Source organism: Streptomyces sp. NPDC053542, assembly GCF_044544685.1.
In the GTDB taxonomy this organism is placed as follows: domain Bacteria; phylum Actinomycetota; class Actinomycetes; order Streptomycetales; family Streptomycetaceae; genus Streptomyces.
This window is the reverse complement of the sequence record NZ_JBITXL010000003.1, coordinates 602,260-715,504: the sequence shown is the minus strand read 5'-3', so window position 1 is coordinate 715,504 and position 113,245 is coordinate 602,260. Positions and strand designations below refer to the sequence as shown.

The window sequence follows — 113,245 nt, the reverse complement described above, 5'->3', positions numbered from 1 at the left end:
TTGCGGACGACCGTCATCATCACGACGGACGACAGGACGCCCGCGACGGGCAGCAGCGACATCGCGACGTTGCCCGACTTGCCCTCGGGGAGGTTGGGCGGGGCCTCGATGACGCGTGCCTCGGGCGCGGCCTGGGGCCGCGCGGTCCTGGCCGGGCGGTGGATCAGTCGGGTACTCATCGGCGTCCGTCACTCACGGTCGGGCTTGGCATGGGGATCAGTGGCGCCATGGGGATCAGTGGCGCTGCTGGGAGAGCCGGAACGCGTCCGCGGCGAGGCGGGTGGCGGCTTCCCTGGTGGAGTGCGCGAGGAGTTCGGTACGGATCGTGCCGCCGGCCGCGAGATGCCGGTCGTACGGCAGGGTCCGGACGGTCGCTCCGGTGGACTCCAGCTGCTTGACCGCCTCGTCGAGGTCGAGGCCGGAGTGCGGGACGAGCTCGCTGAGGACGACGACCGTGCCGGCGATGACGTGCGGCGGCAGCCCCTGCATCCACTGGAGCACGGAGTACGTACTGGTGATGCCCTCCAGCGTGGCGGGCGCGGTCAGGACGCGGGCCTGGGCGGCGGAGAGCGCCACGCGGGCGACCTCGGCGGGCAGCGTCTCGCAGTCCACGACCGTCACGCCGAAGTACCGGCGCAGCGAGACCATGACCCGCTCGTACGCCCGGGTCTCCAGCATCGCGCCGATCTGCCCCTGGCTGCCGGGCAGCAGCCAGGCGTTGTTGGGCAGCTGGACGAGGTACCCGGTGACGTCCAGCAGCGACATCTGCGGCTCGACGATGCCCGCCAGGTCGCCGGTGGTCCAGCGCAGCGCCTCGGCGCCGAGCCGCAGCGGCAGCGAGCCGAGCGACGGGTCGGCCTCGACGAGCAGCACCGGGTCCTGCCGGTAGTGCGCGTACGTGGTGCCGAGCAGCGCGGCGACGGTCGACTTGCCGGAGCCGCCCCGGATGGAGGTCACGGCGATCTGCCGGCCGGTGGTCACCGGCTGCTGGAGGACCTCGGCGGTGGCGGTGGCCCCGGCGACCTCGCGCGCGGCGGAGGAGGAGACGGTGCGCCGCAGATTGCGGGTGGCGCGGGCGGCGAACGACTCGCCGTGCCGCGGCTTGCGCCCGGCGCGGGCGAGGCCCTTGTCCACGACGGGGCGGGAGTCGGGGGTGCGGTGCGGGCTCGCGCCCGGGGCGTAGGCGGTTTGCGGGGGGAGCTGCTGCTGGTACTGCTGCGGCTGGTCGTACTGGGGCGTCTGCTGCGGGTACGGCTGTGCTTGGTCGTGCCGGGGCGTCTGCTGGTACTGAGGCGTCTGCTGGTACTGGGGCGCCTGCTGGTACGGGGCTGCTTGCGGGTACTGCTGCTGGGCGCCCGGCTGGGGCGCTGCGGGCTGGGGCGCGCCCTGCTGCGCCGCGGGCTGGGACGCGGCCTGCTGCGTTGGGGGCTGGGGCGCGCCCCCGTCCTGAGACGAGGTCGCCCCGCCGCGCAGGTCGCGCAGCACATCGCCCTGCCAGTTGTCTCCGTTCGGCATGTCAGCCCTTCAGAACTTGTTGAGCAGCTGTCCGTACACGCCGAACGCGCCGACCGCGAGCGGGAAGAGCCCGATCACGCCGATGGATTCGACCAGGTCGGCCACGCGCCGCAGCCGGACCTGCACGTGCTCGGGCGGCTGCACCGCCAGTACGAGCAGCGGCAGCACCGCCGCCGCGCACAGCACGACGAACGGCCCGGCGCCCCCGGCGTGGTCCAGCCACACCACGACCAGCCGCACGACGAGGACCGCCGCGGCGGCGAACAGCGCCACGACCTCGGCCACCAGCGGGAAGGCGCGCGCCCTGGAGAGCAGCACCAGGGCCACCAGCGCGGGCAGCGCCACGGTCCACACGGTCGGCGTCGCGGCCGTGGTGAGCAGCCAGCCGCCGGCCACCGCGGAGGCCGCGGTGACGATCGTCGCGAGGGCGAGGCCGCGGTGGGTGGCCGCGAGCGCGTTGCCCACCTGGTGGCGGCTGACGGACGTGCCGCCGGAGCGGCGGTCGTCGAGCGCGGTGAGCCCGGAGGCCATCAGGGCGAGCCGCGGCAGCAGGCCGAGCAGGATCACGGAGCACACCGCCAGCACGGCACCGAGCCGCACCGGGTCGTCCTGGAGGGCGGCGACCGCCTCCCACAGCACGGCGATCCCGGCGGAGGCAGCGGCGCCGATGAGCCCGCCGCGGCCGAGCGGCGAGAAGTACCCGAGGAGCGCCAGCGTCACGACGAGCGCGCCGCCGACGGCGGCCAGCCGCGTGGTCCCCGACCAGTCGTAGGCGTCGGCGGCGGTCCAGGCGGTGAGGACGCCGAGGCCGCCGGAGGCGAGCAGCAGCGCCGTGGCGAGCCCGCGGTTGCCCTGCCCGATCTTCGCGACGAGCGCGCCGGCCGCGAGGAGTACGAGCGTGATCGCGACCAGTACGCCCACGAGCGCGTCGAGCGCGAACTCGCGGCGCGCGAGCAGCGCGGCGACCAGCGTGAAGGCGACCGTCGCCACGCCCGCGCTGACCCGGCGCGCGGCGGGCCGCCAGCGCCAGGTCTGCAGGTCCAGGTCGTCGGCGACCAGGTCGGTGACGTCGTGCACGACGGGGGCCGGCGGCGCGGAGTGGGCCCGGACGAGCCGGAGCACGGCGCCGTCCGCGATCTCCGCGGACGACAGCGTGCTGTCGTGCGGCAGCGCGGACCCGTCCGCCGTGATCAGCTGCCGGGTCATCGGCCGCGACGCGGCCCGGTCGTCGAGCAGCTGCAGGATGTCCGGCAGCAGCTGCCCTATCGGGGTGTCGGAGGGCAGGACGATGTCGGCCCGGCGTCGCTCGCCGACCAAGGTCACCCGGCTGAGTTGCGCCCGGGATGTCGTTGCTGTGCTCACCACTTACGGGAACCTATCGTCGCGACGTTGAGGACACGGGCCTGTTCGGCGTTCCCATGTTACTGGCGCCCCGCCCATTCCCTTTTGTGCGGAATTCCACCACCGGTACGCCGAATTCCCCCTTTATCCCCCCGAGTTATCGGCACGAAATTACCGAAACTCTCCCACTCTTCCCGGATTCCCCGGGTCTCTTCTACTGCTTCGCCGGCTGTTCATACTGCTGTTCCTGCCGCTGCTGTTTCTCCTGCTCGGCCTTCTGCTGCGCGAGCGTGTGCTGGAGGAAGGACCATCCGACGCAGCCCGCGCACAGCACGGCGGCGATGGCGATGCCGGCGAACATCTTGCCGATCCGCTCGTCCGCCGTCCGCCGCGCCCGCTGCGCACCGAACAGCAGCGCGTCCCGCATCCTGCGCCGGCGCACCGCCACCGACTCCAGAAGCTGGCTGTCGTAATCCCGTGCCATACGTCTCGTCGTCCGTTGTGTCGGTCGTGTTGGTCCCTGGAACATATGGCATGGCCGAGTAAGCAGTACACCCAGCGGGCCCCCGGCACGGGAATCAGCGCGATATACGCGAGCGGCCGCCGGCGCACCGGCCGGGCTGCCGGGCTTACGGGGTCTGCGTTGTGCTGTTTGCCTCGTACCAGGTGCGGAGCGACTGGACGGCGGCGTCCAGGAGGCCACTCTTCAATGCCTGGTCGATCTTCCCGTCGCTGATCCGCTCCCCGAGAACCACCGCCATGGCCGCGCGGACGGCATCGGCCGCTGACAGGCGTCCGTCCGGCGACAGCTGGGGCAGGGGGTTGGCCGACCACCGGTACTCGGTCGTGAGGGCACCGACGCCTCGCAGCGTGCTGACGGCGTACAACAGCGCCTTGCTGTAACGGGGATAGGGCATCTGGATCACGCCGTCGGCGTCCTTCTGACCCCCGCCCCACTCGACCTTCCGGTCCTCGTCCGTCAGCGCCTCGAAGGCGTCGACGAACTCGCGCCAGGCCGCCGCGTTGTCCCGGTCGAGCGCGGCGGTCAGGCGCTGGTCGTCGGCCGGGGTGACCGTACGGGCGAGCTCCTCGATCGCGGCCACATCGGGGGCGGCGGTGACGGGGCCGGCACCGGGCTCGCGGCTGAGGAGGCCGAGGACGTCCCGGGGCGCGACGCCGCGTTCCCGCGCCGCACGCACCTTGGCGTCGTACCACTCCAGCCCTGCCTTGTAGGCGTCCATACTGCTCGCCTTGCGGTCCACCCAGCCGACCTCGGCGGCGTCGGCCCAGGCGTACCCCATGACCTGCCCGTCGGGTGTGGCGGCGCTGATGTAGTGCACGGGATCGGACATGTTCCTCATACCCAGGGGCTCAGCTCTCGCCGGCCAGTTCCTTGAGGGCGGCGAGTGACGGGGCCTCGGTGAGGGAACCGCGGACAGCATGGCTCAGCTTGTTGTCGTTCGCGCCCTGGGCCAGCTCCGCGAGGAGCGCCGTGGGCGCGAGCCCCCGGGCCTTGCCGCCGCGCAGCGCCCGAAGCCATGATGCGCCCGCGTTCACCTGGCCGGCCGTGAGCCCAGCGGGTACGACCCAGCCGGCCGCGTCGTCACCGTCGTTGCCCCAGACGTACCCGATCACCGAACCCGCCGCGTCGGCGACGTTCAGGTACGCGACCGGTCCGCTGGTCTCCCGGTTGTACGTGGCGGGGCCGGACACCTGGTTGAACCGCAGGTCCTCGGCAAAGCGCGGGTTGATCGGTCGATCGCTGCTCATGACGTCCACATTCCTTAATTTCCAGCTGGTCGGCGACGAGGCTGCGGCCCTACGGCCTCGGCAGAACCTCACCGTAGACGTGCCACTTGCCGTCCGCTTCGTCCATGAAGACGCGCGTCACCTTGTACTCGCTGCCGCGGGCGAGGAGCAGTTCCCGTTCGCCCTTGACCTGCGTGATGTGCTCCAGCCAGAGGGCCGGCGTGCCCTGCGGCACCCGCAGATGCATGTACACGGGCTTCTGGTCGAAGGGGGGCGGCGGCTTCTTGCCGAGCGCCGTGGAGGTGTACGCCTTGTCGTCGAAGACGCGGCCCTCCATGTCCAGCGGTGAGTCCAGGTTGAGGTGGTCGATGCCGGTGCCGCGGACGACCATGATGTTCTCGGGCACGGGGCGGGCGCCCATGACCTTGTCCATCTCATCGATGGTGTGTGTGATCGAGTCGGGCACGTCGTCCCCGAAGCGCAGGTGCCCGTTGATCTGGTGGTAGGCGCTCCCGGTGTAGGTCACCAACGACTCCTTGGACGAGGTGGGGACCTGGTCCATGAAGTCGTCCCAGTACGCGTTGCCGTAACGGAGCCCCGCTTCGTCGGTGACGCTGGGCGCGGGATTTGTGCCGTGGGCCAGCTCGGCCTGGGCCACCGCGTGCTTCTCGGCGTCCGTGAGCTGGTCGAATTCGTCCGCGGACACGTGCGGCTTGTACTCGAACGGCTCCCCGGCGCTGCTGCCCGGTACGTCCGTACCTCCGTGGCCCGAGGCGGCTGGTGCGTCGGTGCCGTGGTGCGCGGCGGCGTCCGCCGCGTCATGCCCGAGGCCCGGATGGTCGCCGAGGTCCGCGTGGTCGCCGGGGTCCGGATGGTCGCCGGGGTGCGCCGTGTCGTCGCCGTGGCCGCTTGCGTCGTCGCCGTGGGTGGTCGCGTCGTCGGCGTGGCCGCCCGGTGAGCCGTCGTGCCCGTGCGTGCCGGGGCCGTCGTGACCGGGGGTGTGCGGGGTGTCGGGGGTGTGCGGGTTGCCGAGGGGCGGTGCGTCGTGGGCGGGGGTGTGTGGGCCGGTGGGTGGCAGGTCGTGGCCGGGGGCGTGCGGGGCGGGGTGGGCCGGGATGTGGGTGTCCGGGGCCGCGTGGGCGGCCGACATCGCCGGTTGGTCGATGGTCCAGGACTTCGGGAGGGTCGTCGTGCCGGGGAGTGGTTCGTGGGGGATCGGGGTGGTCTCGATGGTGCCGTTCGTGGCGATGAGGTTGCCGTTGGGGTCCAGGAGGCGGCCGTCGGGGAGCTGGACCGAGCCGTCGGGGAGCTTGGGGATGTCGACATTGCCGATCCCCTTCAGGCCCTTCGTGATGTCGCCGATCTTGGAGAGGCCGGCGCCCGCGCCCTTGGCGACATAGGTCATCGGGTCGATGACCTTGCCCGCCTTGCCGGCCACCGAGAGGGCCTTGGCGACCGCGCCCGCCTTGCCCGCACCGGCCGCCGCGCCGCCCGCACCCCCGGTGAAGATGGTCGTGACGACGTTGAAGGTGACCGCACCCGCCGCCCGCCCCGGGTTCTTGCCCCACTCGTCCCAGGCCACCAGGGCCTTGCCGGTCTCCTTCATCGCGGTGCGCGAATCCCGCAGCCAGGAGGGGAGCTTGTCCTCCGGCAGCGCCCAGAAGGCGGTGCCGACGCCGGGGATGGAGGTGATGGCCAGGCCGGTGGCCAGCTGGGCCAGGCCCTTCCATGCCTGTCCCATCGCGTCCCAGCCGCCGAAGCCCACCAGGGTGCCCAGGCCCTTGATGGTGCCCCAGATGCCGTCGACGATCAGGCCGTCCCACACGAAGGACTTCACCCAGTGGCCGACCTCGTACCAGTGGTGCTTCTCCTCCACCGGGTCGCCCCAGGGGAGTTTGGCGTTCTTCATGTCCTCGGCGTTGAAGCCGTACTGGTTCTTCTTGTCCGAGCCGTCCCCGGCCACCATCTGCGTCCCGCCCCACAAGGCGGTGATCTTGTTGTGGCAGGTCCGCTCCGCCGCCCAGAAGGCGGCCACGGTGGCGGTGATGTCATCCCGGATCTGATTGTGCTCGGCGATCAGATCCTCGTCGTAGTCCCCGTCCTCGTCGTCCTTGTGGTCGCGGATGAAGTTCTGCGCCTTGGTCTTCAGCTCCGCGAGTTTCGGGACCAGCGGGCGGATTTCGTCGGCGTAGGAGGAGAGGGCGGAGGCGACCGTCTCCAGGCTGTCGGCGAAGCCGTCGGCCCGGTCCTGTACCGGCTTGGTGGTCGCGAAGAGCTGCTCCGCCTCCGGCGCCTTGTAGTACGCCGACAGGCCCTGGAAATGGGAGTGGACATCCGAGCCGGTGGTGCGGATATGCCCGGCATCCGTCTTCAGCGCGGCATGGTCCTTCTCCAGCTGCGCCAGATCACCGGTGTACTGCGGAATCTGGTCCGGCTTCAGCTCGATCTTCATGCGGACTGCACCCCTGGCTTCTTCGGGTCCAGGTCCGGTACGCCGAGGGCCTTGCGCTGGGCGTCCGCGGCCATGTCCAGGTCGCCGTTGAGATAGGCGGTGGTGGCCTCCACCGCGCCCGTGAGGGACTTGCCCGCCCGGGCGGCGATGAATTTCAGGTCGTTGGTGGTGTGTTCGGCGAATTGCGAGAGCGCCAGCGCCACCAGGCCGCCGGCGGCCTTTTCCCCGCCCTTGCCGCCCTGACCGCCGCCGTGTGCTCCGCCCTCGGCGGTGATCGTGCCCGCGCTGGTCGCCGCGGACTGCAGATGGTCCCCGTACGCCTTCGCGTGTTCCTCGATTTTTCCGGCGAATTCACCGGTCGTTTTCAGCACACCCGAAATGCCCTGCGGATGCAGGTCCCAGCCCGCCATGCCTACCCAGCTCCCCGTTGCCTGCCCGCGCCACAGAAAAGGCGTCAGCCGATGTTGTCGACCGCGGCCTTGGCCCGGGACAGCGTGTGCTGCGCGGTGCCGTCGTTCTTCTCCAGCGTCGTCTTCAGCAGCTGGATGATGTTCTTGACCTCCTGCGAGGCACGGTTCCAGCGCAGCTCCTTGCCGTGGTACTCATCCGCCACACCATCGGCCGTGAAGTCCGCCATCGCCGCCTTCACCTGACCGTCGCGCGCCGTGATCACCTGCTCCAGCCGCGCGATCACCGTCTGGATATTGCCCTGCGCATCCGCGGAAGCGCCCGTGTCGTACGAACGGCGATCCTGGCCTGCACCCATGAACACTCACTCCCCGTTACAGAAGTCGGCCCACTCCCGCGGGCCGAGGAAACAGCTCAGCGGCCGCCGAAGCGCGCCGCGTCGAAATTGGCCGCCGACATCTGCTGCCGTGCGTTGTCCCCGTGCTCCTGGTCACCGGAGCTGAACGCCGAATCCATCCCCGACTGACCGCCCAGGATTGCCGACAGGGAACTCTGCAGGGCGGCGGCGATCTCGTCCGAGCGTGCCTTGAACTGGTCGAAGGCGGCCTTGCCCGAACCGTTGAACTTGCCCTCCAGTGGCGCCGCGGCATCCACCAGCTGCCGGATCAGCGTCCCCAGATCCTCACTCGACCCACGCGACTTCGACTGCAGCGTCGACAGCGTCTGCGCTCCCATGTCGAACTTCATCAGGCTCCCCCCGCCGGGCTGGACGACTGTCGTCTTAAGTGGAGTCATATCTATCAAGTCGGGATGAGCACTGCAATCGAGGGTACTGAGCCTGTGGATAACCGTGCGGCGGCGCATGAGTGCGCCGCCCGACTGCGACCCAATGATCCCGTTAGAGCCTAGATTCGGTTTATGAAGATCCTCAGTGTGAATGCCGGGGCGGCGAAGGCGGTCGACTACACCGACGCGCCGTCCGGAAAGACCGGTATCGACAAGCAGCCGGTGGCCGGGCCGGTGCGGGTGACGGCCCCCGGGCCGGCCGGGGTCGGGGCGAGCGGCGTGGCCGGGGACACGGTCTGCGACCTGCGGTACCACGGCGGCGACGACCGGGCCGTCTACGCGTTCGCCCGGGAGGACCTGGACTCGTGGGAGGACGAGCTGGGGCGGCCGCTGGCCAACGGCGCCTTCGGGGAGAACCTCACCACCGTGGCGATGGACCTGCGTGAGGCGCTGGTCGGCGAGCGGTGGCGGGTCGGGGACGGGGTCGTGCTGGAGGTGACGGGCGGCCGCATCCCGTGCCGTACGTTCGCGGGCCGGCTCGCCGAGAAGGGCTGGCTGCGGCGGTTCACGCTCGCGGGCTCCCCGGGGGCGATGCTGCGCGTCATCGAGCCGGGGGAGTGCAGCCCCGGCGATCCGGTCGAGGTGGTGGACCGCCCGGACCACGAGGTCACGGTCGGGCGGCTGTTCCGCGCCGTGACGACCGAGCGGAAGTCGCTGCCGGACATGCTGGCCGCCGCGGAGTGGATGGAACGCGAGCAGCTGGAGATCGCCCGGAAGTACGCCGCCAAGTACGGGAGCGGCTGACGAGGCTGCGCCCGCTACCGCCCGCGGCGCGCCGTCGACGGGCGGAGGCGGTTCATGACGCTCATGTACGAGGCGGGGAAGAGGCGGGCCAGCACGTCGGGGACGACGGCGGAGGCGGCGATCAGGACCCGCGGCCTGCGGGTGCGGATGCCCGCCAGGATCTGCTCGGCGGCCTTGTCGGCCGGGTAGGTCAGCAGCTTGGCGAAGCTCTCCTTGCCCGCGCGGGACTCGGCCGGGTCGGCCGCGGCGGCCACGCGGGCGTTCTCGGCGATACGGGTGCGGATGCCGCCGGGGTGGACGGTGGTGACCCCGGTGGCGCGGCCGGCGAGCTCGTGGCGGAGCGACTCGCTGAAGCCGCGCAGCGCGAACTTGCTGGCGGCGTACGCCGACTGGCCGGGCGGCGCGATCAGCCCGAAGAGGCTGGAGACGTTGACGATGTGGCTGCCGGGGGAGCGCAGGAGATGCGGGAGGAAGAGGCGGGTGAGGGCCACCGGGGCGCGGAAGTTGACGGCCAGCACCCAGTCGAACTCTTCGGCCGTCAGCTGCTCGAAGCGGCCGCCGAGTGCCACCCCGGCGTTGTTGATCAGCAGCGTGATGCGGGGGTGGGCCTCGGTGATCCGCGTGACGAGGGCGTCCAGGCCGTCGGTGTCCGCGAGGTCGGCGACATGGGTGTCGACGGTCAGGTGCGGGTGGTCGGCGCGTACCTTGCCGGCGACCGCCGCCAGCCGGTCGGCGTCCCGGTCGATGAGGACGAGACCGCTGCCGCGCGCCGCGAGACCGTAGGCCAGCTGCTCGCCCATGCCGCCGGCCGCGCCGGTCAGGACCGCGGTACCGCCGGCGAAACGGTACGGGGAGAGGGCGGCGGCAGACATGGGACTCCTCCGGGAGGGACTGCGGGGCTTCGGTGATCTTTCCGGCCGCACCAGTCTGCCCGTGAAGCGCTGCCCGTGGCTTGACTCTGCGCGACAGAGGCTTACCTCTGCGCGACAGGTGCTGGGCCTCTGCGCGCGACCCGAGGTCAGCCCGTACGCCCCTCCGGGAGCTCCGGAAGCTCCGGGAGCTCCGGAGACTCCGGAAGCCCGTCCCCGCGCCGTACCCCCGTCGGCGACAGCCCCCACCACCGCCGGCAGCAGCGGGTCAGGGCCGACTGTTCGGAGAGGCCGAGGAGGGCGGCGATCTGGGTCATCGGGATGGCGGTGCCCGTGAGGTAGTGGCGCGCCGCCTGGCGGCGCACGTCGTCGAGGATCGCGGCGTACGTCGTGCCCTCGGCGCGCAGCCGCCGCTGCAGCGTGCGCGGGTGGACGCTGAGCAGCCGCGCCACGGCACCGATGTCGGGCGGGGTGGTGCCCAGGGACTGCTGCACCGCGCCGCGCACCCGGAGGACGATATCGGCCCGTTCGTCCGGTGCCTGTTCGGCGAGGAACGCCAGGGCGAGCCGGCGGAGGTGTTCGTCGCCGCCCGCGAGCGGCCGGTCGCCGAGGCTCTTCGGTACGCGGAGCAGGGCGGCCGGACGGGCGACGCGTACGGGGGCGCCGAAGAACTCCTCGTACGTGGCGAGCGGAGCGGCGGGGCGGTACGGGAGCTCGACGGTGCGCAGTCCGTAGGGGCCGTCGACGAGGAACTGGATCGCGCGGTGCAGGAAGCCGAGGCCCAGGTCGGTGCCCTGCACAGGGGCGGCGAGGCCGGGGTGCGGGCCGTAGCGGAGCGCCGCGATGCCCGGCGCGTCGTACGGGTCGGGTTCGAGGGTGAGGCTGAGGGCCTGCGCGTGCACGAAGAGGTAGCGCGAGGTGCACTCGAGCGCGTCGGCGACGGTGGGGGAGTGCTGGATGGCCAGGGCCAGCGCGCCGAGCATGCCGAAGTCCTGCCGGGCCGCGACGCGCAGCCCGAGGTCGGGGCGGTCCAGCCCGGCGGCGGCGAGCTCCAGCACCCTCGTCACGGCCTGGTCGTCGACCAGGAGGTCGTCGGCGTCGAGCGCGGCGACGGGCAGCCCGGCGGCCGTGGCGTACTCCTCGGCGTCGCCGCCCAGCTCGGCCACCGTCGCACGGAAGCCCCGCAGCCCCGCCGATCTGATCACCGACATGCGGGGAGCCTGTGCGCGGAGAGCCCGTGACTGGACCCGATCACCGACATGTGAGCACCGACATGTCGTTCAGGGTCAAATACGTGTCGCGCGAAGTCAAGAACCCCGCCGGCCCCATTACGCACACTGGGGCCATGCAGACTTCCGCCGGCCAGGAGCCGGACACCGAGCACATCGATGTCGTGATCGTCGGCGCCGGACTGTCCGGCGTGGGCGCGGCCTACCGGCTGCAGACGGAGTGCCCGGGACGCTCGTACACGATCCTGGAGGCGCGCGCGTCCCTGGGCGGCACCTGGGATCTCTTCCGTTACCCCGGCATCCGCTCGGACTCCGACATGTTCACGCTCGGCTACCCGTTCAAACCGTGGCGGGACGCCAAGTCGATCGCGGACGGCCCGACGATCCTGCGGTATATAAGGGAGACCGCGGCGGAATTCGGGATCGACCGGCACATCCGGTACCGCACGAAGGTGCTCTCCGCCGACTGGTCGACGCGGGAGGCGCGCTGGACGCTGACCCTCGAACGCACCGACGAAGCGACGGGCGAGACCGAACGCTCCACCCTCACCTGCGACTTCCTGTACTCCTGCGCCGGGTACTACAACTACGACCAGGGGCACGCGCCCGACTTCCCCGGCCTCGACGCCTTTACCGGGACCGTCGTCCACCCGCAGTTCTGGCCCGAGGATCTCGACTACGAGGGCAAGCGCGTGGTCGTCATCGGCAGCGGCGCCACCGCCGTGACGCTGGTACCGGCGATGGCCGGCCGCGCCGAGCGGGTCACCATGCTGCAGCGCACGCCGACCTGGATCAGCGCCGTGCCGGGCCGCGACAGGATCGCCGACAAGATACGGAGCGCACTGCCCGCGGGCGTGGCCCACCGCGCCGTGCGGACGAAGAACATCCTCTTCGGCATCGGCTTCTACCAGTTCTGCCGGCGCCGCCCGCAGGCCGCGCGCAAGCTGCTCACCCGCCTGAACACCCGCATGCTGAAGGACGAGCAGGCGGTACGGGAGCACTTCACGCCCTCGTACAACCCCTGGGACCAGCGGCTGTGCGCGGTGCCGGACGCCGACCTCTTCAAGGCGCTGAAGAAGGGCCGGGCCGAGGTCGTCACCGATCACATCGACACCTTCGTGCCCGAGGGCATCCGGCTGAAGTCGGGCAAGGTGCTGGAGGCGGACGTGGTCGTCACCGCCACCGGCCTGCAGCTGCTCGCCTTCGGCGGGATCACTCCGGAGATCGACGGGCGGCCGGTCGAGCTGTCGCGGCAGTTCGTGTGGCGCGGCGCGATGATGACCGGCGTGCCCAACTTCGCCGTCTGCATCGGCTACACCAACGCCTCCTGGACGCTCCGCGCCGACCTCACCTCGCGGCTGGTGTGCAAGGTGCTGAACTTCATGGACCGGAACGACTACGCGGCGGTGGTGCCGGAGCCCGGGCGCCCGCTCGCCGAGCGGCCGCTGCTCGACCTCGCCGCCGGGTACGTCAAGCGCTCCATCGACGCGTTCCCGCGGCAGGGCGACCGCGGGCCGTGGAAGGTACGGCAGAACTACGTGCTGGACGCCGCCACGACGATGCGGACGAACCTCCGGCGCACGCTGAAGCCCACGCCCCGCGCGGCCGTGCGCGGCGGGCAGCGTGTGCCGGGCCGCGCGCCGGAGCACGCGCCGGCCGGTGTGCCGGGGCAGGGCCCGGCGCACACGCGGGCGGAGGCCGCCAAGTGACCGCCGCCGACACGACGTACGTGGACGTCGACGGGCACCCCGTACGCGTACGCGTCAGCGGGGACGCGAACGGCGACGGCCCGCCGGTCGTGCTGCTGCACGGCATCGCGCGCAGCCTGGAGGACTGGCAGCTCACCCACGACCTGCTCGCGGCGCGCGGCCACCGGGTCATCAGCACCGACCTGCCCGGCTTCGGCCTGACCCGCCGCATGAAGGGCCGCGCGGGGCTCGCCTCCTTCGCGCGCGCCGTGGTCGGCGTGCTGGACGCGCTGGGGGAGCGGCGCCCCGTCCATCTGATGGGGAACTCGCTCGGCGGCGCGGTCGCCATGACCGTCGCGGCGGAGTACCCGGACCGGGTGGCGGCCCTCGTCCTCGCCAACAGCGCCGGCTTCGGCCGCGAGGCCAACCTCTCGCTGCGCCCCATGGGTTACGCCGTGCTGGCGGCGCTCCCGGGCATCGGGAAGCGGTTCCGGGGGCGGGCCCGGGAGGCCGGTGTCCAGGTCAACCGCGACCTGTTCCACGACCCGCGGCACGCGACGGAGGAGCTGATCCGGCACGCCGGGCTGGTCGGCCGGCAGCCCGACTTCCGCGCCACCTTCGTGGCCACGATGCTCAGCCTGGGCGTGCCGGTCCTCGGCTCGTACCCCGGCTGGCGCCGCGCCCTCCTCGCGCGGACCGCTGCGGCCCGCGTACCCACGCTCGTCGTCTGGGGCGACGCGGACGGGGTACTGCCGGTCACGCACTTCCACGCCGCGGTGGCCGCGCTGCCGCACGCCCGCAGCCACCTCTTCCCGGCCACCGGGCATATGCCCCAGATCGAACGGGCGGCGGAATTCACCGCGCTGGCGGCCGGGTTCCTGGACAGCGTGACGGGCCCCGCGAAGGATGTGCCGGAACCCCCGAAGGAACCCCCGAAGGAACCCCCGAAGGAACTCCCGAAGGAACTCTCGAAGGACACCGCGAAGGGAGACGGCGCCGGGAGCGCGGCGGCGGAGGGCGCGGCGAAGGGATGACGTGAGCGATGGCGGGGACGTGCGCGCAGGCAGCGCAGGCCGCACCGGTACCGGCCCCGCTGCGCGCCCGCTACGAGGTGACGCGCTCGACGGTGGCGGGGCGGCCGGTCCTGCGGCTCGCCCCGCGCCGCGGCGCCACCGGCCGCCACCTGCTCTACACGCACGGCGGCGCGTACGCCTTCCCGCTGCAGACCGCCCACTGGTGGCTCCTCCAGCACGCCGCCAAGGGCACCGGCGTCACCCTCACCGTGCCGCTCTACCGGCTCGCCCCCGAGGGTGACGCGCCCGCGGCGTACGCCCTGCTGCGTACGGTCTACGACGCGCTGTGCGCCGAGGCGGGGCCCGGGAACGTCACGCTCGGCGGCGACTCGGCCGGCGGCGGGCTCGCGCTCGGCCAGGCGGTCGCGTACCGGGACGCCGGAGCGCCCCCGCCGCGCCAGGTGCTGCTGTTCTCGCCCTGGCTGGACCTCACGATGTCGCACCCCGCGCTGTCGTCCCTCGAACCGCTCGATCCGCTGCTGCGCACCGATGACCTGATCGAGGCCGGGCGGCTGTGGGCGAACGGCGCCGATCCGCGCGACCCGCTGCTCAGCCCGCGGTTCGCGGACGTGGCCGGGCTGCCGCCGGTCCATGTCTTCCAGGGCGGCCGCGACCTCTTCGCCGCCGACGCGCGGCTGCTGGCAGACCGGCTGGCGGCGGCCGGCAACGGCGGCACGTACACCTTCGAGCCGCAGGCGGGCCACGTATACGTGAGCGCGGTATGGACCCCCGAGGCGCGGCGGTCCCTGGTCCGGGTCCGCCGCCTGCTGAGCAAGTAGGCGGATGCTACGAAGAGTTGAGCTCGCGGTCAGTGTGATTGACAGAGTGTCAGTTGGCTGGAAGTCGCCTCTCGGGGCGAAGTGTTACCCGCGGTACAACAGCGGAATGACTTTTCCGAAACCGACGCGAAGAGCCGTGCTGGCCGGGCTGGGGAGCGTGCCGCTGGCCGCCGGGATCGCCGGTGCCGCGCCACGGCAGGAGGCGCCGCCCGCACCCGGCGACGGCGCCCGCGCCACCCTGCTCCGCGGCGCGGACCTGGTCCTCACCATGGACCCCGAGATCGGCGACGGCGAACTGGGCACCCTGGAGCACGCGGACGTCCTGATGCGCGGCGGACGGCTGGCCGCGGTGGGCCACGGGCTGACGGCACCCGCGGGCGCCCGGACGATCGACGCGCGCGGCAAGCTCGTCCTCCCCGGCTTCGTCGACCTGCACAACCACCTCTGGCAGTCCAGCATCCGCGGCGGCTGCGCGGACCAGGACCTGAACGGCTGGCTGGCCGCCTGCAACCGCGCCACCCTCCCGAAGATCGACGCCGCGGACATGTACCGCTTCGTGCGCCTCGCCGCGCTGGACGCCCTCCAGGCCGGCGTCACCACCGTCGTCGACTGGGTGCACGCCATCCCGTACGACACCAGCGAGCGGTACATCCGGGCGCTGGACGACGCGGGGCTGCGCTTCGTGTACGCGATGACGCAGAGCGCCGGCGCGATCGATCTCATCCCGCGCGTCAAGAAGGAGCTGCTGGACCCGCTGCCGCTGGCCTCCGCCCAGGTGTCCGTGCACGCGGGCATGAAGGCGATACCGGAGCTGCGCCGCTTCCGGGAGGTCGCGCACGACCTGGGCACGATGCTCAACTCGCACGTACTGGAGCACCGCGACGACCGCAAGGACGATCCGGTCCGCTCCCTCCGCGAGGCCGGCGCCTTCGGCCCGCACCTGCTCATGAACCACGCGATCCACCTCACCGACGACGAGCTCGCGCTGACCGCGGACCACGACGTACGGGTGGCGCACTGCCCGCTCAGCAACATGCGGCTGGCCTCCGGGATCATGCCGCTGCCCGCCATGCACCGGCGCGGCATCAAGGCCGGGCTCGGCCACGACGGCGGCACCAACGACACCTCGGACATGTTCAACGTCATGAAGGCCGCGGTCGGGCTCCAGCGCGCGCTGCACGAGGACGCGGAGATCCACCCCACCCTCCCGGCCGTGCTGCGGATGGCGACGCTGGGCGGCGCCGAGTGCATCGGGATGGCCGACCGGATCGGCTCCCTGACGCCCGGCAAGCGTGCCGACGTCCTCGTACTGGACCCCGGCACGCTCAACTTCGCGCCCCGCTTCGACTGGACCAGCCAGATCGTCCTCAACGGCCAGCCGCCGAACGTCTCCCACGTCTTCGTCGACGGCCGGCCGCGCAAGGCCCACGGGGAGCTGGTCGGCGTCGACACGGAGGAGGTCGTACGGGAGGCGGAGCGGGCGGCCGCGCACGTCCGGGCCGCGGCGTAGCCCGGCTGACCACCGTGGCGGCGGGGCGGCGTTCAGCGCGGGAACACCTCGAAGGTGACCGCCGGGAGGCCGCGGTGGCGTTCGCCCGCCATCTGGAGCATCTGCTCGATGAAGCCGCGGGCGTAGGCCAGCGGGTCCTGGGCGCCGCCGTTCAGCCCCTCGATGTACGAGCGGTGCTCGGCGAGCGAGGCGATGGCGCGCTCGATGCCGGGGCCGACCTCGACGGCGTGCGTGGGGTGCGGCGATCCGGCGACCGCCACCCGGCGCACGCCGTTCCAGGGCGCGAGCCCGTACTCCTTGAGCAGCTCGGGGAAGATCCAGCGGTTGCCCGCGTCGCCCGCCGCGTCCAGGACGGCCCGCCCGACCACCCGGTGGTCGGGCGAGTTCCAGTGCACGCCGCCCCAGGTGTCGTGGTGGTTGAGCGTGATCAGCAGCTCCGGGCGGTGCCGCCGGACCGCGGCCGCCAGGTCGCGGCGGAGCGGCAGCCCGGCCTCGATGACGCCGTCCGGATGGCCCAGGAACTCCACGTTCTGCACGCCGACCGCCGCGGCGCTCGCCCGCTGCTCGGCCTCGCGGACCACCGCGCACTCCTCGGGGACGACCCCGTCGATGCCCGCCTCTCCATGGGTGACCAGGAGATACGTGACCTCCCGGCCGGCGTCGGTCCACTCGGCGACCGCGGCGGCGGCGCCGTATTCGAGGTCGTCGGGGTGGGCGACGATCGCCAGCGCGCGCTGCCAGTCGTCGGGCAGCGGGGTGAGGCCGGCGGGGCCGGGGGCCGTGGGGTCGGGTGCGGGCACGAGGGGCTCCTTCCCGGGGCGGCGCAACGCCTGCGCGTCCCTGCGCGGCGCACCCGCCGGACGGCGTACGCCTGCTTCGAGCATGCCACGGTGCGGTGACCGTGGATGGCCGGAAACGGGCCGGTCGGAAACGGCTGATCCTCGCCGGTCGCGGGGGCGTGCGGGCGGTTCCGGGGGCCCCCGAATGGCACCGGCGCGGAGCCGTGGCGCGCGCCGGGCGCGCGTGTACGCCCGTTGCTGTGCCTGCTGAGCTGCATGTCATCACATCGGGTGAATAAGTGGCCCAGGCTTGCGGGTGACAACGGTGGGTTGCCACGCTGTTGCTGACTGTCAAGCCCTTGGGAGGGCATGTGCCTTTCGGTGAGCAGCCCGCGTACCTCCGTGTCGCCGGTGACCTGCGTCAGAAGATCGTCGACGGCGTGCTGCCGCCGCACACCCGCCTCCCCTCGCAAGCCCGCATCCGCGAGGAGTACGGAGTTTCGGACACGGTCGCGCTGGAGGCGCGCAAGGTCCTGATGGCCGAAGGGCTGGTGGAGGGCCGCTCGGGATCGGGGACGTATGTCCGTGAGCGCCCCGCCCAGCGCCGTATCGCCCGCGCCGGATTCCGTACCGGCGCCGGCGCGACGCCGTTCCGCCAGGAGCAGTCGGACGAGAAGGTCAAGGGGACCTGGGAGTCCAGCAGCGAGCAGGACGAGGCGAGCGAGGCGATCGCGGACCGGCTGCGCATCCGGCCCGGCGAGCGGGTCATGCGCACGCACTATCTCTTCCGCACCGACGGCGAGCCGGTGATGCTCTCCACCTCCTGGGAGCCGCTGGAGGTGACGGGCCGGACGCCCGTGATGCTGCCCGAGGAGGGGCCGCTGGCCGGGCGCGGCGTGGTCGAGCGGATGGCGGCCATCGATGTGATCGTTGACAACGTCGTCGAGGAGGTCGGGGCCCGCCCGGGGCTGGCCGAGGAGGCGATGGTGCTGGGCGGGGTGCCCGGCCATTCCGTACTGGTCATCTCGCGGACGTACTACGCGGGCGGCCGCCCCGTGGAGACCGCCGATGTGGTCATGCTCGCCGACCGGCACCGGATCGCGTACCACCTCCCGGTGAAGTGAGACCGGTGCGGTGAGACCGTTCCCAGTAGCGAAGTGCCTTGTGCCGACTGCGTACTGACGTCGGCACACCACCGTCCGTACTGGTGCGTAACCACCACGTCGACACCCCATAACGCCCGACAATGTCCGCATTTGTCGCCCACTTTGCGATGTTGAAAAACTCACACCGCCCAAGTGAACAGGGGCATTTGACCGAACCTTGGATTCCGATCTTCCGTTTCGCTCTTACGATGGCGAAGTTTGTGCACGGCCGTGGGGGAAGATCAGGAGACCAAGCACGTTGAGCACGCCGAAGACCTCGAGCGCGGAGCAGGGCTCCCACTCGAACTACCGCCGGTCCCTCGGGACCATCGCCCTGACGGCCACAGGACTCGGGTCGATCATCGGCTCGGGCTGGCTGTTCGGAGCCGAGCGCGCCGCCGCCATCGCCGGTCCTGCCGCCATCCTGGCCTGGGTCATCGGCGCCGTCGTCGCCCTCACCATCGCGCTCACCTACAGCGAACTGGGCGCGATGTTCCCCAAGGCCGGCGGCATGGTCCGGTACGGCCAGTACTCGCACGGCTCGCTGGCCGGCTACCTCGCCGCCTGGGCCAACTGGATCGCGATCGTCTCCGTGATCCCCGGTGAGGCCACCGCGTCCGTCCAGTACATGAGCTCGTGGGACTTCGGCTGGGCGCAGGGCCTGTACGACGGCAAGGAGCTCACCGGCTCCGGCGTCGCGTGCGCCAGCGTGCTGCTGATCTTCTACTTCTTCCTGAACTGGTTCGCGATCACGCTGTTCGCGAAGACCAACACCGCGATCACGGTCTTCAAGGTCGTCGTACCGATCATGACCGCGGGCGCGCTGATGCTGGCGCACTTCGACACCAGCAACGTCAAGCAGTTCGGCGGCTTCGCCCCGAACGGCTGGAGCGCGGTCTTCACCGCCGTCGCCCTCTCCGGCATCGTCTGGGCCTACAACGGCTTCCAGTCCCCGCTGAACATGGCGGCCGAGGCGCGCAACCCGGGCAAGTCGCTGCCCAAGGCCGTCATCCTCTCGATCGTGATCGCGCTGGTCATCTACCTCGCGCTGCAGGTCGCCTTCCTCATGGGCGTCCCGCACGGTGACCTCACCAAGGCCGGCAGCTGGGCCGGGCTCGGCTTCAACTCCCCGCTGGCCGACCTCTCGCTCGCCTGGGGCCTGAACTGGCTGGCGATGCTGCTGTACGCGGACGCCTTCATCTCCCCGTCCGGCACCGGCATGATCTACGCCGCCACCACCTCGCGCATGATCCACGGCGTGCAGGAGAACGGCCACCTGCCCGGCATCTTCGGCCGCGTCGACAAGAAGACCGGCGTGCCGCGCCCGGCCCTGGTCCTCAACCTGATCATCGCCTTCCTCTTCCTCGCGGTCTTCCGCGGCTGGGGCTCGCTCGCCGAGATCGTCTCCATCGCGACGGTCATCTCCTACATCACCGGCCCGGTCGCCGTGATGTCGCTGCGCCGCCTCTCGCCGGACCTCAAGCGCCCGGTGCAGCTGCGTGCGATGCCCGTCATCGCCCCCATCGCCATGGTCTTCGGCTCGCTGGTCCTGTACTGGGGCCGCTGGCCGCTCACCGGCAAGGTCATCCTGATCATGGCCGTCGGCCTGCCCGTCTGGGCCTGGTACGAGCTGCGCAAGCCCTGGGCCGAGCTGAAGCCGCACCTGAAGGCCGGCGCCTGGATGGTCGCGTACCTGCTGGTCATGGCCGCGGTGTCGTACTGCGGCGGTACGGAGTTCGGCGGCCGCGGCTTCATCCCGCAGGGCGTGGACCTCGCCGTCGTCGTCGTGCTCGCGCTGGCCTTCTACTACTGGGGCGTGCGCAGCTCGTGGCGCAACCCCTCGCTCGTCGTGGCGGAGGCCGAGGCACGCGCCGCCGCCGAGCGGGACGAGGTCACCGACGGTGGTGACGAGGGCCGGGACCCGGCCGAGAAGGTCGAAGCCCGCGTCTGACCCGCCCCCGCACACGTCCGGCCGCCCGGCACCGTCTCGGTGCCGGGCGGCCGTCGTTCCGGGGCCCGGCTGCCGGCCCGTCAGCGGTACGAGTGACGGGGAGATACGGACGTGGACGGTGACATGGCCGGTTCGGTGCCTCTTTGTGCAAAGACGTATCCGTTGCGTGAAGGTCGGGCGTAGGCTCGGGCATATGCGGAATGGGTTTTCGGTGTTAGTGCAGGACGGGCGCGCCCCGGCGCGCCGGACGGCGGACGGAGGAGCGCGATGACCGACAGTGGCGCTGTACTGCCGTGGCTGGTCATCCGCGAGGACGACAACGGCAACCGCTACCGCGTCGGCCGGTACGCCACCCGTCAGGAGGCGGAGCAGGTCGCCGACCGGCTCGACGACCGCCAGCACCATCGGCCGTACGTGGTCGAGCGCGTCGACCGCGCCACGGCCTGACGGTCGCGGGCGGCGGGACCGGCGGGCCCGGCGCGTGAAGGGGCGAGGCGCGCGGGGCCGAGGCGGGGCACGAGCGGCGGCCGCATAGGCTGCCGCGCATGAGTACGGTGCGCGTGGTGGTGGGCGGAGCGGTGCTGGACCGGGGACGGTTGCTGGCCGCGCGGCGCAGCGCGCCGCCGGAGCTGGCCGGGCGCTGGGAGCTGCCCGGCGGCAAGGTCGAGGACGGCGAGACGCCCGAGCAGGCGCTCGTACGGGAGCTGCGCGAGGAACTGGGGGTCGAGGCCGAGCCGGTGGCGCGCATCCCCGGGGAGTGGCCGCTGAAACCCGGACTGGTGCTCCAGGTGTGGACCGTACGGCTGGTCTCCGGGACGCCGCGGCCGCTGCAGGACCACGATGTGCTGCGCTGGCTGCCGCCGGGCGAAGAGGGCGCGGTGGACTGGCTGGACCAGGACCGGCCCGCCGTCGCCGCGGCGATGACCCGGCTGGTGAGGCAGGGGGCGCTCGACTGACGGGCTACGCCGTTCGCGCCACGATGCACCCGGTTGACCCTCTTGGGGCGATAACCGAACCCTGATATCGGGTATGTGCTGATTAACCCCCCTCAAAATGTACAAAACCGCCGGGGGAGCACCGGGCTGGGGAAGTGATCGGCGTGAGCGACAGCGCAGCGGCAGGGCCTCCGGGGTCTCCTGCGTCGCAGGCCCGCCGGCTGGGCATGGCCGCGATCCCGCCGATCGCCGAGTGGAGCTTCCCCGCCGAGCCGGGCGTGGTCCGTACGGCCCGCGCCATGGTCCGCGAGACGCTGCGCGACTGGGACATGGAGCCGGCGGTGGACGTGGCCGTCCTCCTGGTCAGCGAGCTGGTGACCAACTCCCTGCGGTACGCCAGCGGGCCGATCGGCGTACGGATCGTCCGGCTGCGCGGCGGCGACCTCCTCGTGGAGGTGTCCGATCCGCTCCCCGATCCGCCCCGCGAGCGCACGGCCGCGCCCGATGATGAAGGCGGCCGCGGACTGCAGCTGGTGGCATGCAGTGCCCGTCGCTGGGGCACCCGACGGGGCAGGAGCGGCAAGACGGTGTGGTTCGAGCTGGCCGAAACCGGCTGACACCCGTCGGGCGGGCGCGCCCCTTGTGGCCGTCGCGCAGAAATCACTGCTTCGTGCCTGGTGGGGAGGTTGGAGCGGACCGCGGCTGGTTATGAGTCTGGGTGACGTCGCGATCGTTGCAAATTCATCGAGACCTCGTCGATGACCTGCGATCGAGACTGTGCTGTGATCGTGAAGACCGTGTTCCGGATAGCCGTGTTGCTGGATACTCGGCCTGTCCGGTCCGGGCACGATGAGCTGGAGGGGACGGGGCTCGTGAGCGAGATGTCAGCGGGTGAGGAACACCCTGCGATGAGGGATGGGTCGGGCCGGATGGACGTACCGGACGGCCCGCCCGTCTGGCAGAGCAGCGCGCCCGGATCGATCTACGACTACATCCGCGTCGCTTCCTTCGCCCTCGGCCCCGACGGCCGCATCGAGCAGTGGAGCCGCCGCGCCGCCGACATGCTCGGCATCCCCGCCAAGGACGCCATCGGCCAGGACCCGGTGGAGGCGTTCGTCCCGCGCGAGCTGCGCGAGGCCGGGCACCGCACGGTCAGCGAGATCCTCGACGGCCGCGAGTGGACCGGCCTGGTGCCCTACCGCACGGGCCCGGAGGCCCCCGTCGACGGCCTCGCCGAGATCTATGTCATGCCGTCCGAGACCGGCACGGGCGAGCGGGCCGCGGTCTGTCTCGTCGTGGACGTACGGGCGCTGCGCGGCATCGAGACCGATCTCGCCGCCGCGCAGGCGGTTTTCGGACAGTCCCCGATCGGTTTCATGCTTTTCGGTACGGACCTGCGGCTGCGCCGGGTCAACGAGCGCTTCGCCACCGTCTTCGGCGGCCCGCCGAGCAGGTTCAGCGGCGCGGCACCCGACGAGTACCTCCCCCGGCCCGAGGCCGAGCGGCTCAACGCCGCGCTGCGCCGGGTCCTGGAGACCGGCGACCCGGTCGCCGAGATGCAGATCGTGGGCACCCCGCACGGCACGACCGAGCGCCGCCGCTGGTCGGTGTCGCTGTACCGGCTGCACAGTGCCAGCGGCCGTCCCATCGGCGTCGCGGCGCTCGCCCAGGACGTCACGGGCCGCCGCCGCGCCGAGCGGGAGGCCGCCAACGCCCGCCGCAATCTGGCCCTGCTGAACGAAGCGGGGGCGCGCATAGGCAATTCGCTGGACCTGGAGACCACCGCGCGCACGCTCCTCGACGTCGCCGTGCCGCAGTTCTGCGACCTGGCCTCGGTGGACCTGTACCAAGGGCTGCTGGCCGGGGACGAGGCGCCGCCCGGCATGACCGACGGCAGCGCCGAGCTGCGCCGGGTCGCCTTCGCCAGCGCCGTGTCCGACGGGCCGCTCCCGGAGGGCGGCAGCGGCGGCGGCGCCCCGGGCGGCGGTGCGGCCGAGGACGACGGCATGCCGGTCGCGGTCGGCGCCGTGCACCGCTTCCCCTTCAACTCCCCTTGCGCGGGCGCGCTCCGCACGGCCGAGGCGCAGATCATCCCGGGGCGGCAGACGGACGACGAGCGGCCCGAGCTCGGCGGCGCCGTGATCCACTCCACGCTCGCCGTCCCCATGGTCGCCCGCGACACCGTCGTCGGCCTGGTGCAGTTCTCCCGTACGAAGGGCAGCGAGTCCTTCGGTGAGCGGGACACCGCGCTCGCCGTGGAGCTCGCGGCGCGCGCCGCCGTCTGCATCGACAACGCCCGGCTGTACCGCCGCGAGCACGAGCGCGCGCTGATCCTCCAGCGCAGCCTGCTGCCGCCCGGCGACCCCGAGGCGGCGGGCCTGGACATCGCCTGCCGCTATCTGCCCGGCACGACCGCGACGGAGGTCGGCGGCGACTGGTTCGACGTCATCGAGCTGCCCGGCCACCGCACGGCGCTGGTCGTCGGCGACGTGATGGGCCGCGGCCTGCGCGCCGCCGTCGCCATGGGCGAACTGCGCACGGCGGTACGGACGTTGGCGCTGCTGGACCTGGAGCCGGCCGAGGTGCTCTCGGCGCTCGACGAGATCGCGCGCGGGCTGGGTGCCACGGGTAGCGAGAGGCGTTCGGGCCTGCGGGGGCGCGGAGCGGCGGGGGGCGCCGGTGCGCAACCGGACGCCGGCACGGAGGCGGGCGCGTACGGAAGTACGGCAGCGGGCACGGGCGCGGACACCGACGCGGAGGCGGGAGTGCACGCGGGCTCGCGGCGCACCGACCGCGCCGCCGACCTCTCCGAGGTCTACCTCGCCACCTGCGTGTACGCCGTCTACGACCCGGTCACCCGGCGATGTACGTTCGCCAACGCCGGCCATCTGCCGCCGGTCCTGGTCGAGGAGGGCGAGGACGCCCTGCTCCTCGACGTCCCGCCCGGCATGCCGCTGGGCGTCGGCGGCGAGCCCTTCGAGGAGATCGAGGTCGAGCTGCCGGACGGCGCGCTGCTCGCGCTGTACACCGACGGCCTGGTCGAGTCCCGCGACCACCCGCTCGACGAGGGCCTGCAGGCGTTCCGCGCGGCCCTGTCGGAGGCGGGCCGCCCGCTGGAGGACGCCTGCGACCACGTGCTGTCCGCGCTGGACACCCGGCACGGCGAGGACGACATCGCCCTGCTGATGGCCCGGGTGCACGGCCTCCCGAAGGACGCGGTCGGCGACTGGAACCTCGCCCCCGAGGCCCGCTCGGTCGCCCGCGCCCGCGAACTGGCCCGCGACCAGCTCACCGACTGGGGTCTGGAAGCCCTCGTCGACACCACGGAGCTGCTGGTCAGTGAGCTGGTCACCAACGCCCTGCGGCACGGCCACGGTGACATCAGGCTCCGCCTGCTGCTGGACCGCACGCTGGTCTGCGAGGTCTGGGACGCGGACCTCGCGCAGCCGCGGCGGCGGCGCGCGCGGGACACCGACGAGGGCGGCCGCGGCCTCCAGCTCGTCGGCCTCCTCAGCAGGGGCTGGGGCAGCCGCCGTACGCCGCGGGGCAAGACCGTCTGGTTCGAACTGGACCTGCCCGACGGCGACACGGAGCCGGTGGACCCGGCGGACGCGCTGCTGGACCTGTTCTAGGGCGCGTTCCGCCGCCGGCGGATCGTCTTCCCCAGCCAGATCAGTGGGTCGTACTTGCGGTCCGCCGCCCGTTCCTTCAGCGGGATCAGGGCGTTGTCCGTGATGCGGATGTGTTCGGGGCAGACCTCGGTGCAGCACTTGGTGATGTTGCAGTAGCCCAGGCCGTGGTCGTCCTGGGCGGTGCTCTTGCGGTCCAGGCCCACCTCGGACGCGGCGTCCAGCGGGTGCATGTCCAGCTCGGCGACGCGCATCAGGAAGCGGGGGCCCGCGAACGCCTCCTTGTTCTCCTCGTGGTCGCGGACGACATGGCAGGTGTCCTGGCAGAGGAAGCACTCGATGCACTTCCGGAACTCCTGCGAGCGCCCCACGTCCTCCTGCTGCATCCGGTACTCGCCGGGCTTGAGGTCGGCGGGCGGGACGAAGGACGGCACCTCGCGGGCCTTCGCGTAGTTGAAGGACACGTCCGTGACCAGGTCGCGGACGACCGGGAAGGCCCGCATCGGGGTGACGGTGACGGTCTCCGCGCGGTCGAAGACGGACATCCGCGTCATGCACATCAGCCGGGGCCGGCCGTTGATCTCCGCGCTGCACGAGCCGCACTTGCCCGCCTTGCAGTTCCAGCGCACGGCCAGGTCCGGCGCCTGGGTGGCCTGCAGCCGGTGGATGATGTCCAGCACCACCTCGCCCTCGTTCACCTCGACGGTGAAGTCGCCGAGGCTGCCGCCCGCGGCGTCCCCCCGCCACACCCTGAAGTGCGCGTCGTACGAACTCACGAGCTCAGCTCCTCGTCCGTCAGGTACTTCGCCAGTTCGTCCCGCTCGAACAGCTCCAGCAGGTCGGCGCGGATCGCCGGCATCTCCCGCCGCTCCAGCCGGATGTGGGCGAGCGCCGGGTCCTCGGGGAGCCCGGGGCGGCCGTCGTTCGTGGCCAGCCGGCACAGCAGGTTGACGCGGCGCCAGCGGCGGTCCATCTCCGGGTGGTCGTCGCGGGTGTGGCCGCCGCGGCTCTCCTGCCGCTCCAGCGCGGCCCGCGCCACGCACTCGCTGACCAGCAGCATGTTCCGCAGATCGATGGAGAGGTGCCAGCCGGGGTTGTACTGCCGGTGGCCCTCCACCCCGGCCCGCCGCGCCCGCACCCGCAGGTCCGCCAGCCTGTCCAGCGCCTGCTCCATCTCCGGCTGCCGCCGGATGATGCCCACCAGGTCGTTCATCGCCTGCTGGAGCTCCTGGTGGAGGGTGTACGGGTTCTCCGCCGGGCCCCCGGTGTGCAGCGGGTCCGCGCCCTCCGCGCTGAACGGCCGCAGCGCCTCCGCCTCCGCCGCCTCGATCTCCCGCGGGTCCACGGCGGGCCGCTCGCCGCTCACCAGCGCGGCGGCGTACTCCGCCGCGTACAGCCCGGCCCGCCGCCCGAAGACCAGCAGGTCGGAGAGGGAGTTGCCGCCGAGCCGGTTGGAGCCGTGCATACCGCCGGCCACCTCGCCCGCGGCGAACAGCCCGGGCACGCCGGCCGCGGCCGCGGTGTCCGGGTCGACGTCCACGCCGCCCATGACGTAGTGGCAGGTCGGCCCGACCTCCATCGCCTCGGCCGTGATGTCCACGTCCGCCAGCTCCTTGAACTGGTGGTGCATGGAGGGCAGCCGGCGGCGGATCACCTCGGCGGGCATCCGCGTGGAGACGTCCAGGAAGACGCCGCCGTGCGGGGAGCCGCGGCCCGCCTTGACCTCGGCGTTGATGGCCCGCGCGACCTCGTCGCGGGGCAGCAGTTCGGGCGGCCGGCGGTTGTTGTCCGGGTCCTCGTACCAGCGGTCGCCCTCGTCCTCGGACTGCGCGTACTTCTCCTTGAAGACGTCCGGGACGTAGTCGAACATGAAGCGCTTGCCGTCGCTGTTGCGCAGCACCCCGCCGTCGCCGCGCACCGACTCGGTGACGAGGATGCCCTTCACCGACGGCGGCCAGACCATGCCGGTCGGGTGGAACTGCACGAACTCCATGTTTACGAGCGGGGCTCCGGCGAGCAGGGCGAGCGCGTGGCCGTCGCCGGTGTACTCCCAGGAATTCGACGTCACCTTGAAGGACTTGCCGATGCCGCCGGTGGCCAGCACCACGGCGGGCGCCTCCAGGACGAAGAAGCGGCCGGACTCGCGCTCGTAACAGAACGCTCCCGCGACCCGGCCGTCCTCCTTCAGTACGCGGGTGACGGTGCACTCCTGGAACACCTTCAGCCGCGCCTCGTAGGAGCCGAACTCCCGCTCGTCCTCCTGCTGCAGCGAGACGATCTTCTGCTGGAGGGTGCGGATCAGCTCCAGGCCCGTACGGTCGCCGACGTGCGCGAGGCGGGGGTACTCGTGCCCGCCGAAGTTGCGCTGCGAGATCCGCCCGTCCGGTGTCCGGTCGAAGAGCGCGCCCCAGGTCTCCAGCTCCCAGACCCGGTCCGGGGCCTCGCGCGCGTGCAGCTCCGCCATCCGCCAGTGGTTGAGGAACTTGCCGCCGCGCATGGTGTCGCGGAAGTGGACCTTCCAGTTGTCGCCCTCGTTGACGTTGCCCATGCTGGCGGCGATGCCGCCCTCGGCCATGACCGTATGGGCCTTGCCGAAGAGCGACTTGCAGATCACCGCCGTCCGCATGCCCTGCTCGCGGGCCTCGATGGCGGCCCGCAGCCCGGCGCCGCCCGCGCCCACCACGACCACGTCCCAGCCCTGCCGTTCGACTTGCGTCATGAAAATGCGCACCCTTCCTGGAAAGGTCTAGAAGAACCGCGGGTCGACGATGGCCCCGACGGACAGCAGGTAGACGTAGAAGTCGGCGGCGGCCACGCTGATCAGCGAGGCCCAGGCGAGCACCGCGTGCCGGGCGTTGAGCTTGCCGACCCAGCCCCACAGCCGGTACCGCACCGGATGCTTGGAGAAGTGCTTCAGGCGGCCGCCGACGATGTGCCGGCAGGAGTGGCAGGAGAGGGTGTACGCCCAGATCAGCACGATGTTGACGAGGAAGACCAGGCTGCCCAGGCCCATATGGCCCCAGGCGTAGCTCTCGTCGCGGAAGGCGAGGACGGTGTCGTACGTCAGCACGCCCGCGACCAGCAGCGCGGCGTAGAAGAAGTACCGGTGGACGTTCTGCAGGATCAGAGGGAAGCGGGTCTCGCCGCTGTAGCTCTTGTGCGGCTCGGCGACCGCGCAGGCCGGGGGCGAGGCCCAGAAGCCGCGGTAGTACGCCTTGCGGTAGTAGTAGCAGGTCAGCCGGAAGCCCAGCGGGAAGATCAGGATCAGCAGCGCGGGGGAGAGGCCCCACCAGCTGCCGAAGATCTCCCAGTTGGGGCCCGCGCGCATGGTCTCGCAGTTCTCCGCGAGGCAGGGGGAGTAGAACGGCGAGACGTACGGCGCGTGGTAGTAGTCCGCGTTCGCGAACGCCCGCCACGTCGAGTACACGACGAACGCGAGCAGTCCGGCCGCGGTGCTCGCCGGGTACAGCCACCAGCGCTCGGTGCGCAGGTGACGGGCGGGGATGGCGGCGCGAGCGGGGCCGTGCACCCCGCTCGCGCCGGTTTTCGATGTGGGTTCGGTGCCTGTGGCCAACGTTTTCTCCGTGAGCGGGGGGACTGGGACGAGGGGGACGTCCGGGCAGGAGACCCCGCTACGGCGCGCGGCGGTCGCGGGCGCCCAGCCCCTCGTCCTCGGCGTCGGTCCACAGGGAGGAGTCGTAGGGGGCGTCGGGGATGGTGACCATGTCGGACACCGCGCGCCCCGCGGTCGGCACCGGCCGGTCGCCGGCGTCGGGCGCGGCCTGTGCGCGCAGCAGCTCGAGGCTCTCGCGCAGATGCTCGGTGTCGCTGCGGACCCGGCGTATCTCCAGCCCGCCGCCGACCTGCTGTTCCAGGCGTCCCACCGAGCGGACCAGGTCGTCGAGGCTGCGCTGCACAGCCGTCAGATCATCGTGCAAGGACATGACGAGCCCTCACTTCCGAGGGTGCGGTCGGCAATCTCATGCGCCTGCGAGTGTCGCGCGTCACAGTCGCGGTTGGGAAGGGATTCGCCGGTATTCCGGGTCACGATGGCGCATAGGGGGGCGTGACCGGTCGTACCGGAACGCGTTGGGCCGGGCGGGTGGCCTTGGGGAGTACCGCCGCCGTGTCGCCGCGGCGCGCGCCGCGGCGTCCTTTTGAGTGGACGGGCCATAGGTGTGATGAGCCGCAAAGTCGGCCGAATGTGATCAGCGGCGGCGCCGCCGCACGGGCGAGCCCGGAGGTAACAGTCATGACCGACGACGTCGGACCGCAGGGCGCGCACGGCGGCCGGGCGGCGGGCCGTGGGCGGCGCCGGGTCGCGCTCCTCACCGCGGGCGCGCTGCTCCCGCTGCCCGTACTGGCCGGCTGCAGCGGCGACGAGCCGCGGCCGGCCGGCGCCGGCAGCCAGGACATCGCTCCGGCAGCCCCGGCGACGCTGCGCGACGGCGGCACGGTGCGCTGGGCCGTGGACGAACTCCCGCGCACCTTCAACGCCTTCCAGACGGACGCCGGGGAGAGCACGGACACGGTGGCGGGCGCGGTGCTGCCCGCGCTGTTCACCCTGGACGCCGACGGCGTACCGCAGCGCAACCCCGACTACCTCAAGGCCGCCGAGGTCACCCAGCGCGAGCCGAAGCAGGTGGTGCGGTACTCCCTGAACCCGGCGGCGCGCTGGAGCGACGGCCGGAAGATCTCGGCGGCCGACTTCGCCGCCCAGTGGAAGGCGCTGCGCGGCAGGAACGCCGCGTACTGGACGGCGCGCAACGCCGGCTACGACCGCATCGAGAAGGTCGAGCCGGGCCCCGGTCCCGGCGAGGTCCAAGTGACCTTCGACCGCCCGTACGCCGACTGGCAGTCGCTCTTCACGCCGCTGTACCCGAAGAGCGTCATGGGCAGCCCGGCGGCGTTCAACGACGGCGCGCGCAAGAAGCTCGCGAGCAGCGCCGGGCCGTTCCGGGTGCGGGAGCGGGACGCTCGCGCCGGCACGGTCACCCTGGTACGGAACGCGCGGTGGTGGGGCGGCCGGGCCCGGCTGGAGAAGATCGTGCTGACCGAGCTGCCCGCCACGAAGCGGCCCGCCGCGCTGGCCAAGGGGAAGATCGACGTCGCGGAGATCGACCGCGGCACGGCCAAGGAGCTCGGCGCGGCGGGTGGCGGGAACCAGCAGGCGGCGGTCGGGGACGACGCGCCGCGCGGAGCCGTCTCCGCCGACGCGCTGCGCCACCAGGCACTGGCCCGCGGCACCGACGCCGAGCGCAAGGCGGAGCTCAGGCATCGCCAGGAGGCCGCGGCCGCCGCCGAGCGCCGCGCGCACCTGCGCGGCTACACCGTCCACCGCGCCCTCTCCCCGTCCTTCACGCAGCTCGCCCTGAACGGCAGCACGGGACCGCTCACCGATGAGCGGGTCCGCCGCGCGGTGGCCCGCGCCATCGACCGCGCCACGCTGGCCAAGGAGGTACTGGGCCCGCTCCGGCTGCCCGCCGCGCCGGTCGGCAGCCATCTGCTGCTCGCCGGGCAGCCCGGCTACCGGGACAACAGCGGCGCGCTGGGCGGCCAGGACACCGGGGCGGCGCAGGCCCTGCTGGCCGACGCGGGCTGGCGGCTGCCGCAGGGCGGCACCGAGGAGGAGACGGACGCACAGCCCGGCGAGCGGGAGGCCGGCCGGGGCCGGACCGACGCGGACGCCGGCCGGGCCGACGACGAGAACGGGCAGGGCGACGGGAAAAGCGGACAGCGGGACGCGGGGCGGCCGCACGGCGGTCCCGCCCGCTCCGGCGCGGGGACCGCGACCGGCCCGGCGTCCCTCTCCGGGCTGACCGGCGCCGGTTCCGCGGGCCTGCAGCGGGCGGCCCTGCTGCGGCAGAGCGCGGCGCTGTACGACGCGGCGGCGCGCACGGAGCGGCGGCGCGCGCTGGGCGACACCGGGTCGGCCGCGTACGCCGCCTACGAGCGGGCCGGCGGCCGGGCCGCGGACGCCTGGGACGAGGCCGACGTACTGGCGGACGCCGCCCGGCGGCAGACCACCGCCCTCGCGGCGGGCCCCGGAGCGCGGGGCTGGGACGACACCAAGCCCGGTGCGGGCCAGGAGGCCGCGGGCACCGGCCCGGCCGGTCCGCTCAGCGCCGTCCAGGCCCGCGAGGCCGAGGCCGCCGCCGAGCGCAACCGGCTCGCCGCGGTGGCGGAGCGCGCGGAACGGGAGGCGGGGCAGCAGCGGCCGGCCGGGCAGCCGGGGCGCGAGCGGCCCGAGCCCGTCGCGGCCGGGGCCGCCGAAGAAGCGGGGGACGCACACGGCGGTCCGGACGCCAAGGGCGCCAAGGGCGGGCACGCGCACGGCAAGGACGACGCCGCGGCCCGCAAGAGCGCCGTCTTCGTGAAGAAGAACGGCCGGCCGCTCATGCTGCGCTTCGTCCTGCCCGACGGCCCCGGCACCGCCCAGCTCCGTACGGTCGCCGACCGGATCTCCGAAATGCTGCGGAAGATCGGCGTACGGACGAGCGTCCAGAAGGTGGCCGACAAGAGCTACTTCGAGGACCACATCGCGTCCGGGGACTACGACCTGGCGCTCTACTCCTGGCCCGGCAGCGCCTACCCGGCCACCGACGCCCGGCCCATCTACGCCAAGCCCCGGCCCGCCGCCGACGGCTCGCTGACCGTCGAGCAGAACTACACCCGGGTCGGCACCGACCGGATCGACCAGCTCTTCGACCAGGCGTCCGCCGAGCTCGACCCGGACGCGGCGCGGGACCTCGTCGCCCAGGCCGACCAGCGGATCTGGGCGGCTGCAGGATCGATCCCGCTGTACCGGCAGCCGCAGCTCGTCGCGACCAGGTCCCAGCTCGCCAATGTGGGCGCTTTTGGCTTCGCGACGCCCGTGTATCAGGACATCGGTTACAAGAAATAGCAGGTCAGGACGGGTGCGAGCGGGCTGGGGCGGCCGATGCCGCGCCAGCCCCGTACCATGGGACGAGGCCGTGGCGTCTGCATGCCCGGCGGGCGCGCGTGCCGGACCGTACGCGCCGTCAACCACAATTCCGGGAGAAGCGCCGCAAGTGCCCACGCGCCACGACATTCGTAACGTCGCCATCGTCGCCCACGTCGACCACGGCAAGACCACCCTTGTCGACGCCATGCTCAAGCAGGCGGGAGCCTTCGCCGCACACGCCGCCGAGAACCTCGACGAGCGCATGATGGACTCCAACGACCTGGAGCGTGAGAAGGGCATCACGATCCTCGCCAAGAACACGGCGGTGAAGTATCACCCCAAGGACGGCGGGGACCCGATCACGATCAACATCATCGACACCCCCGGCCACGCCGACTTCGGCGGTGAGGTCGAGCGCGGTCTGTCGATGGTCGACGCGGTCGTCCTGCTGGTCGACGCCTCCGAGGGCCCGCTGCCGCAGACCCGCTTCGTGCTGCGCAAGGCGCTGGCCGCGAAGATGCCGGTCATCCTGTGCATCAACAAGACCGACCGCCCCGACTCCCGGATCGCCGAGGTCGTCGACGAGACGTACGACCTGTTCCTGGACCTGGACGCGGACGAGGACCAGATCGAGTTCCCGATCGTCTACGCCTGCGCCCGTGACGGCGTCGCGTCGCTGACCAAGCCGGAGGACGGCACCGTCCCGGCCGACAGCACGAACCTGGAGCCGTTCTTCACCACGCTGCTGGAGACCGTCCCGGCCCCCGAGTACGACGAGACCGCGCCGCTGCAGGCCCACGTCACCAACCTCGACGCGGACAACTTCCTCGGCCGTATCGCGCTGCTCCGCGTCGAGCAGGGCGAGCTGAAGAAGGGCCAGACCGTCGCGTGGATCAAGCGTGACGGCACCGTCTCCAACGTCCGCATCACCGAGCTGATGATGACCGAGGCGCTGACCCGCAAGCCGGCCGAGGTCGCGGGCCCCGGCGACATCTGCGCCGTCGCCGGTATCCCCGACATCATGATCGGCGAGACGCTGGCCGACCCGGAGAACCCGGTCGCGCTGCCGCTGATCACGGTCGACGAGCCCGCGATCTCGATGACCATCGGTACGAACACCTCGCCGCTGGTCGGCCGCGGCGGCACGGGCAAGGGCGCGGACGCCAAGGCCGCGGTCAAGGACCGCAAGGTCACCGCCCGCCAGGTGAAGGACCGCCTGGAGCGCGAGCTGATCGGTAACGTCTCGCTGCGCGTGCTGGACACCGAGCGCCCCGACGCCTGGGAGGTGCAGGGCCGCGGTGAGCTGGCGCTGGCCATCCTGGTCGAGCAGATGCGCCGCGAGGGCTTCGAGATGACCATCGGCAAGCCGCAGGTGGTCACCAAGGAGGTCGACGGCAAGGTCTACGAGCCGACCGAGCGCATGACCATCGACGTGCCCGAGGAGCACATGGGCGCGGTCACGCAGCTCATGGGTGTCCGCAAGGGCCGGATGGACAACATGTCCAACCACGGCTCCGGCTGGGTCCGCATGGAGTTCATCGTGCCGTCCCGCGGTCTGATCGGCTTCCGTACGGAGTTCCTGACCAACACCCGCGGCACCGGCATCGCGCACTCGATCCACGAGGGCCACGAGCCCTGGTTCGGCACCCTGCAGACCCGTAACAACGGCTCCCTGGTCGCCGACCGCGCCGGTGCGGTCACCGCCTTCGCGATGACCAACCTCCAGGAGCGCGGCGTGCTCTTCGTGGAGCCGGGCACCGAGGTGTACGAGGGCATGATCGTCGGCGAGAACAGCCGCGCCGACGACATGGACGTCAACATCACCAAGGAGAAGAAGCTCACGAACATGCGGTCCTCCACGGCCGATGTCACGGAGTCGATCGTGCCGCCGCGCAAGCTCTCCCTGGAGCAGTCCCTGGAGTTCTGCCGCGACGACGAGTGCGTCGAGGTCACCCCGGAGGCCATCCGCATCCGCAAGGTGAACCTGGACGCCCGCGAGCGCGCCCGCGCCGCCTCGCGCGCCAAGCACGGCTGACCGTCTTAAGGCCCCGCAGGCCGACTTCCCAGCGCCCCGCCGGACTTCTGTCCGGCGGGGCGCTGTCGTATGTACGCTCCGTCACCGGCCGGCCGGTGCGCGCTAGCGCACCGGTGATCGCGTCGTCAAGACGCCGAGGGTCGTCCGCGACCCCCGCCGGGCGGCCGGATAGTGGACGGGCGGCGCCCTCCGGTCAGTTGGAGGTCCGATTCATTCCCCTCTGGATGGATTGGTTTGTCCGGTTTCCGGACGTCGATCTCCGGGATGTGATCAAACCGAGACCAGGGACTCGTGGCTTATGGGGCGAACGTGACTAAGGATGGGGGCATTGAGCTCGGGTCAATGGGTCACGCGCTGTGAAGGCGCCGACTCACGAGCGTCGGGGGCTGGTCGCGCGCTGTCAGGGGTGTCAGCGGACGGCCGGCTCCTTTCCATGTCACGAATGGACTCATGAGGAGGCAGTCCCATGCGCGGTGCCAGAAGCGCCACTTGGGTCGCGGGAGCCATAGCCATCGCCCTCGGTGTGACGGCGTGCGGCGGAAGCGGTGACAGCGCGAGTTCCGAGGCCGGAGTAGTCCGGTCCGCCTGGGGCGACCCGCAGAACCCGCTGGAGCCCGCCAACACCACTGAGGTGCAGGGCGGCAAGGTCCTGGACATGATCTTCCAGAACCTCAAGAAGTACGACCCGAAGACCGGCGCGGCCGAGAACGACGCCGCCGAGTCCATCGAGAGCAAGGACCAGCAGACCTTCACCATCAAGGTGAAGAAGGGCCTGACCTTCTCCAACGGCGAGCCGCTGACCGCCAACTCCTTCGTCGACGCCTGGAATTACGGCGCGCTGGCCACCAACCAGCAGAAGAACAGCTACTTCTTCGCCGACATCGAGGGCTACGACAAGGTCGCCCCGGCCAAGGGCAAGCCCACCGCGAAGACCCTGTCGGGCCTGAAGGTCGTCGACGACCACACCTTCACGGTCAAGCTGACCCAGAAGATGTCGACCTGGCCGGTGCGCCTGGGCTACAAGGCGTTCGCGCCGCTGCCGAAGAAGTTCTTCTCGGACCACGAGGGCTACCTCGACAAGCCCATCGGCAACGGCCCCTACGCGGTCGACTCGTACCAGAAGGGCACGCAGATGAAGCTCGTGCCCAACAAGAAGTACAAGGGCGACGACAAGCCGCAGAACAAGGGCGTGCTGCTGAAGGTCTACACGGACTCCAACACCGCCTACTCCGACCTGCAGGCCGGCAACATCGACGTGCTCGACAGCCTGCCCGCCGAGCAGATCAAGAACGCCAAGACCGACCTGCAGGGCAACTACGTCTCGCAGCCGGCCGGCATCAACCAGACCATCACCTTCCCGCTCGACAAGGGCGCGTGGAGCAAGCCGGGCATGGAGAAGGTCCGCAAGGGCATCTCCATGGCGATCGACCGCAAGCAGATCACCGAGAAGATCTACAACGGCACGCGGACGCCGGCCACCGACCTCACCTCCCCGGTGCTCGGTGCCGCCAACGGCTACTCCAAGGACGCCTGCGGCGACGCCTGCACGTACAACCCCACCGAGGCCAAGAAGCTCATCAAGGAGGGCGGCGGCCTGCCCGGCGGGAAGATGACCATCAGCTACAACGCGGACAAGGACTCCCACAAGGAGTGGGTGGACGCGATCTGCAACAGCGTCAACAAGGTGCTGGGCGACGACAAGGCGTGCGTGGGCAACCCCGTGGGCACCTTCGGTGACTTCCGCAGCCAGATCACCAAGGGCGAGATGACCAGCGCCTTCCGCGCCGGCTGGCAGATGGACTACCCGCAGATCGAGAACTTCCTGACGCCGCTGTACGCCACCGGCGCCAGCTCCAACGACTCGCACTGGAGCAACAAGAAGTTCGACGACCTGCTGAAGCAGGCCGCGGCCGAGCCGGACACCAAGAAGGCGACCAAGCTCTACCAGGACGCCGAGAAGCTGGTGTTCGAGGACATGGTCGCCATCCCGCTCTTCTACCAGAACGGCGTCGCCGGCTGGTCGCAGAACGTCTCCGACGTCGAGCTCGACGCCTTCAGCGTCCCGGTCTACACCGAGATCAAGGTCAAGAGCTGACCCGACGCAGCCCCTGAGCGGGCCGCACCGAACCAACCGCTCACGGCAGCAGGGAGCAGCCGGTCACCCGCGCCTCGGTCACGAGGCCCGCGGGCCCGGCTGCCCCCGCGTCGGCGCATTTCTGGAGGACACATGGGGCGCTACGTCGTGCGACGACTGCTCCAGATGGTGCCCGTCTTCATCGGCACCACTTTCCTGATCTTCGTCATGGTCTACGCGCTCGGCGATCCCGTCGCGGCCATGTTCGGAGACCGGACCCCCGACCCGGCCACCGCCGCCCAGATCCGGGAGTCCCTGCACCTGAACGACCCGCTGTGGAGCCAGTACCTGCAGTACATGGCGGGCATCTTCCAGGGCGACTTCGGCATGGCCTTCAACGGCCGCCCGGTCATCGAGCTGATGGGGGACGCCTTCCCCCACACCATCCAGCTCACCCTGGTCGCCTTCGTCATCGAGCTGGTGGTGGGCGTGACGCTCGGCGTCATCGCGGGCATGCGCCGCGGCCGCCTGATCGACACCGGCGTTCTGGTCCTCACCCTGTTCGTGATCTCCATCCCGACCTTCGTCACCGGCTATCTGCTGCAGTACTTCGTCGGCGTGAAGTGGGGCGCGCTGCCCCCGTCGGTCTCCACCGAGGTGCGCTTCGAGGAGCTGATCCTGCCCGGCATCGTGCTGGCGGGCGTCTCGCTGGCGTACGTGGCCCGGCTGACCCGCACCTCCATCGCGGAGAACATCCGCTCCGACTACATCCGCACCGCCACCGCCAAGGGCCTGCCGCGCCGCCGTGTGATCAGCGTGCACCTGCTGCGCAACTCCCTGATCCCGGTCGTCACCTTCCTCGGCACCGACATCGGCGGCCTGATGGCCGGCGCCATCGTCACCGAGCGGATCTTCAACCTCCAGGGCGTCGGCTACCAGCTCTACCAGGGCATCCTGCGGCAGAACGCGCCGACCGTCGTCGGCTTCGTGACCGTGCTCGTGGTCGTCTTCCTCGCCGCCAACCTGCTCGTCGACCTGCTCTACGCGGTCCTGGACCCGAGGATCCGGTATGCCTGAGATGACCAAGACAGCGGCCGACGAAGCCGTGGCCGCCGCCGAGTCCGTGCCCGAGCAGGCCGAGAAGGCCCGCTCCCTCTGGGGCGACGCCTGGCACGACCTCCGCCGCAACCCGATCTTCTACATCTCCGCCGTCCTGATCCTCTTCCTGGTCGTCATCTCGATCTGGCCGGGCATCATGACGAGCACCAGCCCGTACGCCTGCGACGTGTCCAAGTCGGCGCAGGGCGCGGCCCCCGGCCACCCCTTCGGCTTCGACAAGCAGGGCTGCGACGTCTACGCCCGTACGGTTCACGGCGCCCGCGCCTCGGTCACCGTCGGCATCTGCACCACCCTCCTCGCCGCCGTCCTCGGCTGCGTCATGGGCGGGCTGGCCGGCTTCTTCGGCGGCTGGTGGGACTCGCTGCTCTCCCGGATCGGCGACATCTTCTTCGGCATCCCGATCCTGCTCGGCGGCATCGTCTTCCTGTCCGTCGTCAAGGGCGGCTCGATCTTCACGGTCGTACTGCTGATGGCCGTCCTCGGCTGGCCGCAGATCGCCCGTATCGCACGCGGCGCGGTGATCACCGCCAAGCAGCAGGACTACGTGCAGGCGGCCCGCGCGCTCGGCGCGTCCACCCCGCGCATGCTGCTCCGGCACATCGCCCCGAACGCCCTCGCGCCCGTCATCGTCGTGGCGACCATCGCGCTCGGTACGTACATCTCGCTGGAGGCCACCCTGTCGTTCCTCGGCGTCGGCCTGAAGCCGCCGACGGTCTCCTGGGGCATCGACATCTCCCAGGCCGCCACCCAGATCCGCAACGCGCCGCACACGCTGCTGTATCCGGCGGGCGCGCTGTCGATCACGGTGCTGGCGTTCATCATGCTCGGCGACGCGGTGCGCGACGCCCTCGACCCCAAGCTGCGCTGAGGGAGGCGTACGTGACCACCACCGAGAAGACCACGGCCGTGCCCGGCCCGCGGACCCCGGAAGCGGCCGGTTCGCCGCTGCTCCAGGTCCGCGACCTGCACGTCGAATTCCACACCCGGGACGGCGTCGTCAAGGCCGTCAACGGCGTCAACTACAGCGTCAGCGCGGGCGAGACGCTCGCCGTGCTCGGCGAGTCCGGCTCCGGCAAGTCCGTCACCGCCCAGGCGATCATGGGCATCCTCGACATGCCGCCGGCGAAGATCCCGCAGGGCGAGATCCTCTTCCGCGGCCAGGACATGCTGACAATGTCCGGCGAGCAGCGCCGGAAGATCCGCGGCGCCAAGATCGCCATGATCTTCCAGGACGCGCTGTCCTCCCTGAACCCGGTGCTCTCGGTCGGCTACCAGCTCGGCGAGATGTTCCGCGTCCACCAGGGCCTGTCCAAGAAGGACGCCAAGGCCAAGGCCATCGAGCTGATGGACAAGGTCAAGATCCCGGCGGCGAAGAACCGGGTGGGGGACTACCCGCACCAGTTCTCCGGCGGCATGCGCCAGCGCATCATGATCGCGATGGCGCTCGCCCTGGAGCCGGACCTGATCATCGCCGACGAGCCCACCACGGCCCTCGACGTGACCGTCCAGGCCCAGGTCATGGGCCTCCTCGCGGAGCTGCAGCGCGAGTACCACATGGGGCTCATCCTGATCACCCACGACCTGGGTGTCGTCGCGGACGTGGCCGACAAGATCGCGGTGATGTACGCGGGCCGCATCGTCGAGCACGCACCCGTGGGCGAGCTGTACAAGAACCCCGCCCACCCCTACACCCGCGGCCTGCTGGACTCCATCCCGCGCCTGGACCAGAAGGGCCAGGAGCTGTACGCGATCAAGGGCCTGCCGCCCAACCTGCTGAACATCCCCGGCGGCTGCGCCTTCCACCCGCGCTGCCCCAAGGCCCAGGACGTCTGCCGTACCGACGTCCCGGCGCTGGCCACGGTCGCCGACGGCCGCGGCAGCGCGTGCCACTTCTGGAAGGAGACGCTCCATGGCTGAGCCCGTCACGAAGAACGCGGACCGCGAGCCGATCCTCCAGGTCCGCAATCTGGTGAAGCACTTCCCGCTCACCCAGGGCGTCCTGTTCAAGAAGCAGGTCGGCGCGGTCAAGGCGGTCGACGGGATCTCCTTCGACCTGTACCGCGGCGAGACGCTCGGCATCGTCGGGGAGTCCGGCTGCGGCAAGTCCACCGTCGCCAAGCTGCTGATGAACCTGGAGCGGGCGACCGCCGGTGAGGTCTTCTACAAGGGCGAGGACATCACCAAGCTCACCGGCCGCGCCCTGAAGGCCGTGCGCCGCAACATCCAGATGGTCTTCCAGGACCCGTACACCTCGCTCAACCCGCGGATGACGGTCGGCGACATCATCGGCGAGCCCTTCGACATCCACCCCGAGGTGGCCCCGAAGGGCGACCGGCGCCGCAAGGTCCAGGAGCTGCTGGACGTGGTCGGGCTGAACCCGGAGTACCTCAACCGGTACCCGCACCAGTTCTCCGGCGGCCAGCGCCAGCGCATCGGCATCGCCCGCGGCCTCGCGCTCAACCCCGAGATCATCATCTGCGACGAGCCGGTCTCGGCGCTCGACGTCTCGGTCCAGGCCCAGGTCGTCAACCTGATGGAGCGCCTCCAGGACGAGTACGAGCTCTCCTACCTCTTCATCGCGCACGACCTCTCCGTCGTCCGGCACATCTCCGACCGCGTCGGCGTGATGTACCTCGGGAAGATGGCCGAGATCGGCACGGACGAGGAGATCTACGAGCACCCGACGCACCCGTACACCCAGGCGCTGCTCTCGGCCGTGCCGGTCCCCGACCCGGAGGCGCGCGGCGGGCGGGAGCGCATCATCCTCAGCGGCGACGTGCCGTCCCCGGCGAACCCGCCGTCCGGCTGCCGGTTCCGTACCCGCTGCTGGAAGGCGCAGGACAAGTGCGCCGAGGAGACGCCCCTCCTCGCCGTCCCCGCGCCCTTCAAGGACACCGACTCGCTCGCCGCGCACGAGTCGGCCTGTCACTTCGCGGAGGAGAAGGACGTGGTGGGGGCGGCGTAGCCCGCGGTCGGCGGCGCAGGCCGCCTACCTGCCGAGGCCCTGGTCGGGCCGGGGCGGCTCCGGCGCCGGCCCGGCGGGCGGGGCCTGTACGGGGCGGGCCGCGGCCGGGCCCCTGGACGGCCCGGCCGGCATGCCGGTCTGCCACACCGCTGGCGTGGTCTCGGTCTTGGCCGGGGAGTGGCTCTCGGCCTTGGCCGGGACGCGAGCCTCGGCCTCCGGTGCGGTCTTGGCCGGGCCGTGGGCCTCGGTCTCCGGGGCCGGCGGTCGCGGCCCCACCCACCGCTCCGGCACCCCGGGCAGCCGCCGCACGGAGTCCGTCGCCCGCGCCGTGGCGAAGGCGGCGGCCTGGTGCGCGACCGGCGCGAACCCGGGAGCGGCGTTGGCGCTCTCCGAAGGGATCTGGCGCACGCCCATCCTGGTCAGCTCGCCGACCGTCCGCTGGTCGAACACCTGCCGCGGCAGCTGCCAGGAAGCCGCGCCGGTCACGTCCACGCGGTGCTCCGTGCCGTCCACCGGGAAGGTCAGCCCGTACCCCAGGTACTGCTGGTGCTCGTCGAAGAGCAGCGTGCCCTGGACCTGGTTGCCCGATTCCCTTACACGGTCGGCGAGTTCCCGGGTGACCGGCGGCAGGGGATTCGTACGGCCGAGACTCGCGACGTACCCGTCGGCGATCACCTCCGTCACCGTGCCGTCCCGGTCCGTGAACGGCACCCGGAAGAGCGGCTTCCCGTCCGGCCCCGGCACGGTCTCCACCGCGCCCAGCCGGGCCCTCTTGATGTCCAGCCGGTCGCCGTACCCCGAGCCCTCGCCCGTCATCTCCCGGTACTGCACCTGGTGGTTGAGCGCGGCCGGGGCGTTGCCGCCCAGGATCGTGACGCGCGCCTCCGGGTTCTGCCCCAGGATGATCTCCGCGTTGGCGACGCCGGTGCCGCCCGATCCCGCGATGATCCAGTGCCGGGCGGCGCGCGGGTCGAACCGGTTGTCGGCGACCTCGTCGCCCAGCAGCGCCCGCCCCGGCGCGGCCGCGCGGGCGTCCTCCCACTTCTGCGTGGCCTCCACCGTCTGCCGGATGCCGTCCACGGTCTCGCCCTGTACGGACTTGCTGCCGCCCAGCCGCGCCTGGACCGCCTCCTCGTCCAGCATGCGCAGGACGGCGGCGGCACCGCCGCCCGAGCGCTCCGCTTCGTGGAGCCGCTCCCGCAACTCGGGCACGCGCTCGCCCAGAAGGCGCACCGCCTCGCTCAGGCTCTCCACGCCCCGGACCCCGCGGTCGTTGTCGTCGCGGGCGACCCCCGGCACGACCTCCGGCGTCAGGCCCGTGGCGATGACCGGCGTGCCGGCCACCTCGACCGTGAGCGGCTCGCCGCCGCTCAGCGGCTCGATGCGCGTCACGAGCCGGCCGTTCTTGTCCAGCGTGAGCTGTCCGTACCCGTCCACCAGCGGACCACGCGCCGCCAGCCGGTCCTCCCACGCCCGGGTCGCCAGGATGGACACCCGGTCGGTGGGCCCGCCGCCCGCGTACGGGTCGAGACCGACGCGCCGCAGGTCGCGGTCCTGGTCCGCGGACTGCACGAGCCCCGCGCCGGGGTCCAGATGCCAGCGCCCGACCGCGTCGACCAGTAGCGTGTCCGCGTCCCGGCCGGTCAGCGCGGCGCCGCCCCCGATCATCACGGGGCGCGGCCGCACTCTCCCGCCCTGCCACAGGGCTTCGTCCCGCAGCTGCCGCTCGGTGGCCGCGCTCCGGGCGCTGCGGGCGGCGGCCTCCTGCGCGACGCTCTCGGCCACGGTGCTCGCCGGTGCGTGTGTTTCCGGCAGCGCGACCGACACCGCCCGTCCGCCGATGACTGTCTGCACCTCGCGCGCGGCCTGCGCTTCCGCCTCCCTGAACGCCTGGAGAGCGGCGGCGTCCTGGGGGGTGAGCTGTTCTATGGGGTGGGCGAGTTCGCGGACCAGCCGCAGGCTGCCGGCCGACAGGTGCTGCCGTGCGTAGTCGAGACGGATCTCGGCGGCCTGCGCCGCGGCCGCGAAGCTCTCCGCCTCGCTGACGGGGGCAGTGGGCCGCAGCCCGCACCGGTCGAGGAGTCCGGAGAGCTCCGCTCTGGCCTGCTCGCGCTGGACCGCCTCGAGCGAGGGCCGGGCGTACTGCTCGGCGAGCCAGTTGAGCTCGCCGATCAGGCCGCGGTCGGTCGCGGACAGTGAAGGGTCGGTGGGCAGTTCGGCGCCGCGCCCCAGCAGGTCCGCCGCTATGGGCGCGAGCCCGGCTCGTGACCGTTCCCGGCAGGCCAGGAACTCGCCCGTGCCCTGGGAGAGCACCCGGCCGAGTCGGTCGAGGGGCAGCCGGTCGGAGGTATGGATCATGTAGTGCTCGGACGTCGTGTTGATGAGCGTTCGTGCCACCGTGCCGTCCGGGAGCGGTACCGCGTCCACCCAGACGGAGATCGACTGCCCGGAGACATGGAGCGCGGCGAAGAACGGACGCCCGTCGTCGTGCTTGAGCTCGGCCCGGTAACCGGCGAGTTCCAGCACCTGCGGCAGCAGCCGCTGCGCTTCCGTGAGCAACTCGCGCTGGCTCGTCCATGAGCCCTGCTGCCGCGGCATGCTCAGCAGCAGTCTGGGATCGGTACCCGCGTCCACGTATTCCCCCGATGACGTCAACTCCCGTACTACCGTGAGCCGCAGCGTATAGGATCACGATCATGCTGATAGCGCGTTCGGCCCTGGAAGCCCACCTCTACATGGATCTGCACCCCTGCGAATGCGGGGTCGCGGATTTCGCGCGTCAGCACAGCCTTCAGCAGCGCGCGGGTGCGCTGGTTTCGGTGTACGAGGGCGCGTGCGCGGGATGCGGGCGGCAGCGGCAGTTCGTTTTCGAGATGGCGGAGGAAACGCCGCCGCCTCCGCCGGCATTCGGTGGGCCGACGCCTTCCCGGATCATTGACCCCGGGGAATTCCAGGCGGTGGCCAATAGCGTGTCCGCCCGTGTCGGCCCGCTCCTCCTCGCCGCTCCGCCGGCCGAGCGGGGGGAGCACCGGGCGGCGCTGGAATACGGTCTCGCGGCGGTGGAGGAAGTGATCAAGTTCTTCCCGGCGGGGGAGGACCGGATCCCGGCCGGCGCTTTCACCTCGGAGCGCGGCAGGGCGCTCTATGAAAAGGACCCGGAGAAGTTCTCCCGGGACCTGGTCGAGGACGAGATCGCGGGCAAGCGTCGCATCCTGGCCTCCCTCGACCAGTAGCAGAGCCCCTCACCCCCTCCGCGCCCCCGGCATCCCCGGGGGCGCTCGCGCATTCGGATGGTTTCCGTGGAGCCGGGGGCTCGTACGGCCGTAGTGGGAGTGCGACCGCATCCTCTTTGGGTTCTTATGTGGCCTACGTACGACTTGTGTCGCGGACTGAGGAGGCACCGGATGCGTGGAGCCACCCGTGCGAAGTGGGCGGTGGGAACGGTGGCCGTCGCCCTCGTGGCGACGGCGTGTGGTGGCGGCGGCGGGGGCGGCGGTGGCGGGGACGGCAAGGGGGTTCTCAGTTCGTCCTGGGGTGATCCGCAGAATCCGCTGGAGCCCGCCAACACCAACGAGGTGCAGGGCGGCAAGGTCCTCGACATGATCTTCCGGGGGCTCAAGCGGTACGACCCGAAGACCGGCGAGGCCGAGGACATGCTCGCCCAGAAGATCGAGACCAAGGATCAGCAGAATTACACGGTCACGATCAAAAAGGGCTGGAAATTCAGCAATGGGGAGCCGGTCACCGCGCAGTCGTTCGTGGATGCCTGGAATTACGGGGCACTGATCGACAACAACCAGAAGAATGCTTATTTCTTCGGGTATATCGAGGGGTATGACAAGGTCCATCCGGAGAGCGGGAAGTCCAGCGCCAAGACGCTCTCCGGGCTGCGGGTGAAGGATGACCGCACCTTTACCGTGCGGCTCAACCAGAAGTTCTCCACCTGGCCGCAGACGCTCGGGTATCCCGCCTTCGCGCCGCTGCCGCGCGCCTTCTTCAAGAACCACGACAGCTGGCTGAAGAAGCCGGTCGGGAACGGGCCGTACAAGGTCGAGTCCTACACCAAGGGGTCGGCGATGACGCTGCGGAAGTGGAGCGGGTACAAGGGCCCGGACAAGGCCCGGAACGGCGGCGTGGACCTGCGGGTCTACACCGACAACAACACCGCCTACACCGATCTGCAGGCCGGCAATCTCGACCTCAGCGACGACATTCCCGCCGCGCAGCTGAAGAACGCGAAGGCGGACCTCGGCGACCGGTACATCAATCAGCCCGCCGGCATCATCCAGACCCTTACCTTTCCCATGTACGACGGAAAGTGGGGATCGGCGAGGATGGCGAAGGTGCGGCAGGGGCTGTCCATGGCGATCGACCGCAAGACGATCACGCGGCAGATCTTCCAGAACACCCGGACCCCGGCCAGTGACTGGACCTCGCCCGTGCTCAAGACCGACGGCGGGTACAAGGCCGGGCTGTGCGGAAAGGCGTGCGAGTACCAGCCCGCCGAGGCGCGCAAGCTCATCAAGGAGGGCGGCGGGCTGCCCGGCGGCAAGGTCACCGTCACGTACAACGCCGACACCGGCTCGCACAAGGACTGGGTCGACGCGCTCTGCAACAGCGTCAACAAGGTGCTGAAGAACGACAAGGCGTGCGTGGGCAATCCGGTGGGGACCTTCGCCGACTACCGGAACCAGATCACGGCCAAGAAGATGAAGGGGCCGTTCCGCGCCGGCTGGCAGATGGACTACCCGCTCATCCAGAACTTCCTGCAGCCGATGTACTACACCGACGCCTCCTCCAACGACGGCAAGTACAGCAACAAGCAGTTCGACAAGCTGGTCGACGAGGCGAACGCGGAGACCGACCGGCAGGCCGCGGTGCAGAAGTTCCAGGACGCGGAGAAGGTGCTGGTCAAGGACATGCCGGTGATCCCGCTCTGGTACCAGAACGGCAGCGGCGGTTACACCGACCGGCTCAGCGATGTGAGACTCAATCAGTTCAGCGTGCCCGTCTACGACCGGATCAAGGTCGGCAGCTGACCTCATGGGACGCTACGTCATCCGGCGGCTGCTCCAGATGATCCCGGTGTTCATCGGCAGCACGTTCCTGATCTTTTTCATGGTGTACGCGCTGGGCGACCCGGTCGCCGCGATGTTCGGCGACCGCGCCCCCGACCCCGCCACCGCCGCGCGAATCCGCGAGGAACTCCTCCTCGACCAGCCGCTGTGGAAGCAGTACCTGCACTACATGGGCCAGATCTTCCGCGGGGACTTCGGTACCGCCTTCAACGGGCAGCCGGTCACCGAGCTGATGGGCACGGCCTTCCCGGTCACCCTGCGGCTGACCCTGGTGGCCATCGTCATCGAGATCATCGTGGGCGTCACCCTCGGCGTCCTCAGCGGGCTGCGCCGCGGCCGCGCGCTGGACACCAGCGTGCTGGTCTTCACCCTGGTCGTGGTCTCCATCCCGACCTTCGTCAGCGGCTATGTGCTGCAGTTCCTGCTCGGCGTGAAGTGGGGGTGGGTGAAGCCGACCGTCTCCACCGACGCGTACCTGGACGAGCTGCTGCTGCCCGGCGTGGTGCTCGCGCTGGTCTCGCTCGCGTACGTCACCCGGCTGACCCGCACCCAGCTCGCCGAGAACGCCCGCGCCGACTACGTGCGCACGGCGGTGGCCAAGGGTCTGCCGCGGCGCCGGGTCGTCACCCGGCACCTGCTGCGCAACTCACTGATCCCGGTGGTCACCTTCATCGGCACCGACATCGGCCAGCTCATGGGCGGCGCCATCGTCACCGAGCGGATCTTCAACATCCACGGCGTCGGCTTCCAGCTCTACCAGGGCATCCTGCGGCAGAACTCGCCCACTGTCGTCGGCTTCGTCACCGTCCTCGTCCTGGTCTTCCTCTTCGCCAACCTCGTCGTCGACCTGCTGTACGCCGTCCTCGACCCGCGGATCCGCTATGCCTGAGCGCTATGTACCGAAAGAAGCGGTCACCCACGGGGACGGCGCTGCCACCGCCCTGGCGATGGCCGAGGCCGAGACACTGGAGGGCGGCCGGAACGGCCGGGGCGGGAGCCCGCGCGACAAGCCGCGCAGCCTGTGGGGCGACGCCTGGCGCGACCTGCGCCGCAATCCCGTCTTCCTGGTCTCCGCGCTGATCATCCTCTTTCTGATCGTGATCGCGATCTGGCCGCAGCTGATCGCCGACGGGAACCCCTACCGCGCGGACCTCGCCAAGGCCCAGGAGGGCTCCGCGCCCGGCCACCCCTTCGGCTTCGACACCCAGGGGCGGGACGTCTACACCCGTACCGTCTACGGCGCCCGCGCCTCCATCACCGTCGGCATCTGCGCCACCGCGGGCGCGGCCCTCCTCGGCAGCGCCCTCGGCGGCCTCGCCGGCTTCTTCGGCGGCTGGTGGGACGCGCTGCTCTCGCGCGTCGCCGACATCTTCTTCGGTATCCCCGTGCTCCTCGGCGGCCTGGTCTTCCTGTCCGTCGTCACCAGCAAGACCGTCTGGCCGGTGGTCGGCTTCATCGTGCTGCTCGGCTGGCCGCAGATCGCCCGGATCGCCCGCGGCTCCGTCGTCACCGCCAAGCAGAACGACTACGTCCAGGCCGCGCGGGCGCTCGGCGCCTCCTCCGGCCGGCTGCTGCTGCGGCACATCGCGCCCAATGCCGTGGCCCCCGTCATCGTCGTCGCCACCATCGCGCTCGGCACGTACATCTCCCTGGAGGCCACGCTGTCCTACCTCGGCGCGGGCCTGAAGCCGCCCACCGTCTCCTGGGGCATCGACATCTCCACCGCCTCCACCTACATCCGCAACGCACCGCACATGCTGCTGTATCCGGCGGGCGCGCTGTCGATCACGGTGCTGGCGTTCATCATGCTCGGCGACGCGGTACGCGACGCCCTCGACCCCAAGCTGCGCTGAGGAGACGGCTGATGGCCACGGCGACCACTCCCGACCCGGCACCGGACGCCGGCGCCCCGCCGACCGCGCTGCTCGACGTGCGCGACCTGTACGTGGAGTTCCGCACCCGCGACGGCGTCGCCCGGGCCGTCAACGGCGTCAGCTACCGCGTCGACGCGGGCGAGACGCTCGCCGTGCTCGGCGAGTCCGGCTCCGGCAAGTCCGTCACCGCCCAGGCGGTCATGGGCATCCTCGACTCACCGCCCGGCTTCGTCACCGGCGGCGAGGTCCTCTTCCGGGGCCGGGACCTGCTCAAGGCCACGCCCGAGGAGCGGCGCAAGGTCCGCGGCGCCCGGATGGCGATGATCTTCCAGGATGCGCTGTCCGCGCTGAACCCGGTGCTCTCCGTGGGCGCCCAGCTCGGTGAGATGTACGAGGTCCACCAGGGCATGAAGCGCAAGGACGCGCGCGCCAAGGCGGTCGAGCTGATGGACCGGGTGAAGATCCCCGCGGCCCGCAGCCGCGTCGGTGATTACCCGCACCAGTTCTCCGGCGGCATGCGCCAGCGCATCATGATCGCGATGGCGCTCGCCCTGGAGCCGGACCTGATCATCGCCGACGAGCCGACGACGGCGCTGGACGTCACGGTCCAGGCCCAGGTCATGGACCTGCTGGCCGACCTCCAGCGGGAGTACGCCATGGGGCTGATCCTGATCACCCACGACCTGGGCGTGGTCGCGGACGTCGCCGACCGGATCGCGGTGATGTACGCGGGCCGGATCGTCGAGACCGCCCCCATCCACGATCTCTACAAGAGCCCGGCCCACCCCTATACCCGTGGCCTGCTGGACTCCATCCCGCGCCTGGACCAGAAGGGCCAGGAGCTCTACGCGATCAAGGGCCTGCCGCCGAGCCTGACCGACATCCCGCCCGGCTGCCCCTTCCACCCGCGCTGCCCGCGGGCCCGGGACGTCTGCACCACGGACCGGCCGCCGCTGTACGACGTGGCGCCGGGGCGGGCCAGCGCCTGCCACTTCTGGGAAGAGACCGTGCGTGACGAGGAGCCGCCGCATGCCCGCTGACGCCCTTCTCGAAGTACGCGACCTGGTCAAGCACTACCCGCTGACCCAGGGCATCGTCCTGAAGAAGCAGGTCGGCGCGGTCAAGGCGGTCGACGGCGTCTCCTTCGACCTGCGCAAGGGCGAGACGCTGGGCATCGTGGGGGAGTCCGGCTGCGGCAAGTCCACCGTCGCCAGGGCACTGGTCGGCCTCGAGCGGCCTACCGCGGGCGCGATCCGGTACCACGGCGAGGACATCACCCGGCTGTCCGGGCGCGCGCTGAAGGCGGTGCGCCGCAACATCCAGATGGTCTTCCAGGACCCGTACACCTCGCTGAATCCGCGGATGACGGTCGGCGACATCATCGGCGAGCCGTACGACATCCACCCCGAGGTGGCCCCGAAGGGCGACCGGCGCCGCAAGGTCCAGGAGCTGCTGGACGTGGTCGGGCTGAACCCGGAGTACGTCAACCGGTACCCGCACCAGTTCTCCGGCGGGCAGCGGCAGCGGATCGGCATCGCGCGGGGGCTGGCGCTGCGGCCCGAGATCATCGTCGCGGACGAGCCGGTGTCCGCGCTGGACGTCTCCGTCCAGGCCCAGGTCGTGAACCTGCTGGAGCGCCTCCAGGACGAGTTCGATTTGTCGTACGTCTTCATCGCGCACGACCTGTCCGTGGTGCGGCACATCTCGGACCGGGTGGCGGTGATGTACCTGGGCCGGATCGTGGAGACCGGCACGGAGGACGAGATCTACGGGCACCCGACGCACCCGTACACGCAGGCGCTGCTCTCCGCGGTGCCGGTCCCCGATCCCGAGGCCCGGGAGCGTCGTGAGCGGATTCTTTTGGCCGGGGACGTGCCTTCGCCGGCCGATCCGCCGTCCGGTTGCCGCTTCCGCACCCGCTGCTGGAAGGCGCAGCCGGTATGTGCGGAAGTCGTCCCGCCGCTTGCCGTCCCGGAGTGGTTCGCGGGGGCCGCGGGCCCGGCGCACGCCTCCGCGTGCCACTTTGCGGAAGAGCGCCACGTCGTGCCGAGTGAGTAGCCGGGTGCGGCACCGTCGTGGCTGGTCGCGCAGTTCCCCGCGCCCCTTCAGGGGCGCGGGGAACTGCGCGAGCAACCGGCGCGGCGGGACAGCCGGTCACCGGCCGGGCCCCCAACGGCGGGGCCGTCAGTCCTTGTCCGCGGTGTCCTCGATCGCCGCGAGCGCGGGGTCCAGCACGATGTCCTCGCCCCGCGAGGCAATCGTCGGCTCCTCAGGAAAGTGGCACGCCGTCAGATGCCCGGCCGCGTTCCCCGCGATCTGCAACAACGGCGGCTCCTCAGACGCGCACTTGTCCTGCGCCTTCCAGCACCGCGTGCGAAACCGGCAGCCCGAGGGCGGGTTGACCGGCGAGGGGACATCCCCCGCGAGCCGGATCCGCTCGCGCTCGTCCTCCTCGTCCCCGGCCAGCCGGGCCTCCGGCACCGCGGAGAGCAGCGCATGCGTGTACGGGTGGCGCGGCCGGGTGTAGATGGACTCGCGGTCGCCGACCTCGACGACCTTGCCGAGGTACATCACCGCGACCCGCTGGCTGAAGTGCCGCACGATCGCCAGGTCGTGGGCGATGAAGAGGAACGCGATGCCCAGCTCGCGCTGGAGGTCCTGGAGGAGGTTGACGACCTGCGCCTGGATGGAGACGTCAAGCGCCGAGACCGGCTCGTCGGCGACGATCAGCTTCGGTTCGAGGGCGAGGGCGCGAGCGACGCCGATGCGCTGCCGCTGGCCGCCGGAGAACTCGTGCGGGAAGCGGTTGTAGTGCTCGGGGTTGAGGCCGACGGTCTCCAGCAGCTCGCGGACCTTCTTCTCGCGGCCGCCGGGCGGGTTGATCCCGTTGATCTCCATCGGGCCGCCGATGATCGTGCCGACGGTCTGCCGCGGGTTCAGCGAGGAGTACGGGTCCTGGAAGATCATCTGGATCTCGGACCGGACCGGCGCGAGCTGCTTGCGGTTCGCGTGGGTGATGTCCCGGCCCCGGTACGAGATCGTGCCGCTGGTGGGCTCCAGCAGGCGGGTCAGCAGCCGGCCCGTCGTGGACTTGCCGCAGCCCGACTCGCCGACCAGGCCGAAGGTCTCGCCCGCGTACACGGTCAGGTCGAGCCCGTCCACCGCCTGCACGGCGCCGATCTTCCGCCGGAACGGAAAGCCGCCCATGATCGGGAAGTGCTTGGTCAGGCCCTCGGTGACCAGCAGCGGCTCGCCCGCCGGGACGGCGTCGCGGGGAGCGGGCAGGGTGACGTCTGTGGTTTCACTCATGATGGTCGTCGCTCCCTAGCCCAGCCGGGGCTTGATCTGCTCGGTGAAGAAGGTGTGCTTCTGCTCGGCGCTGAGGTGGCAGGCCGAGGCGCGCCCCGGCGCCAGCAGCGGCCGCTCGTCGGCGCAGCGGGTGCCGCCCACCTCCGAGGTGAAGGCGCAGCGCGGGTGGAAGGGGCAGCCGGTCGGCGGGTTCAGCAGGCTCGGCGGGGTGCCGGGGATCGGGTGCAGCGGCTCGTCGACGCTGGACGACAGGCGCGGCATCGAGCCCAGCAGGCCCCAGGCGTACGGGTGCTGCGGCGCGGTGAGGATGTCCTTGACGGTGCCGCGCTCGACCGCCCGCCCGGCGTACATCACCAGCAGTTCGTCCGCCATGTTGGCGACCACGCCGAGGTCATGGGTGATCAGGATGATCGCCGAGCCGAACTCCTGCTGCAGGTCCTTGAGCAGGTCCAGGATCTGGGCTTGGACGGTGACGTCGAGCGCGGTGGTCGGCTCGTCCGCGATGAGCAGCGCGGGGTTGCAGACCAGCGCCATGGCGATCATGGCGCGCTGGCGCATGCCGCCGGAGAACTGGTGCGGGTAGTCGTCCACCCGCAGGTTCGGCTGGGGGATGCCGACCTTGGTCAGCATCTCGATGGCGCGCTGCCGGCCCTCGCGCTTGCCGGCGCCGGTGTGCTTCATGAACGGCTCGGCGATCTGCCGGCCCACCGTGTAGTACGGCGAGAGCGCCGTCAGCGGGTCCTGGAAGATCATCGCCATCTTGTTGCCGCGGAGCTTCTGGAGCGTGCGCTCGCGGGCGCCGGTCAGCTCCTGGCCGTCCAGCGTGATCTCGCCGGTGATCTCGGTGGAGGCGGGGTTGTGCAGGCCCAGGACGGCGAGGTTGGTCACCGACTTGCCCGAGCCGGACTCGCCGACGATGCCGAGCGTCTGGCCCTTCTGCAGGTCGAAGGAGAGCCCGTCAACGGCCTTGACGATGCCGTCCTCGGTGGAGAACCGCACGTACAGGTCGCGTACCGACAGGAAGGGGTCCGATCCGGTCGGGACCGGTGCGCCTTCGGTCTTGGTGAGTGTGGTCACTGGTGGCTCTCCTAGGACAGGCGCACGCGCGGGTCGATGAACGCGTAGCAGGCGTCGACGATGATGTTGAAGAGGACGATGAACGTCGCCGCGAACAGCATCACGCCCATGACCATCGGCAGGTCGGTGTCCCGTACGGACTTCACCGCGAGGGTTCCCAGGCCCGGGAGGGCGAACGTCTGCTCCGTGATCATCGCGCCGCCGAAGAGCGACCCGAGGTCGATACCGAAGATGGTGACGATGGGGATGAGCGAGCCGCGCCAGGCGTACCGGAAGAAGACCGTCTTCCCCGTCATGCCCTTGGCGCGCGCCGTCCGGACGTGTTCCTCGGCCAGCTGCTCGATCATGGAGGAGCGCGCCATACGGGTGTACTGCGCGGTGAAGATGACCGACAGCACGCACCAGGGGATCAGCAGCCCCATGAACCAGGCCGCTGGATTGTCCGTGAAGTTGACGTACTTCGGCTGCCCCAGGATTTCGAGGTTGTACACCAGCAGGGCCAGCACGATGGGGCCGATGAAGTAGATCTGCATCGAGCTCAGCACCAGTGAGGCGGAGCTGAAGACCTTGTCGACCAGCTTGCCCTGCTTCCAGGCGGCGATCATGCCGGTGCCCAGGCCGACCGTGAGGAAGACCGCCGCGCCGCCGATGGTCAGCGAGACCGTGGTCGGGAAGCGGTCGACGATGGTGTCCCAGACGGGGTCGCCGTTGGCGAACGAGTAGCCGAAGCACGGGGCCGGGCACGGTCCCTGGGCGAAGTCGCGCCCGGTGACGATGCCGGACATGAAGTCCCAGTACTGGACCGGGATCGGCTTGTCCAGGCCGAGATTCTTGTGAATCAGGGCGATGGCGTCCGGGGTGCAGTTCTTTCCGCAGGACAGCAGCGCGGGATCCCGTGGGGCGGCGAAGAACAGGAAGAAGGTGAACGCGCTGATCAGCAGCAGGATCACGATCGCGCCGAGGGACCGGCGGAAAAGGAAACGAAGCATGGCAGATCGCAGCTCTCGTGGGGCAGCGGGAGGAAGTGGGTGGGGACCGCGCGGTGTGCCCGTCCGGTCCGGACGGGCACACCGGGCGCCAGGGTTACCGGCGCGTGGGCACGGTTACTTCTTGACGAACAGCTTCGTCGGGTCGACACCGCTGATGATGTCGTTGTTCACGACGCCACCGACCTTGGAGCCGTGCAGCTGGATCTGCTTGTAGTAGAAGGTCGGGATCGCCGGCAGGTCCTCCTTGAGGATCTTCTCGTTGAGCTTGAACCACTCCTCGGACGCCTTCTCCTGGTCCGTCATCTTGGCGATGCGGTCCATCTCCTTGCTGACTTCCGGGTTGTCGTAGTGCGAGTAGTTCGGCGAGCCGTCCTGGACCTGGCGGCCGTCCATGGTGGGCGGCAGCACGGTCGAGGCGCTCGGCCAGTCCGCGCCCCACGCCGACGCGTAGATGTCGAACTTGTTGTCGACCTTGCCGATCACGTCGTAGTAGGTGTCGGAGGGCAGGTCCTTCGGCTGGACGTCGAAGCCGGCCTTCTTGAGGTTGTCGACGATGGAGACCGAGTACTTCTGCGGCTCCGGCGCGTTCATGTAGGCGAAGGTGATCTTCATGCCGGTCTTGCCGGCTTCCTTCAGGATCTTCTTCGCCTTCGCCACGTCGCCCAGCGGCTTCTTCAGCTTGCCGTAGGGGTCGATGTCCTTGAAGCCGGTGACCGTCGGGCTGATGTAGCTGCCCGCCAGCTCGCCGCCGCCCGGGGTGCCGTAGGCGTCCAGGACGGCCTGCGTCGGCATCGCGTAGGCGAGGGCCTCGCGGACCTTCTTGTCCTTGATCCGCTTCATGTTGAAGTTGATGACGCCGACGTAGGGCTGGTAACCCGAGGTCGAGCGCTTCTTGACCTTCGGGTCGTTGGCCACGGTCTGCATGCTGGCCGCGTCGACCTGGTTGTTGAAGCTGACCGCCGTCTGGTTGTCGGCGTTGTCCGCGATCAGACGCTGGGTCGAGTCCGGGTAGGAGACGCCGAACTGGATGTCGAACTTGTCGACGTACTGGTGACGGGAGTTGTCCGTCTTCGGGTCCCACTGGGGGTTCCGGACCAGTGTCATGCCCTTGCCGGACTTGAAGGAGCCGGGCTTGATCTTGTACGGGCCCGAGGACTGCGGGGCCTTGTCGTACTTCTCCTTGGTGTCCTTCTTCTCCTGCACCGCGGCGTAGCCGGCCATGGCCAGGGCGTACGGCAGGTCCGGGTGCGGCGACTTGAAGTGGAAGACGATGGTCTTGTCGTCCGGCGTCTCCAGCACGCTGTCCGGAAGGTGCTTGCCCTTGTACGGGCCGTCCTTCAGGAGCTTGCGGTAGTCGGTGGAGTTGGTGTCCGCCAGCCACTGCTGGAGGTAGTACGGGCCGTCGGTGATGAAGGGGGCGAAGGTCCGCTCGACGGAGTGCCGGATGTCCTTGGACGTGATCGGCGAGCCGTCCTCCCACTTCACCCCGTCCTTCAGGGTGTACTTCCAGGTCTTGCCGCCGTCCGAGGACTGGCCGCTGTCCGTGGCGAGGTCACCGACGACGGTGTACTTGCCCTTGTTGTCCATGTGATAGGTCGTCAGCTTGCGGAACAGCAGCGTGGCGAGCGCGCCCTCGTCGCTGACGTAGATCTGCGCCGGGTCGAGGTGCGAGTAGGTGTCGCGCTGGTAGACCTTGATCGTGCCGCCCTTCTGGGCGCCCGGCACTTCTTCGGCCGCTCCCTTGGACGCCGCGGCGTCCCCGAAGGCGATCTGCTCGCGCTGCTTCTCGGCGCCCGAACGGTCGTTGGCGCCGTCACCGGAGCCGGTGCCCGCGCCGCTGCTGCACGCGGTGAGGACGAGCGCGCCGGCGGCCAGGGCGACCAGGGTGGCGTGAGTTCTGCGCGTACGGTTGCTGCTCATGACGGTGTATGCACCTGCCTGTCGTTGATCCGTTGCTGCTGCCTGACTCATGCGGTGCCGGGGTGGCAGCACCCCCCACGGAACGGATCTCATCGAGCCCGCTTCGGGTCGAAAGCGTCCCGGACCGAGTCCCCGAGCAGGTTGAACGCGACGATGAAGATCACCATCGCCAGGCCGGGGAAGAACAAGTACGTGATGTCGTTGCGGTAGTAGTCGGCCGCGTTGGCGAACATCCGGCCCCAGTCCGGGGTGGGTTCGACGAAGCCGACGCCCAGGAAGGACAGGCCCGCGATGGACGTCACGAAGTTCGGGAGCATGTAGGTCGTCTGGACCAGGATCGGCGTCACCACGTTCGGCAGCAGTTCGCGCCGGATGATGCGGGCCGGTGAGGCGCCGGAGACCTTCGCGGCCTCGATGAACTCCCGTTCGCGCAGCGAGAGGACCTGGCCGCGCAACAGGCGCGCCAGGCTCATCCAGCCCAGGAACCACATCACCAGGATCAGGATGGTCGCGCGCAGCCAGGTCGGCATGGCGTCCTCGGGGGCCACGAAGACGGCACCCACGACGGGGACGAAGGCGACGAAGAACAGCTGGTTCGGGAAGGCCATCAGCAGGTCGATGACCCGGCCGATGAAGTAGTCGATCCTGCCGCCGAAGTAGCCGGCCGCCACGCCGAGCACGATGGCGGTGAGCACCGAGGCGATGGTGATCGCGACGGCGGTGTAGAGCGTGGTGCGGATGCCGTAGACGAGCTGCATGAACACGTCGCGGCCGAGGGTCGGTTCGATGCCGAACCAGAACTCGCCCGAGATGCCGCCGTTGGGCTGGGTCGGGTAACCGTTCGTCAGCAGGCCGGGCGTGAGCATGCCGTACCGCGTGTAGGGGTCCTTGCCGTACAGCTTGGAGATGAGCGGGGCCAGCAGGCCGACGGCGAAGAAGAACAGCACGACGTAGGCGCTGATCACTCCGGTGCGGTCACGCTTGAAGCGCGCCCACATCAATTGGCCCGGCGAACGGCCGACCAATTCGCCGCCCTTGCGGTCCTTTCCCTTGCTCAGCCCGTCGGGTCCAAGTCCTGGGGTGTCGGTCTTGGAAACCGCGGTCTGGGATGGACTAGTCATCGCGAAGTGCCCCCGCGCCGAGTTCTCTTGGAACATGAAGCGGCACAGAGTTGCACCGCTGGTTGAGCGGACTTTCGCAAGTGATTTACGGCGGAGTCAAGGGTCTGCGGACGGACCGTGGCCACCTTGTTCGCTTCTTGAGCGAAGATTGCGCAGATTGACGCCACGGCGTGCTTGACAGTTACCGGAGGTGTACGGCATGGGGGACATATCGTCCCCAACATCCTTAACAAGAAGGACACTTGGCTGTCGCGGCACCGATATACGAACGCGCCATCCTGGACAGCGTACGGCCGTGCGGGTGCCGTGGACCGGCCGGGGAGGCCAACAGCCTCCCCGGTCGGTCGCTTTTCGCCCCGTTCTCCGTGCTTAGGAGAGGCCGAGACTCCGCTTGAGGAATGCGACTTGCAGAAGGAGCAGGTTTTCGGCCACCTGTTCCTGCGGCGTCATATGGGTCACGCCGGACAGCGGGAGAACCTCGTGCGGCCGGCCCGCGGCCAGCAGTGCCGAGGAGAATCGCAGGGAATGTGCCACGACCACGTTGTCGTCGGCCAGCCCGTGAATGATCATCATTGGCCGGTGCTGATCGGCCGCTTCCACCAGTCCCGCGTCCGTGACCAGGGAATTCCTTGCATAGGAATCCGGATCTTCGTCCGGGTGCCCCATGTACCGCTCTGTGTAGTGCGTGTCGTAAAGCCGCTGGTCGGTGACGGGCGCGCCGACCACCGCCGCGTGGAAGACGTCCGGGCGGCGCAGCGCGGCCAGTCCGGCGAGGAAGCCGCCGAAGGACCAGCCGCGGATCGCCACCCGGTCCAGGTCCAGCGGGAAGCGCTCGGCCAGCGCGTGCAGCGCGTCGACCTGGTCCTCCAGCGCCACCTCCGCGACCCGCCGCGAAATGGCCTTCTCCCAGGCGGGGGAGCGGCCCGGCGTGCCCCGGCCGTCGGCGACCACCACGGCGAAGCCCTGGTCGGCGAACCACTGCGAGGTGAGGAAGACGTTGTGCGCCGCCAGCACGCGCTGCGCGTGCGGCCCGCCGTACGGGTCCAGCAGCACCGGCAGCGGCCCGTCCCCCTCCTCGTAACCGGCCGGCAGCAGCACCGCGCACGGGATGTCCCGCTCGCCCGCCGTCGTGAAGACCGGCCGTGCGGTGAGCACCGGCGTCTCCGCGTACGAGGGGATCTCCGCGAGCCGGGTCTCCTTGCCGTCGGCGCTCAGCCGCAGGACTTCCACCTGCGTCCCGGGCCGCTCCGCGCACATGTGCGAGACGACCGCCACCTCGCCCACCCGCACCGCGGAGGAGTACGAGGCGTACGGGCGCTCCGTCACCCGTTCCCAGCCGCCCTGGTCGCCGCTGCCGCGGTACCAGGCCCGGTAGACCCCCACGTCGTGCAGGTCCTCGCCGCTCGCCGAGAACAGGACATCTTCCTGGCCGATATCGAGCACCCCGCGCACGTGCAGCGGCGCGGACGTCAGCGGCCGGTCCCCGACGAAGAGCTTGCGCGCGCCGCCCTCGTCGGCGATCCGCACCAGCCGCCGGTCCGGCGTCCACGCGGGCACGCCCGGATACGGCTCGACCCACACCGGGTCCTCGTCGGCGTGCACCAGGCGGGTCGCGCCGGTCTCGGTGTCGACCGCCAGGTAGCGCTGGGAGCGCTGGTCGCGGGACTGCACCAGGAGCAGCGGCGGGCCGGCGGGGGACCAGTGCACCCGGGCCAGGTACGGGTAGCGCTCGCGGTCCCAGACGACGTCCGTGCGCTCCCCGTCCAGATCCAGCAGGGCCAGCGTGACCTCGGCGTTGGGGGTGCCGGCCGCCGGGTAGGCGACCTCGGCGGGCGCCTTGTCGGGGTGCGCGGGGTCGGCGATCCACCAGCGCCGTACGGGGGAGTCGTCGACCCGCGCGGCCAGCAGCCGGTCGCTCTCCGGCGACCACCAGAAGCCGCGGTACCGGCTCATCTCCTCGGCCGCGATGAACTCCGCGAGGCCCCAGGCCACGTTCGGCCCGTCCGGCGCCGCCAGCGCGCGGTCGTCGTCCGCGGTGCTTTCACCCGCGACGCGCACGACGCGCAGCGCGCCCTCCGCGACGTACGCGACGTACCGGCCGTCGGGGGACGGGCGCGGGTCCACCACCGGACCGGGAACGGGCAGTTCGCGGCAGGTGCCGGCGCGCAGCTCGGAGACGAACAGCCGTCCGGAGAGGGGGAAGGCGGCCAGTTCCACCGCCGCGTCGGTGGCGTAGCCGACCACGCCGGCCGAGCCCTCACGGGCCCGCTCGCGACGGGCCTTCTCCTGTGGCGACAGTTCCTCGTCGGTGCCGCCCAGCAGCGCCGCCGGGTCGGCCGCGGGGTACTCGCGCCCGGCGTCGAGGTCATGGACCCACAACAGATTCGCCCGATCGGTGCCGGATCGGGAACGGAGGAAGACGACGCGCGTACCGTCCGGCGAGATGCTGAAGCCGCGCGGCACGCCCAGGCTGAAGCGCTGGGTGCGTGCGTGCTGCCGGGGAAATGAGAGCTGTCCGGTCATGCGCCCGAGCGTAAGGGCCATGGGGCACACCGCGGCAGCTCTCGTGAAGATCGTGTGCGCCCCCACTCTGCTCCCGTGCACCGGCATATGCGTGCGTGCCGAAAGTTATGATCGCTGAGGCGTGTGGGTATGGAGCCATTGGCCAAAGGGCCGGGGCCGTACCTGCCCAATCCCGTTCCGTCCGTGCGTACTTGGAGGTGACCGCCGTGGCACTCTCGATTTCGGCGGTGGTGCTGCTGGCGATCATCGTCTTCCTGCTGGTGAAGAAGTCAGGCTTGAAGGCGGGCCACGCAGTCGTGTGCATCTTGCTCGGCTTCTACATCGCGAGCTCGACGATCGCTCCCACCATCAGAGAGCTGACGACCAACATCGCCGGGATGATCGGCGGCATCAAGTTCTGAGCCGGCCGGGGCCGCCCCGGCGGCCGTGACGTGCGCCACCGAGCCCGACCGGGTGGATCATCCGGTCGGGTTCCCCGTGCCGCACCCACGGCTCGTACGCTGTCCCCATGTCCGACCTTCCCGCCCGCCGTCTGCTGCTGGTGCACGCGCACCCGGACGACGAGTCGATCAACAACGGCGCCACCATGGCCAAGTACGCGGCCGAGGGCGCCCTCGTCACGCTGGTGACCTGCACTCTCGGCGAGGAGGGCGAGGTCATCCCGCCGCACCTCGCGCATCTGGCCGCCGACAAGGACGACGTGCTCGGCCCGTACCGCAGCGGCGAACTGGCCGCCGCCATGGCGGAGCTGGGCGTCACCGACCACCGCCTGCTCGGCGCCCCGGGCCGCTACCGCGACTCCGGGATGATGGGCGCGCCGCAGAACGACCGCCCGGACGCCTTCTGGCAGGCCGACCTGGACACGGCCGCCGGCGACCTGGTCGCGGTGGTCCGCGAGGTGCGCCCGCAGGTCCTGGTCACCTACGACCCGGACGGCGGCTACGGCCACCCCGACCACATCCAGGCCCACCGGGTCGCGATGCGCGCCGCCGACCTGGCCGCCGACCCCGCCTTCCGGCCGGAGCTCGGCGCGGCCCATGTGATCGAGAAGATCTACTGGAACTGCAACCCGCGCTCCGTCGTCGAGGAGGGCTTCGAGCGGCTGCGCGCGGCCGGGCTCTCCTTCCCCGGCGTCGCCGCCGTGGACGACGTCCCCGGAGTGGTGCCGGACGACCAGGTCACCGCCTCGATCGCGGCCGCGCCCGAGCACGGCGCGGTCAAGGCGGCCGCGATGCGCGCGCACGTCACCCAGATCGCCGTGGACGGCCCCTTCTTCGCGCTCTCCAACGACCTCGGCCAGCCGCTGCTGGGCGACGAGCACTACCGTCTCGTGCGCGGCACGCCCGGCGCGCGGGACGGTGAGCGCGAGGACGACCTCTTCGCGGGGGTACGGACGCAGGACGGCCCGGAGACGGCCGCGGACACGAGGGAGACGGCGCGATGAGCGGCAAGGACGGCGCGGACAAGCGCAGCCGGGCGGCCGGCGGCGGTGCCGGGGCCGGCGCGGCCGAGGCGCAGCAGCAGCCGGAGACGGCCCCCGGCGGCGCGCTGAAGGCCGGGCTGTACGTCCTCCTGGCCGTCCTCGGCGTGCTGGTCGCGGTGGCCGGGGCGCTGATCCAGGGGGCGTGGTTCCCCGGCGGCCTGCTGCTCGCGCTGGCGGGCGCCGCGGCGCTGTTCACCGGGGGCGCGCGGGCGGCCGTCTCGGTCGTCGGGGCGCTGGCCTCGGCCGCCGCCTGGCTGGTGACGGTGATCGCGCTCAGTACGACGCGCGCCGAGGGCGACTTCGTCTTCGGCGCCGGGCTGGGGGCCTACGCCTTCCTGCTGGGCGGCATCGCCGTCGCTGTGATCTGTACCACGGCGTCCATGGGTCGCCCGTCGCACCTGGGTGCGGTACGACGTGGCATGTGACGGGCCGACCGAGGCCCTTGTTCGGCGGCGCGGGCAGGCGTCCGTACGGGGAGCGTTCCGGCGCACCCCGGAACCCCGCCCGCGCCGGACAGTATGGTGGTGCGCGCCGCCGAGCCGCCCAAGCACGTCGATGACGAGCGGCGGAGCCAACCGGGAGATCCTGCTTTGAGTCGTGAATCTGACAGTTCGTCCTCCGGGCCCCAGGGGCGCGGCGCTGCCGCCTACCCCTCGGGTACCCCGCCGTACGGAACCCGCCAGGGCGACGCCGACGAGGCGGTAGCGGCGCGGCCGGAGGAGCCCAGGACCGAGACCACGCTGACCACCCGCATCAAGATCAACATTCCGGGATCGCGGCCGATCCCGCCGGTCGTGGTGCGCAAGACGGTCGGCGAGGACGCCGCGGCGAACGGCGCCGACGGCGCCGGCCGGACCGCGGAGCGCACCGGCAGCACGCCGCGGTCCCGGCCGCAGGCCGCGCCGCCCGCGCCCGCCGCGTCCGCCGAGAACGCGCCCGAGGAACGGCAGGAGCCCGCCGCCCCGACCAGCACCAGCGACTGGTTCGCGCCGCGCCGGCCCAAGCGCCCGGCGGCCGGCCAGGCCCCCGCTGCGCAGGGCGGCACCCCGCCCGCCGGCGGCCAGGACTCCGGCAGCGGGCAGTTCCCGCAGCGTCCGGCCGGCGGCGGCCGCCCCGGCCAGTCCGGGCCCGGCCAGGACTCCGCCCTGCCGTACTTCTCCGACGGCCCGGCGGCGCCCGGTGGCGGCGGCCCGGCCGGCCCCGGCGGCACCGCTCCCGGCACGCCCGGCCCGTCGGGGCCGACGACCGGTCCGGCCAGCGGCGACCTCTCCTTCCCCCCGGCCGGCCCCGCGGACGGTGGCCGGCCGCGCTCCGGGCTGGAGGCGCTGGCGGCGGGCGAGACGCTGCCGCCTTCCGGTCCCACCGGTCCCACCGGTCCCACCGGACTCACCGGCGAGCGGCCCGGCCGGGCGCGCTCCGGCTCCGACGACTGGCCGGCCGACGACTGGCCGGGCGCCGCGGACAACGGAGGCGGGCTCACCGGCGGCGCCACCCCGCCGCCCCTGAGCGACGACACCGCCGAGCTGACCCCGCAGCCGGGGCAGCGCATGGGCGCCGTCGGCCCGGTCACCGGCACGTCCGACCGCACCTCCAGCGACACGCTCGTCAGCGGCATCCCCACGGTGTCCGCCGACAGCGCGCCGCCGGCTCCGCCGCGCGGGGACCGCCCGGGCCCCTCCGACGGGTCTGCGGCGCCGAAGCCCCCGCAGCGTGCGAAGATCCCCGAGCCGATCAACCCGCGCAAGAAGGGCCGTAACAAGCTCGTCCTCGCGCTCGGCGGCATCGTCGTCATCGCGGGCGTCGCCTACGGTGCCGGGCTGCTGCTGGACCACTCCGACGTGCCCGGCGGCACCACCGCGCTCGGCGTGGATATCGGCGGCACGACCAAGGAACAGGCCGTCGAGAAGCTCGACGCGGCCCTGAAGGACACCAGGACCGCGCCGCTGAAGCTGACCGTGGACGGCCGGCCGCAGACGCTGCTGCCCGCCAAGGCGGGCCTGGACATCGACACCCAGGCCACCGTCCGGGGCGCGGCGGGCCGCGACTACAACCCGGTCTCGGTCATCGGCTCGCTGTTCGGCGGCGCCCGTACGGCCGAGCCCGCGATGATCGTCGACGACGAGAAGCTGGACATCGCGCTGAAGGCGGTGGCGGGCGAGCAGGGCGCGGCCAAGGACGGCGGCATAGTCTTCACCGCCGGCAAGGCCGTCCCGCACTACGGCAAGCCGTACAAGTCGATCGACGTCGCGGCCGCCAAGCAGGAGGTCACCAAGGCGTACCAGGACCGGCTCGCCGGCACCGAGGGGCAGCCCGTCGCCCTGAAGACCAGCATGCAGCGGCCGACGGTCCCGGACGCCGAGGTGAACCGCGCCCTGAAGGACTTCGCCAGGCCGGCGATGTCCGGGCTGATCACGGTGCGGACGGACGCGGAGCACACGGTGTCCTTCAGCCCCGAGAAGTCGATCCCGAAGTTCCTCTCCATGAAGCCCGTCAACGGCAAGCTCGTGGAGTACTACGACCGGCCGGCCCTGAAGTCGCTCTACGGCGACACCTTCAAGGGCGTCCTGGTCACCAAGGGCGACGGCTCGAAGAAGCCGGTCAGCGTCGAGGAGGTCGCGAGCGCCGTCAGCCAGGCGCTGCGCGGCGCCACCCCGGCCCAGCGGGTCGTCACCATCCCGACGAACCCGAGCTGACCCGCGGCGACGGCACGAAGGCCCCCACGGCACGCCCGTGGGGGCCTTCCCGTACTGCCCGCGAAGGGCCCCCGGCGACGGGACCTTCGCCCCTGCGCGCGCGGCGGCCGGCAGGCGCATGCTGGTCAGTGCCATGCCATTCACGCGTCTGAAGCACTCCGGCCGCCGGAGAGCGCTGCTCCTGATCGCCGTGCTGGTCCTGCTCGCGCTGGCGGACTGGGCCACGGGCCCCCAGGTGCGCATCATCTCCTTCGCCGGCGTCGTGCCGATGTTCGCCGCGCTGCGCTGCTCCGCCCGCTGGACCGCCGCGGTGACGGCCACGTTCGTCGCCGCGAGCGCCTGGATCTACTCGCTGAACTTCGTGGACTGGACCCTGTCCGGCTCCCTCGTGGGCATCGTCGGCACCCTCGTGGTCGCCGCCTTTGCCCTGGCGCTGTGCCACAACCGGCGGCGGCGCGACGAGGTGTACGACCGCACCCGGCTGGTCGCCGACGAGGTGCAGCGGGCCATGCTGCACGAACTGCCGCTGCGCGCCGGACCGTACCGCGTCGCCGGCTTCTACGTCTCCGCGCTGGAGGGCGCCCGGGTCGGCGGCGACATCTACGAGGCGGTCGAGACGCCGTACGGCACCCGGCTGGTCATCGGCGACGTGCAGGGCAAGGGCATGCCGGCGATCGGCGCGGGCCACGAGGCGCTGGCGTCCTTCCGCGAGGCCGCGCACTACGAAGCGACGCTGGAGGGGGTCGCCGAGCGCATGGAGGCGTCCCTTCAGCGCCACAACGCGCGCGCGGTCGCGCAGGGCGGCAAGGAGCGCTTCGTGACGGCGCTGCTCATGGAGGTCGGTCCCGAGGGCCATGGCCGCTCGCTGTCCTGCGGGCACATCCCGTACTACGTCGTCCGCGGCGACTCCCTCACCGAGCGCGACGAGGGCCACTGGCTGCCGCTCGGCCTGGGCGACCTGACCGGTGAGCGGCGCCGGGCCTTCGACGCGTGGCCGCTGGACGGGGACTGGGCGGTGCTGTGCACCGACGGCGTGACCGAGGCCCGCGGCCCGGACGGCACGTTCTACCCGCTGCGCGAGCGGCTGGCCCGCTGGACCGGGCTCGGCCCGGCCGAGCTGGCCGAGGCCCTCCGCGCCGACCTGGAGGACTTCACGGACGGGGCGCTGCGGGACGACGCGACGGTACTGGTCGTCCGGCGCAGCCCGGACAGCGCACCGCTGCGGCCGGTGGCGGAGCCGTCCGCGCGCACGGCGTAGCCGGCCGTCCGCGCGCACGGCCTGGGCCGTGTCCTGGCCGCGCGCTCAGTTCAGCATCGCCCGGGCCGCCGCGGCCTGCCGGCGGACCGTTTCGGCGGCCGCCGGGTCCACCGCCTCGACCACCGTCGCGTACTCCTCCAGCTCCGCCGCGCCGCGCACGAAGTCGCCCCGCTCCACCAGCACCTTGGCGTGCTCGTGCCGCAGCCGCGCCGGATGGCTCGGCAGCAGCAGCGACAGCTCGACCGCCCACAGCCGTACGTCGCTGCGCTCGGGGCGGGCCGCCGCCCAGGCTCTGATGTTGTTCAGGATGCGCAGGACGGTCTCCAGGGGATCGGCGGGCGCCAGCATCTGCGGCGTCAGCGGCTCGCCGGTCGCGCCCGCGACCAGCAGCCCGGCGTCCTCGTCCGTCAGGACGCGCCCGCCGTCGAACGGGTCCACCAGCACGTGCGCGCCGTACGGGTCGCCGAACCCGACGACGTAGTGCCCGGGCAGCGCCACGCCGTACACCGGTGCCCCGGCCCGCCGCGCGACCTCCGTCCACACCACGGACAGCAGGATGGGCAGTCCGCGGCGGCGCCGCAGCACCTCGTGGAGCAGCGAGGACTCCAGGCGCTGGTAGTCGGCGGGCAGGCCGTGGAAGCCGCAGCGGTGGCCGAGCAGCTCGGCGACGTTGCGGGCCCAGGCGTGCGGACCGCCGACCGGGCGGTACGGGAGCAGGCCCGCCAGCCGGTCCAGCTCGATCTGTGCGGCGTCCAGGGCCTGCTCGTCCAGCTTCGGATCGGCCTCCGCGGCCAGCAGCAGGCACAGCAGTGTCAGGTCGGGGCGCTTCTCGCGCGCGGCCGCGGCGAACCGTTCCCGCCGTGCGGCGGCGTCGCGTCCGGGACCGGGCTCGGGGTCGGGGTGCATGTCAGGTCCGTACCCGTTCAGCGGGGGCCGTCCTGCGGGGCGCGCCGGTAGTGGTAGTGATGATGATCGGTGAAGCCGAGGCCGTCGTACAGCGCCCGGGCCCCCGCGTTGTCCGCCTCGACCTGCAGATACGCCGCCGAGGCGCCCTCCTCCAGGGCCCGCTCGGCGAGCGCGGCCATCACCAGCGTGGCCAGTCCCTGCCGGCGGTGCGCCGGGGCGACCTCCACGGCGGCGAAGCCCGCCCAGCGGCCGTCGACAACGACCCGCCCGATGGCGGCGGGCCCGTCCTCGCCCGGCACCGTCGCGAACCACACCGAAGGCCCGCCGGTCAGCACCTCGACCGCCTCGGGCGGCGCGTCGGCGCTCCGGTTGTAGACCGTCATCCAGCCGCCGTCCGGCTTCCGGGAGAGCCGTACCCGGCCGGTGTCCGCCTCGGTGTCGGCCAGCGGGGCGAGCGCTCCGACGCGTACGACGGTGGGCGCTTCGGCCGTCCAGCCGTGCCGCTCCAGCTCGGCGGCGAGCAGCTCGTCACCGTCGGCCGCGCCGGTGGACACGACGACGTACGGGGGCAGGCCGCGCGCGGCGTACCAGGCGCGGACACGGTCCAGGGCGGCGTCCAGGGGGAGGCCGGGGTCACCGGCCGGCAGCGCGGAATTCGCCCGCCTGGTGAATCCGGCGGCAGCCCTGAGCGTCCACTCCCCGAGCCGCTCCGTCTCGACAGCCGGCCACCCGCGCGCGGCGACCTCCGTGAGCTCCCGCACGCTCGTCGCGGGGCCTCTCCGGCGGGCCGGTGCGGCGGGGACCACCTTGCCCGCGACCAGCGCGCTCTCCATGATCCGCACCTCCTCGCCGGTCCGCCGTGTGATGCTCAGCACACCATCGTCCCACGATGTGAGAACGCCGACCGTGTCGGTGAATCGCTCCGTGGACGCGCCGGGCTCGGCGCGCCTGCGTACCGATACCCTTTTCCCCACGTCAGCAGGGGTGATGGCGACCTCCAGTCGTCCGCCCGTGGTGAATTCCACAGCTGTGCCCGCCCCTCTTGTTCGTCTCGTGCCCGGGACCGGAGATACTAGGTGCGGGCATCGACGACGCCGCGCTCCCGCGCGCCCTGAGGCGGCCGCCCCAAAGACGGTCCGCCGGCCCTAACGAGGAGGAACGACAGCGTGACCTACGTCATCGCGCAGCCTTGTGTCGACGTCAAGGACAAGGCGTGCATCGAGGAGTGCCCGGTCGACTGCATCTACGAGGGCTCCCGGTCCTTGTACATCCACCCGGACGAATGCGTCGACTGTGGCGCCTGTGAGCCGGTCTGCCCGGTCGAGGCCATCTTCTACGAAGATGACACCCCGGAGGAGTGGAAGGACTACTACAAGGCGAACGTCGAGTTCTTCGACGAGCTGGGTTCGCCCGGTGGTGCGTCGAAGCTGGGCCTGATCGAGAAGGACCACCCCTTCATCGCCGCGCTGCCGCCGCAGAACCAGTAAGCGGCAGGCCACAGCGCCGCTCCGGTCCCGTACGGCCTGCACCGCCGTACGGGACCGAGCCGTTCCCCGACACGTACGAAAGAAGAGCAACGTGGGCGCAGTATCCGCACGCCTCCCCGTCTTTCCCTGGGACCGGCTGGAGCCCTACAAGGCGACGGCCGCCGCGCATGCCGACGGCATCGTGGACCTGTCCGTGGGGACCCCGGTCGACCCGGTGCCGCCGCTGATCCAGAAGGCGCTCGCGGACGCCTCGGACAGCCCGGGCTATCCGACCGTGTGGGGCACGCCGGCGCTGCGCGACGCGCTCACCGGGTGGGCGGGCCGCCGCCTCGGCGCCACCGGCCTCACCCACGAGAACGTGCTCCCCGTCGTCGGCTCCAAGGAGCTGGTGGCCTGGCTCCCCACCCAGCTCGGCCTGGGCGCCGGCGACAAGGTCGCCTACCCGCGCCTGGCGTACCCGACGTACGAGGTCGGCGCGCGGCTGGCGGGCGCCGAGCCGGTCGTCTACGACGACCCTACGGAGCTGGACCCGGCCGGCCTGAAGCTGCTGTGGCTCAACTCCCCGTCCAACCCGACCGGGCGGGTGCTGAGCGCCGACGAGCTGCGCCGCACGGTCGCCTGGGCCCGCGAGCACGGCGTACTGATCTTCAGCGACGAGTGCTACCTGGAGCTGGGCTGGGAGGCCGACCCGGTCTCCGTGCTGCACCCGGAGGTCAACGGCGGATCGTACGACGGCCTCGTCGCCGTGCACTCGCTCTCCAAGCGCTCCAACCTGGCGGGCTACCGCGCGGCCTTCCTGGCCGGTGACGCCGCGGTCCTCGGCGAGCTGCTGCAGATCCGCAAGCACGGCGGCATGATGGTCGCGGCGCCCGTGCAGGCGGCCACGATCGCGGCGCTGGGCGACACCGAGCACGTCGCCGAGCAGCGCGAGCGCTACGCCCGCCGCCGTACCGCGCTGCGCGCCGCCTTCGAGGCCGCGGGCTTCCGCATCGAGCACAGCGAGGCGTCGCTGTACCTCTGGGCGACCCGCGACGAGCCCTGCTGGGACACCGTCGGCGACCTCTCCAAGCGCGGCATCCTCGTCGCGCCGGGCGACTTCTACGGCCCGGCGGGGGAGCGGTTCGTACGGATCGCGTTCACGGCCACCGACGAGCGGGTGGACGCGGCGGTCCGCCGGCTCGCCGAGTAACGCATCGGTCATGCGTGAGGGGCCCCGGGAGCAGCTGCTCCCGGGGCCCCTCACGCATGTATAAGCGGGGCTGTCAGCCGCCCAGGCCGCCCAGGCCGCCGAGCAGGCTTCCGACCGGCAGGCCGCCCAGGCTGTCGGTCGGCAGGCCCTTGGCCAGCGGCAGCTGCCCGAGCAGCTCGCCCGTGGGCAGCTGCTCCGCGAGCGGCAGGTCCTTGGTGAGTCCCTCGGTGGGCAGCGACCGGGTGGTGTCGCCGACGGCGTCCTTGGTGTCGCCCGTGACGTGACCGGTGGTCTTCTTCGCGGTGGGGTTGAGCTTGCGCAGCGTCTCGTTGCCGGTGCGGCCGGCCTCCGGGACGGCCTCCTTCACGGCCTCACCGGCGACCGGGCCGGCCACGGCGCTGGTGTTCTCCAGGGCGTTGCCGGCGGTCTCGGTGACGCTCGACGGGTCCACCTTGGTCAGTCCACCCAGGTCGGCGGCCTTGGGCAGGTCCACGGCGCTCGCGGAGCCGGCGGCGCCGACCACGGGAGCTGCGCCCGCTGCGACCAGCAGCGCGGCCCGGGCGATCCGACGCGTAAGGGGGAGGGACATGGTGCTCCTTTGACGGAGAGGGACTTGTTCTTCTGTGCGGACGTGCGGTGTCCGCCGGGCGGCGGCAGTCGACTGCCGGGCGGACGCAGTGAATACCGCGCCAGAGCCCCGAAGGTTGCGGTGCGCCCCGGTAAAGAATTGGTAACGCATCGCATTATCTGTTTCGGATGAAAGTGGGTGAAATTCGTACGTCCGGCGGAGGTGAAAGAACGTCACACCTCTGCTGCCCCAAGGAAGTTGCCGGTCAGTGGCAGGAGTGAGGAAAACGCCGGGAATTGTCGACCTGGATTGACGACATTCCCACTGTCGAGGGAATACCCGGACTACTGCGCGGTGGTGATCCGAACAGCTGTCGGCGAAGTGTCACCGGAATCGCCGGACACCTTCTGCCAGCCATTCCCGGAATCCGCGGCGGTCCACCGGCGATCGCCGTAAGAGATGCGTTCGATGCGCAACTCCGACGCGTGCGCCACCGCCCAGGCGGCCAGCTGCCAGCCGCGCTGCCGCGCCGTCGTGCCCGCGCCGTCCGTCACCGGCACCGTGAGCGTCCGGCCGGCCGCCGCCCGGTCGGCCGTGACGGCGCGCGGCAGCACCTCGGGCCCGAACTCCCGCACCAGCTTCTCGCGCACCTGCGCGGTGCCGCCCGGCGCGTCCTCGGCGGGCCGGCTCTCCGCGCAGCTCAGCGCGGCAGGCACGCGCCCGGTCAGCGCGCCGGTCAGCAGCGCCGCGTTCGCCTCGTGCTTGGCGTACGCCTGCGGGAACCCGCTGCGCTGCACCTTCTGCGCCGCGACCGTCAGCGGCAGCCGGGAGTACCCGGGGACCTGCACCAGGTGCTTGTAGAACTCCCCGGCCGCGTAGACCGGGTCCATGATCTCCTCGGCCGTGCCCCAGTCCTGGGAGGGCCGCTGCTGGAAGAGGCCGACCGAGTCCCGGTCGCCGTACTCGATGTTGCGCAGCCCCGACTCCTGCATGGCCGTCGCGAGCGCGATCGTCACCGCGCGCTCGGGCAGTCCCCGCGAGGCGCCCACCGCGGAGATCGTCGCGGCGTTCGCCGCCTGCTCCGGGGAGAGCTCGTACGGCTCGCCGCCGCCCTCCGGCTGCACCGTGCAGCGCGGCGCACCGGGTCCGCCGGTCACGTACTGGAAGGCGAGGTAGCCCGCGAGGCCGAGCAGCACGACGAAGGCCGCGAACACACGTATGAGTCGCTTGCGGCGGACGGGGGCACGCTGGGGACGGCGAAGCACGCGCCATACGGTACTGGAGCGCACCGGCGGCCCCCCTGCGGACCTCCGGGAACGCAGGGCCACGCGCAACAGGGACGCAACCGGCGGCGGGTAGGGTCGGGGCCATGGAACGCCCCGCGCAGACCCCCGTACTCGACCTTTCGCTCGACGCCGCGCAGCTGACCGCGGCGCTGGTGGACGTGCCGTCCGTCAGCCGGGACGAGAAAGTCCTCGCGGACGCCGTCGAGACCGCTCTGCGCGCGCTCCCGCACCTGACCGTGGACCGCGACGGCGACACCGTCGTCGCCCGCACGAACCTCGGCCGCGCCGAGCGGGTCGTGCTCGCCGGCCACCTCGACACCGTGCCGATCGCGGACAACGTGCCCTCCCGGCTGGACGAGAACGGCGTCCTGTGGGGCTGCGGCACCTCCGACATGAAGTCCGGCGTCGCCGTCCAGCTGCGCGTCGCCGCCACGGTGCCCGAGCCCAACCGCGACCTCACCTTCGTGTTCTACGAGGCCGAGGAGATCGCCGCCGAGCACAACGGCCTGAAGCGGATCGCCGAGCAGCACCCGGACTGGCTGGCGGGCGACTTCGCCGTCCTGCTGGAGCCGTCCAGCAATCAGGTGGAGGGCGGCTGCCAGGGCACCCTGCGGGTCCTGCTGCGCACCGCGGGCGAGCGGGCCCACTCCGCGCGCTCCTGGATGGGCTCCAACGCCATCCACGCCGCGGCCCCGATCCTGGAGCGGCTGGCCGCGTACGAGCCGCGCCGCGCCGTCATCGACGGCCTGGAGTACCGCGAGGGGCTGAACGCCGTCCGTATCGAGGGCGGTGTCGCGGGCAACGTCATCCCGGACGCGTGCACGGTCACGGTCAACTTCCGTTACGCGCCCGACCGCAGCGGCGAGGAGGCCCTCGCCCACGTGCGCGAGGTCTTCGCGGACTGCGACATCGTCGAGTGGGTCGTCGACGACCACTCGACCGCGGCGCTGCCCGGCCTCTCGCACCCCGCCGCCAAGGCGTTCATCGAGGCGGTGGGCGGTACCCCGATGCCCAAGTTCGGCTGGACGGACGTCTCCCGCTTCTCCGCGCTCGGCGTCCCGGCGGTCAACTACGGCCCGGGCAACGCCCTGCTCGCGCACAAGCGGGACGAGCACGTCGTCGCCGCCGACGTGATCCGGTGCGAGGAGCGGCTGCGGGCCTGGCTGGAGGGCTGAGCGGCGCCCTGCGGCCCGGAAATGTGGTGACCGGGGTTCCGGTGATCTCCGGTGGTCTGCGCGGGTAGAGGTTCACTGGAGCGCCGTGCGGCGGCCGGGGGGACCGGCAGACCGAATTCCGCCGCTCGTCACCTTTGTGCACATACGCTTTACCGGCAACGATCTGTCTTCCGCCCCAGGCGGGAGACCCTGCGGAGGGAGCACACCATGGCCGATCCTGAGGCAGCCGAGCGCGAGACCCTGGCAGCCGAGCGCGATCAGCAGCGGCTCGGCCCGGTACTGCGCCGCCGCGACCAGGTGCGTCCCGGAACCACCGACCAGCGGCTGCTGGACTCCGAAGGCCCCTCCGAGTGGGTGCACACCGACCCCTGGCGCGTGATGCGCATCCAGTCGGAGTTCGTCGAGGGCTTCGGCGCCCTCGCCGAACTGGGCCCGGCGATCAGCGTCTTCGGCTCGGCCCGCACGCCCCGCGAGTCGCCCGAGTACGAAGCGGGCGTCGGCCTGGGCCGGGCGCTGGTGGAGGCCGGCTTCTCGGTCATCACCGGCGGCGGCCCCGGTGCCATGGAGGCCGCCAACAAGGGCGCGCACGAGGCCGGCGGCACGTCCGTCGGGCTCGGCATCGAGCTGCCCTTCGAGCAAGGCATGAACGAGTACGTCAATCTCGGCGTGGACTTCCGGTACTTCTTCGTGCGCAAGACCTGTTTCGTGAAGTACGCGCGCGGCTTCGTCGTCCTGCCCGGCGGCCTCGGCACGCTGGACGAGCTCTTCGAAGCGCTGACCCTCGTGCAGACCCGTAAGGTCACGCGCTTCCCCATCGTGCTCTTCGGCACGGAGTACTGGGGCGGCCTGGTGGACTGGCTGCGGGGCACCCTCATCGACCAGGGCAAGGCGTCCCTGCGCGACCTGGATCTCTTCCACCTCAGCGACGACGTGGACGAGGCGGTCGCGCTGGTCACGAAGGAAGTGGGGCCGGGGCCCTCCCGGTGAGCCGGGCCTCCCGGTGAGGCGTGGCGCGGCCCCCGGCTCTCCGGGGGCCGCGGCCCGTCCCGGGCCGGTCAGCTCTCGGGCCGGTCCGTTCTCAGGCCAGTCCGCGGCGGGTCGCCGCCGGGGGTCGGTGGCCCGCGATGGAGGCCACCATGTCCAGTACCTGCTTCGTCTCGGCGACCTCGTGGACGCGGTAGACCCGGGCGCCCAGCCACGCCGAGACCGCGGTCGTGGCCAGGGTGCCCAGCACCCGCTCCTTGACCGGCTTGTCCAGCGTCTCGCCGACGAAGTCCTTGTTGGACAGCGAGACCAGCACCGGCCACCCGGTGTCCGTCATCTCGCCGAGCCGGCGCGTGGCCTCCAGGCTGTGCCGGGTGTTCTTCCCGAAGTCGTGCCCCGGGTCGATCATGATCCCGTCGCGCCGTACGCCCAGCTCCACGGCGCGCTCCGCGAGCCCGAGCGTGACCTTCAGGATGTCGGCCATCACGTCCTCGTACGTGGTCCGGTGCGGCCGCGTACGCGGCTCGACGCCGCCCGCGTGCGTGCACACCAGGCCCGCGCCGTACCGGGCCGCGATCTCGGCGAGCTTCGGGTCCACGCCGCCCCAGGCGTCGTTGAGCAGGTCGGCGCCGGCCTCGCAGACCGCCTCGCCGACCTCGTGCCGCCAGGTGTCCACGCTGATCACCACGTCGGGGTGGCGCTTGCGGACCTCGGCGACGAAGCCGACCGTGCGCCGCGCCTCCTCCTCGGCGGTGACCTCCTCACCCGGGCCGGCCTTGACCCCGCCGATGTCGATGATCGCCGCGCCCTCCGCGACCGCCTGCTCCACCCGGGCGAGCGCCGGCTCGTCCCGGAACGTGGCGCCCCGGTCGTAGAAGGAGTCCGGCGTACGGTTCACGATCGCCATGATCACCGGCTCGTGCGCGCCGAACTCGCGATTCCCCAGCCGCAGCATTTTCCCTACTCCCTGATGGTCGTCCGCCAGTGACCCTAACTGTCAGAGGCACATGGCACGATCAATGGACGACGGAGAGCGTGGGGAGATGGTCGTGTTCTGGTTCTTGCTCATCGCGTTGGTCGCGGTGGTCGCCGTGGTCACGCTCGCCGTGATCGGTGGCGGTGACGGCGGCGCGCTGCGGGAGGCCGAGCCCGAGCGGCTGCACGATCCGCTGCCCGCCGACCGCCCCTGCACCCGCGCCGATGTGGAGGAGGTACGGCTGCCGCCCGCGCTGCGCGGTTACCGCATGACGGACGTGGACGACGTGCTGGACCGCCTCGGCGCCGAGCTGGCCGAGCGGGACGCCCGGATCGCCGAGCTGGAGGCGGCCCTCGCGGGGGCGCGCGCGGCGACGATGGGCGAGCGGGGCCCGGTGGCGGACGCGCGCCCGACGGCGCCGGGGGAGGGCGCCGATCTGCGCAAGCCCGGCGGGATACAGGAGCCGGACATACAGGACCCGGCCGACCCGCGCGAGACCCCCGAGGGCGGTGCGAGCGCATGAGCGGCGTCCTGAGCGAGCCGGACGGCGTGCCGCGCTGCCCCTGGGGCATGGCGGCCGAGTCGATGGCGGACTACCGCAGGTATCACGACACCGAGTGGGGCCGCCCGGTCCACGGGGACGACGCGCTGTTCGAGCGGATGTCCCTGGAGGCGTTCCAGTCGGGCCTGTCCTGGATCACGATCCTGCGCCGCCGGGAGGGCTTCCGCGCCGCCTTCGCGGGCTTCCGGATCGCCGAGGTCGCGCGGTTCACGGAGGCGGACGCCGAGCGGCTGCTCGCCGACCCGGGCATCATCCGCAACCGCCTCAAGATCGCCGCCACGCTCGCCAACGCCCGGGTCGCCGCGCAGCTGGCGCCCGGCGAGCTGGATGCCCTGATCTGGTCGTACGCCCCGGACCGCGCGGCCCGTCCGGCGCCCCGCAGCACCGCCGACGTCCCGCCGGTCACCCCCGAGTCGACCGCGCTCGCCAAGGACCTCAAGAAGCGCGGCTTCCGCTTCGTCGGCCCGACCACGGCGTACGCGATGATGCAGGCGTGCGGGCTGGTCAACGACCACCTGGCCGACTGCCACGCCCGCGCGGCGACGGAGGCGGCGCAGACGGCGGCGTAGGCCCCGTGCGGGGCCCGCGAGGCCCCGCACCGCGGGGGTCAGCGCCCGACGAACTTCGGCTTCTCCTTCTTCACGAACGCCTCCACCGCGATCACGTGGTCCTCCGAGGCGCCGGCCCGCGTCTGCAGCTCGTCCTCCTTGGCGAGCGTCTCGGTCAGCGAGTGATCGGTGCCGTACGCCAGCGACTCCTTGATCGCGGCGTACGCGGCGGTCGGGCCCTGCGCCAGCCGCAGCGCGAGCGCGCGGGCCTCCGAGGCCAGCTCCGCCGCCGGTACGACCTTGTTCGCGATGCCCAGCTCGTACGCCTCCTGGGCGCTGATGCTGCGCGGAAAGAGCAGCAGGTCGGCGGCGCGGCCGTGGCCGATGAGCCGCGGCAGCGTCCAGGACATGCCGGAGTCGGCGGTCAGCGCGACGCCCGCGAAGGAGGTGTTGAAGGAGGCGGTATCGGCGACGAGGCGGTAGTCGGCGGCCATCGCGAAGCCCGCGCCGGCCCCGGCCGCGACCCCGTTCACCGCCGCGACCACCGGCTTCGCCATGCCGGTGAGCGTCTCGACGATGGGGTTGTAGTGCTCGCGCACGGTGCTCAGCGCATTGCCCTCACCGCTCTCGCGGGTCTCGGCCAGCAGCCCGATGTGCTCCTTGAGGTCCTGCCCGACGCAGAAGGCGCGCCCGGTGGCGGTCAACAGGACCGCCCGCACGGCCGGGTCGGCGGCGGCCTCGCGCGCGACGTCACGGAGGGCGACCTTGGTCTCCGTGTCGAGCGCGTTCATCGCATCGGGGCGGTTGAGCGTGATCGTGGCAACGCCCTCGGTGACGTCGTAGAGCACGGTGTCGGCCATGGTGGGATCCCCTCCGTCGCGGCTCGGACTGCGGGAACGAGTACAGCCCGGCGATCAGAATGCCGGAGATCATCGGCGCTGTCGTGTGACGTACATCAAAGAAAGGCAGGGCGGCGCGTAGTGGCAGGTGGCGCAGTATCGCAGGTGACTCCCCGAATTGGGTGGTTTTGCGAATGTACGTTGCCGAAGGGATGCCCGCTGATGTTGGTCATCGGGTCCTGCGATGCGGGATAATGACATGGAAGCAATGTGTTCGATGCCGGTGACGCGTGCCCCTCTCCAGAGGGCCGTCGGCTGACGATGAGCTGGTTTCAGGAAGGGGAACGAGCATGGCGGCCATGAAGCCGCGAACGGGTGACGGCCCGCTCGAGGTGACCAAGGAGGGGCGGGGCATCGTCATGCGCGTTCCGCTCGAAGGCGGCGGTCGGCTCGTCGTCGAGCTGACTCCGGACGAAGCCAAGGCTCTCGGCGAGGCTCTCGACAAGGTCAGCGTCTGACGCAGGCGGAGCCTCACTGAATGTCCGGCCCCGGTGGGCGGCGTGTACGCGATACGCGCCCGGCCCCGGGGCCGTGTCGTACCCCGGGCGTAGCGGCCGGACCCGGAAATACGCGCCCGTGCGTACACATGTGGACGTACGGGGGATCGGTCCCGGCGTACGCGTTCTCGCCCCAGGCACCCTACGCACCCCTACTCACCCGCTGCGCAGGGGCCCCGGTGCGCGTACCCTCAGCCGCGCTTGACCGCGCACAGCAGGCCGTCGCCCACCGGCAGCAGCGACGGTACGAGGTGCACGCTCTCGCGGATGGACCGCAGCAGTTCCCGCAGCCGCTGTATTTCCGCAGGCTGTTCGCCGGAGTCGACGGTCCGGCCGTCGGCGAAGACGCCCTCGAAGCAGACCACCCCGCCGGGGCGCAGCAGGCGCAACGATTCAGCGAGGTACTCGGCGTACTCCATCCGGTCGCCGTCGCAGAAGACCAGGTCATAGCCGCCGTCGGCGAGCCGCGGCAGGACCTCCAGGGCCCCGCCGGGGATGAAGCGGGCGCGGTTGCCGGCGAAACCGGCGGCGCGGAACGCCTGCCGGGCGAACTGCTGCCGCTCCGGCTCCAGGTCGACGGTGGTCAGGACGCCGTCGGGGCGCATGCCGTGCAGGAGGTAGATGCCGGAGACGCCGGTACCGGTGCCGATCTCCGCGACGGCCTTGGCGTCCGCGGTCGCGGCGAGCAGGCTGAGGGCCGATCCGGTGCCGGTCGAGACCGTACGGATGCCGGCTTCCCGGGCCCGGTCGCGGGACCAGTGCAGGGCGGCGTCGGCCGTGTCGTCGATGGTCCCGGCGCCGTATGCCTCGGCGAATGCCAAGCTCGTCTGCCGGTTGCCGGTAATGGCCCTCTCCTGTCCCCGTAGTTGACGCAACCGTGACTGTATCCGCTGAGTGCGGGAACCCGCAGATGGGACCGGGCGTTGAAGGGGAACAGGGGGGATGCGCGGGTGAAGACGGAAGAGAACCACAAGCCGGACCAAATGCAGGTCAAAACTGCTTATCCGGAGCTAACGGGTGAGGTGGATATGGTAGGGGCTCTACTGGACACCACCAGAGCCACCAGGGGAGGTGCGGCTGCGGCGGGTGACCGAAGAACGCTCCGGCGTTTTCGAAGGTCGGCCGGCGAGCCGAAATCCGTGACCAACAATGCTGACCGTGCCCGCGCGAACGACTCCGCACCTACCGCGACCTTTGCCGCCGATGCGGAATCCCAGGCGTGGACTCCGCCCAGCTGGGAGGAGATCGTCAGCACCCACAGTGCGCGTGTGTACCGCCTCGCCTACCGCCTGACGGGAAACCAGCACGATGCCGAGGACCTCACCCAGGAGGTCTTCGTCCGCGTCTTCCGTTCGCTCTCGACGTACACCCCCGGTACGTTCGAGGGCTGGCTGCACCGCATCACGACCAACCTCTTCCTGGACATGGTCCGCCGCCGGCAGCGGATCCGCTTCGACGCGCTGGGCGACGACGCCGCCGAGCGGCTGCCCAGCCGCGAGGCCGGCCCTCAGCAGCAGTTCAACGACACCCACTTCGACGCCGACGTGCAGCAGGCGCTGGACACCCTCGCGCCCGAGTTCCGCGCCGCCGTCGTCCTGTGCGACATCGAGGGCCTGTCGTACGAGGAGATCGCCGCGACCCTCGGCGTGAAGCTCGGCACGGTCCGCAGCCGTATCCACCGCGGCCGCTCCCACCTGCGCAAGGCGCTCAAGCACCGCTCCCCGGCGGCGCGCGCCGAGGAGCGGGAGCGCGAGCAGCGGCAGCGCGCGTTCGCGCCCCTGACAGGGGAGGTCGGGATCGCGTGAGCGGCACCGGCGGTCAGTCCCCCGCTGAGCAGCATCTCGGCGACCGCCTCGCGGCTCTGGTCGACGGGGAGCTGGGGCACGATCAGCGTGAGCGGGTGCTCGCGCACCTCGCCACGTGCGGGAAGTGCAAGGCCGAGGCGGACGCCCAGCGGGAACTGAAGAACGTCTTCGCCGAAATGGCGCCGCCAGGGCCCTCCGACGGGCTGCTGGCCCGGCTCCAGGGGCTGCCCGGGGGTGATCCCGGCGCGCCCGCGGCCCGGCTCGGTGAGGGCGGCCTCGGGCGCGGCGGCTTCGGCCGGGGCGGCCTGGACGGTGGCGGCTTCGGCCGCGGCGGCTTGTCCTTCGGGTACGCGCCCTCGGGTGCGCACGCGGTCCCGGGGATGCTCCCGGAGCGGCCCGAGCGGGGCTTCCCGCAGCGGGCCGCCGAGCGCGGCTTCCCGGTGCACGGCCGCGGCGGCGCGCGGCCGGCTGCGGCCGCGGGTGCCGGTGCGGCCCCCGGCGTGGGCTCGCCCCGGCGGCGGTTCGCGTTCGCCGCGGCGGGCGCGGTCTCCCTGGCGGCCTTCGCGCTCAGCGGCGCGCTGCCGCTGGAGGCGGCGGTCGACCCGGCCGCGGGGCGTGGCGAGGGCGCGAACAGCCCGCTGACGGCCTCGTCGGCGGACGTGAGCAGTGCCGTGGGCGAGCGGCCGGGCGTGAAGCGCGGCTCCCGGGACCGGGACGCGCTGCTCGGGGTGTTGCAGGGCCGGGCCACGCCGGCCGCGGCGTCGGCGGAGTTCTACCCCGCGGCCGCCTCCCTCCCGGTCAGCTACGCGTCTCCCGGGGTCAGCGACCGCGGCGCGCGCCTGAGCCCGCTGATAGCCCCCGGCTCGTCCGGCGCCTCCGGGTCCGGTACGGCCTCCGGGCCCGGCGCGGACGCGGGCGCCGTCGCGGGGACGCCGGTGGGCGCCTCGCCCGGACTCCCCGGCACGGGGACCGGAGCCGGCAGGGGCACGGACGGCTCGGCGGGCCGGCCCGGCGGCGGCCCGCTGCCCTCGGCGCTCGCCTCCCCGGCCGCACCGGCCACGTCGTATCCGGCGGCGCCGCTGCCTCCCCTGGAGCCCAAGCGGCCGCTGCTGACCCGGAGCGCTTCGGCGGCGCCCTGATACCGGTTCTGACGCAGCGTCAGGGCCGGTGCCCGAGGGCCCCACGTCGGTCTCCGCCGTCGCAGGGCCCGGCAGCCACCGGGCCCTGCGCGCGCCGGCCGCGAACCTGGTTGAATCGCCGGGGGGCCGCATATCGCGCCATGAGCACGCCCAGGGGGCGCGGCCCCGCACGTGGGCGAATTGTGGGGAGAACATGAACGAGGGCACGGCCTCCGGGCCCCACCACGAGGACCGTTCCGATGCGGCCGCCGGCCGCGAGACCGAAGCGCCGCCGTCGCCGTCGTCGCCGCAGTCGTCGGCGTCCGGCGCTGAGCCCCCGCGCGAGCCCGCGCAGCCGCTGCATCCCGAGGACCCGTACGCCACGCCGCCGTACGGAGGCCCCGGCCCGTGGGCCCCGGCGCCGCCGGTGCAGCGCCCGGTGCCGACACCGCCCCAGGGCGTCACGCTCCCGGCCCCGCTGCCGCCCCCACCGGCCCCGCAGGCCGCTTCACAGCCACAGCCACAGCAGTACGCCCAGGCGCCCGCCCCCGAGGCCCCCGCGCCGGCCGTCCCCCACGCCCAACCGGGCGGCCCGTGGGAGCGGTACGACCCCTGGGCCGTCGGGTCCGGTGCGGGCGTACCGGTGCCCGGGGGACGCAAGCGCGGGCGCGGGCGGATCGTCCTGGGTGCCGTCCTGCTCGCACTGGTGGCGGGCGGCGTGGGCGGCGGCGTCGGCGCGTACATCGAGCGCGACGGCGGCGTCGGTGACGTCCGGCTGCCGCAGGTCTCCGGTGAGCAGACCGGCCGCGCCCCGGACAGCGTGGCGGGCATCGCGCATGCCGCGCTGCCCGGCGTCGTCACGCTGCACGTGCGCGGCGGCGGCGAGGAGGGCACCGGCACCGGCTTCGTACTGGACCGCCGGGGCCATCTCCTGACGAACAACCACGTCGTCGAGGCGGGCGGCGCGGACGGCGAGATATCCGTCACGTTCAGCGGCGGCGACACCGCCACCGGCCATGTGGTGGGCCGCGACAGTGGCTATGACCTCGCCGTCGTCAAGGTCGACGGCGTGAGCGGCCTCGAGCCGCTCACCCTCGGCAACTCCGACGACGTCCGCGTCGGCGACCCCGTGGTGGCGATAGGCGCGCCCTTCGACCTCGCCAACACCGTCACCGCCGGCATCATCAGCGCCAAGCAGCGCCCCATCACCGCGGGCGGCGACGGCAGCGACGTCAGTTACGTCGACGCGCTGCAGACGGACGCGCCGATCAACCCGGGCAACTCCGGCGGCCCGCTGGTCGACGGCCGGGCGCACGTCATCGGCATCAACAGCGCCATCCGCGCGGCCGGCAGCGGTGACAGCTTCGGCGGCGAGCAGGGCGGCAGCATAGGGCTGGGCTTCGCGATACCGATCAACCAGGGCAAGCGCGTCGCCGAAGAGCTGATCAACACCGGCCGGGCGACGCATCCCGTGATCGGCGTGACGCTGGACATGGGGTACTCGGGGGACGGCGCGCGGGTCAGCGCGAAGGGCCGGGGCGGCGGCGCGGCGGTCACGCCCGGCGGGCCGGGCGCGCGGGCCGGCATCAAGGCGGGCGACCTGATCACGGAGGTGGACGGCGGTCCCGTACACAGCGGCGAGGAGCTGATCGTCAAGATCCGCAGCCACCGCCCCGGAGACCGGCTGAAGCTCAGGGTCGAGCGGGACGGCAGTCCGCGCACGGTCGAGATCACCCTCGGCTCATCCACTGACCAGAGCTGACCGGTACCCGACCGCCATCGACCGCCATCGACCGGGCTGTCCGGGCGGCCGCCCGTCGGTCGCCGGCCCGGCGCGGCCGGGTGGCTCGATCGTTTGCACGGTGTTGGGGCGGGTGACTCCCGTTGGACAGCCGGCGCCAGGTACCGTGATAGTCGGCCTGGCCGGCAGGCCGCAGGATGGGCCGCGGACGGATCAAGGAGCTGCCAGGTGTTCTTCGACATAGGACCCCTCGAGCTGGTCGCGCTCGTGATCCTCGCGGTACTGATCTTCGGCCCGGACAAGCTGCCGAAGGTGATCCAGGACGTGACGGGATTCATCCGTAAGGTGCGGCAGTTCTCCGACAGCGCCAAGGAAGACATCCGCTCCGAGCTGGGCCCCGAGTTCAAGGACTTCGAGTTCGAGGACCTGAACCCGAAGAACTTCGTCCGCAAGCACGTCCTGGAGAAGGACGAGTACGGCCTCCAGGACATCCGCAACGGCTTCGACGTGAAGCAGGAGATGGCCGAGGTCACGGAAGCCGTCCGGGGGAACGGCGACGCCGGTGGCGGCGTCCGCCACAGCCTCACCAAGGACTCCCCGGACGCCGCGAGCGGCACGTCCGACCGGCTCACCAAGCGCGAAACGCCCGGCGTGCCGGACCGGCCGCCTTTCGACGCCGACGCCACCTGATACGTCCGTATGTCCGGCTGTGTTGACGCGTATGGCTATGCTCCCCGTGTCCGGGGTGAGGTCGCCTGAGGGGGGCGGGCCGCCCACGACGCAGGGCAACGAGGAGGCTCCGCGCAGATGGAGACGAAGAGTCGGGCCGGCGCACACCCGGTGTCCGTTGACACCGGGGAGAAGATCGACGGCTATCTGATGGCCGATTTCCCGTGGTACGGCCTGGACGAGGCGTTCACGGGCCCGCGCCGGCTGATGCACGCCGGCGTCACCCCCCAAGGCACGGTCGAGCACGGCTCGCTCGCGCACGGCGAGGAGCCCACCATTCGGGTGGAGACCGTGCCGGACGCCGACCGCTTCACCGTCGTGGTCACCGTCCCCTGCCGCCCCGTACGGCGCAGCGCGGACGGCACGGGCGTCCTGGAAGCCACCTCGGTCTCCTCGGCCGCCTGGCTGGCCGGCTCGGGCCTGCTGAACTGCACCTGGCCGGCGCAGATGGAGCGGGCGCTGCGGCAGGACTGGCTGGACCAGCAGACGATGCTCGCGTGGGAGCTGGCGGACGACCTGACCGGCGAGGCGTGGAGCGAGCTGACGCTGCCGGTGGACGGCGTGCCGACGCCGTTCCACTACCGCGAGTCGGAGTACGGCTGGGTGCTCGCGGGCTCGGCGGGCGACGGCCCGGACGGCGCGCACATCGGCGCGTACGGGCGCGGCATGAGCGCCTACGGTCTGGGCTTCGCGGTCGTCAGGGACATCAAGACGTACGAGGGCTGAGCGCCCGCCGCGTACGACGAGGAAGGGGCGGACCGTCCGGCGGCCCGCCCCTCGTGGCTCTCTCACGGCCCGGGAATCGCCCCGGTACCGCTCAGAACTTGTTGCGCGGGGTGATCCCCAGCGACATGCCCGACAGGCCGCGCTGACGGCCGCCCAGCTTGCCGGCGATCGCGCGGATCGCCGCGCCCGCGCCGGATTCCGGGTCGGTGAGCACGACCGGCCTGCCCTCGTCGCCGCCCTCGCGCAGCCGGACGTCGATCGGGATGGAGCCGAGCACCGGCACCTGCGTACCGGTCGTCTTCGTGAGGCCCTCGGCGACCTGCTCGCCGCCGCCCGTGCCGAAGACGTCGACGATCTCGCCGCTGGGCAGCTCCAGACCGGCCATGTTCTCGACCACGCCGACGATCTTCTGGTGGGTCTGGACGGCGATGGAGCCGGCCCGCTCGGCGACCTCGGCGGCGGCCTGCTGCGGCGTGGTCACGACGAGGATCTCGGCGTTCGGCACCAGCTGGGCCACGGAGATCGCGATGTCGCCCGTGCCCGGGGGCAGGTCGAGCAGCAGGACGTCCAGGTCGCCCCAGTACACGTCTGCGAGGAACTGCTGGAGCGCGCGGTGCAGCATCGGGCCGCGCCAGACGACCGGCGCGTTGCCCGGGGTGAACATGCCGATCGAGATGACCTTCACGCCGTTCGCGGCCGGCGGCATGATCATGTTCTCGACCTGGGTGGGGCGGCCCTCGGCGCCGAGCATGCGCGGCACGGAGTGGCCGTAGATGTCCGCGTCCACGACGCCGACCTTCAGGCCGTCGGCCGCCATCGCCGCCGCGAGGTTCACCGTCACCGAGGACTTGCCGACGCCGCCCTTGCCGGAGGCGACCGCGTAGACCCGGGTCAGGGAGCCGGGCTGGGCGAACGGGACCTCGCGCTCGGCGATGCCGCCGCGCAGCGCCGCGGCCAGCTCCTTGCGCTGCTCGTCGCTCATCACGTCCAGCTCGACGGCGACGCTGGTGACGCCCTCGACCTTCGCGACCGCGTCGCGCACGTTACTGGTGATCGTCTCGCGCATCGGGCAGCCGGAGACGGTGAGGTAGACGGCGACCGAGACCGCGCCATCGGCCGCGATGTCCACCGATTTGACCATCCCCAGCTCGGTGATGGGGCGGTGGATCTCGGGGTCGTTCACCGTCGCGAGCGCATCGCGGATCGCGTCCTCGCTCGGTGCGGCCGTCGTGGGCGTGTCGGTAGCCATGTACTGCATGGTACGGCTCAGTAGGCCGCCTCCGGAAAGGGCCGGGCACGGTCGTGTTCGTCACTCTCGGTGGCGGCGCGCCGACGTGCGCTCCTCGTACTCGCCGTCCTCGTCCCGCCGCTCCTCCAGCTCCTTGATCAGGTCCTGCAGCTCCGAGCGGATCCAGTCCCGGGTGGCGACCTCGCCGAGGCCGAGGCGGAGCGCCGCGATCTCGCGGGTCAGGTACTCGGTGTCGGCGATCGACCGCTCGTTCTGCTTCCGGTCCTGCTCGCGGCTGACCCGGTCCCGGTCGTCCTGCCGGTTCTGGGCGAGCAGGATCAGTGGCGCGGCGTACGACGCCTGCAGGGACAGGGCGAGGGTCAGGAAGATGAAGGGGTACTCGTCGAAGCGCAGCGGCGCGGGTGCCGAGACGTTCCAGGTGACCCACACGATGATCAGGACGGTCATCCAGACGATGAACCGGCCGGTGCCCAGGAACCGCGCGATCTTCTCCGACAGCCGCCCGAACGCCTCCGGGTCGTACTCCGGCAGCAGACTGCGGCGCGGCGCGCGCGGCATGTCCAGCCGCACCCGCGAGCGCTCCCCGGTGACCGCCGCGGCCCGTGCCCGCTCCTTCGCGCTCTCGCGCTCCTCAACGCCCATGCGCGCCCCCGCCGGCGGCCCCGGCGGCACTGCTGCCCCGACCGCCGCTCGTATGCCCGTTCATGCGGCCCTCCGGGCGGCCGTCGCCGTCCTCGGCCATGTGCGCGCCGGGGTCCACCCCGGGCGCGCCGTGCAGATCCGTCTCGCGCCAGTCCTCGGGCAGCAGATGGTCCAGTACGTCGTCGACCGTCACCGCGCCCAGCAGCGACCCGCTCTCGTCCACGACCGGCGCGGCGACCATGTTGTACGTGGCGAGGTAGCTGGTCACGGACGGCAGCGGGGTGTCCGGCGGCAGCGGCGGCAGATCGCTCTCCACGATCGCGCCGACGAGGGTGAAGGGCGGGTCGCGCAGCAGCCGCTGGAAGTGGACCACGCCGAGGTACTTGCCGGTCGGCGTCTGGTCCGGCGGCCGGCAGACGTACACCTGCGCGGCGAGCGCGGGGGAGAGGTCGGGGTCGCGTACCCGGGCGAGCGCGTCGGCGACCGTGGCGTCCGGGCCCAGCACGATCGGCTCGGTGGTCATCAGACCGCCCGCCGTCCGCTCCTCGTACGACATCAGACGCCGTACGTCGGCCGCGTCACTGGGCTTCATCAGCGTCAGCAGCCGCTCCTTCTCGTCCTCGGGGAGCTCGGAGAGCAGGTCGGCGGCGTCGTCCGGGTCCATCGCCTCCAGGACGTCGGCGGCCCGCTCGTCCTGCAGCTTGCCGAGGATCTCGATCTGGTCGTCCTCCGGCAGCTCCTCCAGGACGTCGGCGAGCCGGTCGTCGTCCAGCGCGGCGGCCACCTCGGCGCGCCGCTTCGGGTTGAGGTGGTGCAGGACGCTCGCCAGGTCGGCGGGGTGCAGCTGCTCGAACGTGGCGAGCAGGCTCTCCGCGCCCTGCCCGTGCTCCTCCAGAGAGAACCCGGTGACCTGGGACCACTCCAGGGTCAACGTTTCTCCGCGGCGCCTGAGCGTCCCGCCCTTCCCCTTCCGTACGAAGACCTTGTCGATCTCCCAGTCGCGACGGGCCGGCAGCTGGGTGATGCCGATGTCCAGGACGGTGACCTCTTCACCGGTCTCCACGATGCTCACCCGGCGGTCCAGCAGCTCGCCGAGGACGAGCGTCTCGGAAGCGCGCTGCTCGAAGCGGCGCATGTTCACCACGCCGGTGGTGATCACCTGGCCGGACTCCACGCCCGTCACCCGCGTCATCGGCAGGAAGATCCGGCGTCGGCTGATCACCTCGACGACCAGTCCCAGCAGCCTGGGCGGCCGGCCACCCACGCGCAGCATGGCCACCAGGTCGCGCACCCGGCCGACCTGGTCGCCGTTGGGGTCGAAGACGGCGATGCCGGAGAGGTGCGAGACGAACACCCGGGGGGTGACCACCGCCATGCCGCGCGCCTCCGCTCCTTCTCCTCCGGCTCCCGGCGGACCGGGGCCGCCCGACTCCCGATAAAACGGCTGAAATCGCGCTTCGGCCGGACTTCAGGCTAACGCGCTCACCGGGCGGGTGCCCCGGCAGGCACCACCGTACGGCTGTCCCCTTCTCCGCCCCGGCCCTCCGCGTCGGAAGGTGTGCGGGGCACCGGTACGCTGCCGTACGCCGTCGAGGCCACCGCGACCGACCCAGTGCACCAGGAGGCAGGCAGCCGTGACCGCTATTTCGCCAGGTTCGCCAGGAACGAGCCGCCGGTCCCGCGCCGCCCGCCGCCGCGCGGTCCGCGCGACGGCCGCCGCGGCGGTGTGCGCGGGCCTGGCCCTCGCGCTGGCGGCCTGCGGCGGCGAGACGGAGGACCCGGACGCGGGCACCAACGGCGTCGGGAAGCTGTCCCCCGCCAAGATCCGGACGAAGACGCTGGCCGCCGCCGCGGACGCGGGGAGCGTGCACGTCTCCGGCAAGCTCGTCAGCGGCCGCAGCACGTACCAACTGGACATGCAGCTGGCCCAGAACGGCGGCAAGGGCACGGTCAGCACGAAGGACACCACCTTCTCCCTGCTGCGCATCGACCGGTCGTTGTGGGTGAAGGCCGACGCGGACTTCTGGGCGCACCGGAAGGGCTCCTCGCCGAGCAAAACCGATACGGCGGCCGCCGCCAAGCTGGGCGGCAAGTACGTGAAGGTGCCCTCCGAGGACCGCACCTACCAGCAGTTCAGCGGCTTCACCGAGAAGGAGCCGCTGCTGGACACGCTGCTCACGCTGCACGGCGGCCTCTCCCGCGGCGCGCACGGCAGCCTGGACGGGACCCGCACGATCCGCGTCGCGGCCGCGAAGGGCAACGGGGGCACGCTGGACGTCTCCCTGGAGGGCGAGCCCTACCCGCTGCGGCTGCAGCGGGCCGGCGGCGCGGGCGTGGTCACCTTCGAGGACTGGGACGAGCACATCGAGCTGGAGCGCCCGGCCGACGACAAGGTCGTGGACTACGGGGAGAGCCTGGGCAGCGGGAACTGATCCGGCCGCGCAGGCATTACGGAAGGCCCTGCCGGCAACACGGCAGCGGTACTCGGGGAACGGCGCTCAGCCGCGCTTCTTGCGGCGCAGCAGCTTCGGCAGCGCCGCGGGGGCCGGCTCTCGGGTCGTGGCACCGGTCGGCAGCGGACGGGCGGCCTGCGCGTCCGCGCCGAAGTCCGTACGGGCCGCGGGCGCCCCGTCCCGGGTGAGCGGGGCCAGCCGCAGTACCCGGCACTCACGGGCCCAGCGCTCCGGCATGGTGTCCGCGTCCGGCGCGTTCAGCCGCTTGCCCTTCAGCTCGCCGACGGCGGCCTCCCAGGGCTCGCTGTGCGGCGCGGCCTCGGTGACCCGGGCCGTCCAGGCGACCAGCCGGCCGCCCTTGTCCTTGCTGCGGACGGTGACCGTGGCGGTGGCGCCGTCGGTGAGGCCGAGGTCCGCGAGCGGTTGCTCCAGAGGGCCGTCGCCGACCAGACACGCGGCGCCGTCGTGCCAGACGTGCCACAGCGCGCGGGCCGGACCCGCGGTCCCCTGGACCCAGATGAGGCCGGACTTCTTGGTGGCCTCCTCGATGAGGGCCTGGTCGAGCAGCGGCTGAGGCACGGTCTCCGTCATGCCCGCAAGCCTAGCCAGGCCCCCGCGCGGACCGTGCCGCCGCCCCGCGCCGAGTGCTCGGGCCGCTGCGCCGAGCGCTCGTGCTGCTGTGCGCGCCCCCGCCCGCTACAGCCAGCCGTTGCGCTTGAAGCCGCGGTGAATGCCGAAGCAGATGGCGACCGTGAGCATCAGGACGGCCGGGTAGCCGTACTTCCAGTGCAGTTCGGGCATGTACTTGAAGTTCATGCCGTAGATGCCCGCGATCATCGTCGGCACGGCGAAGATCGCCGCCCAGGACGTGATCTTGCGCATGTCCTCGTTCTGGGCCACCGTCGCCTGCGCCAGGTTGGCCTGGAGGATGGAGTTCAGCAGGTCGTCGAAGTTGAGCACCTGCTCGTTGACGCGCGCCAGGTGGTCGGCGACGTCCCGGAAGTACTTCTGGATGTCGGAGTCGACCAGCCGCATCGGCCGCTCGCTCAGCTGCTGCATCGGCCGCAGCAGCGGCGACACCGCCCGCTTGAACTCCAGTACCTCGCGCTTGAGCTGGTAGATCCGCCCGGCGTCGCCCTTGGACGCGCTGCCGCCCCGGCCCTGCGCCTTGCCGTTCGTGCCGGAGCTGAAGACATCGATCTCGACCTCGTCGATGTCGTCCTGCACCGCGTCGGCGACCGCGATGTAGCCGTCCACGACCTGGTCGGCGATGGCGTGCAGCACGGCCGAGGGGCCCTTGCCGAGCAGCTCGGGGTCGTCCTGGAGGCGGTGCCGCAGCGCACGCAGCGAGCCCTGGCCGCCGTGCCGGACGGTCACGATGAAGTCCCGGCCGGTGAAGCACATCACCTCGCCGGTCTCCACGACCTCGCTCGTGGCGGTCAGCTCGGCGTGCTCGACGTAGTGGATCGTCTTGAAGACGGTGAAGAGCGTGTCGTCGTACCGCTCCAGCTTGGGCCGCTGGTGGGCGTGGACGGCGTCCTCGACGGCCAGCGGGTGCAGCCCGAACTCCTTGGCGATGCCGGCGAACTCGCGCTCGTTCGGCTCGTGCAGGCCGATCCAGGTGAAGCCGCCGTTCTCCTGTACGTCGGCGATGGCCTCGGCGGGGGTGATGTGCTTGGTGACGCGGCGTCCGTCGCGGTAGACGCCGCAGTCGACGATGGCGCTGTTGGTCGTGGCGGCGCGGGTGGTGTCGTACTCGTACGGGGAGTCGCCGCGACGCCGGGAGGGGCGGACGGCGGCGCGCAGGTCGCGGATCATCGACATGGCGGGCTCCTTCACGGGCCGGCCGTCAGCCGAGGGCGCGGGGCGTAACGCAACCCGGAACGTGGACGTACGCGGCATCGTCGGCCGTACGTCCGCAAAGCGGGCGGCGCTCCGTGCGGGGTGCTGACGGCAGTTCGCAGTGCGGAAAGAACAGAGAAAACCGAGGTGCAGGCGTTCTTCCGTCAGGTGCTGCGGGTGCGAAGGGTCTTCAGTGTTTCGCCGTGAAACGGCGGGGTACGGAAGCTCTCGGAATCAGGAGAGTCGCATCATCAGCGGGAGGACGGGAGAACTGCCGGTACTGCACGGTCGACTAGGATCCATGCCAGTCCCACCTCCTCCGGCCGGTCCCTGCTGGGGGACGACGTCTTTCGCTGACCAGATGGCAAGGCTATCAGCCGACTGAACCGTTACGGCCCCGCTCCACCGCGCTTTGCCTGTTCCATACCGGGTACGTGGCCGGGCCTATGCTCGCCGCATGTCTGACGTTCTTGAGCTGGTCGAGGCCCGGCTGCTGATGGCCCTGGGCAATCCGGACGCGCGCGCGTCGGTGACGTTCCTCGGTACGGACCGCATCGAAGTACTGCGCTACGCCGACGGCGAGCTGGTGCGGTACGTCACCCTGGGCATGTCCGCGAACCCCATGACCGACCCCTCCGAGGTGCTCGCCGACCCCCTGCGCGGTCCGCGTGCCGAGCTGGTCCTCACGGTCCGCAACGGCCGCGCCGACACCGACAAGGTGCTCAAGGCCCTCGCCGTACTGGCCGCGTCCCCGCAGGTCGAGGGCGTCATCGTGGCCCCGGGCGCCTCCCTGGACGTGGGCGAGCCGCTGTGGCCGGGCGCCCCCTTCACCTCGGTGCTGGTCACCGAGGGCGGGGGACTGGTGGAGGACCTGGAGCTCGACGACCCGATGGATCCGGTGCGCTTCCTGCCGCTGCTCCCGATGACGCCGAACGAGGCGGCCTGGAAGCGGGTGCACGGCGCGGCGGCCCTGGAGGAGCGCTGGCTGCAGCAGGGCACCGACCTGCGGGACCCGCTGCGGAGCGGCGTGGCCCTGGACTGACGCACTCCTCTGGACTGACGCACCGAGATCGAAACGTCACCGTACGAAGATGGCGTGAACCGAGTGGCTCATTGGCCTGAAGTGATCGGTGCGGCGCGGCGCAGGGCTTGCCCGGACGGGTGATCGTCCTTGACGCGCGGGCGGCCCTGGAGGACCGTTGAGCTTTATGAGGGGCGAACCCAGTTGCCCGAAGTGCGGTGGCCGGGTGCGGGCGCCCGGTCTCTTTGCGGACTCCTGGCAGTGCGACGTGCACGGCACCGTGCACCCGCTCCAGCCGGTCGTGCCGCCGAGCGTCGAAGCGCTGGCCGTGGTGGTGAACCGTGCGCGCGTTCCCGTGTGGATGCCGTGGCCGCTGCCGGTGGGCTGGCTGTTCACGGGTGTGGCCTGCGCGGGGGACGACCGCAGCGGCGGCCGGGCCACGGCGGTGGCCTGCTCGGGACCCGGACCGCTGGGCGGGCCGGGCGAGCTGGTGCTGGTCGCCGAGGAGCTGGGCGTCGGCCTCGGCGCGCGGTATGCGGGCATCGACGGCCCGGACCCGGTCCCGTACATGAAGGTGGACCGCTCGCCGCACGCCAAGGTGCTGGCCGCCGGCCGGCCGACCCCCCTGTGGCACGTCGAGGGCGTCCCCGAGGACCGCGCGGTCTTCGCGGGCGAGGCGCGCGGGCTGTGGCTGTGGGCGGTCGTCTGGCCCGAGCAGTCGGGGATGCTGATGTACGACGAGCTGGTCCTGACCGACCTGCGGGACGCGGGCGCCGAGGTCGACCTGCTGCCGTGCGGCGCGCTGTCACCGCGCATCCTTTCCTGAAGCGCATCCTGTCCTGAGAGCCGCGCCCCCGCCGGGGGCGGTCCCACGGGCGGCGAACAGGCGACCGATCGGCCGCCGGTTATCCTTTGGGCGTCCCCTGTTGTCCGGTCCGTGTCTGGAGTCCGCGTCGTGCGCATCGACCTGCACACCCACTCCACCGCGTCCGACGGCACGGACACCCCCGCCGAGCTGGTACGCAACGCCGCCGACGCCGGCCTGGACGTCGTCGCGCTCACCGACCACGACACCGTCGGCGGACACGCGGCGGCCAAGGCCGCGCTGCCGCCCGGCCTCACGCTCGTGACCGGCGCCGAGCTGTCCTGCCGGCTGCCGGCGCGCGACGGCAGCGGCGACGGCATCAGCCTGCACATGCTGGCCTACCTCTTCGACCCCGAGGAGCCGGAGCTCGCCCGCGAGCGGGAGCTGGTACGGGACGACCGGGTGCCGCGCGCCCGCGGCATGGTCGCGAGGCTCCAGGAACTCGGCGTGCCCGTGACCTGGGAGCAGGTCGAGCGGATCGCCGGGGACGGCGCCGTCGGGCGGCCGCACATCGCCACCGCCATGGTCGAGCTGGGCGTCGTGCCCACCGTCTCGGACGCGTTCACCCCCGAGTGGCTGGCCAACGACGGACGGGCGTACGTCGAGAAGCACGAGCTGGACCCCTTCGAGGCGGTCCGGCTGGTCAAGGCCGCGGGCGGGGTCACCGTCTTCGCGCACCCGCTGGCCCTCAAGCGCGGCGTCTGCGTCCCCGAGAGCGCGATAGCCGAGCTGGCCGCCGCCGGTCTGGACGGCATCGAGGTCGACCACATGGACCACGACGCGCCGACCCGGGACCGGCTGCGCGGCATCGCCGCCGACCTCGGCGTGCTCACCACCGGCTCCAGCGACTACCACGGCAGCCGCAAGACCTGCCGGCTCGGCGAGTACACCACCGACCCCGAGATCTACGGGGAGATCGTGCGCCGCGCGACCGGCGCGTTCCCCGTCCCGGGCGCCGGCGGCTGATCCGGGCCGCCCGGCCCGTCACCTCTCCGCCCCGGCGGCTTTCCGGCGCCCCGCGCCGTCTTCCCCCTCCGTACGCGCGCCGTGCTGCGCGGGTACGTCCGTACCACCTCTCGCAAGGCCATCACCGTGCTCGACCTCGCTGTCTTCGGCTCCCTCTTTCTCACGCTTTTCGTGATCATGGACCCGCCCGGAATCACCCCGATCTTCCTCGCCCTGACCTCCGGCCGGCCGGCCAAGGTGCAGCGCCGGATGGCCTGGCAGGCGGCGGCCGTCGCGTTCGGCGTCATTGCCGTCTTCGGCGTCTGCGGCCGGCAGATCCTGGCATATCTGCACATCTCCACACCCGCGCTGATGATCGCGGGCGGGCTGCTGCTCCTGCTGATCGCGCTCGACCTGCTGACCGGCAAGTCCGAGATGCCGACGCAGACCAAGGACGTCAACGTGGCGCTGGTGCCGCTGGGCATGCCGCTGCTGGCCGGGCCGGGCGCGATCGTGTCGGTGATCCTCGCCGTGCAGCACGCGCAGGGGCTCGGCGGTCAGGTCTCGGTCTGGGCGGCGATCGCCGCGATCCACGTGGTCCTGTGGCTGGTCATGCGCTTCTCGCTGGTGATCATTCGGGTGATCAAGGACGGCGGGGTGGTACTGGTGACCCGGCTGGCCGGCATGATGCTCTCCGCGCTGGCCGTCCAGCAGATCATCAACGGCGTGACGCAGGTGGTCGGCGGGGCCTGAGCCCCAGGTGCGGCCGCCGCGCCCCGGAAACACGCCGCCCCCGTACGGATCGTCCGTACGGGGGCGCGGCTGTCGGCGGGCCGGTGGTCCGGCGGGCCGGGAAGCCGGGGGCTGCGCTACGAAGCGGCCACTGCGGAATCGGCGGGCCGGATGTAGATGCGCTGGCCGATTGCGGCGGCCTGCTGCACGATCCGGTTGACGGAGGCGGCGTCCACGACGGTGCTGTCCACGGCGGTGCCGTTGACGTCGTCAAGGCGCATGATCTCGAAGCGCATAAAGGGCTTCTCCCTTCGTCTGATCCTCCTGAGGAGAACTACTCGAATGGCACGAGTGCCTGTCATCGGTGTCAGGCATGCCATGGGGGACAACGATGTGTCCTGAGCAATAATTCCCTACGCTAAAGAAAATTTTTACCAGTCTAATTACTCACTGGTAAGTACGGTCGTCGCACACCCCCCGGCCGGTTGTGCCTTCCCCGCCCGCGCCAGGAGAATCGGACCGGTATGAACGACGACCTCCGGCCCACGGGCCCCACCGACCTCGCCGCTGTCGTGGCGGGCATCGAGCGCACCAACGAGCTGCTCAACCGCGTCCTGGCCGAGGTCGCCACCACTCCTTCCACGCACGCGGTCTTCGTGGACGCGGGCTACCTCTACGCCGCGGCCGGCCGGCTGGTCACCGGCACGGAGGACCGCCGCTCCTTCGACCTCGACGCCGAGGGGATCATCGACGCGTTCATCGAGATGGCCCGGACGGTCTTCCCCGACAGCCGGCTGCTCCGCGTGTACTGGTACGACGGCGCGCGGCGCCGCATCCACACCCTGGAGCAGCAGTCCATCGCCGAGCTCCCCGACGTGAAGGTCCGCCTCGGCAACCTCAATGCCAACAACCAGCAGAAGGGTGTCGATTCCCTGATCCGCTCCGACCTGGAGTCGCTCGCCCGGCACCGCGCCATCAGCGACGCCGTGCTCATCGGCGGCGACGAGGACCTGGTCTCCGCCGTCGAGGCGGCGCAGGGGTACGGCGCGCGGGTGCACCTGTGGGGCATCGAGGCCGTCGACGGGCGCAATCAGGCCGAGCCGCTGCTCTGGGAGGTCGACAGCCAGCGCACCTTCGACCTGGAATTCTGCAAGCCGTACGTCACCGAGCGCACGGTCCACGACGGCGGTACCGCGGGCCCGGCCGATGACGGCCCGGCCCCCAGCCGCGAGGACGTCCGCTTCGTCGGCGCGCAGGTCGCCGCCCAGTGGCTGGCCTCGCGCGGCCGGGACTGGACCGCCGACCTGCTGCCCGGCCACCCGTACCTCCCCGGCGCCGTCGACCAGGACCTGCTGACCACCGCCGAGAGCCTGCTGCACCACTCCCTGCGCCCGTACGCGGACCTGCGGCGGGTGCTGCGGGACGGCTTCTGGGAGCACGTACGGGCGCAGTTCTGAGCCCGTACGCCGTCCGGGGCATCAGTCCGCCACGTACTCCGCGAGGCGCGCGAAGAAATCGGTCCAGCCCGCCTTGGCCTGCGCGTACTGCTCGGCGGTCAGCGTGCCGCCGGTCTGCTGGAAGTCCATCTCGGTCTTGTCGCCGAGGCCGTTGAGCGTGACGGCGACCAGCTCGCCCTCGGCCTCCTCCGGGGCCGAGGCGTCCTTCAGGGTGAAGGTCAGCCGCTCGGGCGGCACGATCTCCCGGTAGACGCCGCCGAACGGCAGCTCACCGCCGTCCTCGGTGCGCACGACCAGGTGCCACGCGCCGCCCGGCCGGACGTCCATCGCCACCCCCTCGACGGGGACCTCCAGCTCGCCCCCGTACCAGTACGCGAGGGCCTCCGGCGTCGTCCACGCCCGGAACACCCGGTCCCGCGGGGCATCGAAGAGGCGAATGATCGAGATGCCGCTGTCGTCCGTCATGGGTAGATGGTCGCCCGGGTGGGCGCGGCCGGCTTCCCGAAGTGGCCGGCGGAGTGCCGTTCCGGCCATTCCGGGAGGGTCGCGACGGAAGGGGCGTGGCGGAGGGATGCCGTTACCGGCCGTCCGCCCCGTCCCAGAAAGCGACGAGGGCCGCCGCCGTCTCCTCGGGCCGGTCGACGTTGGGGGAGTGCTCGGCGCCCGCCACGACGGTGCGGTGCGCGCCGAGCCGCTCGGCCATCTCGTCCAGCTGCGGCACCGGCCACGCGTAGTCGACGGCGCCGGACAGCACGTGCTTGGGCAGCGGTACGGCGGCCAGCGCGGCCACCCGGTCGGGCTCGCCCGCTATCTGCCGCGCGGTGCCGATCAGCTGCTCCGGCACGGTGCCCAGCCAGCGCCGGTGAAGGAACTCGGCGACCTCCGGCGGGGTGGTCTCGCCCGCCGCCTCCGGGGGGTCCAGGTCCCGCATCGCCTGCCAGACGGCCTCCATCGTCAGCGTCTGCAGCGCGTCGATGAGCATTTTGGCGCGGGCCTGCTGTTCGGGGGCGACCGCCGCCGGCCCCGAACTCATCAGCGTCAGCGAGCGGTACGGCGAGGCGTCGTCGAGCACCGCGGCCCGGGCCAGCAGTCCGCCGAGCGAGTGCCCCAGGAGGTGTACCGGACCGGCGTCGAGCGCGGCCGCCTGCGCGGCGATGTCCCGCGCCAACTCCCCTTGGACATACGCCTGTTCATCGCGCGGCCCGGGCGACTCGTGCTGGCCTCTGCCGTCCACGGCCACAGCGCGGTACCCGGCCGTCGCCAGCGGCGCGAGCAGCGGGAGGAAGTCCTCCTTGCTGCCGGTGAAGCCCGGTACCAGCAGGGCGGTGCCGCGCACGGGACCGTCGGGACGCGCGTCGTGCACCGCGAACTCACCTCGCGCGGTGGCGAGTCGGTACGCACGGGCACACGAGGGCAGATCGAGGAACGGGGGCCTACTCATGGACCCGAGGCTATCCGGGACGGATGTCCGGCGGGTGCCGGAAAGATGACGTCCGCCTGCTCCGCCGTACGGCGTACGACGTAGTGCGTACGGCCGTCGTGCGGACGGCAGCGGAGGCCGTCCGCGCACGGTCCGCCCGCCCGCACGACGACGGCCCCGTACCGCCTGAGCGGTACGGGGCCGTCGAGGGCCTGCGGGCTCAGCCCTGGGGCGCAGCCTCGGGTGCCGCGGCCGTCTTCTTGGCGGCGGCCTTGCGGGTCCGGCGCGGCTTGGCGGGCGCCTCGGCGGCCGCGTCCGTGCCCTCGGGGGCGGCCTCGGCCTTCTTGGCGGCCGTCTTGCGCGTGCGGCGCGGCTTGGCCGGGGCCTCGTCCGCCGCGGTGGCCTCGGCGCCTTCCGCGGCGTCCACCGCGGCCTCCGCCTTCTTGGCCGCGGTCTTGCGCGTGCGGCGCGGCTTGGCGGGCGCCTCGGTCACCTCGGCGGCCGCGTCCGTGCCCTCGGCGGTCTCGACGGCGGCCTCGGCCTTCTTGGCGGCCGTCTTACGGGTCCGGCGCGGCTTGGCCGGGGCCTCGTCCGCCGCGGCGGCCTCGGCTGTCACCTCGGTGCCCTCGGCGGTGTCCACCGCGGCCTCCGCCTTCGTGGCGGCGGCCTTGCGCGTACGGCGCGGCTTGGCGGCCGGCGCCTCGGGGGCGCTCTCCGTGACGGTGGCCTTCGCAGCGGCGCGCTCGGCGGCCTTCTTGGCGGCGGCCTCCTCGGCGGCGCGGCGCTCGGCGGCCAGCCGCTGCGCGGCGACCTCGACCGTCTGGAAGCCCACCGAGGTGTCCTCCTTGACGATCACCGGGCGCCGGGGCGCCGGAGCCTTGGCGACGGGCGCCCGGCCCTCGGCGGTGGCGACGGCGGCCTCGGGGGCCGCGCCCTGAGCAGCACGGGAGCCGCGGGCACGGCGGCGGCGCGGCTTGGCCGGCGCCTCCTGCGCGGCGTCCGGGCCGGTGCCCTGCACCGGAACGGTCGCGGTCGCGGGTGCCGCCGGCTCGGCGGCCACCGGCTCGGCCTGCGCGACGGCCGGCTCGGGCTCGACGGCGGCGTGCGCGGTGGCGGTCCGCTGCGTGGCGGCGGCGGACGTGGCCGTGGCGGACGCGGCGGCGCGCGTACGGCGACGGCGGCGCGGCTGGCGGGGCGCGGTCGTGCCCTCGGCGGTGTCCGCCGCGGTCTCGGCCGCCTCGCTGCCCTGCGTACCGGCAGCGGCCTCCTCGCCCTCGACGGGGGCGCCGTTGCGCGTACGGCGGCGCTTGCGCGGCGTACGCGTGCGCTCCGCGCGCTCCTCCTCGCGCTCCCGGTCGGCCTTGCGCGGCCCGCGGCCGCGGCCGCCGGTCTCGCCGAGGTCCTCGACCTCCTCGGCCGCCAGGCCCGCACGAGTGCGCTCCGAGCGCGGCAGTACGCCGGTGATGCCCTCGGGGATGTTCAGCAGCTCGTAGAGGTGCGCGGAGGTGGAGTACGTCTCCACCGGATCGTTGAACGAAAGGTCCAGCGCCTTGTTGATCAGCTGCCAGCGGGGGATGTCGTCCCAGTCGACCAGCGTGACCGCGGTGCCCTTGGCGCCCGCGCGGCCCGTACGGCCGATGCGGTGCAGGTAGGTCTTCTCGTCCTCGGGCGTCTGGTAGTTGATGACGTGCGTCACACCGCCGACATCGATGCCACGCGCGGCGACATCGGTGCAGACGAGGACGTCGACCTTGCCGTTGCGGAAGGCGCGCAGCGCCTGCTCGCGGGCGCCCTGGCCGAGGTCGCCGTGGACCGCGCCGGAGGCGAAGCCGCGGCGCGCGAGCTGGTCGGCGATGTCGGCCGCGGTGCGCTTGGTACGGCAGAAGATCATCGCGAGCCCGCGGCCCTCGGCCTGCAGGATGCGCGAGACCATCTCCGGCTTGTCCATGGAGTGCGCGCGGAAGACGTGCTGGGTGGTGTTGGCGACCGTCGCGCCCTCGTCGTCGGGCGAGGTGGCGCGGATGTGGGTCGGCTGCGACATGTAGCGCCGCGCCAGCGAGATGACCTGGCCGGGCATGGTCGCGGAGAACAGCATGGTCTGCCGCTTGGCCGGGAGGTACTGGATGATCTTCTCGACGTCCGGCAGGAAGCCGAGGTCGAGCATCTCGTCGGCCTCGTCCAGCACGAGACCGCGGACCTGCGAGAGGTCCAGCTTCTTCTGGCCCGCCAGGTCCAGCAGCCGGCCCGGGGTGCCGACGACGACGTCGACGCCCTTCTGGAGCGCCTCGACCTGGGGCTCGTACGCCCGGCCGCCGTAGATGGCGAGCACGCGGACGTTACGGACCTTGCCGGCGGTCAGCAGGTCGTTGGTGACCTGCTGGCACAGCTCGCGGGTGGGGACGACGACCAGCGCCTGCGGCGCGTCGGTCAGCCGCTCGGGCTTGGCCCGGCCGGCCTCGACGTCGGCGGGGACGGTGACGCGCTCCAGGAGCGGAAGGCCGAAGCCCAGGGTCTTGCCGGTGCCGGTCTTGGCCTGGCCGATGACGTCGGAGCCGGAGAGGGCGACCGGGAGGGTCAGGGCCTGGATGGGGAAGGGAGTCGTGATGCCGACGGCCTCGAGGGCTTCGGCGGTCTCGGGGAGGATCCCGAGGTCTCGGAACGTAGACAGGATGCTTGCCTCTTCTGTGAGTCGCGGCGCGAGGCGACGAAGGGGATCAACCGTGCCTGCCTGCCGTCGTACGGTTACGTACTCGGCTCGGCCCGGCCTCCTAGGGCCGGATGGCGCGGGACCACTGCCTTCGCTCAGGCGCTCGTGCCGCGAGCGGTGTTCCCCTGCCGTGCGCTGTCTTGTACGCGTCGAGGCAGAGGGCGGTCGGGGTGGAGCCGATCGGGCCACCGACCGGGCATCCGCATTCGTGAAGCACCCACCGAAACTTCGGCGGGCTCTTTACCACCATACCCCGGATGAGCGCATGTGTGTCCGGGCAATCGTTCGGTCGGGTGGTACCCGAGTGGCTGACCAGGCCCTTCCCCGGGTTGCGGAGCGGGCTATTGTGCGCTCCATGGAGACGCCTGACAACGCCACCGCCGACGCCCCCGCCACGCCCGACGAGCCCACCGGGATCGCCGCCCAGACCTGGGAGGAGGCGGCCGCCGACCCGCAGTACCGGGCCGCGGTGACCGACCTGCTCGGCGCCCTCGCGTACGGCGAGCTGTCCGCCTTCGAGCGGCTGGCCGAGGACGCCAAGCTGGCGTCCACGACGGACGACAAGGCTGAGCTGGCGAAGATGGCGACGGCGGAGTTCCACCACTTCGAGCGACTGCGGGAGCGGCTCGCGCAGATCGACGCGGAGCCCAACGCGGCCATGGAGCCGTTCGCCGCCGCGCTGGACGAGTTCCACCGCCAGACCGCGCCGTCGGACTGGCTGGAGGGCCTGGTCAAGGCGTACGTCGGCGACTCCATCGCCAGCGACTTCTACCGTGAGGTGGCGGCCCGGCTGGACTCCGACACCAAGGAGCTGGTGCTCGGTGTGCTGGATGACACAGGGCACGCCTCCTTTGCCGTCGAGAAGGTCCGCGCGGCCATCGAGGCCGATCCGCGGGTCGGCGGCCGGCTCGCGCTGTGGGCGCGCCGCCTGATGGGCGAGGCGCTCTCCCAGGCGCAGCGGGTCGTGGCGGACCGGGACGCGCTGTCGACGATGCTGGTCGGCGGTGTGGCCGACGGCTTCGACCTGGCGGAGGTGGGCCGGATGTTCTCGCGCATCACCGAGGCGCACACCAAGCGGATGGCGGCGCTGGGGCTGGCCGCGTAAGCGCACCCCGGGCCGGGGCCGCGTCAGCAGGCCCTGGACCGGTGCGCCCGGCGGGCGTGCGATCACTCACACCTCTGTGCGCCCCGCACTGCTCCGGCAGGCGGGGCGCACAGACGTGAACACGCCGTTTCTCTCTCCGGACATCGGCCGGAAACCGTCCGTCCCGGCGGCCGCCCCACCGGCGCCCGCTCCTGCGGCGCCGGCCCCCTCCGGGCCGTCCGTCTCAGAGTCCGGTACGGGCCGCTCAGGCCGTCGCTGATCGGCGCAGCCGCCGGGCGGGCCGGGGCTCGGGGCGCATCAGCAGCGAGAGCAGCGCCGCGGACAGGCCCACGGCCACGAGCAGGACGACCGGTATCCGCCCGGGCCCCAGGATCGTGTGCGCCAGCAGCGCGCCGAAGACGGCTGCCGCGGGGCCCGTGGACAGCGTCAGGCTGTGCTTCGGGAAGCGGCCGGGCAGCCGCCGGAGGGCGGCGAGAGCGAGGGCGAGGCCCAGGGCGGCGGCGCCGAGCACTTCCAAGATCATGTTTCCCCTCCCGCACGGATGACACCGCCGTGCGGTGGCGGTGTCACGGCCATTCGTGGGCCGTCGTACCCAAGGGGCGCCACGGGCAATCGTGCCGGGCCGGACAAAGGTGCGATCACGGCCCTGAGCAGGGGAAAAGCGCCCGACAGTACGGAGAGCGGGCGCATGCGTACGGGCGGGGCCCCCGGGGAGTTTCTCCCGGGGGCCCCGCCCGTTCACGTGCTGTGCGCGGCAGGCGTCCTACAGAGCGCCGAAGCCCACCTTGCGCCCGGCGGGCTCGCCGATCTCGACGTACGCCAGCCGGTCCGCCGGCACCAGGACCTTGCGGCCGTGTTCGTCCTCCAGGCTCAGCAGCTGCGACTTGCCGGCCAGCGCGGCGGCCACCGCACTCTCGACCTCCTGGGCAGGCTGCGAGCTCTCCAGGACGATCTCGCGGGGCGCGTGCTGCACGCCGATCTTGACCTCCACGGCTTATGTCCCTCCGACGGTCTCGGTCCCCCCGGGCTGACCAGGGGGCGGGGTGCGCGACGATCCGCGCCGTACGCAGCACACATTAGCCCGGTACGGGGACGGACAGGCCGCTATGGAGCACGCCCGCAGCGAACACGGGGCCAGGGCTCGCCCTGGGCGCCCCGTGTGCCGCGGCGGGCGTCAGTGGCCCTCTGTGCCGTGCAGGGGGAAGCCCGCGATGCCCTTCCAGGCCAGCGAGGTGAGCAGCTGCACGGCCGTGTCACGGGTGACCGTGCGCTCGCTGGAGAGCCAGTACCGCGCGACGACCTGGGAGACGCCTCCCAGGCCCACCGCGAGCAGCATGGACTCTTCCTTGGACAGCCCGGTGTCCTCCGCGATCACGTCACTGATCGCCTCGGCGCACTGCAGCGAGACCTTGTCCACGCGCTCGCGGACGGCCGTCTCGTTGGTCAGGTCCGACTCGAACACCAGGCGGAACGCGCCGCCCGGGTCCTCCACGTATGCGAAGTACGCGTCCATGGTCGCCGCGACCCGCTGCTTGTTGTCGGTGGTGGAGGCCAGGGCCGTCCGTACCGACTGCAGCAGCGCCTCGCAGTGCTGGTCCAGCAGGGCGAGGTAGAGGTCGAGCTTGCCGGGGAAGTGCTGGTAGAGCACCGGCTTGCTGACGCCGGCCCGCTCGGCGATGTCGTCCATCGCCGCAGCGTGGTACCCCTGCGCCACGAAGACTTCCTGTGCAGCGCCCAGGAGCTGGTTGCGCCGCGCCCGGCGCGGCAGGCGCGTGCCCCGAGGGCGCGCGGCCTCTGTCTGCTCGATGGCGCTCACGCCGCCTCCCAGTGTCGTTCCGTACGAGATGCACACAGCACGGTGCACCGCGCCCGCCATCGTACTTTTGGGTAACGAGGCTGTGCGCGGTCAGGAGCGAGAATTTATCCGCCCGGGGCTTGCGGGAAGCCGACATACCGGTTCAGGTCACCGGTAATCGTCTTCGTCCAGCTCGACCACCCGGGCCTGTTCTGCGCGGTCCGCTTCGTTCGCGGTGTCGGGATCGCCCCCGGTCAGCGCGTCGTCCTGGTGTGGAGCGACGTCCGCGAGCTGTTCCTGGGCGTCCGCCTCGGGTGCTTCCGTATCGATTTCGGTCGCCTCGTCCTCGTCGAAGGTATCCGGATCTGTGGGGTCGACAGGCATGGTGGCTCCCCTTTCCTGGGCGAGCGCCCTTTACACGAGCCTAGGAGAGGGGATTGCCCGGCGCGACGTGGTGCGCGCCGCGAACGGGTGGCAATACCGGGAGCCGCGCCCGCACGACTACGGAGCGGGCGCGCGGCCATGAAGCGGCCGTGCCCGCCGTCCACGAAGGGGCCGCAGCGCTTCGAGGCGCGTTCGTGACGCAAGAGACGTGTGATGGCGAACACATCCGATCGGGCGTGATCGTCTCGTAACATCGACGCATGTCTTCCACGGAGCCGCCGGACACCCGAACCGCGCTCCCGGTGCCGCCCGGGGGCCCGGGCCCGCGCGTCGGCACCGAGGAGACGCTGCGCAGCGCGAGCCTCCCGGGCGTGACGCTCAGCGTCCGCGCACCCGCCCGGGTACGCGAGGGCCTGCCGCCCGCCCTGTACGTGCACGGCCTCGGCGGCTCGTCGCAGAACTGGTCGGCCCTGATGGCGCTGCTCGCCGACCGGGTGGACGGCGAGGCGCTGGACCTCCCCGGATTCGGCGACTCCCCGCCTCCGGACGACGGCAACTACTCCATCAGCGGCCAGGCCCGCACGGTCATCCGGTACCTCGACCAGCGTGACCGCGGCCCCGTCCACCTCATCGGGAACTCCATGGGCGGCGCGGTCTCGACCCGGGTCGCCGCGGTCCGCCCCGACCTCGTGCGCACCCTGACGCTGGTCTCGCCCGCGCTGCCCGAACTGCGCCCGCAGCTCAGCGCGCTGCCCACGGGACTGCTGGCGGTCCCCGGCGTCACCACCCTCTTCAGTCGCCTCACGCGCGACTGGACGGCCGAGCGCCGCACTCGTGAGGTGCTCGCCCTCTGCTACGGCGACCCCGCGATGGCCACGCCCGAGGAGGTGGCGGCCGCGGTCGAGGAGACCGCGCGCCGGCTGGAGCTGCCGTACTTCTGGGAGGTCATGGAGCGCGCCTCGCGCGGCATCGTGAACGCCTACACGCTCGGCGGCCAGCACAACCTGTGGCGGCAGGCGGAGCGCGTCCTCGCGCCGACCCTGCTCATCTACGGGGGCCGGGACCGGCTGGTCTCCTTCCGGATGGCTCGCAGAGCGGCCGCCGCCTTCCGCGGTTCGCGCCTGCTCACGCTCCCCGAGGCGGGCCACGTCGCGATGATGGAGTACCCGTCGACCGTCGCCCGCGCCGTCCGGGAGCTGCTGGACGACACGGAGCGCACGGCTGCGGGAGAATCGGCCGGCGGCCGGGAGGGCCGTGCGGCCCGCCGTGCGACGGGTGACACGACCGCCGATGCGAGCAGGAGCTGACGGGCCCAGTGGGACGCCATAGCCGCCGGACCCCGGAGGGGACGACCGACACCACGGAGAGCGGCGCCGCTACGGGGGCGACCGGTGCCTGGAGCGAGCGCGCAGCGGCCGCCCGCAGGCCCGCGGGCCCGGGTGACGCCGCGGTGCCGGACCAGGGCGCCGCCGCGGGCCCCCGGCCCCCCGCCGACCCCGGCAGGGGCCGCCGGTGGCGGCGCGGCGAGCCCGGCCCCGAGGCCGGTCCTCCCGTGCGCGGCGGGCACCCCGAGCCGTGGGAGTCCGGTGCCGCCCCGCAGGCCGCGCCGGGGCAGGGCGCCCCCGTGCTGCCGCACCAGCGCGGTACCGGTGGCACGCGGCCCGGCGTACTGGGCACGCCGGTCGACCCGGGAGGCGGCCGGCCGGGGCCGAAGCAGGAGTACCTCGACGCCTTCGCCGACGACGCCCACTTCGCGGCCGGCGCTCCGTCCGCCGCGGGGCCGCGGCGTTCCCCGAACGGAGCGCAGGTACCGATGGCCGCCTCATCCTCGCCCGCCTCGGACACACCGCAGGGACTCTCCCCGAAGTCCGCGCCGCACCCGTACGCGCCCGGGGTGGACGAAGAGATCGCCGCCTACGAAGCGGAGTTCGGGGCCGAGGGGGCGCTGGAGGACGCGTCCGGTGACGCCCGGCGGCGCAAGGGCGCCAAGGGGCGCACGTTCACCGGTTTGGCCGCCGCAGCGGTGACCACGGTGCTCGCGGTGGTGGTCGCCGGCCAGGTCGCCGACGCCCGCAAGCACGGCGCCGACGGGCCCTCGCCGAGCGGCGGGGACGCGTCGCCGGAGGCGGACGCCGGCAAGCCGCACGGCGGGGCCACGGCCGCGCCCGCCACGTACGCCGCGAAGATGGCCAAGACGTACCCGCTCGCCGCCGACCTGAAGGGCAGCGGGACGTTCAAGCCGGTCGGCGGTGCGGCGCCCGCGCCGGGCCGCGGCCACGTGGTGCGCTACCGCGTCGACGTCGAGGACGGACTGCCGCTGGACGGCGAGCTCTTCGCCGAAGCGGTGCACAAGACGCTGAACGACGAACGCAGTTGGGCACACGGAGGGCAGCGCTCGTTCGCGCGCGTCGCCTCGGGCCGGGCCGACTTCGTCATCACCTTGGCCAGCCCCGGCACCACCGACGAGTGGTGCGCCAAGTCCGGCCTGGACACCAGCCAGGACCGGGTCTCCTGCGACTCCGCCGCGACCGAGCGCGTGATGATCAACGCGTACCGGTGGGCGCGCGGCGCGGCGACGTACGGGCCCGACAAGATGTACGCGTACCGGCAGATGCTGATCAACCATGAGGTGGGGCACCGGCTCGGCCACGACCACGAGGGCTGCCGCCGGCAGGGCGCGCTCGCTCCCGTGATGATGCAGCAGACCAAGTTCCTGACCACGGACGGCGCCACCTGCCGCCCGAACGCCTGGCCGTTCCCGACCGGCTGAGCGGCGCTCCGGTACCGCCTCGGAACGCCCAGCCTGGTGGAAAGTTACGCCGCTTCACCCCTTTTGGTGGCGCGATGGACAACCGTCCGTCGCGCCATCGGTGCTTCTGCGTAGCGTCTTGTCGCAGGTGGTGACGATCCGGTCGCCGCTCGGAAGGACGCCGATCCGAGGACGGGGGTGCGCTCGTGCGCATTGGACTGCTCACCGAGGGTGGCTATCCGTACGCGTCCGGTGAAACGGGTGCCTGGTGCGACCGCCTCGTGCGCGGGCTCACCGGCCATGACTTCGAGGTGTACGCGGTCGGTGACGGCTCCGGGGCGCAGGCGCCGGGCCGGGACGCCGCGCGGACCCGGAGCGGCCGGCGCGGGCCAGGTCGGCGCGGCTGGGCGGCCGGTCCCGGCCGCCGCGAACGGCAGCGGTTCGCCGGGCACTTCGCCGATCTCGCGGCGGCGTTCTGCGGCCCGCCGGGGGAGGCCGGACACGAGGCGGACCGTTTCGCCGCCGGCCTGTACGGCCTCGCCGACCTGGCTCGCAGCGCCGGTTCGCTGCCCGAGCTGCTCCACTCCGAAACGGCCGTCCGCATCCTGGAGGCCGCCTGCCGCGCCCCCGGGGCGCTGCCGGCCGCACGCGCCGCCCAGGTCACCGACCTGCTGGCCGTCACCGAGGCGCTCGACGGCGCCCTGCGCCCGCTGTCGCTGGACTGGTACGGCGACGGCGCGGGCGGCCGGTACGGGGACGGTGCGGGCGGCCCCCATGGGGACGGGCGCGGCGCGCTGCCCGGGGGAGCCGAGGGGCTCAGCGGGGTCGACCTCTGCCATGTGACGTGCGGCGGCCCGGCGGCCCTCGCCGGACTGCTGGCCAAACGCTTCTGCGGCACTCCGCTCCTGGTCACGGAGTACGGCGTACGGCTGCGCGAGCACCACCTCGCGCGTGCCACGGCGGCCCTCAGCTCCCCCGTGCACGCGCTGCTGGCGGCCTTCGAGGGCGCGCTGGCCGCCGAGACGTACCGCACGGCCGACCTGATCACTCCCGGCAACACCCACATCCGCCGCTGGCAGGAGCGGTGCGGCGCGCCCCGCGACCGGCTCCGCACGGTCTATCCGGGCATGGACGCCGGGCCGTTCGCCCGCGTCCCGGACGCCGCGGCCGACGACTCCAAGACCCTGGTGTGGGTCGGCACGGTCGAGCCCGACAAGGACCTCATCGGGCTGCTGCACGCCTTCGCGCAGGTCCGCGCGGCCGAGCCGGACGCGACGCTGCGCATCATCGGCGCGCCCGGCGCCGGCCCGGAGGCGGCCGCCTATCTGGCGCACTGCCGCGCGCTGGCCGCGCAGCTCTTCCCGGACGAGGCCGCCGACGCGATCACGGTCGGCGAGAACCCGGTCTCGTTCGAGACGATCGGCGACCCCGGGGTGGCGGGGCCGGCCGACGCGTACGAAGCGGGCGCGGTGCTGGTGCTGTCCAGCGTCGTCGGCGGGTTCCCGAGGACGCTGGTGGAGGCGATGTTCTGCGGCCGGGCCACGGTGTCCACGGACGTGGGCGCCGTCTGCGAGGTCATCGGCGGCACGGGCCTGGTCGTACCGCCCCGCAACCCACGGGCGCTGGCCGACGCGTGCACCGCCCTGCTGGGCGACCCGGAGCGGCGGGCCCGGCTGGGCGCCGCGGCGCGGGCCCGTGCACTCGAACTGTTCACCGTCGAGCAGAACATCGCGGCATTTCGTGGCATCTACCTGGAGCTGATGTCCCGCGCCCAGGTCAGGCACGCGGAGCGGGACGTGGACGGCGCGCCGCGCCCCTTCGCGCGCCCCGCCGAGTCGCGCCTGCCGGACCCCTGGGCCGCCACCGGCCCGTCGTCCGCGCCGCAGGACCGCGGCCACGCCCCCAGCTGGGCCCGGCCGCCCGCCGTACCGCACGACGCCGGGGCGCGGGTGCCCGCCGGCGTGGCCCGGACGAGAGCAGGAGGCGACGCATGACCGCTCACCGGACGCGGGCCGCACAGCGGCCCGACACCCCTGTGACCCCGCAGAGCCCGGGCGGCTGGGACCCCCGCTCCAGCGCGCTGCTCCCCGGAGGAACAGCTGCCCCCGGAGGAACAGCTGCCCCCGGGGGAGCAGCCACCCCGGGCGAGGGGCCCGCTCCCGGGGCGGCACCGTCTTCCGGCGCGGCACCGGCTCCCGGCGCGGCCCCCGCCCGGAAGGTCCCGCCCCGGCGCGGCCCCGCCGACCCCGTGCGCGAGCTGATGCACCGCCACCGTGAGCTGTGCGAACGGGCCGTCGACCCGCTGGAGATCGCCGCGGGCCTGGAGGCGCACGGCGTGACCGACCGCACGGCCGCCCGGTTCCGGCACCGTGACGTCTTCTCGCTCGCCGAGGAGCTCTACGCCCGCGTGCCGCGCGCCGAAGCCTCCGCGGCCCCGCCGCGCCCCGCCGACCCGGCACCGCTGCCGTCCGGCCGGACCCGCGCGGCGCTGCACGTGCTGCCCGGCGCGCTGGCCGTCACGACCGTCACCGCCGTCGCCGCGGTCCAGGGCGCGGCGCCCGCCGTCCTCCGCCCCGCGCTGGCTTTCGTAGGCGCGGTGTTCGTGGTCCTGGCGCTGCGGCTGTGCCTACGGAGCGGGCCGCTGCGCACGGGGCACGGGCTCGGCCGCGCGGCCGCCCTGTGGACCTGCTGGCTCACGGGGTACACCCTGTTCGCCGACCGGCTGCTCGGCGCGCTGCGGGCCGACGGCCCCGAGGTGTCCCTCGCCCGCCTGTCGGCCGCCCTCCCGTCGCTCGCCGGCGTCTTCCCGCCGGTCACCGGCCCGGCGTCCGCCGCCGCCCATGAGCCGTTCCCGTCCGGCCCGCTGCCGGCCGCCGCCGTGCTCATCGTCGCGCTGTGCTGCGCGGTCGCGCCCGCCGCCTGGTGCGCGCGGCGGTTCGCGGTACGGGGGCGGCGGCGGCTCGCGGCCAGCCGCGGCCTCGGGGAGTTCGCCGCCGGAATGCGGCCCCTGCTGACGGGCGCGGTGCTGCTCTTCGTGGCCGCGACCGGCGCGCTGCTGGCCGTCGCGGGACTCCTGGCGGGCCGGTTCGGCACGGGCAGTGCGACGGCGCTCCCGCCACTCCGCGCGCTGACCCCGTTCGCCGCCGCGCTGACCCTCGCCGTGCTGCTCTTCCTCGTCCGCCTTCTGGCCGTGCACGGCTTCCCCGTGGCGGCGGGCCGCGGCCTGGCCGCGGCGGTGGCGCTGGAGGCCGTCGCCCTGGCGACGCTGCCCCTGGGGCGGCTGCCGGGCGCCGCCGCGGTGGCCCGGCCCGTCGAGGCGGCGGCCGGCCTGCTCGGCCCCGCCGTCGTACCGGCCGTCGCCTGCGCGGCCGCCGCGCTCGGCCTGTTCGTGTACGGGCTGCGGGCGCTGACCGGCGCGGCGGCGCACTCCCCGGCGCCCGGCACCGACACGCTCCGGCACGGCACCCCCGCGCCCCCGCCCGGCCCCGCCGCCGCCCCGCCGGCGGCCGCCGCCCCGTAAGGACTCGCGCGGCCCCCACCCGACAACCCCGCCTCGTACCCCCTCGATCCTTTTCGACCCCTCTGAGGAGCCCTCGCACATGACCGTCCATCACGCCGTACGAGAACCGCTCGTACGAGAGCCGCTCGTACGTGAACCGGCCGTACGGGAGCAGGCCGCCGCTCCGGCCGTTCCGGTGCTGCCGGCCGTTCCGGCAGTCCGAGAACTGGGGGCCGCGCGATGAGGGTTCTGCTCGTCGGTGCCAATGGGTACCTCGGCCGGCACGTCGCCGACCGGCTGCTCGCCGATCCCGCCGTCCAGCTCACCGCGCTCGGCCGCGGCGATGACGCCGACGTCCGCTTCGACCTGGCCTCGGGCAGCCCCGGCGCGCTGACCCGGTTCCTGGACGCGGTGCACCCGGGTGTCGTGATCAACTGCGCGGGCGCGACCCGCGGCGGCGCCCGCGACCTGACCCGGCACAACACCGTCGCGGTCGCCACGATCTGCGAGTCGCTGCGGCGCAGCGGCTGCGGCGCCCGCCTGGTGCACCTCGGCTGCGCCTCCGAGTACGGGCCCTCCCAGCCCGGCTCGTCCACCGCCGAGGACGCCGTGCCGCGCCCCGGAGGCCCGTACGGCGTCAGCAAGCTCGCCGCGACCGAGCTGGTGCTGGGCTCCGGCCTGGACGCGGTGGTGCTGCGGGTCTTCTCGCCGGTCGGTCCGGGCACGCCGGCCGGTTCCCCGCTGGGCCGGCTCGCCGAGGCGATGCGCCGCGCCCTGCAGTCCGGCGAGGGTGAGCTGAAGCTCGGCGGGCTCGGTGTGCAGCGTGACTTCGTGGACGTACGCGACGTGGCGCGCGCCGTGCACGCCGCCTCGCTGTCCGCCGCTCAAGGGGTGGTGAACATCGGCACCGGCAGAGCCGTACGACTGCGTGAGGCCGCCGCCGTGCTCGCCAGAGTCGCCGGGTTCGGCGGCGCGCTGCACGAGCTGGACGCGCCGCCCGGGTACGCGCCGGGCGGCCACGCGCCCGGCCGGGTCGCGATCCCGGGCCCGGCCGGCGAGCACCCCGGCGGCGGGCTGCCCGCGTACCCGTACCCGGACGGCTGCGGCAGCTGGCAGCAGGCCGACGTCCGTACCGCCCGCGACCGGCTCGGCTGGCGTTCGCGCATCGGACTGGAGGAGTCGCTCGCGGACATCTGGATGGAGGCCGCATGTCGCATCTGACCGGTATGACCCGGTACGGCATGGACGGCTTCGATCTGGACTGCCGTCCCACAGCGCGGACACACCCCGTCGAGATCCGCCGGGACGGCAGCGACCGCGACTCCGGAGGGGCCCGGCAGGCCCTGCCCGGTTACTGGGACGAATTCGTCTCGCACATCGGACCGGGTGTCTCGGAATGAAGAAGGGCGTGGCAGTGTTACGGGGAGAACCAACGTAATGAATTACCGACCAACGGAGTCCCCGTGTCGCTGCCACCCCTGGTCGAGCCCGCTTCGGAGCTCACCGTCGATGAGGTCCGCAGGTACTCCCGCCACCTGATCATCCCGGATGTCGGGATGGACGGGCAGAAGCGGCTGAAGAACGCCAAGGTGCTGTGTGTCGGCGCCGGTGGCCTGGGCTCGCCCGCGCTGATGTACCTGGCCGCGGCGGGCGTGGGCACGCTCGGCATCGTGGAGTTCGACGAGGTCGACGAGTCGAACCTGCAGCGCCAGATCATCCACAGCCAGGCGGACATCGGCCGCTCGAAGGCGGAGTCCGCCAAGGACACCGTCCTCGGCATCAACCCGTACACCACGGTCAACCTGCACAAAGAGCGCCTCGACTCCTCCAACGTCATGGAGCTCTTCGCCGAGTACGACCTGATCGTCGACGGTACGGACAACTTCGCCACCCGCTACCTGGTCAACGACGCCTGCGTGCTGCTGAACAAGCCGTACGTCTGGGGTTCGATCTACCGCTTCGACGGCCAGGCGTCGGTGTTCTGGTCCGAGCACGGCCCCTGCTACCGCTGCCTGTACCCGGAGCCCCCGCCGCCCGGCATGGTGCCCTCCTGCGCCGAGGGCGGCGTCCTCGGTGTGCTGTGCGCCTCGATCGGCTCCATCCAGGTCAACGAGGCCATCAAGCTGCTCGCCGGCATCGGTGACCCGCTGGTCGGCCGCCTGATGATCTACGACGCGCTGGAGATGACGTACCGCCAGGTCAAGGTCCGCAAGGACCCGAACTGCGCGGTCTGCGGCCCCAACGCCACCGTCACCGAGCTCATCGACTACGAAGCCTTCTGCGGCGTCGTGTCGGACGAGGCCCAGGAGGCGGCGCTCGGCTCGACGATCACTCCGAAGCAGCTCAAGGAGATGATCGACGGCGACGAGAAGATCGAGATCATCGACGTCCGCGAGCCGAACGAGTACGAGATCGTCTCGATCCCCGGCGCCAAGCTGATCCCGAAGAACGAGTTCCTGATGGGCAACGCCCTCCAGGACCTGCCGCAGGACAAGAAGATCGTCCTGCACTGCAAGACGGGCGTCCGCTCCGCCGAGGTCCTCGCGGTCCTGAAGTCCGCGGGCTTCTCGGACGCGGTGCACGTCGGCGGCGGCGTCATCGGCTGGGTCAACCAGATCGAGCCGGAGAAGCCGGTCTACTGATCGGCCGCGACTCTGAAGCGCAGGAAGGCCCGTCCGCGATGCGGACGGGCCTTCCGCATGCCGGACTCCGCAGCGGTAAAACCGGTACCGCCGCCGGACGGCACCGCCGTACCGTTGCCGTATGGATTTCTTTCCGCCGCCCCGGCCGAGGGGCGAAGAGCCCGGTGACGAGCCGGAGTTCGCGCGGGTGCCGTGGGAGAGCGCGCCCGAGGACGTCATCGGCGGCGTCGTGCCCCTGGAGCGGGTGCTGGCCCGCAATGACCATCTGGCGATCGTCGCGACCCAGGCCGTGGCCTACGAGGACGGCGTGGAGATCCGGCTGCGGATGCGCGCCCGGCGCCGTCCCGGTATGAGCCGCGAGGACTGGGCGCGGGTCTCCCGCGGCGTATGGGGCTACGACGACGACCCGTGGCAGCTGGCGGCGGCGGAGGCGGCGGCCGAGCAGGGCCGGCATCCGGACGGGCTGCTGCGCTTCGGTGTGCGCTTCGCGGACGGCTGCGTGGTCACCACCGTCGACGAGCGCGACGACGGGGACGAGTGGCCCGGGCCGCGCCCGGAGCTGCCGGTGCTGACCCTGAACGAGGAGGGCGGCGGCAGCTCCGGCGAGAACATCGACAGCGAGTACGCGCTCTGGCTCTGGCCACTGCCCCCGCCGCAGCTCTTCGAACTGGCGGTGGAGTGGCCCCTGTTGGAGGTGGGGCTCACGTTCACGCCGCTGGACGGCGCGGAGATCGCGGCGGCCGCGGCCAGGGCCCGGCCTTTCTGGGACGACTGAGCGCGCGTACGGGGGCGTGCGGTCCGCGGCGTATGAAGGGGGAGGCGCGCGCCTCCCCCTTCATACGCTCACCTCACAGCACTACGTGTGCGCGCGTCACAGCGCTCCCTTGCGCGTCAGGAACGTGAACGACAGCCAGCCCGGCAGGACCGGCAGCCAGAACGTCATCAGCCGGAACAGCAGCACCGCCGACAGGGCCGTGTCACTGCCCAGCCCCGCCGCGGTCAGCAGACCCGTCAGGGCCAGCTCGACGGCGCCGACACCGCCCGGGGTGGGGGCCGCGGAGCCCAGCGCGTTGCCCGCGAGGAAGACGACGGCGATGCTCGCGTACGAGATCTGGTCGCCGCCCCCGAAGGCGCGGATCGAGGCGTCGAGGCACATCACGTTCGCCCCGGTCAGCAGCAGCATCCCGCCGATGCCGGCGACCAGCTTCCGCGGCCGCTGCAGCACGTCCAGCATGCGCGGCACGACACCGGCGAACAGCGACCGCACCCGCGTGACCACGAACTTGCGCAGCGCCGGGATCGCCGTGACGACCAGGGCCAGCACCGCCGCCGTCAGCAGCCCCGCGATGACCGTACGGGAGGGCGAGAGCGAGGGCGTGCGCTCGGTACCGGTCAGATAGCCGAAGGTCAGCAGCAGCAGGATGTGGCTGCCGAGGCCGAACAGCTGGGACGCGCCGACGCTCGCCACCGCGAGGCCGGGCCGGATGCCGGCCCGCTGCAGGAAGCGCGCGTTGAGCGCCACGCCGCCGACCGCGGCCGGCGCGACCAGCTTCACGAAGTTGCCCGCGATCTGCGCGATCACCGTCCGTACGAAGGCGACCTTCTCGGGCACGAAGCCCAGCAGGCTGAGCGCCGCCGCGATGTAGGTCAGCGCGGAGAAGAACATCGCGGCCGCCACCCAGCCCCAGTTCGCCTCCCCGATCACCTGGTCGAACTTCACGTGCGTGAGCTGCGAGAGCAGGAAGTACGCGGCGAACGCGCCCGCGATCCAGCTGACCAGCGTGCGCGGGCTGATCCGCTCCAGCTTGGCCGGCTCCACCGGCGCGGTCGGGCGGATCAGCAGCACCTGGCGGCGGATCTGGGTGAGCAGGTCGTCCTCGCGGGCCTCCTCCATCGCCTCGTCCAGCGCCCGCTTCTCGGCGTTCTTCTCGGCCCGCAGCGTCTTGCGGTCGGCCTTGCCCTCCGTCGCCTTTGCCGCCTTGGCGGCCTGGGAGGCCGCCAGGACCGCCTCGCGCTCCCGCTTGGCCCGTTCCCTCGCGAGATGCCGCAGCGTGGCCCTGGTGGTCCGGCTGAGCGCGATCGGCTGCAGCAGCGGCAGGCTGTCGGCCACCGCGTCCGGGCCGAGCACCTCCACCGCCGCCTGCACGCTGCGCTCGGCGCCGACGCGCAGGCCGAGCGTGGTCAGCAGCTGGGCGACGTCCATCCGCAGCACCACGTCGCCGGAGGCGATCTCACCGCCGCGCAGATCCGTGAGGACGACCGTGCCGGAACGATCCACCAGGAGTGCGTCACCCACCAGCCGCCGATGCGAGATGCGCCGCGACTGCAGCGCGTCGACCTGCTGCCAGGCGTTGTGCATCAGCTCGTCGGTGATCTCGTCGTCCGCGAGCGCGTCCAGGGTGCGGCCCCCGACGTGCTCGTACACGAGCATCACGGCGTCCGGGCCCAGCTCGGAGGTGGCGATCAGCTTGGGCGCGTTCGCGCCGGCGGCGATCGCCGCGTACGCCAGGAGCGCCTCCTGCTCCAGCGCCTGCCGCAGCGACTGCAGGCTGCGGCGCTGGTTGATGCCGCGCAGCGACAGCCGCCGCCACACGCGGTAGAAGAAGCCCTGCGCCTGCTGCTCCCGGTCCACGACGGTGACGTCGATGGGCGGGCCGTCCTCCAGGGTGACGATGTACCGGCGGCCGCGGTCGGAGTGCTCCGGATACGCGGTGTCCTCCGCACGCAGCGCGCTGACCGGGTGGAAGCCGACCCGGCGCAGGCCCGCGAGGAGGTTCTGGCCGGTGGGCCGGACGTTCGGGGAGCCGACCGCGTACAGCGTGCCGAAGGCGACGGTGTACCCGATCAGCACGGTCGTGACGATGGCGAACGGCGTGGTGTACCGGCCGACCAGCACCGCGAAGGCGTCCAGGAGCAGCACGCACCACATGGCCACGCGCCAGCGCGGCCTACGGGACATGCCGACGGCCGTCATGTAGGCGATGACCGGCGCCAGGTAGCTGTGCACGGGGGCGGTGATCGCCCCGTTGGCGAGCGGCTGGGTGAGGGCGTCCCGGATCGATTCCGGAGCGGCCTCGGCCACCCACAGGTCCGTCGCGAGCGACACCCCGTGGGCGAGCACGGCCGCGAGCACGCCGTCCGCGATCCGCAGTCCGTCCCGTTTGATCAGCCGTTCGATCGCGAAGGCGACCGGAACGATCAGTACGGCGATGCTCGCGGTCAGACCGGCGAAGGTGATCAGCAGCTGGGGCGCCTGTCCCGCGCCCTTGCCGATGTCGTTCTCCAGGCCCTGCGTGGTGCCGTGCGCGAACGTCGCCAGCGCCAGGACCAGCCCGATCCCCACCACACCGAGCAGGAAACGCATCAGGTCGAAGGGGCGGTGCACACGTGCGGGCAGCAGCGGCTCGTCGCCGGAGACGTGGTCCACGTGGAACTCGCTGCCGACGCCTTCGGGGGCGGGGCGCTCGGCGCGGTCCGCACGGGGCGCCTTCATGAGGCGCGGCCGGCCGGCGCCGGGTCTGTCGGCGTCCTGTCCCGGGGCGTCGTCGCGCGCCGCGCCCGGTGGCGGACGCTCGTCCTTCGGGGTGCGGCCGCCCGCTGCGCCCGCCCCTTCGGGCGCGTCGGTCCGCCCGGTCTGGTCGGTGGTACTTGCCATGTCGGTGGTGGAAGCCCTTCCCCGTTGTAGCGGCTGTCCCGGTTCTCTCTCCGGCTGGTCCGGCTGCTCCGGCTTCCTCGTGGTCGTGCCGTCGGTGTCCGTGGAGCGGTGGTCGTGGGTGGCGCGGTGATCGTCGGCGCGGTGGCCGGATCCGGACCACGCCTCAGAGGCGCCCGCCTCCTCCGGAGGCGCCGCGCCCTGAGCCTGCTCGGCCCTGTCTTCTTGATCTCGTATCACCAGTCACCGCCCGGAAGATGGTGGCACGGCCCCGGTGCGGAGGGGGGCATCAGGGTGCATTTCGGGGGCGCGGGATGCGCAGCGTACGCCGCGGCAGCCCTCCACGCACGCGACGTCACCGCCGTGGCGGGGAACGCGGGGCGCTGTCGGTGGCATGCGGCAGGATGGGGCGAATGAGTGGGACCGAAGAGCGCGGGAGTGACGCCCCGGACGGTGAGCTCCCGGAGTACGCGGACCTCGTGCTCGGGGTGGCGGAGCGGATTCCGCCGGGCCGCGTGATGACGTACGGGGACATCGCCGAGTACCTGGGGGAGGGCGGCCCGCGACAGGTGGGCCGGGTGATGGCGCTGTACGGCGGCGCCGTGCCGTGGTGGCGCGTGGTGCGCGCGGACGGCGTGTTCCTGCCCGGCAAGGAGCGGCACGCGCTGCGGCAGTACCGTGCCGAGGGCACGCCGCTGCGTGAGGCGCGGCGTACGGAGGGCGCGCGCGGGGAGCGGACGATGCCGCGCGTGGACATGCGGCGGGCGCGCTGGGACGGCCGGGAGGGGCCGGAGTCGGCCACGCACGACTGACGGGACGGTCGGCTTCCGACGCGTGGTTACGGGACGCGCTGCGGCTCGTGCGCCGCCTGGCGTAGCGTCGGGCGCAGCCCCCACGGCGGACATCAGCACCCGAACCATCCCGCACTCCCACACCACACGCATCGACAGAATTACCTCGTCACACCAGCATCACCGCAGACGGAACGTCCGGCATCATTCACCGGCTCCCCGTCTCCACCGCATCCGCACACCAGGCCCCCAGTACCACCGCAACCGCACCTCAGACACCGGCACAGGCGATCCACGTGAGTTCCTCCCCCTCGGCGATTCCGCAGGCCCGGCCGCATCCGCAGCCGGCGCGGCGGGATGCCCCCGGCGCGTACCGCCTGGTGCGCACCCGGCCGGACGCGGTGCGCCCTCCTGCCTTGGACGCACGCCAGCGTGCCGTGGTTGACCATGCGGACGGCCCGCTGCTCGTGCTCGCGGGGCCCGGTACGGGCAAGACCACGACGCTCGTCGAGGCGGTCACCCGGCGGGTACGGGAAGGCACCGACCCCGAGCGGATCCTCGTCCTCACCTTCAGCCGCAAGGCCGCCGTGGAGCTGCGCGACCGGATGGCGGCACGGCTGAGCCACGAGACGGCACCCGACGCGGACGGAGAGCCCGGCCAGGGAGAGGCGGCGCATGACGCTGAGGGTGCGCCGGTGCACGAGCCCGTGCGCCGGGCGGGCAGCCCGCAGGCCACCACCTTCCACTCCTTCTGTTACGCGCTGGTCCGCGCCCATCAGGACGCCGACCTCTTCGCCGACCCGCTGCGCCTGTTGTCCGGCCCCGAGCAGGACCTCGTGGTCCGTGAGCTGCTGGCCGGCCAGGCCGAGCTGGCCCGTGAGCACCGCACGCCGGTCGGCTGGCCGGACGAGCTGCGGGCGTGCCTGACCACCCGCGGCTTCGCCGACGAGGTGCGGGCCGTGCTCGCGCGCAGCCGGGAGCTGGGCCTCGGCCCGGACGCGCTGGGCGACTTCG

The 113,245-nt window shown here is 72.2% G+C and carries 103 protein-coding genes (2 of these 103 running past the window's edge); 58 read left to right on the top strand and 45 right to left on the bottom strand.

What is annotated here, in order from left to right; all coding sequences use genetic code 11:
- From eccCa to ACIGXO_RS11030, 10 genes are all read right to left on the bottom strand, one after another.
- Nucleotides 1-179, bottom strand: the 5' end (the start) of a protein-coding gene (eccCa, locus tag ACIGXO_RS11075; RefSeq protein ID WP_399783482.1) for a type VII secretion protein EccCa. It extends 3,796 nt beyond the left edge of the window; 179 of the gene's 3,975 nt are visible here — the first part of the coding sequence; it begins with the start codon at nt 177-179; its stop codon lies beyond the left edge, outside the window.
- A gap of 55 nt (nt 180-234) precedes the next feature.
- The gene (locus ACIGXO_RS11070; protein ID WP_399783479.1) at nt 235-1,515 is read right to left on the bottom strand and encodes a MinD/ParA family protein; all 1,281 of its coding nucleotides are present in this window, start codon (nt 1,513-1,515) and stop codon (nt 235-237) included.
- A 9-nt stretch (nt 1,516-1,524) separates the two neighbouring features.
- Nucleotides 1,525-2,880: a type VII secretion integral membrane protein EccD gene (eccD, locus tag ACIGXO_RS11065; protein ID WP_399783476.1), complete on the bottom strand. Its 1,356-nt coding sequence runs from the start codon at nt 2,878-2,880 to the stop codon at nt 1,525-1,527.
- 190 nt (nt 2,881-3,070) lie between these two features.
- Entirely contained in the window at nt 3,071-3,340 is a 270-nt protein-coding gene (locus ACIGXO_RS11060) for a hypothetical protein (protein ID WP_399783473.1), read from the bottom strand.
- Nucleotides 3,341-3,485: 145 nt separating this feature from the next.
- On the bottom strand, nt 3,486-4,208 hold the full coding sequence (locus tag ACIGXO_RS11055; RefSeq protein ID WP_399783470.1) for a DUF6508 domain-containing protein: 723 nt from the start codon (nt 4,206-4,208) through the stop codon (nt 3,486-3,488).
- 19 nt (nt 4,209-4,227) lie between these two features.
- Nucleotides 4,228-4,626, bottom strand: a complete 399-nt coding sequence (locus ACIGXO_RS11050; RefSeq protein WP_399783467.1) for a hypothetical protein — start codon at nt 4,624-4,626, stop codon at nt 4,228-4,230.
- A gap of 49 nt (nt 4,627-4,675) precedes the next feature.
- Nucleotides 4,676-7,057: an ADP-ribosyltransferase gene (locus ACIGXO_RS11045; RefSeq protein WP_399783465.1), complete on the bottom strand. Its 2,382-nt coding sequence runs from the start codon at nt 7,055-7,057 to the stop codon at nt 4,676-4,678.
- Nucleotides 7,054-7,467: a DUF6507 family protein gene (locus ACIGXO_RS11040; protein WP_399783462.1), complete on the bottom strand. Its 414-nt coding sequence runs from the start codon at nt 7,465-7,467 to the stop codon at nt 7,054-7,056. Before ACIGXO_RS11040 ends, ACIGXO_RS11045 begins: the two co-directional genes overlap by 4 nt.
- 44 nt (nt 7,468-7,511) lie before the next feature.
- Nucleotides 7,512-7,823 carry a pore-forming ESAT-6 family protein gene (locus ACIGXO_RS11035; protein ID WP_399783459.1) on the bottom strand — a complete coding sequence of 104 codons (312 nt, stop codon included), beginning with the start codon at nt 7,821-7,823 and terminating at the stop codon, nt 7,512-7,514.
- 56 nt (nt 7,824-7,879) lie between these two features.
- Nucleotides 7,880-8,212: a hypothetical protein gene (locus ACIGXO_RS11030; protein WP_399783456.1), complete on the bottom strand. Its 333-nt coding sequence runs from the start codon at nt 8,210-8,212 to the stop codon at nt 7,880-7,882.
- Between the two features lie 171 nt (nt 8,213-8,383).
- Here ACIGXO_RS11030 and ACIGXO_RS11025 point away from each other — a divergent pair, with 171 nt between their 5' ends.
- Complete coding sequence (locus ACIGXO_RS11025; protein WP_399783453.1) at nt 8,384-9,055, top strand: MOSC domain-containing protein; 672 nt, start codon at nt 8,384-8,386, stop codon at nt 9,053-9,055.
- 14 nt (nt 9,056-9,069) lie between these two features.
- Here ACIGXO_RS11025 and ACIGXO_RS11020 read toward each other — a convergent pair whose 3' ends face one another.
- A complete protein-coding gene (locus ACIGXO_RS11020) occupies nt 9,070-9,927 on the bottom strand; it encodes an SDR family NAD(P)-dependent oxidoreductase (RefSeq protein ID WP_399783450.1) in 858 nt (285 codons plus the stop codon).
- A gap of 146 nt (nt 9,928-10,073) precedes the next feature.
- The gene (locus ACIGXO_RS11015; protein WP_399783447.1) at nt 10,074-11,135 is read right to left on the bottom strand and encodes an AraC family transcriptional regulator; all 1,062 of its coding nucleotides are present in this window, start codon (nt 11,133-11,135) and stop codon (nt 10,074-10,076) included.
- A gap of 134 nt (nt 11,136-11,269) precedes the next feature.
- Here ACIGXO_RS11015 and ACIGXO_RS11010 point away from each other — a divergent pair, with 134 nt between their 5' ends.
- The 4 genes from ACIGXO_RS11010 (at nt 11,270) to ACIGXO_RS10995 (ending at nt 16,203) form a co-directional block, all read left to right on the top strand.
- Nucleotides 11,270-12,862, top strand: coding sequence for a flavin-containing monooxygenase (locus ACIGXO_RS11010; RefSeq protein ID WP_399783444.1), 1,593 nt, complete (start codon nt 11,270-11,272; stop codon nt 12,860-12,862).
- Nucleotides 12,859-13,875, top strand: a complete 1,017-nt coding sequence (locus tag ACIGXO_RS11005) for an alpha/beta fold hydrolase (protein WP_399783441.1) — start codon at nt 12,859-12,861, stop codon at nt 13,873-13,875. The genes ACIGXO_RS11010 and ACIGXO_RS11005 overlap by 4 nt, the downstream gene beginning before the upstream one ends.
- An 8-nt stretch (nt 13,876-13,883) precedes the next feature.
- Nucleotides 13,884-14,693, top strand: coding sequence for an alpha/beta hydrolase fold domain-containing protein (locus tag ACIGXO_RS11000; RefSeq protein ID WP_399783438.1), 810 nt, complete (start codon nt 13,884-13,886; stop codon nt 14,691-14,693).
- A 106-nt stretch (nt 14,694-14,799) separates the two neighbouring features.
- Nucleotides 14,800-16,203 carry an amidohydrolase family protein gene (locus ACIGXO_RS10995; RefSeq protein ID WP_399783435.1) on the top strand — a complete coding sequence of 468 codons (1,404 nt, stop codon included), beginning with the start codon at nt 14,800-14,802 and terminating at the stop codon, nt 16,201-16,203.
- Between the two features lie 32 nt (nt 16,204-16,235).
- On the opposite strand, the gene ACIGXO_RS10990 is transcribed toward ACIGXO_RS10995, so the two are convergent.
- Nucleotides 16,236-17,003, bottom strand: coding sequence for a PIG-L deacetylase family protein (locus ACIGXO_RS10990; protein ID WP_399783433.1), 768 nt, complete (start codon nt 17,001-17,003; stop codon nt 16,236-16,238).
- A 350-nt stretch (nt 17,004-17,353) separates the two neighbouring features.
- Between ACIGXO_RS10990 and ACIGXO_RS10985 the strand changes: the two genes are divergently transcribed.
- The 6 genes from ACIGXO_RS10985 (at nt 17,354) to ACIGXO_RS10960 (ending at nt 24,645) form a co-directional block, all read left to right on the top strand.
- On the top strand, nt 17,354-18,106 hold the full coding sequence (locus ACIGXO_RS10985) for a GntR family transcriptional regulator (RefSeq protein ID WP_399783429.1): 753 nt from the start codon (nt 17,354-17,356) through the stop codon (nt 18,104-18,106).
- Between the two features lie 280 nt (nt 18,107-18,386).
- A complete protein-coding gene (locus ACIGXO_RS10980) occupies nt 18,387-20,078 on the top strand; it encodes an APC family permease (protein WP_399783425.1) in 1,692 nt (563 codons plus the stop codon).
- 267 nt (nt 20,079-20,345) lie between these two features.
- Nucleotides 20,346-20,525 (top strand): SPOR domain-containing protein, encoded by a 180-nt coding sequence (locus tag ACIGXO_RS10975; protein ID WP_399783423.1) that lies wholly within the window; start codon nt 20,346-20,348, stop codon nt 20,523-20,525.
- Between the two features lie 98 nt (nt 20,526-20,623).
- Nucleotides 20,624-21,034: a (deoxy)nucleoside triphosphate pyrophosphohydrolase gene (locus ACIGXO_RS10970; RefSeq protein ID WP_399783420.1), complete on the top strand. Its 411-nt coding sequence runs from the start codon at nt 20,624-20,626 to the stop codon at nt 21,032-21,034.
- 206 nt (nt 21,035-21,240) lie between these two features.
- Complete coding sequence (locus ACIGXO_RS10965; protein ID WP_399783876.1) at nt 21,241-21,630, top strand: ATP-binding protein; 390 nt, start codon at nt 21,241-21,243, stop codon at nt 21,628-21,630.
- Nucleotides 21,631-21,921: 291 nt separating this feature from the next.
- Entirely contained in the window at nt 21,922-24,645 is a 2,724-nt protein-coding gene (locus ACIGXO_RS10960) for a SpoIIE family protein phosphatase (RefSeq protein WP_399783417.1), read from the top strand.
- Here the strand turns inward: ACIGXO_RS10960 and ACIGXO_RS10955 are convergent.
- The 4 genes from ACIGXO_RS10955 to ACIGXO_RS10940 are packed head-to-tail and all read right to left on the bottom strand — an operon-like array spanning nt 24,642 to nt 28,586.
- Nucleotides 24,642-25,418 carry a succinate dehydrogenase/fumarate reductase iron-sulfur subunit gene (locus ACIGXO_RS10955; RefSeq protein ID WP_399783414.1) on the bottom strand — a complete coding sequence of 259 codons (777 nt, stop codon included), beginning with the start codon at nt 25,416-25,418 and terminating at the stop codon, nt 24,642-24,644. The two genes, ACIGXO_RS10960 and ACIGXO_RS10955, sit on opposite strands and share 4 nt — an antisense overlap.
- Nucleotides 25,415-27,361, bottom strand: coding sequence for a fumarate reductase/succinate dehydrogenase flavoprotein subunit (locus ACIGXO_RS10950; protein WP_399783412.1), 1,947 nt, complete (start codon nt 27,359-27,361; stop codon nt 25,415-25,417). The genes ACIGXO_RS10955 and ACIGXO_RS10950 overlap by 4 nt, the downstream gene beginning before the upstream one ends.
- Before the next feature lie 27 nt (nt 27,362-27,388).
- Nucleotides 27,389-28,216 carry a hypothetical protein gene (locus ACIGXO_RS10945; protein WP_399783409.1) on the bottom strand — a complete coding sequence of 276 codons (828 nt, stop codon included), beginning with the start codon at nt 28,214-28,216 and terminating at the stop codon, nt 27,389-27,391.
- 58 nt (nt 28,217-28,274) lie between these two features.
- The gene (locus ACIGXO_RS10940; protein ID WP_399783407.1) at nt 28,275-28,586 is read right to left on the bottom strand and encodes a hypothetical protein; all 312 of its coding nucleotides are present in this window, start codon (nt 28,584-28,586) and stop codon (nt 28,275-28,277) included.
- Nucleotides 28,587-28,894: 308 nt separating this feature from the next.
- On the opposite strand from ACIGXO_RS10940, the gene ACIGXO_RS10935 reads away from it, so the two are divergent.
- From ACIGXO_RS10935 to ACIGXO_RS10905, 7 genes are all read left to right on the top strand, one after another.
- Nucleotides 28,895-31,546 (top strand): ABC transporter substrate-binding protein, encoded by a 2,652-nt coding sequence (locus ACIGXO_RS10935; protein WP_399783404.1) that lies wholly within the window; start codon nt 28,895-28,897, stop codon nt 31,544-31,546.
- Nucleotides 31,547-31,694: 148 nt separating this feature from the next.
- The gene (typA, locus tag ACIGXO_RS10930) at nt 31,695-33,602 is read left to right on the top strand and encodes a translational GTPase TypA (RefSeq protein WP_399783401.1); all 1,908 of its coding nucleotides are present in this window, start codon (nt 31,695-31,697) and stop codon (nt 33,600-33,602) included.
- A gap of 466 nt (nt 33,603-34,068) precedes the next feature.
- Nucleotides 34,069-35,697 (top strand): ABC transporter substrate-binding protein, encoded by a 1,629-nt coding sequence (locus tag ACIGXO_RS10925; protein ID WP_399783399.1) that lies wholly within the window; start codon nt 34,069-34,071, stop codon nt 35,695-35,697.
- Between the two features lie 132 nt (nt 35,698-35,829).
- Nucleotides 35,830-36,753, top strand: a complete 924-nt coding sequence (locus ACIGXO_RS10920) for an ABC transporter permease (RefSeq protein ID WP_399783397.1) — start codon at nt 35,830-35,832, stop codon at nt 36,751-36,753.
- A 1-nt stretch (nt 36,754) separates the two neighbouring features.
- Entirely contained in the window at nt 36,755-37,663 is a 909-nt protein-coding gene (locus ACIGXO_RS10915) for an ABC transporter permease (RefSeq protein ID WP_399783872.1), read from the top strand.
- A gap of 11 nt (nt 37,664-37,674) precedes the next feature.
- The gene (locus tag ACIGXO_RS10910) at nt 37,675-38,712 is read left to right on the top strand and encodes an ABC transporter ATP-binding protein (protein ID WP_399783394.1); all 1,038 of its coding nucleotides are present in this window, start codon (nt 37,675-37,677) and stop codon (nt 38,710-38,712) included.
- A complete protein-coding gene (locus tag ACIGXO_RS10905; RefSeq protein ID WP_399783391.1) occupies nt 38,705-39,760 on the top strand; it encodes an ABC transporter ATP-binding protein in 1,056 nt (351 codons plus the stop codon). The genes ACIGXO_RS10910 and ACIGXO_RS10905 overlap by 8 nt, the downstream gene beginning before the upstream one ends.
- A gap of 24 nt (nt 39,761-39,784) precedes the next feature.
- On the opposite strand, the gene ACIGXO_RS10900 is transcribed toward ACIGXO_RS10905, so the two are convergent.
- Nucleotides 39,785-42,394, bottom strand: coding sequence for a hypothetical protein (locus tag ACIGXO_RS10900; RefSeq protein ID WP_399783388.1), 2,610 nt, complete (start codon nt 42,392-42,394; stop codon nt 39,785-39,787).
- A 62-nt stretch (nt 42,395-42,456) separates the two neighbouring features.
- On the opposite strand from ACIGXO_RS10900, the gene ACIGXO_RS10895 reads away from it, so the two are divergent.
- The 6 genes from ACIGXO_RS10895 to ACIGXO_RS10870 all read left to right on the top strand — a co-directional run bounded on the left by ACIGXO_RS10895 (nt 42,457) and on the right by ACIGXO_RS10870 (nt 48,770).
- Nucleotides 42,457-42,993 (top strand): hypothetical protein, encoded by a 537-nt coding sequence (locus ACIGXO_RS10895; RefSeq protein WP_399783385.1) that lies wholly within the window; start codon nt 42,457-42,459, stop codon nt 42,991-42,993.
- 171 nt (nt 42,994-43,164) lie between these two features.
- Nucleotides 43,165-44,799 (top strand): ABC transporter substrate-binding protein, encoded by a 1,635-nt coding sequence (locus ACIGXO_RS10890; protein WP_399783382.1) that lies wholly within the window; start codon nt 43,165-43,167, stop codon nt 44,797-44,799.
- A gap of 4 nt (nt 44,800-44,803) precedes the next feature.
- On the top strand, nt 44,804-45,727 hold the full coding sequence (locus ACIGXO_RS10885; protein ID WP_399783380.1) for an ABC transporter permease: 924 nt from the start codon (nt 44,804-44,806) through the stop codon (nt 45,725-45,727).
- A complete protein-coding gene (locus tag ACIGXO_RS10880; protein WP_399783377.1) occupies nt 45,720-46,691 on the top strand; it encodes an ABC transporter permease in 972 nt (323 codons plus the stop codon). Before ACIGXO_RS10885 ends, ACIGXO_RS10880 begins: the two co-directional genes overlap by 8 nt.
- Nucleotides 46,692-46,702: 11 nt before the next feature.
- Entirely contained in the window at nt 46,703-47,752 is a 1,050-nt protein-coding gene (locus tag ACIGXO_RS10875) for an ABC transporter ATP-binding protein (RefSeq protein WP_399783374.1), read from the top strand.
- Complete coding sequence (locus ACIGXO_RS10870; protein WP_399783371.1) at nt 47,742-48,770, top strand: ABC transporter ATP-binding protein; 1,029 nt, start codon at nt 47,742-47,744, stop codon at nt 48,768-48,770. Before ACIGXO_RS10875 ends, ACIGXO_RS10870 begins: the two co-directional genes overlap by 11 nt.
- Nucleotides 48,771-48,896: 126 nt before the next feature.
- Here the strand turns inward: ACIGXO_RS10870 and ACIGXO_RS10865 are convergent, their stop codons facing one another.
- From ACIGXO_RS10865 to ACIGXO_RS10840, 6 genes are all read right to left on the bottom strand, one after another.
- On the bottom strand, nt 48,897-50,021 hold the full coding sequence (locus ACIGXO_RS10865) for an ABC transporter ATP-binding protein (RefSeq protein ID WP_399783368.1): 1,125 nt from the start codon (nt 50,019-50,021) through the stop codon (nt 48,897-48,899).
- 15 nt (nt 50,022-50,036) lie between these two features.
- Nucleotides 50,037-51,098, bottom strand: a complete 1,062-nt coding sequence (locus ACIGXO_RS10860; protein ID WP_399783365.1) for an ABC transporter ATP-binding protein — start codon at nt 51,096-51,098, stop codon at nt 50,037-50,039.
- Between the two features lie 11 nt (nt 51,099-51,109).
- A complete protein-coding gene (locus ACIGXO_RS10855) occupies nt 51,110-52,087 on the bottom strand; it encodes an ABC transporter permease (RefSeq protein WP_399783362.1) in 978 nt (325 codons plus the stop codon).
- A gap of 114 nt (nt 52,088-52,201) precedes the next feature.
- Nucleotides 52,202-54,007: an ABC transporter substrate-binding protein gene (locus ACIGXO_RS10850; protein ID WP_399783358.1), complete on the bottom strand. Its 1,806-nt coding sequence runs from the start codon at nt 54,005-54,007 to the stop codon at nt 52,202-52,204.
- Between the two features lie 89 nt (nt 54,008-54,096).
- Nucleotides 54,097-55,128, bottom strand: a complete 1,032-nt coding sequence (locus tag ACIGXO_RS10845) for an ABC transporter permease (protein WP_399783355.1) — start codon at nt 55,126-55,128, stop codon at nt 54,097-54,099.
- A gap of 369 nt (nt 55,129-55,497) precedes the next feature.
- A complete protein-coding gene (locus tag ACIGXO_RS10840) occupies nt 55,498-57,651 on the bottom strand; it encodes a prolyl oligopeptidase family serine peptidase (RefSeq protein ID WP_399783352.1) in 2,154 nt (717 codons plus the stop codon).
- Nucleotides 57,652-57,857: 206 nt separating this feature from the next.
- Here ACIGXO_RS10840 and ACIGXO_RS10835 point away from each other — a divergent pair, with 206 nt between their 5' ends.
- The 5 genes from ACIGXO_RS10835 (at nt 57,858) to ACIGXO_RS10815 (ending at nt 63,085) form a co-directional block, all read left to right on the top strand.
- Nucleotides 57,858-58,052: a hypothetical protein gene (locus ACIGXO_RS10835; RefSeq protein ID WP_030264052.1), complete on the top strand. Its 195-nt coding sequence runs from the start codon at nt 57,858-57,860 to the stop codon at nt 58,050-58,052.
- A 107-nt stretch (nt 58,053-58,159) separates the two neighbouring features.
- Entirely contained in the window at nt 58,160-59,095 is a 936-nt protein-coding gene (mshB, locus tag ACIGXO_RS10830) for an N-acetyl-1-D-myo-inositol-2-amino-2-deoxy-alpha-D-glucopyranoside deacetylase (protein WP_399783348.1), read from the top strand.
- On the top strand, nt 59,092-59,559 hold the full coding sequence (locus tag ACIGXO_RS10825) for a DUF6113 family protein (RefSeq protein ID WP_399783346.1): 468 nt from the start codon (nt 59,092-59,094) through the stop codon (nt 59,557-59,559). Before mshB ends, ACIGXO_RS10825 begins: the two co-directional genes overlap by 4 nt.
- A gap of 165 nt (nt 59,560-59,724) precedes the next feature.
- Entirely contained in the window at nt 59,725-61,827 is a 2,103-nt protein-coding gene (locus tag ACIGXO_RS10820) for a hypothetical protein (RefSeq protein WP_399783343.1), read from the top strand.
- A 133-nt stretch (nt 61,828-61,960) separates the two neighbouring features.
- Nucleotides 61,961-63,085: a PP2C family protein-serine/threonine phosphatase gene (locus ACIGXO_RS10815; protein ID WP_399783340.1), complete on the top strand. Its 1,125-nt coding sequence runs from the start codon at nt 61,961-61,963 to the stop codon at nt 63,083-63,085.
- 45 nt (nt 63,086-63,130) lie between these two features.
- Here ACIGXO_RS10815 and ACIGXO_RS10810 read toward each other — a convergent pair whose 3' ends face one another.
- On the bottom strand, nt 63,131-63,991 hold the full coding sequence (locus ACIGXO_RS10810; RefSeq protein ID WP_399783337.1) for a transglutaminase-like domain-containing protein: 861 nt from the start codon (nt 63,989-63,991) through the stop codon (nt 63,131-63,133).
- Nucleotides 63,992-64,008: 17 nt separating this feature from the next.
- Nucleotides 64,009-65,016, bottom strand: a complete 1,008-nt coding sequence (locus tag ACIGXO_RS10805) for a GNAT family N-acetyltransferase (protein WP_399783334.1) — start codon at nt 65,014-65,016, stop codon at nt 64,009-64,011.
- A 141-nt stretch (nt 65,017-65,157) separates the two neighbouring features.
- Here ACIGXO_RS10805 and fdxA point away from each other — a divergent pair, with 141 nt between their 5' ends.
- Both fdxA and dapC read left to right on the top strand, forming a co-directional pair.
- Nucleotides 65,158-65,478, top strand: a complete 321-nt coding sequence (gene fdxA, locus ACIGXO_RS10800; RefSeq protein ID WP_030264070.1) for a ferredoxin — start codon at nt 65,158-65,160, stop codon at nt 65,476-65,478.
- 91 nt (nt 65,479-65,569) lie between these two features.
- Nucleotides 65,570-66,667, top strand: a complete 1,098-nt coding sequence (gene dapC, locus ACIGXO_RS10795; protein ID WP_399783332.1) for a succinyldiaminopimelate transaminase — start codon at nt 65,570-65,572, stop codon at nt 66,665-66,667.
- 73 nt (nt 66,668-66,740) lie between these two features.
- On the opposite strand, the gene ACIGXO_RS10790 is transcribed toward dapC, so the two are convergent.
- Both ACIGXO_RS10790 and ACIGXO_RS10785 read right to left on the bottom strand, forming a co-directional pair.
- Nucleotides 66,741-67,256 carry an ATP-binding protein gene (locus ACIGXO_RS10790; RefSeq protein ID WP_399783329.1) on the bottom strand — a complete coding sequence of 172 codons (516 nt, stop codon included), beginning with the start codon at nt 67,254-67,256 and terminating at the stop codon, nt 66,741-66,743.
- A 323-nt stretch (nt 67,257-67,579) separates the two neighbouring features.
- Nucleotides 67,580-68,500 (bottom strand): heavy metal transporter, encoded by a 921-nt coding sequence (locus tag ACIGXO_RS10785; RefSeq protein ID WP_399783326.1) that lies wholly within the window; start codon nt 68,498-68,500, stop codon nt 67,580-67,582.
- A gap of 104 nt (nt 68,501-68,604) precedes the next feature.
- On the opposite strand from ACIGXO_RS10785, the gene dapE reads away from it, so the two are divergent.
- Both dapE and ACIGXO_RS10775 read left to right on the top strand, forming a co-directional pair.
- Nucleotides 68,605-69,696, top strand: coding sequence for a succinyl-diaminopimelate desuccinylase (gene dapE / locus ACIGXO_RS10780; protein WP_399783324.1), 1,092 nt, complete (start codon nt 68,605-68,607; stop codon nt 69,694-69,696).
- Between the two features lie 207 nt (nt 69,697-69,903).
- Entirely contained in the window at nt 69,904-70,683 is a 780-nt protein-coding gene (locus ACIGXO_RS10775; protein WP_399783321.1) for a TIGR00730 family Rossman fold protein, read from the top strand.
- Between the two features lie 91 nt (nt 70,684-70,774).
- Here ACIGXO_RS10775 and folP read toward each other — a convergent pair whose 3' ends face one another.
- On the bottom strand, nt 70,775-71,635 hold the full coding sequence (gene folP / locus ACIGXO_RS10770) for a dihydropteroate synthase (RefSeq protein ID WP_399783319.1): 861 nt from the start codon (nt 71,633-71,635) through the stop codon (nt 70,775-70,777).
- A gap of 88 nt (nt 71,636-71,723) precedes the next feature.
- Between folP and ACIGXO_RS10765 the strand changes: the two genes are divergently transcribed.
- Entirely contained in the window at nt 71,724-72,179 is a 456-nt protein-coding gene (locus ACIGXO_RS10765) for a DivIVA domain-containing protein (RefSeq protein ID WP_399783869.1), read from the top strand.
- Nucleotides 72,176-72,787 (top strand): DNA-3-methyladenine glycosylase I, encoded by a 612-nt coding sequence (locus tag ACIGXO_RS10760; RefSeq protein WP_399783316.1) that lies wholly within the window; start codon nt 72,176-72,178, stop codon nt 72,785-72,787. The genes ACIGXO_RS10765 and ACIGXO_RS10760 overlap by 4 nt, the downstream gene beginning before the upstream one ends.
- Nucleotides 72,788-72,825: 38 nt before the next feature.
- Here ACIGXO_RS10760 and ACIGXO_RS10755 read toward each other — a convergent pair whose 3' ends face one another.
- Nucleotides 72,826-73,626 carry an enoyl-CoA hydratase/isomerase family protein gene (locus tag ACIGXO_RS10755; protein WP_399783313.1) on the bottom strand — a complete coding sequence of 267 codons (801 nt, stop codon included), beginning with the start codon at nt 73,624-73,626 and terminating at the stop codon, nt 72,826-72,828.
- Between the two features lie 329 nt (nt 73,627-73,955).
- Between ACIGXO_RS10755 and ACIGXO_RS10750 the strand changes: the two genes are divergently transcribed.
- A complete protein-coding gene (locus ACIGXO_RS10750; protein WP_103832883.1) occupies nt 73,956-74,123 on the top strand; it encodes a DUF3117 domain-containing protein in 168 nt (55 codons plus the stop codon).
- A 230-nt stretch (nt 74,124-74,353) separates the two neighbouring features.
- On the opposite strand, the gene ACIGXO_RS10745 is transcribed toward ACIGXO_RS10750, so the two are convergent.
- Complete coding sequence (locus tag ACIGXO_RS10745; protein ID WP_030264093.1) at nt 74,354-75,037, bottom strand: O-methyltransferase; 684 nt, start codon at nt 75,035-75,037, stop codon at nt 74,354-74,356.
- A gap of 153 nt (nt 75,038-75,190) precedes the next feature.
- On the opposite strand from ACIGXO_RS10745, the gene sigE reads away from it, so the two are divergent.
- From sigE to ACIGXO_RS10720, 5 genes are all read left to right on the top strand, one after another.
- Nucleotides 75,191-75,967: an RNA polymerase sigma factor SigE gene (gene sigE, locus ACIGXO_RS10740; protein ID WP_399783309.1), complete on the top strand. Its 777-nt coding sequence runs from the start codon at nt 75,191-75,193 to the stop codon at nt 75,965-75,967.
- The gene (locus ACIGXO_RS10735; RefSeq protein ID WP_399783306.1) at nt 75,964-77,106 is read left to right on the top strand and encodes a zf-HC2 domain-containing protein; all 1,143 of its coding nucleotides are present in this window, start codon (nt 75,964-75,966) and stop codon (nt 77,104-77,106) included. Before sigE ends, ACIGXO_RS10735 begins: the two co-directional genes overlap by 4 nt.
- A gap of 193 nt (nt 77,107-77,299) precedes the next feature.
- Nucleotides 77,300-78,847, top strand: coding sequence for a S1C family serine protease (locus tag ACIGXO_RS10730; RefSeq protein ID WP_399783303.1), 1,548 nt, complete (start codon nt 77,300-77,302; stop codon nt 78,845-78,847).
- A gap of 207 nt (nt 78,848-79,054) precedes the next feature.
- Nucleotides 79,055-79,516 (top strand): sec-independent translocase, encoded by a 462-nt coding sequence (locus ACIGXO_RS10725; protein ID WP_399783300.1) that lies wholly within the window; start codon nt 79,055-79,057, stop codon nt 79,514-79,516.
- A gap of 117 nt (nt 79,517-79,633) precedes the next feature.
- Nucleotides 79,634-80,281 carry a hypothetical protein gene (locus ACIGXO_RS10720; protein WP_399783297.1) on the top strand — a complete coding sequence of 216 codons (648 nt, stop codon included), beginning with the start codon at nt 79,634-79,636 and terminating at the stop codon, nt 80,279-80,281.
- Between the two features lie 91 nt (nt 80,282-80,372).
- Here ACIGXO_RS10720 and ACIGXO_RS10715 read toward each other — a convergent pair whose 3' ends face one another.
- Genes ACIGXO_RS10715 through ACIGXO_RS10705 form a run of 3 tightly spaced genes read right to left on the bottom strand, consistent with a single transcriptional unit; the run spans nt 80,373 to nt 83,547 of the window.
- Nucleotides 80,373-81,530, bottom strand: a complete 1,158-nt coding sequence (locus ACIGXO_RS10715; RefSeq protein WP_399783294.1) for an Mrp/NBP35 family ATP-binding protein — start codon at nt 81,528-81,530, stop codon at nt 80,373-80,375.
- A gap of 60 nt (nt 81,531-81,590) precedes the next feature.
- Entirely contained in the window at nt 81,591-82,172 is a 582-nt protein-coding gene (locus ACIGXO_RS10710; protein ID WP_399783292.1) for a DUF1003 domain-containing protein, read from the bottom strand.
- The gene (locus ACIGXO_RS10705) at nt 82,162-83,547 is read right to left on the bottom strand and encodes a magnesium transporter MgtE N-terminal domain-containing protein (protein ID WP_399783289.1); all 1,386 of its coding nucleotides are present in this window, start codon (nt 83,545-83,547) and stop codon (nt 82,162-82,164) included. Before ACIGXO_RS10705 ends, ACIGXO_RS10710 begins: the two co-directional genes overlap by 11 nt.
- A 259-nt stretch (nt 83,548-83,806) precedes the next feature.
- Here ACIGXO_RS10705 and ACIGXO_RS10700 point away from each other — a divergent pair, with 259 nt between their 5' ends.
- Nucleotides 83,807-84,604, top strand: coding sequence for a hypothetical protein (locus tag ACIGXO_RS10700; protein ID WP_399783287.1), 798 nt, complete (start codon nt 83,807-83,809; stop codon nt 84,602-84,604).
- Nucleotides 84,605-84,670: 66 nt separating this feature from the next.
- Here ACIGXO_RS10700 and ACIGXO_RS10695 read toward each other — a convergent pair whose 3' ends face one another.
- Entirely contained in the window at nt 84,671-85,216 is a 546-nt protein-coding gene (locus tag ACIGXO_RS10695; RefSeq protein ID WP_399783284.1) for a hypothetical protein, read from the bottom strand.
- Between the two features lie 105 nt (nt 85,217-85,321).
- Nucleotides 85,322-86,449, bottom strand: a complete 1,128-nt coding sequence (locus tag ACIGXO_RS10690) for a magnesium and cobalt transport protein CorA (protein ID WP_399783281.1) — start codon at nt 86,447-86,449, stop codon at nt 85,322-85,324.
- A gap of 475 nt (nt 86,450-86,924) precedes the next feature.
- Between ACIGXO_RS10690 and ACIGXO_RS10685 the strand changes: the two genes are divergently transcribed.
- The 4 genes from ACIGXO_RS10685 to ACIGXO_RS10670 all read left to right on the top strand — a co-directional run bounded on the left by ACIGXO_RS10685 (nt 86,925) and on the right by ACIGXO_RS10670 (nt 90,051).
- Complete coding sequence (locus ACIGXO_RS10685; protein WP_399783279.1) at nt 86,925-87,509, top strand: suppressor of fused domain protein; 585 nt, start codon at nt 86,925-86,927, stop codon at nt 87,507-87,509.
- Between the two features lie 166 nt (nt 87,510-87,675).
- A complete protein-coding gene (locus tag ACIGXO_RS10680) occupies nt 87,676-88,314 on the top strand; it encodes a DUF6758 family protein (RefSeq protein ID WP_399783276.1) in 639 nt (212 codons plus the stop codon).
- Nucleotides 88,315-88,443: 129 nt separating this feature from the next.
- Complete coding sequence (locus ACIGXO_RS10675; protein ID WP_399783867.1) at nt 88,444-89,319, top strand: PHP domain-containing protein; 876 nt, start codon at nt 88,444-88,446, stop codon at nt 89,317-89,319.
- Between the two features lie 126 nt (nt 89,320-89,445).
- On the top strand, nt 89,446-90,051 hold the full coding sequence (locus tag ACIGXO_RS10670) for a MarC family protein (RefSeq protein WP_399783274.1): 606 nt from the start codon (nt 89,446-89,448) through the stop codon (nt 90,049-90,051).
- Nucleotides 90,052-90,167: 116 nt separating this feature from the next.
- On the opposite strand, the gene ACIGXO_RS10665 is transcribed toward ACIGXO_RS10670, so the two are convergent.
- Entirely contained in the window at nt 90,168-90,326 is a 159-nt protein-coding gene (locus ACIGXO_RS10665) for a hypothetical protein (protein ID WP_399783271.1), read from the bottom strand.
- A gap of 228 nt (nt 90,327-90,554) precedes the next feature.
- Here ACIGXO_RS10665 and ACIGXO_RS10660 point away from each other — a divergent pair, with 228 nt between their 5' ends.
- Nucleotides 90,555-91,487, top strand: a complete 933-nt coding sequence (locus ACIGXO_RS10660) for an NYN domain-containing protein (protein WP_399783269.1) — start codon at nt 90,555-90,557, stop codon at nt 91,485-91,487.
- Between the two features lie 21 nt (nt 91,488-91,508).
- Here the strand turns inward: ACIGXO_RS10660 and ACIGXO_RS10655 are convergent, their stop codons facing one another.
- From ACIGXO_RS10655 to ACIGXO_RS10645, 3 genes are all read right to left on the bottom strand, one after another.
- Nucleotides 91,509-91,952 (bottom strand): SRPBCC domain-containing protein, encoded by a 444-nt coding sequence (locus ACIGXO_RS10655; RefSeq protein ID WP_399783266.1) that lies wholly within the window; start codon nt 91,950-91,952, stop codon nt 91,509-91,511.
- Between the two features lie 112 nt (nt 91,953-92,064).
- Nucleotides 92,065-92,928, bottom strand: a complete 864-nt coding sequence (locus ACIGXO_RS10650; RefSeq protein WP_399783264.1) for an alpha/beta fold hydrolase — start codon at nt 92,926-92,928, stop codon at nt 92,065-92,067.
- Between the two features lie 199 nt (nt 92,929-93,127).
- Nucleotides 93,128-95,803, bottom strand: coding sequence for a DEAD/DEAH box helicase (locus tag ACIGXO_RS10645; RefSeq protein WP_399783261.1), 2,676 nt, complete (start codon nt 95,801-95,803; stop codon nt 93,128-93,130).
- A 166-nt stretch (nt 95,804-95,969) separates the two neighbouring features.
- Between ACIGXO_RS10645 and ACIGXO_RS10640 the strand changes: the two genes are divergently transcribed.
- Nucleotides 95,970-96,719 (top strand): ferritin-like fold-containing protein, encoded by a 750-nt coding sequence (locus ACIGXO_RS10640; protein ID WP_031066051.1) that lies wholly within the window; start codon nt 95,970-95,972, stop codon nt 96,717-96,719.
- Between the two features lie 244 nt (nt 96,720-96,963).
- On the opposite strand, the gene ACIGXO_RS10635 is transcribed toward ACIGXO_RS10640, so the two are convergent.
- The 4 genes from ACIGXO_RS10635 to ACIGXO_RS10620 all read right to left on the bottom strand — a co-directional run bounded on the left by ACIGXO_RS10635 (nt 96,964) and on the right by ACIGXO_RS10620 (nt 98,898).
- Nucleotides 96,964-97,242: a hypothetical protein gene (locus ACIGXO_RS10635; RefSeq protein WP_399783257.1), complete on the bottom strand. Its 279-nt coding sequence runs from the start codon at nt 97,240-97,242 to the stop codon at nt 96,964-96,966.
- Nucleotides 97,243-97,482: 240 nt separating this feature from the next.
- A complete protein-coding gene (locus ACIGXO_RS10630) occupies nt 97,483-97,710 on the bottom strand; it encodes a DUF3107 domain-containing protein (protein WP_399783254.1) in 228 nt (75 codons plus the stop codon).
- Nucleotides 97,711-97,893: 183 nt separating this feature from the next.
- Nucleotides 97,894-98,535: a TetR/AcrR family transcriptional regulator gene (locus ACIGXO_RS10625; protein WP_030264153.1), complete on the bottom strand. Its 642-nt coding sequence runs from the start codon at nt 98,533-98,535 to the stop codon at nt 97,894-97,896.
- A 147-nt stretch (nt 98,536-98,682) separates the two neighbouring features.
- Complete coding sequence (locus tag ACIGXO_RS10620; protein WP_399783251.1) at nt 98,683-98,898, bottom strand: hypothetical protein; 216 nt, start codon at nt 98,896-98,898, stop codon at nt 98,683-98,685.
- Nucleotides 98,899-99,158: 260 nt separating this feature from the next.
- On the opposite strand from ACIGXO_RS10620, the gene ACIGXO_RS10615 reads away from it, so the two are divergent.
- The 8 genes from ACIGXO_RS10615 (at nt 99,159) to ACIGXO_RS10580 (ending at nt 108,563) form a co-directional block, all read left to right on the top strand.
- Entirely contained in the window at nt 99,159-100,205 is a 1,047-nt protein-coding gene (locus ACIGXO_RS10615) for an alpha/beta fold hydrolase (protein WP_399783247.1), read from the top strand.
- Between the two features lie 8 nt (nt 100,206-100,213).
- Nucleotides 100,214-101,668 (top strand): DUF3152 domain-containing protein, encoded by a 1,455-nt coding sequence (locus ACIGXO_RS10610; protein WP_399783245.1) that lies wholly within the window; start codon nt 100,214-100,216, stop codon nt 101,666-101,668.
- 185 nt (nt 101,669-101,853) lie between these two features.
- Entirely contained in the window at nt 101,854-103,641 is a 1,788-nt protein-coding gene (locus ACIGXO_RS10605; protein ID WP_399783242.1) for a DUF3492 domain-containing protein, read from the top strand.
- Complete coding sequence (locus ACIGXO_RS10600) at nt 103,638-105,167, top strand: hypothetical protein (RefSeq protein ID WP_399783240.1); 1,530 nt, start codon at nt 103,638-103,640, stop codon at nt 105,165-105,167. The genes ACIGXO_RS10605 and ACIGXO_RS10600 overlap by 4 nt, the downstream gene beginning before the upstream one ends.
- A 219-nt stretch (nt 105,168-105,386) precedes the next feature.
- Nucleotides 105,387-106,367 (top strand): NAD-dependent epimerase/dehydratase family protein, encoded by a 981-nt coding sequence (locus ACIGXO_RS10595; protein WP_399783238.1) that lies wholly within the window; start codon nt 105,387-105,389, stop codon nt 106,365-106,367.
- Nucleotides 106,355-106,546 carry a hypothetical protein gene (locus ACIGXO_RS10590; RefSeq protein WP_399783235.1) on the top strand — a complete coding sequence of 64 codons (192 nt, stop codon included), beginning with the start codon at nt 106,355-106,357 and terminating at the stop codon, nt 106,544-106,546. The genes ACIGXO_RS10595 and ACIGXO_RS10590 overlap by 13 nt, the downstream gene beginning before the upstream one ends.
- A gap of 63 nt (nt 106,547-106,609) precedes the next feature.
- On the top strand, nt 106,610-107,788 hold the full coding sequence (gene moeZ, locus ACIGXO_RS10585) for an adenylyltransferase/sulfurtransferase MoeZ (protein WP_031067315.1): 1,179 nt from the start codon (nt 106,610-106,612) through the stop codon (nt 107,786-107,788).
- A gap of 121 nt (nt 107,789-107,909) precedes the next feature.
- On the top strand, nt 107,910-108,563 hold the full coding sequence (locus ACIGXO_RS10580; RefSeq protein WP_399783230.1) for a hypothetical protein: 654 nt from the start codon (nt 107,910-107,912) through the stop codon (nt 108,561-108,563).
- A 96-nt stretch (nt 108,564-108,659) separates the two neighbouring features.
- Here ACIGXO_RS10580 and ACIGXO_RS10575 read toward each other — a convergent pair whose 3' ends face one another.
- Entirely contained in the window at nt 108,660-111,680 is a 3,021-nt protein-coding gene (locus ACIGXO_RS10575) for a lysylphosphatidylglycerol synthase domain-containing protein (protein WP_399783227.1), read from the bottom strand.
- Nucleotides 111,681-111,853: 173 nt separating this feature from the next.
- Between ACIGXO_RS10575 and ACIGXO_RS10570 the strand changes: the two genes are divergently transcribed.
- Nucleotides 111,854-112,252 (top strand): MGMT family protein, encoded by a 399-nt coding sequence (locus ACIGXO_RS10570; protein WP_399783224.1) that lies wholly within the window; start codon nt 111,854-111,856, stop codon nt 112,250-112,252.
- 275 nt (nt 112,253-112,527) lie between these two features.
- Nucleotides 112,528-113,245 carry the start of an ATP-dependent helicase gene (locus ACIGXO_RS10565; protein WP_399783221.1) on the top strand. 2,924 nt of this gene lie beyond the right edge of the window, so only the first 718 of its 3,642 coding nucleotides appear in the window; the start codon lies at nt 112,528-112,530; the stop codon falls past the right edge of the window.

What these genes read in the sequence shown, in the direction of transcription:
- ACIGXO_RS11055 (WP_399783470.1), bottom strand. Translation starts at nt 4,208, where the DNA reads ATGTCCGATCCCGTGCACTACATCAGCGCCGCCACACCCGACGGGCAG.
- ACIGXO_RS10665 (WP_399783271.1), bottom strand. Translation starts at nt 90,326, where the DNA reads ATGCGCTTCGAGATCATGCGCCTTGACGACGTCAACGGCACCGCCGTG.
- ACIGXO_RS10715 (WP_399783294.1), bottom strand. Translation starts at nt 81,530, where the DNA reads ATGGCTACCGACACGCCCACGACGGCCGCACCGAGCGAGGACGCGATC.
- ACIGXO_RS11035 (WP_399783459.1), bottom strand. Translation starts at nt 7,823, where the DNA reads ATGGGTGCAGGCCAGGATCGCCGTTCGTACGACACGGGCGCTTCCGCG.
- ACIGXO_RS11030 (WP_399783456.1), bottom strand. Translation starts at nt 8,212, where the DNA reads ATGAAGTTCGACATGGGAGCGCAGACGCTGTCGACGCTGCAGTCGAAG.
- ACIGXO_RS10615 (WP_399783247.1), top strand. Translation starts at nt 99,159, where the DNA reads ATGTCTTCCACGGAGCCGCCGGACACCCGAACCGCGCTCCCGGTGCCG.
- ACIGXO_RS10680 (WP_399783276.1), top strand. Translation starts at nt 87,676, where the DNA reads ATGAGGGGCGAACCCAGTTGCCCGAAGTGCGGTGGCCGGGTGCGGGCG.
- ACIGXO_RS10825 (WP_399783346.1), top strand. Translation starts at nt 59,092, where the DNA reads ATGAGCGGCAAGGACGGCGCGGACAAGCGCAGCCGGGCGGCCGGCGGC.
- ACIGXO_RS10965 (WP_399783876.1), top strand. Translation starts at nt 21,241, where the DNA reads ATGGCCGCGATCCCGCCGATCGCCGAGTGGAGCTTCCCCGCCGAGCCG.
- ACIGXO_RS10635 (WP_399783257.1), bottom strand. Translation starts at nt 97,242, where the DNA reads ATGATCTTGGAAGTGCTCGGCGCCGCCGCCCTGGGCCTCGCCCTCGCT.
- ACIGXO_RS10810 (WP_399783337.1), bottom strand. Translation starts at nt 63,991, where the DNA reads ATGCACCCCGACCCCGAGCCCGGTCCCGGACGCGACGCCGCCGCACGG.
- ACIGXO_RS10895 (WP_399783385.1), top strand. Translation starts at nt 42,457, where the DNA reads ATGCTGATAGCGCGTTCGGCCCTGGAAGCCCACCTCTACATGGATCTG.
- ACIGXO_RS10650 (WP_399783264.1), bottom strand. Translation starts at nt 92,928, where the DNA reads ATGAGTAGGCCCCCGTTCCTCGATCTGCCCTCGTGTGCCCGTGCGTAC.
- ACIGXO_RS10710 (WP_399783292.1), bottom strand. Translation starts at nt 82,172, where the DNA reads ATGGGCGTTGAGGAGCGCGAGAGCGCGAAGGAGCGGGCACGGGCCGCG.
- ACIGXO_RS10685 (WP_399783279.1), top strand. Translation starts at nt 86,925, where the DNA reads ATGTCTGACGTTCTTGAGCTGGTCGAGGCCCGGCTGCTGATGGCCCTG.
- ACIGXO_RS10730 (WP_399783303.1), top strand. Translation starts at nt 77,300, where the DNA reads ATGAACGAGGGCACGGCCTCCGGGCCCCACCACGAGGACCGTTCCGAT.
- ACIGXO_RS10790 (WP_399783329.1), bottom strand. Translation starts at nt 67,256, where the DNA reads ATGTCCCTCCCCCTTACGCGTCGGATCGCCCGGGCCGCGCTGCTGGTC.
- ACIGXO_RS10865 (WP_399783368.1), bottom strand. Translation starts at nt 50,021, where the DNA reads ATGAGTGAAACCACAGACGTCACCCTGCCCGCTCCCCGCGACGCCGTC.
- folP (WP_399783319.1), bottom strand. Translation starts at nt 71,635, where the DNA reads ATGCTGCGGCTGGGGAATCGCGAGTTCGGCGCGCACGAGCCGGTGATC.
- ACIGXO_RS10870 (WP_399783371.1), top strand. Translation starts at nt 47,742, where the DNA reads ATGCCCGCTGACGCCCTTCTCGAAGTACGCGACCTGGTCAAGCACTAC.
- ACIGXO_RS10705 (WP_399783289.1), bottom strand. Translation starts at nt 83,547, where the DNA reads ATGGCGGTGGTCACCCCCCGGGTGTTCGTCTCGCACCTCTCCGGCATC.
- ACIGXO_RS10755 (WP_399783313.1), bottom strand. Translation starts at nt 73,626, where the DNA reads ATGGCCGACACCGTGCTCTACGACGTCACCGAGGGCGTTGCCACGATC.
- ACIGXO_RS10975 (WP_399783423.1), top strand. Translation starts at nt 20,346, where the DNA reads ATGACCGACAGTGGCGCTGTACTGCCGTGGCTGGTCATCCGCGAGGAC.
- ACIGXO_RS10695 (WP_399783284.1), bottom strand. Translation starts at nt 85,216, where the DNA reads ATGACGGAGACCGTGCCTCAGCCGCTGCTCGACCAGGCCCTCATCGAG.
- ACIGXO_RS11015 (WP_399783447.1), bottom strand. Translation starts at nt 11,135, where the DNA reads ATGTCGGTGATCAGATCGGCGGGGCTGCGGGGCTTCCGTGCGACGGTG.
- ACIGXO_RS10915 (WP_399783872.1), top strand. Translation starts at nt 36,755, where the DNA reads ATGACCAAGACAGCGGCCGACGAAGCCGTGGCCGCCGCCGAGTCCGTG.
- ACIGXO_RS10590 (WP_399783235.1), top strand. Translation starts at nt 106,355, where the DNA reads ATGTCGCATCTGACCGGTATGACCCGGTACGGCATGGACGGCTTCGAT.
- ACIGXO_RS10905 (WP_399783391.1), top strand. Translation starts at nt 38,705, where the DNA reads ATGGCTGAGCCCGTCACGAAGAACGCGGACCGCGAGCCGATCCTCCAG.
- ACIGXO_RS10580 (WP_399783230.1), top strand. Translation starts at nt 107,910, where the DNA reads ATGGATTTCTTTCCGCCGCCCCGGCCGAGGGGCGAAGAGCCCGGTGAC.
- ACIGXO_RS10970 (WP_399783420.1), top strand. Translation starts at nt 20,624, where the DNA reads ATGAGTACGGTGCGCGTGGTGGTGGGCGGAGCGGTGCTGGACCGGGGA.
- sigE (WP_399783309.1), top strand. Translation starts at nt 75,191, where the DNA reads ATGGTAGGGGCTCTACTGGACACCACCAGAGCCACCAGGGGAGGTGCG.
- ACIGXO_RS10885 (WP_399783380.1), top strand. Translation starts at nt 44,804, where the DNA reads ATGGGACGCTACGTCATCCGGCGGCTGCTCCAGATGATCCCGGTGTTC.
- ACIGXO_RS11070 (WP_399783479.1), bottom strand. Translation starts at nt 1,515, where the DNA reads ATGCCGAACGGAGACAACTGGCAGGGCGATGTGCTGCGCGACCTGCGC.
- ACIGXO_RS10640 (WP_031066051.1), top strand. Translation starts at nt 95,970, where the DNA reads ATGGAGACGCCTGACAACGCCACCGCCGACGCCCCCGCCACGCCCGAC.
- ACIGXO_RS11050 (WP_399783467.1), bottom strand. Translation starts at nt 4,626, where the DNA reads ATGAGCAGCGATCGACCGATCAACCCGCGCTTTGCCGAGGACCTGCGG.
- ACIGXO_RS10690 (WP_399783281.1), bottom strand. Translation starts at nt 86,449, where the DNA reads ATGTCGATGATCCGCGACCTGCGCGCCGCCGTCCGCCCCTCCCGGCGT.
- ACIGXO_RS11010 (WP_399783444.1), top strand. Translation starts at nt 11,270, where the DNA reads ATGCAGACTTCCGCCGGCCAGGAGCCGGACACCGAGCACATCGATGTC.
- ACIGXO_RS10920 (WP_399783397.1), top strand. Translation starts at nt 35,830, where the DNA reads ATGGGGCGCTACGTCGTGCGACGACTGCTCCAGATGGTGCCCGTCTTC.
- ACIGXO_RS10845 (WP_399783355.1), bottom strand. Translation starts at nt 55,128, where the DNA reads ATGACTAGTCCATCCCAGACCGCGGTTTCCAAGACCGACACCCCAGGA.
- ACIGXO_RS10880 (WP_399783377.1), top strand. Translation starts at nt 45,720, where the DNA reads ATGCCTGAGCGCTATGTACCGAAAGAAGCGGTCACCCACGGGGACGGC.
- ACIGXO_RS11020 (WP_399783450.1), bottom strand. Translation starts at nt 9,927, where the DNA reads ATGTCTGCCGCCGCCCTCTCCCCGTACCGTTTCGCCGGCGGTACCGCG.
- ACIGXO_RS11040 (WP_399783462.1), bottom strand. Translation starts at nt 7,467, where the DNA reads ATGGCGGGCTGGGACCTGCATCCGCAGGGCATTTCGGGTGTGCTGAAA.
- dapE (WP_399783324.1), top strand. Translation starts at nt 68,605, where the DNA reads ATGGAACGCCCCGCGCAGACCCCCGTACTCGACCTTTCGCTCGACGCC.
- ACIGXO_RS10935 (WP_399783404.1), top strand. Translation starts at nt 28,895, where the DNA reads ATGACCGACGACGTCGGACCGCAGGGCGCGCACGGCGGCCGGGCGGCG.
- mshB (WP_399783348.1), top strand. Translation starts at nt 58,160, where the DNA reads ATGTCCGACCTTCCCGCCCGCCGTCTGCTGCTGGTGCACGCGCACCCG.
- ACIGXO_RS10620 (WP_399783251.1), bottom strand. Translation starts at nt 98,898, where the DNA reads ATGCCTGTCGACCCCACAGATCCGGATACCTTCGACGAGGACGAGGCG.
- ACIGXO_RS10815 (WP_399783340.1), top strand. Translation starts at nt 61,961, where the DNA reads ATGCCATTCACGCGTCTGAAGCACTCCGGCCGCCGGAGAGCGCTGCTC.
- ACIGXO_RS10570 (WP_399783224.1), top strand. Translation starts at nt 111,854, where the DNA reads ATGAGTGGGACCGAAGAGCGCGGGAGTGACGCCCCGGACGGTGAGCTC.
- ACIGXO_RS10995 (WP_399783435.1), top strand. Translation starts at nt 14,800, where the DNA reads ATGACTTTTCCGAAACCGACGCGAAGAGCCGTGCTGGCCGGGCTGGGG.
- ACIGXO_RS10940 (WP_399783407.1), bottom strand. Translation starts at nt 28,586, where the DNA reads ATGTCCTTGCACGATGATCTGACGGCTGTGCAGCGCAGCCTCGACGAC.
- ACIGXO_RS11025 (WP_399783453.1), top strand. Translation starts at nt 8,384, where the DNA reads ATGAAGATCCTCAGTGTGAATGCCGGGGCGGCGAAGGCGGTCGACTAC.
- ACIGXO_RS10875 (WP_399783374.1), top strand. Translation starts at nt 46,703, where the DNA reads ATGGCCACGGCGACCACTCCCGACCCGGCACCGGACGCCGGCGCCCCG.
- ACIGXO_RS10760 (WP_399783316.1), top strand. Translation starts at nt 72,176, where the DNA reads ATGAGCGGCGTCCTGAGCGAGCCGGACGGCGTGCCGCGCTGCCCCTGG.
- ACIGXO_RS11000 (WP_399783438.1), top strand. Translation starts at nt 13,884, where the DNA reads ATGGCGGGGACGTGCGCGCAGGCAGCGCAGGCCGCACCGGTACCGGCC.
- ACIGXO_RS10595 (WP_399783238.1), top strand. Translation starts at nt 105,387, where the DNA reads ATGAGGGTTCTGCTCGTCGGTGCCAATGGGTACCTCGGCCGGCACGTC.
- ACIGXO_RS10720 (WP_399783297.1), top strand. Translation starts at nt 79,634, where the DNA reads ATGGAGACGAAGAGTCGGGCCGGCGCACACCCGGTGTCCGTTGACACC.
- ACIGXO_RS10925 (WP_399783399.1), top strand. Translation starts at nt 34,069, where the DNA reads ATGCGCGGTGCCAGAAGCGCCACTTGGGTCGCGGGAGCCATAGCCATC.
- ACIGXO_RS10750 (WP_103832883.1), top strand. Translation starts at nt 73,956, where the DNA reads ATGGCGGCCATGAAGCCGCGAACGGGTGACGGCCCGCTCGAGGTGACC.
- ACIGXO_RS10960 (WP_399783417.1), top strand. Translation starts at nt 21,922, where the DNA reads ATGAGGGATGGGTCGGGCCGGATGGACGTACCGGACGGCCCGCCCGTC.
- ACIGXO_RS10655 (WP_399783266.1), bottom strand. Translation starts at nt 91,952, where the DNA reads ATGACGGACGACAGCGGCATCTCGATCATTCGCCTCTTCGATGCCCCG.
- ACIGXO_RS10850 (WP_399783358.1), bottom strand. Translation starts at nt 54,007, where the DNA reads ATGAGCAGCAACCGTACGCGCAGAACTCACGCCACCCTGGTCGCCCTG.
- ACIGXO_RS10600 (WP_399783240.1), top strand. Translation starts at nt 103,638, where the DNA reads ATGACCGCTCACCGGACGCGGGCCGCACAGCGGCCCGACACCCCTGTG.
- ACIGXO_RS11060 (WP_399783473.1), bottom strand. Translation starts at nt 3,340, where the DNA reads ATGGCACGGGATTACGACAGCCAGCTTCTGGAGTCGGTGGCGGTGCGC.
- ACIGXO_RS10775 (WP_399783321.1), top strand. Translation starts at nt 69,904, where the DNA reads ATGGCCGATCCTGAGGCAGCCGAGCGCGAGACCCTGGCAGCCGAGCGC.
- ACIGXO_RS11045 (WP_399783465.1), bottom strand. Translation starts at nt 7,057, where the DNA reads ATGAAGATCGAGCTGAAGCCGGACCAGATTCCGCAGTACACCGGTGAT.
- ACIGXO_RS10840 (WP_399783352.1), bottom strand. Translation starts at nt 57,651, where the DNA reads ATGACCGGACAGCTCTCATTTCCCCGGCAGCACGCACGCACCCAGCGC.
- ACIGXO_RS10660 (WP_399783269.1), top strand. Translation starts at nt 90,555, where the DNA reads ATGAACGACGACCTCCGGCCCACGGGCCCCACCGACCTCGCCGCTGTC.
- ACIGXO_RS10765 (WP_399783869.1), top strand. Translation starts at nt 71,724, where the DNA reads ATGGTCGTGTTCTGGTTCTTGCTCATCGCGTTGGTCGCGGTGGTCGCC.
- ACIGXO_RS10890 (WP_399783382.1), top strand. Translation starts at nt 43,165, where the DNA reads ATGCGTGGAGCCACCCGTGCGAAGTGGGCGGTGGGAACGGTGGCCGTC.
- ACIGXO_RS10855 (WP_399783362.1), bottom strand. Translation starts at nt 52,087, where the DNA reads ATGCTTCGTTTCCTTTTCCGCCGGTCCCTCGGCGCGATCGTGATCCTG.
- ACIGXO_RS10950 (WP_399783412.1), bottom strand. Translation starts at nt 27,361, where the DNA reads ATGACGCAAGTCGAACGGCAGGGCTGGGACGTGGTCGTGGTGGGCGCG.